105 protein-coding genes and 1 riboswitch (2 of these 106 only partly in view) are annotated in these 115,343 nt (G+C 45.2%); of the genes, 28 read left to right on the top strand and 77 right to left on the bottom strand.

Annotated features, from left to right (window positions below; genetic code table 11):
• Both BLCOC_RS14510 and BLCOC_RS14505 read left to right on the top strand, forming a co-directional pair.
• Window positions 1–61: the 3' portion of an FtsX-like permease family protein gene (locus tag BLCOC_RS14510; protein ID WP_165907327.1), read on the top strand. It extends 1,979 nt beyond the left edge of the window; 61 of the gene's 2,040 nt are visible here — the last part of the coding sequence; its start codon lies off the left edge, out of view; the stop codon is at window positions 59–61.
• A 118-nt stretch (window positions 62–179) separates the two neighbouring features.
• Entirely contained in the window at window positions 180–1,277 is a 1,098-nt protein-coding gene (locus BLCOC_RS14505; RefSeq protein WP_115622570.1) for a glycerol dehydrogenase, read from the top strand.
• A 5-nt stretch (window positions 1,278–1,282) separates the two neighbouring features.
• On the opposite strand, the gene BLCOC_RS14500 is transcribed toward BLCOC_RS14505, so the two are convergent.
• Window positions 1,283–2,491 carry a helix-turn-helix domain-containing protein gene (locus tag BLCOC_RS14500; RefSeq protein ID WP_165907326.1) on the bottom strand — a complete coding sequence of 403 codons (1,209 nt, stop codon included), beginning with the start codon at window positions 2,489–2,491 and terminating at the stop codon, window positions 1,283–1,285.
• A gap of 143 nt (window positions 2,492–2,634) precedes the next feature.
• Between BLCOC_RS14500 and BLCOC_RS14495 the strand changes: the two genes are divergently transcribed.
• From BLCOC_RS14495 to BLCOC_RS14475, 5 genes are all read left to right on the top strand, one after another.
• Complete coding sequence (locus BLCOC_RS14495) at window positions 2,635–3,807, top strand: glycoside hydrolase family 5 protein (protein ID WP_115622568.1); 1,173 nt, start codon at window positions 2,635–2,637, stop codon at window positions 3,805–3,807.
• Between the two features lie 38 nt (window positions 3,808–3,845).
• The gene (locus tag BLCOC_RS14490; RefSeq protein ID WP_029469002.1) at window positions 3,846–5,243 is read left to right on the top strand and encodes an MFS transporter; all 1,398 of its coding nucleotides are present in this window, start codon (window positions 3,846–3,848) and stop codon (window positions 5,241–5,243) included.
• 14 nt (window positions 5,244–5,257) lie between these two features.
• Complete coding sequence (locus BLCOC_RS14485; RefSeq protein ID WP_115622567.1) at window positions 5,258–6,895, top strand: glycoside hydrolase family 43 protein; 1,638 nt, start codon at window positions 5,258–5,260, stop codon at window positions 6,893–6,895.
• A gap of 126 nt (window positions 6,896–7,021) precedes the next feature.
• Window positions 7,022–8,317 carry an HD domain-containing phosphohydrolase gene (locus BLCOC_RS14480; protein WP_029469004.1) on the top strand — a complete coding sequence of 432 codons (1,296 nt, stop codon included), beginning with the start codon at window positions 7,022–7,024 and terminating at the stop codon, window positions 8,315–8,317.
• A gap of 53 nt (window positions 8,318–8,370) precedes the next feature.
• Window positions 8,371–8,526 (top strand): hypothetical protein, encoded by a 156-nt coding sequence (locus BLCOC_RS14475; protein WP_165907325.1) that lies wholly within the window; start codon window positions 8,371–8,373, stop codon window positions 8,524–8,526.
• Window positions 8,527–8,596: 70 nt separating this feature from the next.
• On the opposite strand, the gene BLCOC_RS14470 is transcribed toward BLCOC_RS14475, so the two are convergent.
• Window positions 8,597–9,529: a helix-turn-helix transcriptional regulator gene (locus tag BLCOC_RS14470; RefSeq protein WP_029469005.1), complete on the bottom strand. Its 933-nt coding sequence runs from the start codon at window positions 9,527–9,529 to the stop codon at window positions 8,597–8,599.
• Window positions 9,530–9,693: 164 nt separating this feature from the next.
• Between BLCOC_RS14470 and BLCOC_RS14465 the strand changes: the two genes are divergently transcribed.
• Together BLCOC_RS14465 and BLCOC_RS14460 are read left to right on the top strand one after the other, a co-directional pair.
• Window positions 9,694–10,206, top strand: coding sequence for a cysteine hydrolase family protein (locus tag BLCOC_RS14465; protein ID WP_115622566.1), 513 nt, complete (start codon window positions 9,694–9,696; stop codon window positions 10,204–10,206).
• A 74-nt stretch (window positions 10,207–10,280) separates the two neighbouring features.
• On the top strand, window positions 10,281–10,790 hold the full coding sequence (locus BLCOC_RS14460; protein WP_029469007.1) for a helix-turn-helix domain-containing protein: 510 nt from the start codon (window positions 10,281–10,283) through the stop codon (window positions 10,788–10,790).
• Between the two features lie 132 nt (window positions 10,791–10,922).
• Here BLCOC_RS14460 and BLCOC_RS14455 read toward each other — a convergent pair whose 3' ends face one another.
• The 3 genes from BLCOC_RS14455 to BLCOC_RS14445 all read right to left on the bottom strand — a co-directional run bounded on the left by BLCOC_RS14455 (window position 10,923) and on the right by BLCOC_RS14445 (window position 14,517).
• Window positions 10,923–11,306 (bottom strand): BlaI/MecI/CopY family transcriptional regulator, encoded by a 384-nt coding sequence (locus BLCOC_RS14455; RefSeq protein ID WP_018597281.1) that lies wholly within the window; start codon window positions 11,304–11,306, stop codon window positions 10,923–10,925.
• Window positions 11,307–11,417: 111 nt separating this feature from the next.
• Complete coding sequence (locus BLCOC_RS14450) at window positions 11,418–13,214, bottom strand: BlaR1 family beta-lactam sensor/signal transducer (protein ID WP_115622565.1); 1,797 nt, start codon at window positions 13,212–13,214, stop codon at window positions 11,418–11,420.
• A gap of 112 nt (window positions 13,215–13,326) precedes the next feature.
• Window positions 13,327–14,517 carry an MFS transporter gene (locus tag BLCOC_RS14445; RefSeq protein WP_115622564.1) on the bottom strand — a complete coding sequence of 397 codons (1,191 nt, stop codon included), beginning with the start codon at window positions 14,515–14,517 and terminating at the stop codon, window positions 13,327–13,329.
• Between the two features lie 638 nt (window positions 14,518–15,155).
• Here BLCOC_RS14445 and BLCOC_RS14440 point away from each other — a divergent pair.
• The 6 genes from BLCOC_RS14440 to BLCOC_RS14415 all read left to right on the top strand — a co-directional run bounded on the left by BLCOC_RS14440 (window position 15,156) and on the right by BLCOC_RS14415 (window position 20,286).
• Window positions 15,156–16,019: an AraC family transcriptional regulator gene (locus BLCOC_RS14440; RefSeq protein WP_018597277.1), complete on the top strand. Its 864-nt coding sequence runs from the start codon at window positions 15,156–15,158 to the stop codon at window positions 16,017–16,019.
• Entirely contained in the window at window positions 16,012–16,935 is a 924-nt protein-coding gene (locus tag BLCOC_RS14435; protein ID WP_029469011.1) for a DMT family transporter, read from the top strand. The genes BLCOC_RS14440 and BLCOC_RS14435 overlap by 8 nt, the downstream gene beginning before the upstream one ends.
• Window positions 16,919–17,341: a DUF2000 domain-containing protein gene (locus tag BLCOC_RS14430; RefSeq protein ID WP_029469012.1), complete on the top strand. Its 423-nt coding sequence runs from the start codon at window positions 16,919–16,921 to the stop codon at window positions 17,339–17,341. Before BLCOC_RS14435 ends, BLCOC_RS14430 begins: the two co-directional genes overlap by 17 nt.
• A 204-nt stretch (window positions 17,342–17,545) precedes the next feature.
• The gene (locus tag BLCOC_RS14425; protein ID WP_115625403.1) at window positions 17,546–17,812 is read left to right on the top strand and encodes a hypothetical protein; all 267 of its coding nucleotides are present in this window, start codon (window positions 17,546–17,548) and stop codon (window positions 17,810–17,812) included.
• 484 nt (window positions 17,813–18,296) lie between these two features.
• The gene (locus BLCOC_RS14420; protein ID WP_018597273.1) at window positions 18,297–19,370 is read left to right on the top strand and encodes a tyrosine-type recombinase/integrase; all 1,074 of its coding nucleotides are present in this window, start codon (window positions 18,297–18,299) and stop codon (window positions 19,368–19,370) included.
• Window positions 19,371–19,524: 154 nt separating this feature from the next.
• Window positions 19,525–20,286, top strand: coding sequence for a radical SAM protein (locus BLCOC_RS14415; RefSeq protein ID WP_115622563.1), 762 nt, complete (start codon window positions 19,525–19,527; stop codon window positions 20,284–20,286).
• Window positions 20,287–20,386: 100 nt separating this feature from the next.
• Here the strand turns inward: BLCOC_RS14415 and BLCOC_RS14410 are convergent, their stop codons facing one another.
• Complete coding sequence (locus BLCOC_RS14410) at window positions 20,387–21,610, bottom strand: chloride channel protein (protein ID WP_115622562.1); 1,224 nt, start codon at window positions 21,608–21,610, stop codon at window positions 20,387–20,389.
• Window positions 21,611–21,739: 129 nt separating this feature from the next.
• Window positions 21,740–21,813, bottom strand: a riboswitch (Fluoride riboswitch).
• A 217-nt stretch (window positions 21,814–22,030) separates the two neighbouring features.
• Here BLCOC_RS14410 and BLCOC_RS14405 point away from each other — a divergent pair.
• Together BLCOC_RS14405 and BLCOC_RS14400 are read left to right on the top strand one after the other, a co-directional pair.
• Entirely contained in the window at window positions 22,031–22,717 is a 687-nt protein-coding gene (locus BLCOC_RS14405) for a response regulator transcription factor (protein WP_029469017.1), read from the top strand.
• A complete protein-coding gene (locus BLCOC_RS14400; protein ID WP_115622561.1) occupies window positions 22,704–23,693 on the top strand; it encodes a sensor histidine kinase in 990 nt (329 codons plus the stop codon). Before BLCOC_RS14405 ends, BLCOC_RS14400 begins: the two co-directional genes overlap by 14 nt.
• A 10-nt stretch (window positions 23,694–23,703) precedes the next feature.
• Here the strand turns inward: BLCOC_RS14400 and BLCOC_RS14395 are convergent, their stop codons facing one another.
• Genes BLCOC_RS14395 through BLCOC_RS14380 form a run of 4 tightly spaced genes read right to left on the bottom strand, consistent with a single transcriptional unit; the run spans window position 23,704 to window position 27,228 of the window.
• The gene (locus tag BLCOC_RS14395; RefSeq protein WP_115622560.1) at window positions 23,704–24,366 is read right to left on the bottom strand and encodes an ABC transporter ATP-binding protein; all 663 of its coding nucleotides are present in this window, start codon (window positions 24,364–24,366) and stop codon (window positions 23,704–23,706) included.
• A 2-nt stretch (window positions 24,367–24,368) separates the two neighbouring features.
• Entirely contained in the window at window positions 24,369–24,938 is a 570-nt protein-coding gene (locus BLCOC_RS14390; RefSeq protein WP_115622559.1) for a hypothetical protein, read from the bottom strand.
• Between the two features lie 16 nt (window positions 24,939–24,954).
• Entirely contained in the window at window positions 24,955–26,160 is a 1,206-nt protein-coding gene (locus tag BLCOC_RS14385) for an ABC transporter permease (protein WP_115622558.1), read from the bottom strand.
• A gap of 3 nt (window positions 26,161–26,163) precedes the next feature.
• Window positions 26,164–27,228, bottom strand: a complete 1,065-nt coding sequence (locus tag BLCOC_RS14380; RefSeq protein WP_115622557.1) for an efflux RND transporter periplasmic adaptor subunit — start codon at window positions 27,226–27,228, stop codon at window positions 26,164–26,166.
• Window positions 27,229–27,704: 476 nt separating this feature from the next.
• Between BLCOC_RS14380 and BLCOC_RS14375 the strand changes: the two genes are divergently transcribed.
• Window positions 27,705–28,880: an IS110 family RNA-guided transposase gene (locus tag BLCOC_RS14375; RefSeq protein WP_115622538.1), complete on the top strand. Its 1,176-nt coding sequence runs from the start codon at window positions 27,705–27,707 to the stop codon at window positions 28,878–28,880.
• Window positions 28,881–29,032: 152 nt separating this feature from the next.
• Here BLCOC_RS14375 and BLCOC_RS14370 read toward each other — a convergent pair whose 3' ends face one another.
• From BLCOC_RS14370 to BLCOC_RS14310, 13 genes are all read right to left on the bottom strand, one after another.
• The gene (locus BLCOC_RS14370) at window positions 29,033–29,344 is read right to left on the bottom strand and encodes a hypothetical protein (RefSeq protein WP_115622556.1); all 312 of its coding nucleotides are present in this window, start codon (window positions 29,342–29,344) and stop codon (window positions 29,033–29,035) included.
• 85 nt (window positions 29,345–29,429) lie between these two features.
• The gene (locus tag BLCOC_RS14365) at window positions 29,430–30,584 is read right to left on the bottom strand and encodes a sensor histidine kinase (RefSeq protein WP_115622555.1); all 1,155 of its coding nucleotides are present in this window, start codon (window positions 30,582–30,584) and stop codon (window positions 29,430–29,432) included.
• Window positions 30,581–31,267, bottom strand: a complete 687-nt coding sequence (locus tag BLCOC_RS14360) for a response regulator transcription factor (protein ID WP_115622554.1) — start codon at window positions 31,265–31,267, stop codon at window positions 30,581–30,583. The genes BLCOC_RS14365 and BLCOC_RS14360 overlap by 4 nt, the downstream gene beginning before the upstream one ends.
• A 155-nt stretch (window positions 31,268–31,422) precedes the next feature.
• Window positions 31,423–31,992: a manganese efflux pump MntP gene (locus tag BLCOC_RS14355; RefSeq protein WP_115622553.1), complete on the bottom strand. Its 570-nt coding sequence runs from the start codon at window positions 31,990–31,992 to the stop codon at window positions 31,423–31,425.
• 203 nt (window positions 31,993–32,195) lie between these two features.
• A complete protein-coding gene (locus BLCOC_RS14350; protein WP_115622552.1) occupies window positions 32,196–33,188 on the bottom strand; it encodes an aldo/keto reductase in 993 nt (330 codons plus the stop codon).
• A gap of 173 nt (window positions 33,189–33,361) precedes the next feature.
• The gene (locus BLCOC_RS14345; protein ID WP_115622551.1) at window positions 33,362–34,672 is read right to left on the bottom strand and encodes a sensor histidine kinase; all 1,311 of its coding nucleotides are present in this window, start codon (window positions 34,670–34,672) and stop codon (window positions 33,362–33,364) included.
• Window positions 34,653–35,369 (bottom strand): response regulator transcription factor, encoded by a 717-nt coding sequence (locus tag BLCOC_RS14340; protein WP_029469027.1) that lies wholly within the window; start codon window positions 35,367–35,369, stop codon window positions 34,653–34,655. The genes BLCOC_RS14345 and BLCOC_RS14340 overlap by 20 nt, the downstream gene beginning before the upstream one ends.
• Window positions 35,370–35,601: 232 nt before the next feature.
• Entirely contained in the window at window positions 35,602–35,985 is a 384-nt protein-coding gene (locus tag BLCOC_RS14335; RefSeq protein WP_115622550.1) for a hypothetical protein, read from the bottom strand.
• 425 nt (window positions 35,986–36,410) lie between these two features.
• Window positions 36,411–37,361 carry a putative ABC transporter permease gene (locus tag BLCOC_RS14330; RefSeq protein ID WP_115622549.1) on the bottom strand — a complete coding sequence of 317 codons (951 nt, stop codon included), beginning with the start codon at window positions 37,359–37,361 and terminating at the stop codon, window positions 36,411–36,413.
• 107 nt (window positions 37,362–37,468) lie between these two features.
• Window positions 37,469–38,578: an aldo/keto reductase gene (locus BLCOC_RS14325; protein ID WP_115622548.1), complete on the bottom strand. Its 1,110-nt coding sequence runs from the start codon at window positions 38,576–38,578 to the stop codon at window positions 37,469–37,471.
• A 105-nt stretch (window positions 38,579–38,683) separates the two neighbouring features.
• Window positions 38,684–39,253, bottom strand: a complete 570-nt coding sequence (locus tag BLCOC_RS14320; RefSeq protein ID WP_115622547.1) for a sugar O-acetyltransferase — start codon at window positions 39,251–39,253, stop codon at window positions 38,684–38,686.
• 2 nt (window positions 39,254–39,255) lie between these two features.
• Window positions 39,256–39,495, bottom strand: coding sequence for a hypothetical protein (locus BLCOC_RS14315; protein ID WP_029469038.1), 240 nt, complete (start codon window positions 39,493–39,495; stop codon window positions 39,256–39,258).
• Window positions 39,496–39,573: 78 nt separating this feature from the next.
• Window positions 39,574–40,452, bottom strand: coding sequence for a DUF3737 family protein (locus tag BLCOC_RS14310; protein WP_330412020.1), 879 nt, complete (start codon window positions 40,450–40,452; stop codon window positions 39,574–39,576).
• Between the two features lie 258 nt (window positions 40,453–40,710).
• Here BLCOC_RS14310 and BLCOC_RS14305 point away from each other — a divergent pair, with 258 nt between their 5' ends.
• Window positions 40,711–41,634, top strand: a complete 924-nt coding sequence (locus tag BLCOC_RS14305; RefSeq protein WP_115622545.1) for a LysR family transcriptional regulator — start codon at window positions 40,711–40,713, stop codon at window positions 41,632–41,634.
• On the opposite strand, the gene BLCOC_RS14300 is transcribed toward BLCOC_RS14305, so the two are convergent.
• The 7 genes from BLCOC_RS14300 to BLCOC_RS14270 all read right to left on the bottom strand — a co-directional run bounded on the left by BLCOC_RS14300 (window position 41,590) and on the right by BLCOC_RS14270 (window position 50,430).
• Window positions 41,590–42,381: a class I SAM-dependent methyltransferase gene (locus BLCOC_RS14300; protein ID WP_029469041.1), complete on the bottom strand. Its 792-nt coding sequence runs from the start codon at window positions 42,379–42,381 to the stop codon at window positions 41,590–41,592. The genes BLCOC_RS14305 and BLCOC_RS14300 overlap by 45 nt on opposite strands.
• A 3-nt stretch (window positions 42,382–42,384) precedes the next feature.
• Window positions 42,385–42,975 carry a TetR/AcrR family transcriptional regulator gene (locus BLCOC_RS14295; protein WP_115622544.1) on the bottom strand — a complete coding sequence of 197 codons (591 nt, stop codon included), beginning with the start codon at window positions 42,973–42,975 and terminating at the stop codon, window positions 42,385–42,387.
• A 300-nt stretch (window positions 42,976–43,275) separates the two neighbouring features.
• A complete protein-coding gene (locus BLCOC_RS14290) occupies window positions 43,276–44,553 on the bottom strand; it encodes a sensor histidine kinase (protein WP_115622543.1) in 1,278 nt (425 codons plus the stop codon).
• Window positions 44,553–45,236 carry a response regulator gene (locus BLCOC_RS14285; protein WP_115622542.1) on the bottom strand — a complete coding sequence of 228 codons (684 nt, stop codon included), beginning with the start codon at window positions 45,234–45,236 and terminating at the stop codon, window positions 44,553–44,555. Before BLCOC_RS14285 ends, BLCOC_RS14290 begins: the two co-directional genes overlap by 1 nt.
• Before the next feature lie 76 nt (window positions 45,237–45,312).
• A complete protein-coding gene (locus BLCOC_RS14280; protein ID WP_115622541.1) occupies window positions 45,313–47,670 on the bottom strand; it encodes a M13-type metalloendopeptidase in 2,358 nt (785 codons plus the stop codon).
• 178 nt (window positions 47,671–47,848) lie between these two features.
• Complete coding sequence (locus BLCOC_RS14275) at window positions 47,849–49,936, bottom strand: hypothetical protein (RefSeq protein ID WP_115622540.1); 2,088 nt, start codon at window positions 49,934–49,936, stop codon at window positions 47,849–47,851.
• Window positions 49,937–50,052: 116 nt separating this feature from the next.
• Window positions 50,053–50,430, bottom strand: coding sequence for a hypothetical protein (locus BLCOC_RS14270; RefSeq protein ID WP_115622539.1), 378 nt, complete (start codon window positions 50,428–50,430; stop codon window positions 50,053–50,055).
• Window positions 50,431–50,692: 262 nt separating this feature from the next.
• Here BLCOC_RS14270 and BLCOC_RS14265 point away from each other — a divergent pair, with 262 nt between their 5' ends.
• Together BLCOC_RS14265 and BLCOC_RS14260 are read left to right on the top strand one after the other, a co-directional pair.
• Complete coding sequence (locus tag BLCOC_RS14265) at window positions 50,693–51,868, top strand: IS110 family RNA-guided transposase (protein WP_115622538.1); 1,176 nt, start codon at window positions 50,693–50,695, stop codon at window positions 51,866–51,868.
• A gap of 402 nt (window positions 51,869–52,270) precedes the next feature.
• Complete coding sequence (locus BLCOC_RS14260) at window positions 52,271–53,743, top strand: GntR family transcriptional regulator (protein WP_115622537.1); 1,473 nt, start codon at window positions 52,271–52,273, stop codon at window positions 53,741–53,743.
• A 122-nt stretch (window positions 53,744–53,865) separates the two neighbouring features.
• Here the strand turns inward: BLCOC_RS14260 and BLCOC_RS14255 are convergent, their stop codons facing one another.
• Complete coding sequence (locus tag BLCOC_RS14255; protein ID WP_018595802.1) at window positions 53,866–54,486, bottom strand: DUF4317 family protein; 621 nt, start codon at window positions 54,484–54,486, stop codon at window positions 53,866–53,868.
• 348 nt (window positions 54,487–54,834) lie between these two features.
• Between BLCOC_RS14255 and BLCOC_RS14250 the strand changes: the two genes are divergently transcribed.
• Window positions 54,835–55,161: a winged helix-turn-helix transcriptional regulator gene (locus tag BLCOC_RS14250; protein ID WP_115622536.1), complete on the top strand. Its 327-nt coding sequence runs from the start codon at window positions 54,835–54,837 to the stop codon at window positions 55,159–55,161.
• Window positions 55,162–55,184: 23 nt separating this feature from the next.
• Here BLCOC_RS14250 and BLCOC_RS14245 read toward each other — a convergent pair whose 3' ends face one another.
• Both BLCOC_RS14245 and BLCOC_RS14240 read right to left on the bottom strand, forming a co-directional pair.
• Complete coding sequence (locus BLCOC_RS14245) at window positions 55,185–55,580, bottom strand: pyridoxamine 5'-phosphate oxidase family protein (RefSeq protein WP_115625402.1); 396 nt, start codon at window positions 55,578–55,580, stop codon at window positions 55,185–55,187.
• A 155-nt stretch (window positions 55,581–55,735) separates the two neighbouring features.
• The gene (locus tag BLCOC_RS14240; RefSeq protein ID WP_115625401.1) at window positions 55,736–59,974 is read right to left on the bottom strand and encodes a DEAD/DEAH box helicase; all 4,239 of its coding nucleotides are present in this window, start codon (window positions 59,972–59,974) and stop codon (window positions 55,736–55,738) included.
• Between the two features lie 183 nt (window positions 59,975–60,157).
• On the opposite strand from BLCOC_RS14240, the gene BLCOC_RS14235 reads away from it, so the two are divergent.
• Entirely contained in the window at window positions 60,158–60,973 is an 816-nt protein-coding gene (locus BLCOC_RS14235) for a MerR family transcriptional regulator (protein WP_115622535.1), read from the top strand.
• 66 nt (window positions 60,974–61,039) lie between these two features.
• Window positions 61,040–62,398: an MATE family efflux transporter gene (locus tag BLCOC_RS14230; protein WP_115622534.1), complete on the top strand. Its 1,359-nt coding sequence runs from the start codon at window positions 61,040–61,042 to the stop codon at window positions 62,396–62,398.
• On the opposite strand, the gene BLCOC_RS14225 is transcribed toward BLCOC_RS14230, so the two are convergent.
• The 13 genes from BLCOC_RS14225 to BLCOC_RS14165 all read right to left on the bottom strand — a co-directional run bounded on the left by BLCOC_RS14225 (window position 62,387) and on the right by BLCOC_RS14165 (window position 77,033).
• Window positions 62,387–62,902, bottom strand: coding sequence for a DUF2798 domain-containing protein (locus BLCOC_RS14225; protein WP_115622533.1), 516 nt, complete (start codon window positions 62,900–62,902; stop codon window positions 62,387–62,389). The genes BLCOC_RS14230 and BLCOC_RS14225 overlap by 12 nt on opposite strands.
• Before the next feature lie 214 nt (window positions 62,903–63,116).
• Window positions 63,117–63,707: a 50S ribosomal protein L25 gene (locus tag BLCOC_RS14220; RefSeq protein ID WP_029469052.1), complete on the bottom strand. Its 591-nt coding sequence runs from the start codon at window positions 63,705–63,707 to the stop codon at window positions 63,117–63,119.
• 168 nt (window positions 63,708–63,875) lie between these two features.
• On the bottom strand, window positions 63,876–66,344 hold the full coding sequence (locus tag BLCOC_RS14215; protein WP_115622532.1) for an ABC transporter permease: 2,469 nt from the start codon (window positions 66,342–66,344) through the stop codon (window positions 63,876–63,878).
• Window positions 66,341–67,015 carry an ABC transporter ATP-binding protein gene (locus BLCOC_RS14210; RefSeq protein ID WP_029469054.1) on the bottom strand — a complete coding sequence of 225 codons (675 nt, stop codon included), beginning with the start codon at window positions 67,013–67,015 and terminating at the stop codon, window positions 66,341–66,343. The genes BLCOC_RS14215 and BLCOC_RS14210 overlap by 4 nt, the downstream gene beginning before the upstream one ends.
• Window positions 67,016–67,230: 215 nt before the next feature.
• Window positions 67,231–68,391 carry a sensor histidine kinase gene (locus BLCOC_RS14205; RefSeq protein ID WP_115622531.1) on the bottom strand — a complete coding sequence of 387 codons (1,161 nt, stop codon included), beginning with the start codon at window positions 68,389–68,391 and terminating at the stop codon, window positions 67,231–67,233.
• Entirely contained in the window at window positions 68,364–69,041 is a 678-nt protein-coding gene (locus BLCOC_RS14200) for a response regulator transcription factor (protein ID WP_115622530.1), read from the bottom strand. The genes BLCOC_RS14205 and BLCOC_RS14200 overlap by 28 nt, the downstream gene beginning before the upstream one ends.
• Before the next feature lie 131 nt (window positions 69,042–69,172).
• Entirely contained in the window at window positions 69,173–70,018 is an 846-nt protein-coding gene (locus tag BLCOC_RS14195; RefSeq protein ID WP_018593910.1) for an AraC family transcriptional regulator, read from the bottom strand.
• Window positions 70,019–70,154: 136 nt separating this feature from the next.
• Entirely contained in the window at window positions 70,155–71,339 is a 1,185-nt protein-coding gene (locus tag BLCOC_RS14190; RefSeq protein ID WP_115622529.1) for an ABC transporter permease, read from the bottom strand.
• Window positions 71,336–72,970: a biotin/lipoyl-binding protein gene (locus BLCOC_RS14185; protein ID WP_165907293.1), complete on the bottom strand. Its 1,635-nt coding sequence runs from the start codon at window positions 72,968–72,970 to the stop codon at window positions 71,336–71,338. The genes BLCOC_RS14190 and BLCOC_RS14185 overlap by 4 nt, the downstream gene beginning before the upstream one ends.
• A 14-nt stretch (window positions 72,971–72,984) precedes the next feature.
• Window positions 72,985–73,824, bottom strand: a complete 840-nt coding sequence (locus tag BLCOC_RS14180; RefSeq protein ID WP_115622527.1) for a carbohydrate ABC transporter permease — start codon at window positions 73,822–73,824, stop codon at window positions 72,985–72,987.
• A 5-nt stretch (window positions 73,825–73,829) separates the two neighbouring features.
• Window positions 73,830–74,675 carry a carbohydrate ABC transporter permease gene (locus BLCOC_RS14175; RefSeq protein ID WP_115622526.1) on the bottom strand — a complete coding sequence of 282 codons (846 nt, stop codon included), beginning with the start codon at window positions 74,673–74,675 and terminating at the stop codon, window positions 73,830–73,832.
• A gap of 7 nt (window positions 74,676–74,682) precedes the next feature.
• Entirely contained in the window at window positions 74,683–76,068 is a 1,386-nt protein-coding gene (locus BLCOC_RS14170) for an ABC transporter substrate-binding protein (protein ID WP_115622525.1), read from the bottom strand.
• On the bottom strand, window positions 76,065–77,033 hold the full coding sequence (locus tag BLCOC_RS14165) for a hypothetical protein (RefSeq protein WP_131918392.1): 969 nt from the start codon (window positions 77,031–77,033) through the stop codon (window positions 76,065–76,067). Before BLCOC_RS14165 ends, BLCOC_RS14170 begins: the two co-directional genes overlap by 4 nt.
• A gap of 229 nt (window positions 77,034–77,262) precedes the next feature.
• Here BLCOC_RS14165 and BLCOC_RS14160 point away from each other — a divergent pair, with 229 nt between their 5' ends.
• Window positions 77,263–77,934, top strand: a complete 672-nt coding sequence (locus BLCOC_RS14160; RefSeq protein ID WP_018593914.1) for a response regulator transcription factor — start codon at window positions 77,263–77,265, stop codon at window positions 77,932–77,934.
• Window positions 77,935–79,218 (top strand): sensor histidine kinase, encoded by a 1,284-nt coding sequence (locus BLCOC_RS14155; protein WP_115622523.1) that lies wholly within the window; start codon window positions 77,935–77,937, stop codon window positions 79,216–79,218.
• A 148-nt stretch (window positions 79,219–79,366) separates the two neighbouring features.
• Here BLCOC_RS14155 and BLCOC_RS14150 read toward each other — a convergent pair whose 3' ends face one another.
• The 3 genes from BLCOC_RS14150 to BLCOC_RS14140 are packed head-to-tail and all read right to left on the bottom strand — an operon-like array spanning window position 79,367 to window position 83,674.
• A complete protein-coding gene (locus BLCOC_RS14150; RefSeq protein ID WP_018593916.1) occupies window positions 79,367–81,919 on the bottom strand; it encodes a peptidoglycan DD-metalloendopeptidase family protein in 2,553 nt (850 codons plus the stop codon).
• A 10-nt stretch (window positions 81,920–81,929) separates the two neighbouring features.
• Window positions 81,930–82,379: a D-aminoacyl-tRNA deacylase gene (dtd, locus tag BLCOC_RS14145; protein ID WP_018593917.1), complete on the bottom strand. Its 450-nt coding sequence runs from the start codon at window positions 82,377–82,379 to the stop codon at window positions 81,930–81,932.
• On the bottom strand, window positions 82,376–83,674 hold the full coding sequence (locus BLCOC_RS14140; RefSeq protein WP_018593918.1) for an AI-2E family transporter: 1,299 nt from the start codon (window positions 83,672–83,674) through the stop codon (window positions 82,376–82,378). The genes dtd and BLCOC_RS14140 overlap by 4 nt, the downstream gene beginning before the upstream one ends.
• A 135-nt stretch (window positions 83,675–83,809) precedes the next feature.
• Here BLCOC_RS14140 and BLCOC_RS14135 point away from each other — a divergent pair, with 135 nt between their 5' ends.
• A complete protein-coding gene (locus tag BLCOC_RS14135; protein WP_018593919.1) occupies window positions 83,810–84,538 on the top strand; it encodes a tRNA 2-thiocytidine(32) synthetase TtcA in 729 nt (242 codons plus the stop codon).
• A 95-nt stretch (window positions 84,539–84,633) separates the two neighbouring features.
• Here the strand turns inward: BLCOC_RS14135 and BLCOC_RS14130 are convergent, their stop codons facing one another.
• The 8 genes from BLCOC_RS14130 to BLCOC_RS14095 all read right to left on the bottom strand — a co-directional run bounded on the left by BLCOC_RS14130 (window position 84,634) and on the right by BLCOC_RS14095 (window position 91,587).
• The gene (locus BLCOC_RS14130) at window positions 84,634–85,275 is read right to left on the bottom strand and encodes a cytidylate kinase-like family protein (RefSeq protein WP_018593920.1); all 642 of its coding nucleotides are present in this window, start codon (window positions 85,273–85,275) and stop codon (window positions 84,634–84,636) included.
• 136 nt (window positions 85,276–85,411) lie between these two features.
• Complete coding sequence (locus tag BLCOC_RS14125) at window positions 85,412–86,326, bottom strand: RluA family pseudouridine synthase (protein ID WP_018593921.1); 915 nt, start codon at window positions 86,324–86,326, stop codon at window positions 85,412–85,414.
• Window positions 86,323–86,844, bottom strand: a complete 522-nt coding sequence (gene lspA / locus BLCOC_RS14120) for a signal peptidase II (RefSeq protein ID WP_026255326.1) — start codon at window positions 86,842–86,844, stop codon at window positions 86,323–86,325. The genes BLCOC_RS14125 and lspA overlap by 4 nt, the downstream gene beginning before the upstream one ends.
• A gap of 16 nt (window positions 86,845–86,860) precedes the next feature.
• The gene (gene aroB, locus BLCOC_RS14115; protein ID WP_018593923.1) at window positions 86,861–87,952 is read right to left on the bottom strand and encodes a 3-dehydroquinate synthase; all 1,092 of its coding nucleotides are present in this window, start codon (window positions 87,950–87,952) and stop codon (window positions 86,861–86,863) included.
• Window positions 87,953–87,968: 16 nt separating this feature from the next.
• On the bottom strand, window positions 87,969–88,721 hold the full coding sequence (locus BLCOC_RS14110; protein ID WP_018593924.1) for a YlmH family RNA-binding protein: 753 nt from the start codon (window positions 88,719–88,721) through the stop codon (window positions 87,969–87,971).
• Between the two features lie 56 nt (window positions 88,722–88,777).
• Window positions 88,778–89,380 (bottom strand): cell division protein SepF, encoded by a 603-nt coding sequence (locus BLCOC_RS14105; RefSeq protein WP_018593925.1) that lies wholly within the window; start codon window positions 89,378–89,380, stop codon window positions 88,778–88,780.
• A gap of 16 nt (window positions 89,381–89,396) precedes the next feature.
• Window positions 89,397–90,092 (bottom strand): YggS family pyridoxal phosphate-dependent enzyme, encoded by a 696-nt coding sequence (locus tag BLCOC_RS14100; protein ID WP_018593926.1) that lies wholly within the window; start codon window positions 90,090–90,092, stop codon window positions 89,397–89,399.
• Window positions 90,093–90,105: 13 nt separating this feature from the next.
• Entirely contained in the window at window positions 90,106–91,587 is a 1,482-nt protein-coding gene (locus tag BLCOC_RS14095; protein WP_029469069.1) for a biotin/lipoyl attachment domain-containing protein, read from the bottom strand.
• 131 nt (window positions 91,588–91,718) lie between these two features.
• Here BLCOC_RS14095 and BLCOC_RS14090 point away from each other — a divergent pair, with 131 nt between their 5' ends.
• Window positions 91,719–91,931, top strand: coding sequence for a DUF378 domain-containing protein (locus BLCOC_RS14090; RefSeq protein ID WP_018593928.1), 213 nt, complete (start codon window positions 91,719–91,721; stop codon window positions 91,929–91,931).
• 71 nt (window positions 91,932–92,002) lie between these two features.
• Here BLCOC_RS14090 and BLCOC_RS14085 read toward each other — a convergent pair whose 3' ends face one another.
• The 20 genes from BLCOC_RS14085 to proB all read right to left on the bottom strand — a co-directional run.
• Window positions 92,003–92,428, bottom strand: a complete 426-nt coding sequence (locus BLCOC_RS14085; protein WP_018593929.1) for a hypothetical protein — start codon at window positions 92,426–92,428, stop codon at window positions 92,003–92,005.
• A gap of 139 nt (window positions 92,429–92,567) precedes the next feature.
• Window positions 92,568–93,617, bottom strand: a complete 1,050-nt coding sequence (locus tag BLCOC_RS14080) for a D-alanyl-D-alanine carboxypeptidase family protein (RefSeq protein WP_018593930.1) — start codon at window positions 93,615–93,617, stop codon at window positions 92,568–92,570.
• On the bottom strand, window positions 93,601–93,996 hold the full coding sequence (locus tag BLCOC_RS14075; RefSeq protein WP_018593931.1) for a methylglyoxal synthase: 396 nt from the start codon (window positions 93,994–93,996) through the stop codon (window positions 93,601–93,603). Before BLCOC_RS14075 ends, BLCOC_RS14080 begins: the two co-directional genes overlap by 17 nt.
• Window positions 93,993–95,123, bottom strand: a complete 1,131-nt coding sequence (locus BLCOC_RS14070; protein ID WP_018593932.1) for an FtsW/RodA/SpoVE family cell cycle protein — start codon at window positions 95,121–95,123, stop codon at window positions 93,993–93,995. The genes BLCOC_RS14075 and BLCOC_RS14070 overlap by 4 nt, the downstream gene beginning before the upstream one ends.
• A 43-nt stretch (window positions 95,124–95,166) precedes the next feature.
• Window positions 95,167–95,421 carry a cell division topological specificity factor MinE gene (gene minE / locus BLCOC_RS14065; RefSeq protein WP_226827694.1) on the bottom strand — a complete coding sequence of 85 codons (255 nt, stop codon included), beginning with the start codon at window positions 95,419–95,421 and terminating at the stop codon, window positions 95,167–95,169.
• Window positions 95,422–95,441: 20 nt separating this feature from the next.
• Window positions 95,442–96,230, bottom strand: coding sequence for a septum site-determining protein MinD (gene minD, locus BLCOC_RS14060; RefSeq protein ID WP_029469072.1), 789 nt, complete (start codon window positions 96,228–96,230; stop codon window positions 95,442–95,444).
• Window positions 96,231–96,312: 82 nt separating this feature from the next.
• Entirely contained in the window at window positions 96,313–99,207 is a 2,895-nt protein-coding gene (locus tag BLCOC_RS14055; RefSeq protein WP_018593935.1) for a penicillin-binding transpeptidase domain-containing protein, read from the bottom strand.
• Window positions 99,192–99,725, bottom strand: coding sequence for a rod shape-determining protein MreD (mreD, locus tag BLCOC_RS14050; protein ID WP_018593936.1), 534 nt, complete (start codon window positions 99,723–99,725; stop codon window positions 99,192–99,194). Before mreD ends, BLCOC_RS14055 begins: the two co-directional genes overlap by 16 nt.
• The gene (mreC, locus tag BLCOC_RS14045) at window positions 99,726–100,583 is read right to left on the bottom strand and encodes a rod shape-determining protein MreC (protein WP_026255328.1); all 858 of its coding nucleotides are present in this window, start codon (window positions 100,581–100,583) and stop codon (window positions 99,726–99,728) included. It lies immediately after the preceding gene.
• Between the two features lie 59 nt (window positions 100,584–100,642).
• Window positions 100,643–101,632, bottom strand: coding sequence for a rod shape-determining protein (locus BLCOC_RS14040; RefSeq protein ID WP_115622522.1), 990 nt, complete (start codon window positions 101,630–101,632; stop codon window positions 100,643–100,645).
• A 59-nt stretch (window positions 101,633–101,691) separates the two neighbouring features.
• Window positions 101,692–102,390 carry a RadC family protein gene (gene radC / locus BLCOC_RS14035; RefSeq protein WP_026255329.1) on the bottom strand — a complete coding sequence of 233 codons (699 nt, stop codon included), beginning with the start codon at window positions 102,388–102,390 and terminating at the stop codon, window positions 101,692–101,694.
• Between the two features lie 169 nt (window positions 102,391–102,559).
• Entirely contained in the window at window positions 102,560–104,146 is a 1,587-nt protein-coding gene (locus BLCOC_RS14030) for an NAD(P)/FAD-dependent oxidoreductase (protein WP_018593940.1), read from the bottom strand.
• 116 nt (window positions 104,147–104,262) lie between these two features.
• Entirely contained in the window at window positions 104,263–105,462 is a 1,200-nt protein-coding gene (locus BLCOC_RS14025; RefSeq protein WP_018593941.1) for a BaiN/RdsA family NAD(P)/FAD-dependent oxidoreductase, read from the bottom strand.
• 6 nt (window positions 105,463–105,468) lie between these two features.
• Window positions 105,469–106,767 carry a methionine gamma-lyase family protein gene (locus tag BLCOC_RS14020; protein ID WP_018593942.1) on the bottom strand — a complete coding sequence of 433 codons (1,299 nt, stop codon included), beginning with the start codon at window positions 106,765–106,767 and terminating at the stop codon, window positions 105,469–105,471.
• On the bottom strand, window positions 106,721–107,710 hold the full coding sequence (miaA, locus tag BLCOC_RS14015) for a tRNA (adenosine(37)-N6)-dimethylallyltransferase MiaA (protein WP_018593943.1): 990 nt from the start codon (window positions 107,708–107,710) through the stop codon (window positions 106,721–106,723). Before miaA ends, BLCOC_RS14020 begins: the two co-directional genes overlap by 47 nt.
• 9 nt (window positions 107,711–107,719) lie before the next feature.
• Complete coding sequence (gene mutL, locus BLCOC_RS14010; protein WP_115622521.1) at window positions 107,720–110,077, bottom strand: DNA mismatch repair endonuclease MutL; 2,358 nt, start codon at window positions 110,075–110,077, stop codon at window positions 107,720–107,722.
• Complete coding sequence (gene mutS, locus BLCOC_RS14005; RefSeq protein WP_018593945.1) at window positions 110,071–112,746, bottom strand: DNA mismatch repair protein MutS; 2,676 nt, start codon at window positions 112,744–112,746, stop codon at window positions 110,071–110,073. Before mutS ends, mutL begins: the two co-directional genes overlap by 7 nt.
• Before the next feature lie 6 nt (window positions 112,747–112,752).
• On the bottom strand, window positions 112,753–114,210 hold the full coding sequence (gene miaB, locus BLCOC_RS14000; RefSeq protein ID WP_018593946.1) for a tRNA (N6-isopentenyl adenosine(37)-C2)-methylthiotransferase MiaB: 1,458 nt from the start codon (window positions 114,208–114,210) through the stop codon (window positions 112,753–112,755).
• 305 nt (window positions 114,211–114,515) lie between these two features.
• A complete protein-coding gene (locus BLCOC_RS13995; RefSeq protein ID WP_029469081.1) occupies window positions 114,516–114,737 on the bottom strand; it encodes a DUF896 domain-containing protein in 222 nt (73 codons plus the stop codon).
• Between the two features lie 114 nt (window positions 114,738–114,851).
• Window positions 114,852–115,343, bottom strand: partial view of a glutamate 5-kinase gene (gene proB, locus BLCOC_RS13990; RefSeq protein ID WP_115622520.1) — the 3' portion only. It continues 351 nt past the right edge of the window; the window shows 492 of its 843 coding nt (coding positions 352–843); the start codon falls outside the window, past its right edge; the stop codon is at window positions 114,852–114,854.

Here is a 115,343-nt window from a genome sequence, read left to right as displayed (position 1 = left end):
TGTCCTGAAAGGCACCAGGCAGTATCATCTGCGTGACTTTATCTTAAAAGACAAAAAATAGATAAGAAAAACCGGCAGGCTGCCAAGGTCATAAAAGAAAAGATTGTAATGTAAACAGGAAAAAGTTATAATAAGACAGTAGTATGTTAAATTAAAGACAAACAGGAGGTATGAGAGATATGGCAAAAATATTAAGCAGCCCCGGAAAATATGTGCAGGGTGCCGGAGAACTGAAAAAGCTTGGCACATATGCGGAAGGTCTTGGAAAAAATGCGCTGGTATTGATCAGCAAGGGTGGCTATAAAAGAATCGGTGCAGAAATCGAAAAGAGTTTTGCAGAAACTGGCTGTACCCTGCATTTCGACTATTTTAATGGGGAATGCTCTAAGAATGAGATCAACCGTCTGAAAGATATTATGAAAGAAAAGGGTTGTGACCTGGTTATCGGTATCGGCGGAGGAAAAATATTCGATACTGCCAAAGCTGCTGCATATTATGAGGATACACCGGTTATCATTTGTCCGACCATTGCCTCCACAGATGCGCCATGCAGTGCACTGTCGGTTATCTATACCGATGAAGGCGTTTTTGAAGAATACCTGTTTTTGCCCAGGAACCCAGACATGGTGTTGATGGATACAGAGGTCATCACGAAATCCCCGGTACGACTGACAGTGGCCGGCATGGGAGATGCCTTGGCTACATATTTTGAGGCCCGTGCCTGTGCGGCAAGCGATGCGCAGACATGTGTAAACGGTAAATCCACCAGCGCGGCTATGGCCCTTGCAAAATTATGCTTTGATACCCTGATGGAGGAAGGTGTAAAGGCTAAAATCGCTCTGGAGGCAGGTGCCTGCACAGAGGCAGTGGAAAAAGTCATTGAGGCCAATACGCTGCTGTCCGGTATTGGTTTTGAGAGCGGCGGACTTGCAGGTGCACATGCCATTCACAATGGATTTACGGTATTGGAGGAATGCCACTCCATGTATCACGGAGAGAAGGTGGCTTTTGGAACCATCACTCAGCTTGTTCTGGAAAATATACCTGCAGAGGAGCTGGAGGCGATCATTGATTTCTGTATCGAAGTAGGTCTGCCGGTTACCCTGAAAGAGCTGGGGGTCAAAGAGATTACCCCGGAAAAGGTTATGGCAGTGGCAAAAGCAGCCTGCGCAGAGAATGATACGCTCCACAACATGCCTTTTGAGGTGACGCCTGAGACGGTTTCCTCTGCGATTTTGGCGGCAGATGCCTATGGCCGCTATTTTCTGGGAGAATAAATGGATTACGGTGTAAACTGCCGGATACCGTAGGTATTCCGATATTCGCTGAGGGTGTAACCGGTCAGCTTTTTAAACTGCTTTCCCAGATGACTCTGGGAGGAAAAACCCAGATACGCGGCAATTTCGATATAGGAATATCCTGAATAGGTCAGCATATTTTTAGCCAGGCCGATCTTCTCGCGCAGGATAAAATTTTTGATAGAGATTCCCTCACATTGATGAAATAACTCAGAGAGATAGCTGGCGTTCATACCAAGAAAGCCGGCTATTTCCTGTGTGGTGATCCTGTCGTGAAGATGGGAAAAAATATAATCCTTACAGAGCCGGACATGGGGATTCTTTTCTCTGTGACCCATGCCCCTTTGCTGTTCCTTCTGTTCTCTCACCATATTGGTGTACTGGTATTCAGCCTGCCGCAGCAGATGGGTGATAGATGCCAGATCAGAGGCCTCCTCCACTTTATTGATATAAATGTCACTGAGGGAAAAAGAAATCTCCGGAAGGATACCGCCCCGTATCGCTGCACGGCTTGCCAGGGTAATGACTACGATTCCCACGTTTTTCCAACTGCGGAGCCTGTCCTTTGCCAGAACACCGATATTTCCCGTATAGTCCTCTGCCCAGCTTTTCTCCAACTGTTTTACGTCCCCGTTTTCAATACTGGAGAATTCCCGCAGCTCCTGGTCATAAGGGTTATGTCCAAGAGAGGCCTCCTGATTCTCAAACAGCAAATCTGAAAAATGTCTCTGGATCTCCATATCCAGTGATCTGTCTATACAGTTAAATAAGATCAAATCCCTTTCATTCAAAGTCTGTTCCCAGAAAAGATTATGCATAAGAAGAAGATTCCCCGCCAAATCTGAAAAATCGCAGAATGGCACAGTATCTAAAAAGTTGTCATCAAAACCAGGCTGTTTTTGACAGTGAAGCAGCCGCACCGGCGTCTTGAATTTTACCGGGCCGATGATAAATAGGTGCTTTGGAACCGTAACCACGGCATAGACCAGCTTATCCCCCGCAGACAGAAGAAATGGCAGGGTTTCCCCAGACTGCGCAAGCAGGGATTCCTCCAGATTCCCGTGAAAAAAGCTGCTGTCTGTAAAGTCAGGCCGCCCGCAGAAATTCTCCTGAAGCTGCCTGGTTTCTCCGTAATCCCGTACGATCGTGTGCAGACTGTATGAGACATGCTGCAAAAGATAACTGACATTCATCCACATATACCTCCCGGAAATGATTTAAGTACAGTATAACAGATAATCTGGTAAAAGTGATAAAAAACTGGAAAAAGTGATATATAATCCGCTTGTTTTGTCATAAAATCAAGGAAAATAAAGTCCGAAAAGGAGAATGGATCATGTATGTAAAAGGTGTAAATCTGGGAAACTGGCTGGTGCTGGAAAAATGGATGAGCCCGGCGCTTTTTGAAGGGACCACAGCGGAGGATGAATACTATCTGCCAAGACAGCTCTCCAAAGAGGTATATGAGGCGAGGATAAGCATCCACCGCGCGGAGTATATAACGGAGAGAGATTTTACCAGGATCAAATCTATGGGAATGGATGCTGTCAGGATCCCGGTGCCCTACTTTATATTTGGAGACAGAGAGCCGTTCATCGGCTGTATCAGGGAACTGGATAAAGCGTTTAACTGGGCAGAAAAGTACGGTCTGCAGATATTGATCGATCTGCACACAGCGCCGGACAGCCAGAACGGATTTGATAACGGTGGGATCTCCGGAGTCTGCAAATGGTCCCAGGAGCCGGATGAGGTGGAATTTGAGCTTAGTGTTTTGGAACGTCTGGCAAAACGCTATGGAACCAGGCAGGGACTGTGGGGCATTGAGATCCTCAATGAGCCGATTCTGGAGGATATGTGGAAGACCATGGATGTGCCTAACCGCTACAAGCCTGCTGATCCGAAAAAAGCAGAGGGAACCAGGCCGAATACCATGGAATTCATACGTGGTTTTTACCTGGAGGCTTATGACAGGATCAGGAAATATATGCCGGTTGAGAAATATGTGGTATTCCATGACGCCTTTGAACTGAAGGCATGGAAAGAATTCATGCGCGGAGAAAAATATAAAAATGTTGTACTGGATACCCATCAGTATCTGATGGTTGCGGAAGCTCTTGGCTGTGAGCAGACAGTGGAATCCTATACAGCTTACATCCGTGAGACGCTGGCAAAGGACATTGAGGAGATGCAGCAGTATTTCCCGGTCATCTGCGGGGAATGGTGCCTGTTTAACTCCCTTGCCTGCGGATGCGATACAAAGGGCGGACAGAGCGTTTTAAACGGTGTGGAAGGCTCCGGGGAGGAGATTGTCAGCCCAGAGGAGAAAAGGCGCATCTACAGCATCCTTGCAGAGGAACAGCTAAAGGCCTGGAAAAAGGGTTCCGGATATTTTTACTGGAGCTATAAGCTTCTGGTGGATACTGTCAATGACGCCGGATGGATCGGATGGGACAGTTGGGATTTCGGAAGATGTGCGGATCTCGGATGGTTTCCCAAGGAAGGGGAATAAAAAGCAGCAGGGAAAGGTGAAAAGGAGAAAAACAGATTATGAAGACAGATATGAATCCTAATGCAAAGTTGTCATTTGTGGAGAGGTTTGGATATGGCGTGGGGGATTATGCAGGAAACCTGGTATACTCGGCGATCAGTGCCTTTCTGCTTGTGTACTATACAAATGTAGTGGGGGCAAATGCCGCCGCTGCCGCTTCTATCATAGCTATATCTAAAATTTTTGACGGAATTTCGGATCTGGTCATGGGCTACATCATTGACCACACCCACAGCAAATGGGGGAAAGCGCGTCCCTGGATCGCAAGACTCTGTATCCCTCTGGCTGTCTGCACGGTTCTTATGTTCAGCGTGCCCTCCTCCTTTGTGGGAAAGGCACAGCTTGCCTACATGTTTCTGACTTATAATCTGGTCTCCACCATATTTTATACAGGAATCAATGTGCCCTATGCTACCATGAACGGCCTTATGACCACAAATCAGTATGAAAGGGGGCTTCTGGGCAATTTCAGGATGCTGCTGGCTACGGCGGGGACCATGACCATCAACACAGTGGTACTGAAACTGACTACAGCCTTTGGCGGGGGCGATGCCTACAGCCAGAAGGGATGGACGCTGACCTTTGTGCTTTTGATGCTTGTATTTGTGGGACTCAATCTTTTTATGTTTGCCGTCTGCAAAGAGCGTGTTGTGGAACAGAAAGAGAAAGTGGATACCAAAGAGGATCAGATTTCTTTTGTCAAAGGACTTACGGGGCTTGTGAAGAACAAATACTGGGTTTTGCTGGTCATTGCCCTGTTCGCCATGTATTTTATGATGTCAAGCTTTTTCGGCTCTGCGGTGTACTTTGCCAAATATAATATGGGGGATGAGAGCTATTATGCGCCAATCTCCAACTGTCTGTCCATAGCCCAGATCGCAACCATGTTTGTAACGCCATTTATCATGAAAAAGACAGGGAAAAGAAATGTATTTCTCATGGGCATGCTCATTTCCATGGCAGGCTTTCTGCTGACCGGATTTACTGCTGATCTAACTCTGGTGTGTGTGCTTTCTGTTGTCAAGGGAATCGGTTTTGGTTTTGGCGCGGCAACCATGTTCGGCGCTCTTCAGGATGCCATCACGTACGGGGAATGGTTAAACGGCTATGGAACTGCAGGTATGGGAAACGCGGCATCTTCTTTCTGTATGAAGGTGGGGTCAGGATTCGGAACGGCGGTCCTTGGCTGGGTGCTGAACGCAGGTGGATTTAAAGCAGAGGCAGCAGTACAGTCAGCAGCATCTCAATCTGCCATCACCTGGTCCTTTGTGTGGATTCCTGCAGTATCTGTTCTCATTGCGGCTGTCTGCCTGTGTTTCTTTGACCTGGATAAAAAGTACGAAAAAGCAGTGACAGACCTGGAAAAAGGAATCCATAAAAGTGATCATGAAAATTAAGGAGAGTAACGATTATGATACAGAATCCCATATTACCCGGGTTCCATCCCGACCCCTGCATCTGCAGAAAGGGAGATGATTATTATCTTGCGGTTTCCACCTTTGAATGGTTTCCCGGAATTCCCGTATATCATTCAAAGGATTTGAAGCATTGGGAACTGCTCACCCATGTGCTGACAGATGATGAGAAAGTGGATCTGAAAAAACTGCCTTCTGCAAAAGGGATCTGGGCACCATGCCTTACTTACTGTGAGGCGGAGGATATGTTTTACGTGGTTTACGGAGTTATGAACTCCATGAATGCCCGTTATTTTGATGTGGATAATTATCTCATCTGCTCCAAAAACATAGAAGGCCCTTGGAGCGAACCGGTCTATCTGCATTCCGCCGGTTTTGACGCCTCTCTGCTTCACGATGAGGACGGAAGAAAGTGGATCGTCTCCCTGGAGTGGGAGACCAGGGAGGGCTATGAAAAGCCCGGCGCTATATGCCTGGCGGAATATTCTTCGGAGAAAAAGGAGATCATTGGATATCCAAAGCGCATCTGGAGCGGCGGAACAGACCGGGGATGTATTGAAGCGCCCCATCTTACTAGAAAAAACGGATGGTACTATATTATGTGCGCAGAGGGCGGAACAGGATATAATCACTGCGTGACCATGGGAAGATCAAAGAAAATCTGGGGTCCCTATGAAAAAGATCCGGAAAATCCCATTGTGACCTCTGCTCCCGGCATATCAAACGAGCGCCATGATCCGGATCATTTAAAGCCGCAGTATTACAATCCTGATTCACTTCTGCAAAAATCAGGGCATGGAAGCTATGTGGAGACACAATATGGGGAGGTGTATCTGGTGCATCTCACATCCAGGCCGTTTGTGCCGGAGCTTTGCTGTACTTTAGGCAGGGAGACTGCTATACAGAAAATGACGTGGACAAAAGACGGCTGGCTTCGCATGGCAGACGGCAGCAGGCTGGCCAAGATCCAAGTTCCGCAGAGCAATCTTCCTGTGTGTGAGATGCCTGGCATACCGGATCATGATGACTTTGACACACAAGTGCTTGGAAACTGGTATTATGCACCCAGGATCATGCCACAGTCCTTTGCGGACGTGACAGCCAGGCCCGGGTATGTGCGACTTATAGGGCAGGAATCCAGAACCTCGTTAAACCGTGTTAGTATCCTGGCGAGAAAACTCACCTCACTTCATGTGCGCATCACAACGAAAATGGAGTTTCAGCCTGAGATCTATCAGCACAGCGCAGGTCTGATCCTCTATTATGACAATATGAATTATATCAATCTGAGAAAGTATTACAGCCAGACCTTAGGACAGAGTGCCCTGTCTGTGGTAAGTCTGGAAAACGGAGTGAAGACGGAATACGTGGATACCAGAACCCCTGTGGAGGATGTGCCGGTCTACCTGCGGCTGTACGTGGATGGGAGGGAATCCTGGTTTGAATGGAGTTATGACGGTACCGCGTATCAGAAAATCGGCAGGATATTCCATACTGCCCACTTTTCTGATGAATACTGTAAGCACGGGGAATTTACCGGAACCATGGCGGGACTGACCTGCGCGGACAGAATGTTCCACAGACATTACGCGGACTTTGATTTCTTTGAATATAAAGAAGTTTTTGAACGGTGATCTGCCGGGGCCCTTTTTCGTCACATGAGGAAGTTATCCATTGTAATTACAGAATAAGTATATTATAATGATATCATGTTTTTTTGTAATGCACACAGAAAAGAAGGATGATATCGGAGGATGGATATGGGGGCGAAGGCAGTTGTCAACAGCAATAATATAAGCGGTCTGATCGAACGGACATTAAACTATGTAGATCCAAGATTGGTGGACCACGGAAAAAGGGTGGCATCCCTTGTCTATGGAATGCTGGAAGTACAGAAAAAGTATTCTGCGAAGGAGGTCCAAGATATCTGTATCCTCGCCATGCTGCATGATATCGGTGCTTATAAGACAGAGGAGATCAACAGGATGGCTCAGTTTGAATCAGAGGATATCTGGGAGCACTCGATCTATGGGTATCTCTTTCTTGCTGATCTGTCTCCGTTAAAAGAGTGGGCCAGGGCCGTTATGTTTCATCATGTGGCAGCAGTCCATCTGCCGGATACTCTGGAAGAGAGGATCCGGGAAGCTGCCCAGATGATATGTCTTGCTGACAGGATTGACATATACCTTCAGGAAAATAAAGACCCTGAAAAACTGTTCCTATATCTAGACAGAGTAAGGGGGAGCAAATTCGACAGTAGTATTCTTGATTTGTTTTACAAGGCGGAAGAGCAGTTTTCCATGCTTGCGTGTCTGGAAGAGGAGAAGGATTTTCATACGATCCTTCCCAATGTCCGGTTGTCTGAGCAGGAATGTGAAGATTATCTGAGGATGATGATTTTTGCCATTGATTTCAGGAGCCAGCATACAGTGACCCATACGATCACCACCACCCGTATTAGCTGCTGCGCGGCCAGGCATATGGGGCTTTCCGGTGAACAGATACATAATATTTATTATGGTGCGCTTCTTCATGATCTGGGGAAGATTGGGATTCCGGTAGAAATCCTGGAGTATCCGGGAAGACTAAGCAGTCAGGCTATGGCGATCATGCGTACACATGTGGACCTGACAGAAAAGATTCTAGGAGGCACTATAGAAGAAAAGATCATGCGGATCGCGCTTCGGCATCATGAAAAGTTGGACGGAAGCGGATATCCCAGAGGACTTAGCGGGGAGGAGCTTACCATAGAGGAACGGATCGTGGCTGTGTCCGACATTGTCAGCGCTCTGTTGGGCACCCGCAGCTATAAAGAGGCATTCTCTAGGGAGAGGACCTTATCTATTATAGAGGAGCAGGCCAGGGAAGGAAAAATAGACAGAAGTGTGGTGGAAGTTTTAAAAGAGAACTTTGATACTATTTTAGAGGAAGTGGAAGAAGGCTGCAGGCCTGTTCTGGACACATATTATGGTCTGCGTAAGGACTATCAGTATCTGCTGGGCAAATACTTGTATAACGGCGCAGAGTCCGCAGTGGATGGAAAAAAGGAATCATAACGGATCAGGACAGGGCATAGAATATAGTATCCAGAGAGAAGGAGGCACTGCCCATGTCCGTAAATTATAGAGTTTCTTATTTTCTTGACCGCTTTGATTATCCGGTTCCCCAGCAGCTTGTAGAAAAATATTACCGGTATAAACTGGGACATCCATGTTTTCTGATGAAGCAGAACGGAAGATGGACGATTGTGTCGGTTCAGCAGTGACAGTGGGCGTGCAGAGGTGAAAGATACTGAGAAAGGCAGAGATACTTTTCTCGGTATCTTTTTCTATGTATCAACTTTCGTATATAGCAGCTATATCATGTATTCTACGTCTCATTTCTGCCCGGATATGTGCCGGCTCCAAACACTCACATTTATTTCCGAAACTCAAAAGAATATCGTAGTGGTATTCATTCTCTATAAAAGGAAAGTTGATAAGATAATATTCATCATCATCTGGGGAAAAATCTTCATAAGTGCAATAGTCAAGGACCCTGTCCATGATGGATTTATGAATACGGATTTTGATTTTTGTCTGCATAGTTTCCAAAATTTCAGCAAAGTCTAAAATTGGTTTTTGGTAATCCCGCGCTGTAAAAGTTTCCTCCTGCATTTGCAGGTTTGACATACGGGATAGTCTGAATAGGCGGTAATCATTTCTTTTATGGCAATACCCCTGCAAATACCAATGACTGTTTTTTAATACAAGCTGATACGGCTCGACTGTTCGTACGCCCTTATTTCCGTGGTGTGCTATATATTCAAAGGTCAGCAGTCTGTTTTCCTGCAAAGCTGCTTTGATCATTTCAAAATAGGGTTGTATGCTGCTGTTTCCCGTCCATGGGCTTAAATCTATACATATTTGATTTACCTTTAATTCAATATCGTTTGCTCTGTCGGCGGGGATGAAGCTTTTTACTTTTGCAAGAGCGTGTACCAGTTCCTCACCTCGTATCATATTGGAAAGGCTGGTAAGTCCCATCAAGAGAGCGGAAAGATCCGCAGTCGAAAAAACCTTTTTATCTACCTTATATTCCTGCATGATTTCAAAACCGCCGCCCACTCCCGATGCTCCACGAACAGGAATCCCTGCCATATTGATGGCGTCTATATCACGGTAAATTGTGCGGGGTGATACTTCAAACATATCTGCCAGCTCCTGGGCGCCTATACGCTTTTTGTCAAGAAGTATCATAATAATGCTGACAAGCCTGTCTACTTTCATTTGTTCACCGCCATTCAATATTTTGATCGCTGTCATATTATTGTTTTTTATTGCTGCCATACTGTTGTCAGTGATTATATGGTACTATAAAAATGCTGACAAAGCAATAATAGGATCACGGAACAAGAAATCAAAAAGAGAAATCAGAAAGTTGAGGAGAAGAAATGATAAAACAAGCCTTAGTTATTATTGACATTCAAAATGATATTACAAAGAACTACAAGGAAATTATCGGCAACATTAACAAAGCCATTGCATGGGCAGTTGGCAGTAATATCCATGTGATTTATATAAAACACAACAATTTGTCTGCGGGGACGAGAACCTTTAAGCCGGGTACGCCGGGTACTGAGTTGGTCTCCGACATGGATATTGTATCCCGTAATATCTTTACAAAATCAAAGGGAAACGCATTGACAAGTGAGGCTTTTGCTGATTTCATTAAGAAGAACGAGATTGGCGAATTTTTCATAGCCGGTGCTGATGCAATAGCCTGTGTAAAATCCACCTGTTACAACATGGCTAAGTCAGGATATACGGTCCATGTTTTGTCTGACTGTATTACCAGCTATGATAAGCGCAAGATTGATGAGATGCTTCAGTATTATGAGAGCAAAGGGTGCAGCGTTGAAAAACTGAGTGAGATAATCGGAAGCACTATAAACCCTGAATGTTAATTTGCGTTGCTTGCAGCAACGGGCAGTTTCTCATACAATAGTGGTAATCATCAAAAGAAAGGAGGTTATCTCGAATGTTAAACGAAAACATGAAAGCGATCAGAAAATCAAAAGGTCTTTCACAAGAAGAACTTGCTGTCAAGCTGAATGTGGTGCGGCAAACAATCTCTAAATGGGAGAAAGGATTGTCAGTTCCTGATTCTGACATGTTGATCTCCATATCAGAAGTTCTTGAAACACCCGTAAGCACTTTACTTGGAGAAACTGTGATGGAGTCGAAAGTTGATGACTTAAAAGTGATTTCCGAAAAACTGGAGATCATAAACTTACAGCTTGCACAAAGAAAGACTATGAGACGGAAAATGTTTCATTGGCTGTTTATCTCGCTATGTGTGGTCATAATAGCATTTTCTGCGGCCTTAATTGTATTAAACAGTCCTTACTTAGGTTGGAATTATAATGACCCTGAAACCGCCGTTGCCGGAGCAGCTCTTCACGCATTTGAATGGTTGTTTGTCAGATTAGCGCCTGTTATCCTTATGGGTGCAGTCGTTGGAATTTTCTTGACACGCAAGCAGGCATAAAATGGTCTGCTAATCCGTTGGAATGCGTATCTGCAGCTTGACGAAAGGAAACGGTGCAGCCCACTTTTGAGGTTACACCGTTTCCTTACATAAAATACGTTCTTATCAGGCGTGCCTGTTGGGCCGCCTCCTTTATTTTTCGTGGTTGGATCTCTGTGCTAAAAGCTCCTGGAGATTCTCTATTTCCCGGTCGCTCAACTGATCCTTCTCGATGAAATTGGCCAGCATTGTAGAGAGACTTCCGTTATAGAACCGTTTTAAAAAGGAGCTGCTTTCATGATCCAGATATTCGTCCTTCTGAACCAGCGGTGTATAAACAAATACACGCCCTTCTTTTACATAACTGAGTGCCTCTTTCTGGACTAGTCTTTTGATCAGAGTCTGGATGGTTTTGGGACTCCAGCTTGTAGTCTTTAAGAGTAGCTCTGTGATCTCATTGGTGTTAATGGGAGCATGCTTCCATACAACCTTCATAACTTCATATTCGGCCTCAGATATCTGGGGTAAGTGTTTCATGATACAGCCTCCTGGATTTATAAAGAGATTATAAAACATTATATTCTTGCAGCCTGGGCTTGTCAATCGCAGGCTTGTGTTCCGGGACTTCCCGCGGGATTTCAGTGGATCTTATCTCTGTTCTGGCATCAGATTCATTTGGGCCAGGACATCAAGGGCAATCTGGCTGGCCGCTGTGCCGTCTGCATGGTCTTCTCCCTGAATATTCACTGCGAAGAAACTGGGAACGCCGAGAGTTTCTACATAACCGGTAAACCAGCCGTTTACATCCTTTCCCTCAAGATTGCCCGTGCCTGTCTTGCCGTAGAGTGCATATCCATCTTCCTTTGTGATACACATGGAATCCTTGACCGCCTGTACGGAGGAATCCCGAAACCCGAAGGTATTGTTATAGAAATCAGCCATCAGTCTGACCTGTTCAATAGGAGAAATCTTCAGAGATGATTCCATCCAGAAGGTGTCCGGTCCGCCGGATATATTTTTATTTCCATAGTCTATCTGATTTAAAAAGTCCTGTATAGAGGAAAGCCCGGCTTTTCTGTCCAGTTCCTGAAAGTACCAGTTTACTGAATTTTTCATGGCAGAGTCTAAATCCTGGTCCTGATTCCAGCTCTCAAAAGGATATGCTTTTTCATCCCAGGGGAGGAGAGAGGCATCAGGCGTGATGGTTCCTTTTTCCAGGGCCAGCAGCGCGCTGTATATTTTATACGTGGAATTGGGAGATACGCGCATACGGCTTTTTTCTTCGCCCCAGATACTCCATGTATCCAAAGAGGGCTGATAAAGAACAAAACTACCTGTATAGTCATCAAAGAAGGCGCCAAGTTCCAATGTTCTGGTCCTGCCGTCAGGGGATGATGAGGAGGAGGCTCCCAGTGCAGCAACGGACAGAAACGGGGAGCTTCCCAGTACAAGGACGGCAGATAAAAACAGAAAAGCAGTGTTTTTCATCCGAGTGCTTTTGGTTTCTCTATGGTACGTGACGATTCCCAGAATCCTTTTCTTCATCTGTTTTCCATTTCCAGCAAATCCGGTGGTCATGGAATATGGAGGATGGGAAATCTTTGATGCGTGTTTTAAGAGAGCAGAGCCGTATTCACGGTAACAGTCTTCCCGCAGAATTCCCAGTACGGATGCGTCGCAGGCAAGTTCCCTGTCCTGGCGCATCTTCTTCCAGGCATACCATACTGCCGGATTGAACCAGTAAACGATGCAGAACAGATTCATGATCAAGTTAATGGTGTGGTCACGACGCCTGCAGTGCTGGATCTCATGCAGCAGGATGTATTTTAGTTCTTTCCGGTCATTCTCTGACAGAAGCTCTGTGGGGAGAATGACGCAGGGACAAAAGACACCGAATGAAACCGGAGTCCGGATAAAAGCGCTTGCCATAAGCCGAATCTCTCTCTTTGTGCCGCATTGCGTTAGACATTTTTCGTAAAGGGAGCATACATCCTCATTTTGTACGGGAAGTGCGGATTTGAACAGACAGTGCAGCTTTTGGGCCGAGCGGATGATATACCAGAGCATAATGCACGCGCCCAGGACCCATACAGCAGATAAAAGAAACGCAAGGGCATCCAGACCGGCTTTTTCTGCTTCCATGGCATAATCCTGTATCTGCATATTATTTACTGCAGGCGCGGCGGCAGCAGAAAAAGTACCTGCAGCTCTGGCTGTATTGGAAGAAAGAATTCCCAGAAAGCCTGTCAGAGAAAAAAGCCGGTTCCTGACAGGTAAAAAGGGGATTGTGAGCATAAAAAGGTATAAGATCCATATCTGATATTGTCCGCCCGCAGAAATCTGCTTTCTGACAATCCCTTTAAAAAGTAAAAGCATGAAGGTGATCAGGACAATGACGGTATTACTGAACAGAAAACGTAAAATAAGCTCTTGGGATATCACCATAGCTGTGCTCCTTTAGTGGTGCCCGTAAATGGGACACAACATTTTATTACACTTGTAATAGTTATCTTGCTCTTATTATAGTATATTTGCCGGAAAAGTCAAACAGTTTCCGTTACTTAAAACATTTAAAAATCCTAAAGCAGACAGAGATAGCAAGGACCAGAGCGCCTGAAGCTGCAAGGAGATACTGCACTGGGATATAGTCTGCCAAGGGACCGAAAAATGCCATGCCCAGAGGCAGTGCGCAGGAGGTGGAAATCTGCATGAAGCTGAAGATCCTGCCGTGCATCTGCGGTGCGGCTTTTTCCTGGATGGTTACATTGATGGGCGTGTTGTAGCAGGGAGAGGTCACTCCTATCATGGTATTAAAAAGTAAATATACCAGAAATACCGGTGCCGTTCCCAGTCCTATCATAATCGCCCCATATACACTGCCGGCCAGGAGAGTGGTGTGGAGATGGTTTTTAAATCCACCCCAGGAGGCAATCAGGATTCCGCCTAATACCATGCCGAGACTGTAGGTCATTTCGCTCATGGTGAGCCGCCATACCTGGGCCCCAAAGGTTCTGCTCACCATAAGAGGAGTCAGAAAGGCGGAGGGGCTTATGAGAAACAAGATGAGGATCTGATATACCAACAGCCTTTTGATGAAAGGATTCTCCTTTATATAGGAAATACCTTCTGCTATTTTATGAAAATTGGACTCCTCCTTTACATCCGATGGGGCATAGGGCGGTATTTTAATGGCGAAGGTGATGCTGATGCCTATGACAGCCGTGACCACGTCAATAAAAAGCGCTGCTTCCAAAGGTGCCGCGGAGAGAATGGCCCCGCCGGCAGCAGGAGATAAGAACATCATGAAGGAGGAGAGGGTACTGTTCAGCCCATTCATTCTCATGAGATGTTCTTTGGGAACAAGCTGGGGAAAAATAGCATTTACTGCAGGGGTCTGGATTCCAGTTCCGGCTGAACGAATGATGAGCACGGCAAACAGAAACCAGATATTTTTATAGCCTGACAAAAAGACCAGGGCCAGAAGCAGTGTGGAAAATGCGATTACGCCGTCTGAGAGCATGATCAACCGTTTCCTATCATAACGGTCGATCCATACCCCTGCAAAAAGTGAAATCAAAATCTGGGGCAGGAATCCGCAGAGGGTGGAAGTGGTCAGCATTTTTCCAGATGATGTTGTCAGTGTGATATACCAGACGATCGCGTACTGTACCAGGGAAGAACCGAACAGGGATATGGTCTGGGCTGTTAAAAATCGAAAGGTTTTGCCTTTCCATGTATTTAGATTCATAAGTTGTTACCTCTTTCTTGGAAATAATAATGTAAAACAACACTGTTTAAGGCACAATATAATATTCATTAAACAGCAAAAAGGCAGAGGACATGATCCGCCCTCTGCCTGTCAGTCAAAACAAAAGGCTGCGGCGAGTACACCGCCGCAGCCGGATACAGAACAAGACCGGATTCACCGGAAAACAGGTACACAAATAAACGCATCAGAAAATCGGATACGCACGGTAACTGTTTTCCGGTGAATGCAGCAGCTCTGCTATGATCTGGACTCCGCACAATGTCTCACCGGAAACTTTATTTGTACGGAGATGATTCGTCTTCTCAGTTTATCAGTTAAGATAAAATTCATAAATGCCACCTCATTAGGTAAATTCCTGTATCTTACTGATAATATAGCATGGGGGAAAGTTCTTTGTCAATGAGGAGTTAGACAGGTCTGTCTGGGGGTGGTGGATGTGTTATAAGTGGATGTGTTATAATAAAAATGGCTGATGTTTGATGTCAGTTTTACCGGTTTACCGGGGAACAAATGAGGACCAATTCTTTGCGGCAAAGGTGCCCGAAGGTGTCATATCATTCAAGAATTCTTTTTGCCGGGGTGTTACAATAGTAAAAAGAAAAGGAGGAGGACAGGAAATGCATACGGAACAAGAACAAAGGCATGTGTATTATGACCATGACCTTGAAATAGAAGCATATAATCTGAGTGGGATCGTCCAGAAATTCCCAAATCATTTTCATGATTATTACGTGATCGGGTTTGTGGAGGGAGGGAAGAGGCATCTCTGGTGCAAAGGATTGGAATATGATCTGACTGCCGGAGATTTGATCCTATTTAATCCCAGAGACAATCATTTCTGTGCGCCTATCAACGGGGAAATTTTAGATTACCGTGCAGTCAATATCAATATGGATGTGATGCAGAGCGCAGTCAGGGAGATCACGGGGAAGGATTTTGTCCCGCATTTTACCAGAAATGTGGTGTATCAAAGCGATATCACACAGTCTATCGGTGATTTGTATGATGCCATTCTCACACACGCGCCGAAGCTGAAAAAAGAAGAGGCCTTTTTCTTCCTTCTGGAACAGATCCTGCAGGAACACGCGGCTCCTTTTGATGAAATAGATATCTCAGAACCGAATCAGCAGATCAAGACCCTCTGTGTATATATGGAAGAACATTTTTCGGAAAATATCACCCTGGATGATCTGCTTTCCATGACAAGCTTCGGCAAATCGTATCTGCTGCGTTCTTTTACAAAGCAGGTAGGTGTTTCCCCGTACCGCTATCTGCAGACTGTACGCCTGGAAAAAGCAAAAAAGTTTCTGGAGCAGGGTGTGGCTCCCATTGACGCGGCAGATATGGCGGGATTTGCGGATCAGAGTCATTTTACTAACTTTTTCAAAGAATTTATCGGATTGACGCCAAAACAGTATCAGAAAATCTTTACAGATAAACCGCTGCCAGTCACTCCGGCAAAGGAGTGGCCAAATGAATAAGACATTACATGGGCATATTGCTGCCTTTCTCACAATTTTGATCTGGGGGACCACCTTTATTTCCACAAAGGTACTTCTCAGAACCTTTGAACCGGTGGAAATTCTGTTTATCCGTTTTATGATCGGATATTTTGCCCTTTGGTGTGTCTGCCCGCGCAGGTTAAAGATCAGCCATAAGAGGCAGGAATGGTACTTTGCGGCTGCCGGACTTTGCGGTGTGACCTTGTATTACCTGTTTGAAAATATTGCGCTGACTTATACGCTGGCATCCAATGTGGGGGTTATTATTTCCATCGCGCCATTTTTTACAGTTATCTTTTCCTGCCTGTTTTTGCACGACAGGCGGCCAAATATCCGGTTTTTCGTCGGCTTCCTCATAGCGCTGACGGGTATATTTCTGATCAGTTTTGGAGGGGAAAAGAATTTGCAGTTAAATCCTTTAGGGGATTTGCTGGCTGTGACAGCGGCAGTGATATGGGCTGCGTTTTCCACGATCACGAAAAAAATCAGCGGCTTTGGATATAACACCATTCAGACCACAAGGCGGACGTTCTTCTATGGGCTTATATTTATGGTCCCGGCTCTGCTTCTGATGGATTTCCATATTGAGCTTCAGCAGTTCGCCAGCCTTAAAAATATGCTGAATCTGCTGTTTCTGGGGTTTGGGGCGTCTGCCCTGTGTTTTGTGACGTGGAATCTTGCTGTGAAGATCCTAGGCTCTGTGAAAACCAGTGTTTATATCTATATGGTTCCTGTCATCACAGCAGTTACGTCAGCACTTATTTTACATGAGAAATTAACACTGACCATTGTCTCGGGTATCGTTTTGACACTGATCGGCCTGTTCTTATCGGAAGACAGAAGGACAGAGAAAAATACAACAAAGGAGTATAAGGCATATGCAGGCACAAAATGATAAATGTGTAATGGTATTGGATCAAGATCTGCCCCTTGGCTTTCTGGCAAATACTGCCGGGATCATGGGGATCACACTAGGAAAACACATTCCGGAGACGGTAGGGCCGGATGTTCTTGACAAGAGCGGGAAAAAACATCTTGGTATCATCGAAATGCCGGTACCTGTGCTGAAGGCGGACCAGGAAAAAATCAGAGCTATCAGGGAACAGCTCTATCAGCCGGAATTCGCTGATCTGATCGTAGTTGATTTTTCAGATGTTGCACAGAGTTGTAATGTCTATGAGGAGTATATAAAAAAGGCGGCAGGTGTGGAAGAAAAGGAAATGATGTATTTTGGCATCGGAATCTGTGGTGCCAAAAAGCTGGTCAATAAACTGACCGGCAGCCTGCCGCTGCTGAGATAGAAAAGTAGAGATAAAAGAGGAGAGATAGTAGAGCCGGTCCGATTTGCGAGGATCGGCTCATTTGGTGTGGAAAATTAGAAGATTTTGAATAAAACCAGAATTTTTCATTTTTTCTGTTATAATATAGGTATAGAGAGGGCAGGACAGATATTCTGCTGTTATCAGATGATAAAAGGGAAGAAAAATAGAATGGGGGTGCTGGGAATGATTGGAATTTTGATTTTTGGTATTATGCTTGTAGTATGGGGAATGTGGGCTGTAGTGAAAGGAAAACTGCCGTTTATAAGCCGGTATCATAATGTAGAAAAAGTTCCCGGCCATGCCCGTGTTGAAGGAGGGGCTGTATTGTGCGTTGGTATTGCCATAGCAGCTCAATATTTTATAGCTATGCAGCCGGTTACTGTTGTAGTGATCATTTTCATGATTTGTATCATTGCGCTTGTTCTTGAAATAGCATTAAAGGTATTATAGGGGTATCAGAGGACGGAATGCTTATTCCTTAAGTCGTAACGTTAACATTAATTATATCTGACAGGCAAGCAAAAGGTAATCTGAGTCTGCGTATTCAGGTTTTATCAGGACAGATAAGAATAGATAATAAAATGTCTCCGCTATGCAATGGATATGGCGTTCTTTGTTGTAAAAGGCCTGAATATTATCCGTATGAATTTATCTATCTTATAATAAAAAAGAAAATCTGATTTTTATTATGAGATAGAAAGGGAATGAATCTGTTTTACAATATGTGAAATGGATACTGCGGTTAGTTATAAATGAGAGTAATCAAATATAGTAAGAAAAAGATGATTTATGTGGTTGTTTGAGGTATAGCGAGCAGGTTATAACTATTCGCGAAATGTTCATTTTACGAATAGTTATGGACATTTTTGTCCGGATGGGCTATAATCAGGCTAAACCATTGTTGTATTAATGAATTATATTGAGGTGCAAATTCATGGAGAAAAAAAACATCAGCTATCACGAGAAAAAATATATTGATAACAATATCCGTCTCAGGAATATTTTAGCGGAGCTTCCTCCGTATGTACAGGATTTCTGCAGGGGCCGCCAGACAACTTTGAGTATGCAGACTCAGATTGCATATTGTTACGATTTAAAGATATTCTTTCAGTTCCTTACAACTGCGAATCCCACGTTGAAAAACTCGCCCCTTTGTGACATTTCCCTTGATGTTATGGAAAATCTTCGTCCCACGGATATTGAAGAATTTCAGAATTATCTGAAAGTTTACGAAAGTCAAAATACAGGCGAGGCAATGACCAACGGTGAAATCGGCATTTCCAGAAAGATTTCTGCTCTCAGGAGCCTTTTTGACTATCTGTACAAGCATGAAATGGTAAAAAATAACCCTACCCGCATTGTAGATGTCCCCAAAATCCACGAAAAAGCCATTATTCAGCTTGATCCTGATGAAATTGCCATGATCTTGGATTCCATGGAGGAATTCAGTGATAATCTGACCCCCCATCAAAAAGGTTATTATTTGAAGACAAAAACACGTGATATTGCCATTATAACACTCTTTCTCGGAACCGGGCTGCGTGTGTCCGAATGTGTGGGTCTGGACATCTCTGACGTCAACTTTAAAAACAGCGGCCTTCGCGTGATACGAAAAGGCGGTAATGAAAAAATCGTCTATTTCGGCGAGGAGGTGGAAATCGCTCTGCTAAATTATCTCGAAGAAAGAGAAAACATGGAGACAAAGCCGGGTCATGAAAATGCACTCTTCCTCTCCCTCCAGGGAACACGGCTGAGTGTCCGGGCAACAGAGAAAATGGTAAAGAAATACACACAGCCCATCATCACAAATAAAAGAATCACTCCCCATAAGCTTCGCTCCACTTATGGCACTGCTCTCTACGAAGAGACAGGTGATATCTATCTTGTCGCAGACGTCCTGGGACATAAAAGTGTCTCTACGACACAGAAACATTATGCAAAGCTTAAAGATTCCAGAAGGCGTGCGGCGGCAAGCGCTGTACGGTTGAGAGAAAAAGAAAGCGAATGACGCGTTTACTTGACAAATTTATTGTTTAAGCCTAGTGCTCCATCCGACCAGAAACCATAGTATCAGCACTGTTACTATGGTTTCTGACTGGATGGAGCACTAGAGTGAATAATCATATATTAAAAAATTAAAATTTTATTTATAAGGAGATTTTATGAATCCATATATCAAAGATCTAAACCGTATAGAAGTCCTTATTACTCTTGCCTGTACCGGTCAGTGCAGGCATTGTTCTGAGGGTGACCACTTAAAGTGCAGCGAACATATAGATGGGGACGGGATAGCTGATCTTGTCCGCAAAGTGTGCCACAGATTTCAAATAGAATCTCTGATGACGTTTGGCGGAGAGCCATTACTTTATCCGGAGGCGGTTTATAAAATACATAGCGCTGCAAAGAAAATGAATATTAAGAAAAGACAGCTTATCACAAACGGTTTTTTCAGCAGAGATACAAATAAGATCCAATACACGGCTGAGAGACTTGCCGAGTGCGGAGTAAATGATATTCTGCTGTCTGCAGATGCCTTTCATCAGGAAACGATACCGCTTGAAACGGTAAAGCTTTTTGCAAAAGCGGTCAGTGCCGAAGGAATTCCCCTGCGGGTACACCCTGCATGGCTTGTAAGCGATGAGGATGAAAATCCATACAATCAGAGAACCAAGGAGACACTGAAAGAATTTGAACAGATGGGAATCGGATATTCCCACGGAAACATTATTTTCCCCAGTGGTAATGCAAAGAAATATCTGAGTGAATATTTTGATGGTCAGCAGCCTGATAATCCCTATGAGGAAAATCCGGAAGATGTCCGTACAGTCACAATCTCTCCAAACGGGGATACACTGGGAAGTAATGTATATCATACAGATATCATAGATATTATTGAAAATTATAAACCAATAAAAAAATTATAAAGCCGCCCCTTGGTTCCAAATAAAAAACAAAGTAAAGTAAGGAACCAAGGGGCAAATTAAATATCGGAAGGCTCAAAACTTATGATACCTATGATACCTGTTATTTATGTACGTCTGACGTTTTCTGAAGGGAATAAATCGACTTATTCAGGTTAAACAAATAGGCAAACGCGCATACCAGGAAAAAATGGGGAAGGTAAGCAGATCCAAACACCTCTGTGCCGATCAGTACCGGGGCCAGAAATGTATTTGTTGCGCTTCCAAACACACCTGCATAGCCAAGCGCTGCCGCAATCTCTGAGGGAACGCCAAGGATTGGGCCTGCTACTACTCCAAGGCTGGCGCCGATAGAAAACAGAGGTGTTACTTCCCCACCCTGAAATCCCGCAGCCAGAGTTAATACGGTAAGAAGAAATTTTAAAATCCAGTCATAGCTGAGAATCTCCTCTCCATAAAAACTGGCATGGATGAGGTTTGCTCCCAGACCTGCATACCTGCCCTTGTATAAAAGGAGCAGCAAGACACTTAAGATAAGTCCCATGATAAAAATTCTGATAACAGGCTGCTTCCAATGAGAGGCAAGTATGTTTTTCATATATTTTAATGTCCATGCAAAAGCACCGCCCACAACTCCGAACAGGATTCCCAACAAAAGGAACCTCCACATATCAGAAAAAGCAAGATCCATTTTTCCTGTAAGCGCAAATGTGAATTTTTCCAGTCCCAGAAATTGTGCTGCTGCGCTGGCTGTGAAAGCGGCTGTGACTGCCGGCAGTAATGCCTGATATTCCAAGGCTCCGGCTGTCAGTACCTCCATTGCAAAGAAAACCGCAGCAATAGGTGTTCCAAAAAGTCCGGCAAACCCGGCGGCCATACCTGTTACAAGAAAAATATGGGAACTATTTTTTAATGGTATTTTTCTTCCTATCCAATGGGAAAATGTGGCGCCAATCTGTACAGCCACCCCTTCTCTTCCGGCACTGCCTCCAAATAAATGTGTGATCCATGTTCCGGATATGATAAACGGGATCAGCCTTAAAGGGATCACTTCCTCTTCCCCATGTCCCACTTCAAAGATCAGGTTCATGCCTTTACTGCTTTTTCCTCCGAATTTTAAATAAGCAAAGGCGATCAATGCTCCGGCGAAAGCTAAAAATGGAATTAACTGCATGGGATGTCCGTTCCGGAAATCCGTGATCGCCAGTAATACCCTTCCAAATACGGCATCGATCCCCCCGACCACCAGGCCGATAGGGATTCCCAGCAGTCCCAGGATCAACAGATTCTTATAAACTTGAAATATTTTTACTGCTCTGTCATGCATACTTTTTTCTCCCCTTCTTTTTTATCTCTGGTGATTCAGCCTCTCTCCTCTCCCATTGCTGGCAAACAGACGGCTAAACCGGAGTGTATCTCCCAGCATAATTTCAAACAAAAAAGCTGATAACCCTGTCGTTAAACAGAAGTCATCAGCAAAAATGCGCTTTTGGAATATATCCACGGGAGAACCTCATTCCCTTAAATTTCTACCTTAAAATCATATCATGTGTAATTTGGCTTGTCAATGTGCTGTTTCCAGATTGTTTAGAAAAATACACGGGCTGCATGGTTGCATATTTCCCGCAAAAGAAATATAATGAAATTTCAGAGAGGCTGTAGTGAAGATATACTTACCGCTTCTGCTTTTGGAAGCAGTATGAACTACAGACAATAGATAAAGACACGTAAAGGATGTTAAAAATAGATGAAGCAGATATTTCTAGTTGAAGATGATAAGGAAATTGCCAAGAATCTTGTGCTTTTGTTGCGCTCAGAGGGATTTGCAGTTACCCGCGCTGCCACGCAGAGGGAGGCTGTGTCTTTGCTCACAGAAAATAAGTTTGATTTAGCTCTTGTAGATATTTCCCTGCCGGATGGAAACGGTTTTGCAGTCTGCACAGAGATCAAACAGACCCAGAATATCCCCGTAATCTTTCTGACAGCCTCCGGTGACGAAGCAAGTGTTGTCACAGGGCTGAATATGGGGGCTGACGATTATATCACAAAACCATTCCGTCCCCGTGAACTGATCGCACGGATCGGGACAGCACTGCGGAAATTCGGATGTTCACCTTCTGCTTTTGAAATGTGCGGACTTCATGTGGACACAGCCAGCGGTATTGTAAAAAAAGACGGCAGGGAAATTTTTCTTTCCGCATTGGAATACCGTTTGCTGCTGATATTTATCAATAATCCCAAAATCATTCTTACACGGGACAGGCTGTTAGAGGAATTGTGGGATGCGGCAGGCGAGTTTGTGAATAATAACACTTTAACGGTTTACATCAAACGGCTGAGGGAAAAAATTGAGAATGATCCTGCGAATCCCCAGATCATTTTGACAGTGCGGGGAATGGGATACCGACTGGGAGGAAGCTATGTTTCGGAATAAAGAGATTCGGCAGTTTGCGGTCTTGTTTGCCGCGATAACCTTCATCGCTGCGGCCGTGGGATTTGTGATCCATCCGGCTGCCGGAATATTGGCGCTGGTTTCTTCTGCTGCCTTCGGAGCGGCATTTTTTATATTTACCAGAAATCGTTATCAAAATATTGCACAGATTTCAGAGCAGATCGATCTTGTGCTTCATAACGCGGACTATCTGTTTATCAGTGAATCAGACGAGGGGGAGCTTTCTATCCTGCAAAGTGAGATAACAAAAATGACGCTTCGTATTCGGGAGCAAAATGAAGCCCTGAAAAAGGAAAAACAGCATCTCGCCGATTCTCTTGCCGACATTGCCCACCAGCTCCGCACTCCTCTTACATCTGCGAATCTGATCTTGTCACTGCTGAAAAAGTCCTCTGATGAGAAGGAGCGGAAAACCCTGCTTCGGGAAACAGAAGAATTATTTGTACAGATGGATTGGCTGGTCACCTCCCTGCTGAAATTGTCACGTTTAGACGCAGGGATCGTGGTGTTCCAAAAGGAACGGATAGATGTGGAGAATGTGGTCAGGACTGCTTTGCGGCCGTTCCTGATCTCAATGGATCTGCATAATGTTGCCTTAGAGACAGACATACCTCATGGGGTATGTCTTCAGGGGGATGCCGGCTGGTTTTCAGAAGCCATCCAAAATGTAGTGAAAAATTGTATAGAAAGTGCCGGAGATAATGGAAGGATTGAAATTGCCTGTCAGGACACTCCGCTGTTTACTGAGATAACCTTCCATGACAGCGGAGTGGGTTTTAAAAGAGAAGATCTGCCCTGTCTGTTTGACAGGTTCTATCGGGGAAAAAATACAGACACTGCAGGGTACGGAATCGGATTAGCTCTCTGCAAGACGATCATTACCCGGCTGGGCGGAACCGTCACCGCAAAAAATCATCCACGGGGCGGCGCGTTATTTATAATTCGTTTTCCAAAATAGTGTAGGACATTTATTCCTCCATAATGCCATCCTTGAGATGTACAATGCGTTTACCTGCCTTAGCTACATTGATATCGTGACTGATCTGTATTATGGTATTTCCCATTGCGTTTAATTCTTTGAACATCTCGAGTATTTCTTTTCCGGTATTAGAATCTAGTGCCCCTGTTGGTTCATCTGCCAGTAAGATGGAAGGCTTTGTGATCAATGCCCTTGCAATTGCCACCCGCTGCTGCTGTCCGCCTGATAACTCGCTTGGAAGATGCCCGCGGCGTTCCCATAATCCTGTCATACGGATTACCTCCTCAGCCTGCAAAAATGCCTCTTTCCTGCTCTTGCCTCGTATCAAAAGAGGCATCAACACATTTTGTAGTATATTGTACTGTGGGATCAGATGGTACTTCTGAAAAATAAATCCGATTTTTTGGTTTCGGATCACTGTCAGCTTTGCGTCATTGCATTCATGAACCGGTATCTCATCCAACTGATAGGTCCCGCTGTCCATAGTGTCCATACATCCGATAATATGCATCAGTGTACTTTTTCCTGATCCGGACGCACCCAGGATTGTAATAAACTCCCCATCCGTAACTGACAAATTAACATCTTTCAGCACGTGAAGTATATTTTCACCCATGATATAAGATTTATTGACATCTGTAAGTTTGATCATAATTACTCTAATATCTCACATGAAATGACTGCATTATCTTTTTTATTTACCGTTATCATCAATACGTTCATTTTATTTAAGTCAGATATATTTGCACTTCCCCCTGTCATATTTGTAAGCTGGACCCCAGCCGGAATGACAAAAGATTTGTTCTCCCCGGTATATTCAAGCATAGATGCCAGCGATTTTTTGTCACCCTCTACCTGATCCGGGGCAGTATCTGATCTGTCCTTTCCTTCCGGGATATCTGTAATACCGCCAACATAGTTTTCCCCCTCACCGGATACGCCGTTACCATTCTCCTTCCCATTGTTGCTTTCTCCAGCCGCACCCGGTTTTAATTCTTCCGGAATCTTGGCAAGCGCCAATTCTATTTCATTTCCCGCAATACTTTGAATTGTTCCTAAATAAAGAGCCTGCTCGTTGGATGATGAGGAATTATCAGCCGGTGACTTTGAATCTGTTTCTTTCGTCGGTGTATTGGATGTTTTTTTATCATCCGTGCCTCCTGTGCACGCAGCCAGTGAAGCTATCATCAATACTCCCAATATAACTAACATCAATTTTTTCATTCTAATGAACCTCCTGTTATTCTACATTTAATGCATCTACTGGAATCAGCTTAGAAGCCTTGTATGCCGGATAGAATCCAAATAAAGTTCCTGTAACTACAGCAAATATAAAAGCGGCTGCAATCCCCTGAAAAGATGGGGATACCGGAATATCCGTATATTTTTCTATCAGCGGAATTGCTCCGAAACTTAAAACTGCTCCTGCAGCTCCGCCAAATACTCCGATTGCCACAGACTCTAACAAAAACTGCAGCAGTATATCCGCCCTTTTCATTCCAAGTGCTTTTAGGATACCGATTTCTTTTGTGCGCTCCCTAATAGTAGCAAAGAGTACATTCATGATACCAATGCCTCCAACAGCAAACACAATAGCTGCCACAGAGATCAAAAGTAATTTCATTGTCTTTGCGGATTCCGTTGCAGCCTCAATACGGCTTCCTGCGTCTTCTACTAAATATTTGTCTCCGTCATTCATATAATAATTGACGGTACTCTTTATCTCGGCCATCGCCAATTGGACTGATTTGACTCCGTCTGCCTTTCCGACCGCTTCCGGATAGTCATCCTTCGACGCAAGATTTTTTGCCTCAAAGGTCTGGTAGGGCAAAAATATGGAACGGTCCGGTGAGAGACCCTGAAGCCCGTCACCACTTCTTGCCAGGACCCCGATCACTTTATACCTTTTTTGGTCCACTAAAATTGTTTGGTCAATAGCATCTGCAGGTCCTTTAAAGTAAGTATTGGCCAGTTCATATCCTATCACTGCCGCACTGGCAGCCTTTTCATAATATTCATCCGGAAAATCCCATCCGGCAGAAAAGGAAAAATTGGAGATCTCAGCAAATCCCTTTGTTACCCCGACCACCTCAATATTGGTCTTTTCTTTTCCGAATTTGACTTCTGTATAGGTACTTTCCCTTAGATACATACCCACAAGCGCATTGGATTCCTCCAGGATCTGCTTTATATTTTCAATAGACAGACGTTCTATTTTCCGCCTTTTTTCTGATAGTATGGCACTTTGATCAGGTTTAAGGTAAATCGTGTCTGCGGATAGGCCGGAAAATTGTTTTGCAGCCTCATTCTCCCCGCCCTGCCCAATGGCAATGACAAGGATAATGGTCAGTGTACCGGCAATGATTCCCAATGAGTTCAATATAACCTTACTTCTGTTTTGTTTTACATTGATCCATATGATACGCAGCAGTTCTGACAGTCTCATAGCTTATTCCTTTACAATTACCACATCATTTTCTGAAAGTCCGCTCAACACTTCTGTCACACGTCCATCTGAAAAACCGGTGGTGATCTCTACTTCTTTCAATGTGTACGCCCCGGGCTCATTCTCCTTGGCATTCTTATCCTCAATACGAAGATTTACATATTGTTTTCCGTCTTTTAAAGTGATGGCTTTATTAGACAATATGAGAACATTTTCTTTTTGTTTGGAAATAATTGTAGCGCTTGCCGCCATACCCTCTAAAAGACCAAGTTCATTTGGCTCCAGTTCTATAGAAGCCGAGTACATACCTTCATTTGGTGTCAGCGTTTTGGAAATTATCTTTCCCTTTACTTCCTGATTCGGGAAGATTTCAGCCACAACGCGGACATCCTGCCCTGCCTCTACTTCATTGATATCTGCCGGTTCAATCTCTGCTTTTAACAGCATTTTTGTCAAGTCTCCGATTTCTGCGACAGCTTTATCCGGAACGATTTTTTCACCTTTTAGATAAGGGGCTGCCAATATCACTCCATCCATCTCTGCATAAAGAACCGGTTCCTCCAATAAGGCTTTGGTCTGATCCAGTTTTTTCTTTGTTGTATCATAAAGGCTTTGAGCCTTATCAATGGCTGCCTGAAGCGATTTAAGCTGTATAGAATTTACCTGGCCTTGTAAGTTTGCGCTTTCCTGTTCTGTCTGTATTTCTTTTTCTCTTGCACTGTTCAGTGCTTCCATTGACTTAATCACCTCATTCAACTGCTCGCGAATACCCTTTGCACTTTCCACCGCTTCACGAATACGGGCAGCTTCCCCGCTTGCAGCGGCAGCTTCGTCTCTGATTCCCTGCAGATGGCTGACTTCTGTTCTGGCTTTGTCTACTTCTGCCTGTAATGCATTAAACTGTTCGGAATCATCTCCGGTATACTGGTTTTTTGCAGCGACAGCAGCCTCCAGATCAGAATTTGCAGCCGACAGATCCCTTTCTGCCGCTTCCAGTGCTGCCGCTGCGTTATCTGCGTTGAGTCTTGCCTCTTCCGGTGTAATATCAGGAGCATTTAACTCTGTCAACTTTTCTTCCAGTGACGAAGCCTGATCACTATACTGACGATAACTGCTCTCATACGCGTTTTGGCTTGCGCTGCTTCTTTCTTTTTGCTCTTTTTCTGTCTGCAGTGTCTGGAGTGTTTTTGCATTGATGGCTTCCTGCAGTGCAGCATAGGCGTTGTCTGCTTCTGACTGCAGTTCTTCAATGACCTTTAAAACGCCTTCTTTTGAAATCTCAGCAATGGCATCTCCTACTATTATATAAAGTCATAGTCTTTCTTTACCTTTTCTACAGGTTTGACTATGCTATTTTAAGATACTGTGGATTGGTTATCACCTCCTACCACTTGATGGTTTAAAAAAGGCTCCAACCACAGTCTCTTTGTTTATTTGTTAATCAGTTAGTTACCGCATGACGGTTTATCAAGAAGTAGGTTACGATTGCAAGGAGCCCTGTGGATCTTAAGACAGTATCAATACTTTATATCAGGAGGTCCTATATGATTTACGTAGGAATTGATGTCGCAAAAGATAAGCATGATTGCTTTATCACAAACTCTGATGGCGAAGTCCTTTTCAAGGCTTTTACCATCAAAAACAATCTCGATGGGTTCGACGAGCTTTATCAGAAAATAGAATCCGTTATGGAAGATGCTTCTAAAGTAAAAGTAGGCCTAGAAGCCACTGGACACTATAGTTACAATCTTCTCGGATATCTGCTTGATAAAGGTCTGGCCACCTTTGTTATCAACCCGTTACATACTAATCTGTACAGAAAAAGTCTAAGCCTTAGACAGACGAAAACGGATAAAGTTGATGCCCATACAATTGCTTCTATGCTAATGTCTGACGTGAACTTAAAGTCCTACTCAGACACATCGTATCACAACGAAGAGCTTAAGTCACTTACTCGCTATCGTTTTGATAAAGTTAAAGAACGCGCGAAGCTTAAAACATCTATATCCCGTCTTGTATGTATCCTTTTCCCTGAGTTAGAAAAGCTTGTTCCAACACTTCATCAGAATTCTGTTTATGAGTTACTCTACGAATTTCCTGGTGCAAAACAGGTAGCTAATGCACATCTCACAAGACTTTCAAATCTTCTTGAAACCGCATCTAAAGGCCACTACACAAAAGAAACCTCTATCGCTTTTAGAGAGGCTGCAAGAACCTCTATCGGTTCAAATATGCCAGCTAAATCGCTTGAATTAAAGCACACCATTAAGCTCATTAGAGAGCTAGATTCTGAAATCGAAGAGATTGAAAACGAGATTAAAGTCATCATGGATGAAATCAATTCTCCAATCCTTAGCATTCCTGGAATCAGCTATCGAATGGGTGCCATGATTATTGCTGAAATAGGTGACTTTAGCCAATTCGACTCTCCAGATAAGATCCTTGCTTATGCAGGAATGTCGCCTTCTACCTATCAATCCGGCCAGTTAGATAACTGTTATGCCAGAATGGAAAAACGTGGTTCTAGATACCTTAGATATGCTCTGTTTAATGCAACCGCATATGTTTGTCTATGGGATCCAACCTACAAGGCTTATCTTGCCAAGAAACGAGCTGAAGGCAAGCATTACTATGTTGCAATGTCTCACGCGACCAAGAAACTAGTTCGGCTAATTTATCATCTCGAACGCACTGGACAGCAATACCAAAAAGCAATCTAATTCTTCCAACATCATATCTTCTTGTCAGAGCATCATACTCGATGCTCTATTTGTCATGCAATTTTCAAGGTACTGATTGCGATGAATAAGTCATCGCCACTATACTCAAAACATCTCTGTTTTTGAAACTATTTATTGACTTTCTTTAATAGTTAGTCTTTTTTTACCATGTCCCCGGCATTGACATTGTATTTTTCAAAAATCAGGTCACTTGTAAATGTCTGGGGAGTTCGTTTGGCTTCCAGTTTACCACTGCCTTCCACACCTACTGTGATATTCCCGCGTGTGACAATGTACTCTCTTTCTCTGGATAGAAGTGCTGCCTCATCTTTTCCGGGTCTTCCCAGCAAATATACAGCCAAAATAACCCCGCCCACTGTCATTCCGACGATTGGTATGATCCATTTTTTCTTGGTTTTGATGATTTCCGTGAAATTAGCAAACAAGGTTTTTATATTACCCATGTCTCATCCTCTCTTTCCTGATTTCTCATTTAGAATACCAAATGCCAGGTTAAGATGAGGTTAAGAGTAAAAAAGTAAGGAAAAATTATTCTGCTTTAGGAAGCGTGATCATAAAACAGCTCCCTCCATTGTCACAAGCCTGATAACAGATCGTTCCCCCATGTTGTTCCACAATATCCTTCGTGATCGCAAGTCCAAGCCCTGCGCCTCCAATCTCACGGGAGCGGGATGTATCAACGCGATAAAAAGGTTCAAAAATGTGTACGGCTTTCTCCGGCGGAATTCCTATCCCAGAATCACGGACTATGATCTGGCATTGGTCTGATCTGTTTTTTACCTGAACCTTGATAAATCCGCCGTTCTTATTATATTTGATGGCATTTTCAATCAGATTCGATATAGCCTGCTTCAAAATGACCGCGTTTGCCAGTACAAGACACTCCTGTGTGTCCACAGTAAGGGTCAAGGCTTTTTCATCCAGAAAGATATCCAGTTCCTGTGCTGTTTCCCGAACCAGTCCGCTTATCTCTATCACATCCTCCACCTTGTATCGGTTCATGGATGACATGGCAAAAAGGTCTTCTACAAGGGCAGTCATTCGATTTGCCTGCTTTTTTATGACTGCCAGTGTGTTTTGATACTGTTCCTTCGTTGGGTCTGCATTCATATAAAAGACATCCAGGTTGGTGTTGATCACGGTAAGCGGAGTTTCCAGTTCATGGGCTGCATCGGAGGTGAATCTTTTTTCCCTTTGAAAAGCAGCCTCCAAACGTTTCAGCATGAGATTAAAAGACTCTGACAACGTTTGGAGTTCATCGTTGGTCTCCAACTTGGGCAGTTGTGTGGACAGCTCTTTTTCTGTGATCTTTTCAATCCGCATACTTAACTCTTTGATTGGGCGGAGTGCATAACCCGATAAGAAATATACAAGGAGAGACCCCGCCAGAACAGCAATGGCCATGGAGAAATAGCTGGCTGCCGTAAATCCGTCCGCTCCATTTTTAAGGGTCACATCAGGCATTGTTTGCTCCGTTCCTGAGTTATAAGCATAATTTGGTGAATCCACCCCAAAATCCTGTACGCCCGGAATAGTCATATCGCGGTAGGTATCAAGAACAGGGCCAACGATATATCTGTTGGCATTATATACAGATGAAAAAGTAAGCACCATACAAAAAGCAGATAAAATGAATGCTGTGATCAATGTCACCCGCAAACGCAGTGAAATTTTTCTGATCATAAGCCGGATGTCCCCTCCTTTCCGATGATATAGCCGCTTCCGCGTACTGTCGTGATCATTTCCATACCACAGTTTTCTGTTAATTTCTTACGAAGGTTGCTCATATGTACCTTCACAGAGGATGTAAAGTAATTGGCATCACTGTGCCATACATGCTCGATCAACTCTTCCGAACTGATGACTTTTCCCATATGCATCATTAAATACTCTAAGATCAAATACTCTTTTGGTGCCAATTCCAGTTTTTCATCACCGGCTGTTACACTTTTGGCTCTCGTATCCACTGTTAAAATATCAAACTTTAAACTCGTATCCCTCTGGATAAAACTTCGCCTTAAAAGAGACCGGACACGCGCTTCAAGCTCTGCAAAGGCAAATGGTTTTGAAAGGTAGTCATTTGCTCCAAAATCCAGTCCCGTTACTTTATCCTCCACAGAAGAGCGGGCAGAAAGAATAAGAATACGCTGCTCCTTATCTTCCGCTCTTATTGCTTTTAATATCTCAATCCCATCCATTGACGGAAGGTTTAAATCCAAAATGATCAGATCATATTTATTGATACAGGCCAGTTCGTATCCCTCGCTTCCGTCTGTCGCATATTCTGTTATATATCCAAGCTGAGAAAACCCCGCCGCCAGGGTACTCACCAAATCCGGTTCATCTTCAATGATCAGTAGTTTCATAGTTCATCACCTCATTTTCATAATTATTATAACTATAACATACAGAAGGTTAAGTTATGGTAAAAGTTTCTGCGGTATGAAATCCTTTCATGCAGTGTAATTCTTCTGTAAATAAATAACAGACTGTATTCTTTTTACGGAATACAATCTGTTGTTTATTTGCAGAATACTAAAAGACCAAGATGTTCCAATAAGATTTTTATTCCCATAATAACCAGGATAATGCCGCCCGCCAATTCCGCTTTACTTCTATACTTTTCGCCGAACCGGTTGCCCAGCCATACACCCATGGCAGAAAGAAGGAATGTGATAGAACCGATCAGCAGAACCGCAGGGAGGATAGAAACCTCCAAAAATGCAAAGGTAATACCTGCGGCCAGGGCATCAATACTGTCTGCTATGGCAAGCGGGAGCATTACTTTGGCAGAGAAAGAGTTATTCATGGGTTTACATTGTTCCCTGGATTCTCTTATCATACTAAATCCAATGATACACAGCAATGCAAATGAAATCCAATGGTCGATCTGTTCAATCCAGAATCGGAAACCCGTGCCCAGCACATAGCCAAGCAGCGGCATCAATGCCTGCGCACCGCCAAACCAAAGACCAACGATCACCAGATGCTTTTTCTCCAGTTTCTCTACGGACAGACCTTTGCAGATCGCAATAGCAAAAGCGTCCATGGAAAGCCCTACCGAGATGACAAACAATTCCCACAGTTCCATACACATACCTCCATTAAGCTGATTTTATGCTTGGCTGCAGGTATAAAAAAAGACAAGCCTTACCCGCCCAAGCAGATAAGTCTCGTCAATTAAGGCGATACCAGGAACATGTCCAGTATGTTGGCATCTCCACGTCAATGCGCTGACTACTCCCTTATTTCTTATATACTTTATCAGAAGTTATGCCAAATTTCAACAGAAATTTAAGAAATTTTGTTTTGAGCCATAACTCCCACCAGATTGTGGGGAGAATAAGCTTCTTCCAGATATCTTATCTCCTCTTCCTTAAGTCCGATGTCCACGGCTGCTGCTGCTCCTTCAATATGAGAAAATCTGGTTGCGCCAACTACCGGTGATGTTACTTTTGTCAGAAGCCACGCCAGTGAGACTTCTGTCATGGATATACCGTGTTTTTCGGCAAGCTCAGACACCCGGTTTATGATAACCTCATCCTGCTCTTTTGAGGCATCATATTTCAACCGCGCATAGTTATCCTCCTTTAGTCTCTTAGAAGTCTCATCAGTACGTTTGGAGAGTCTTCCTCCCGCCAGGGCACTGTAAGGAGTCAGCGCGATATTTTCTTCCCTGCAGTAAGGGATCATTTCCCGTTCTTCTTCGCGGAAAATCAGATTATAATGTCCCTGAACAGAAATAAATTTTGCAAAGCCTTCTCTCTCTGCCAGCGCGTTAGCCTTGGCGAGCTGCCATGCAAAGCAGTTGGAGATTCCAATATAACGTGCTTTTCCTGCCTTCACAACGCGGTTCAGACCGTCCATGATCTCATAGAGAGGTGTCTGATGATCCCACATATGGTAAATATAAAGATCTACATGATCTGTTCCTAAGTTGGTAAGACTGAGGTTTATCATGTTTTCGATGTACTGTTGTCCGGTAATACCTGCTGCAGCCGTCTCCTTTGGTCTGGGAAGAAATTTAGTGGCGATCATTACATCCTCTCTTTTGGCAAAATCCCGTAAAGCTTTTCCCACATACTGTTCACTTGTTCCACTCTGATAAGCAATGGCAGTATCGAAGAAATTCACTCCCAGCTCCAATCCTCTCTTTATGATCTCTCTGGAATGTTCTTCGTCCAGGGTCCAGGAATGTTGTCCCCTTTTGGCATCCCCAAGTCCCATACATCCCATACAGATACGGGATACCTGTAAATCAGAGTTTCCTAATTTTGTATATTTCATATAAACACTTCCTTTGCCAATGATTTTAATGCAGGGCTTACACGCGGAAAATACTTTTTTCGGCATACAAAACTGTAGTTTATGTATACGTTATTTTATAATTCTAGCATCTTTCAGTCATCCGGTGAATATCTCTTTAGTTCAGTATGTATGAACTCAGAGTTAATACTATTTTATAAACAAGGAAACAGCAGCACTAACCGGAACTGCTTTTCCTCTTCTTGAACAATAGATTTTCCACCCATTTTCTTCATCATATTATTTATATTCTGTATTCCAATCCCAGTGCTTTCTGGCTTTTTTTCTGACCTCAGAATACTGTTTTTGACAGAAAAACCGACCATATGCTCTTCCTGAACGGAAGAAATCTCGACCGGTGCTGACGGATCGGCATACTTCACAATATTAGAAGTCACATTGTCTAAAATCCGCATCACATAATCGGTTGAAATCTGTACAACACTATCCACCCAGTCCACATGGAATACAACCTGAAAACCTTTCTGCTCAAGAAAGCTGCATGTCTCTGAAAACAAATCGTAAAACAAAACTTCATACTGCTCCGGTTCTTCCAGTTCTATCTCGCCCTCTCCTGCGATCAAAGAGTATTCAAAAAGATGGTCTGTCAACTGCTTCATGCGATGAGCTTTCAGGTCAATCTTATCCAGATATTCTTTAAACTGTACCTCACTCTTATACTTCCCCTTCTTCAAAATTTCCGTATAAAGCATAATAGAGGTTACTGGAGTCCGCAGGTCATGGGACATCTCCGTAACAATTCTCTGATTTTTCCGCACCATCTCGGCTTCCTGCTGTATCAGGCTGATAAAAGAAAGACGCATGCTGTCCAGTCCTTCTGCCAGTTCAGATAATTCGTCCTTTCCCTTTACCGTAATCTTATAATCCAAACTACCGCTCTCTAAAATTTCAATCTCATCTCTTAGTTTTCTAATATAATCCATTTTCCGACGAACGCCTAAAAGGACAAACAGAAGAAACAGGACAAAAGAAAGTATTATCTCGCCTATCATAACATAATTATAAAACTGATAGATATATGCGCCTGTTATGATGACTTCCGCCGTACCATCAGAAAATTGTACCATATAGGAGTCCTCCCATGCATAGTCTTCCGCTTCAATCTCTTCCTCCCATATTTCCTGCCCCGGATATTCTGAATTGAATACCTGTATTCCATCTTTATACACTCGGATGAATAATAACTGCTGCTCTTTTACCCACGCATTCATCTTACTGGTATCTCTGGTTGAGAGTTCTTGTTGCTGAACATATTCCTGAAGCTTTACCACATATCTTTGATTCTTCTTTTCAACGTAATTTGTCTCTTCCACATAGTAGTCAGTTAAGTATTGTCCCACAATATCCAGAATACAAAAAATGGCCAGTGCTGCAACTGCTGATACGATCAAAAGACGCAGTAACTGTGTATAAATGGAATTTCTTCTACTCATTTTCTGCGTCAAACTTATACCCCTTTCCCCATATGGTTTTGATGTATTTCGGGTATTTCGGATCCTTCTCTATTTTTACCCGGAGTTTCCGGATATGCACCATGACTGTGCTGTTGCAGGAATAAAAATAGGGTTCTTCCCACACACTTTCATAGAGGTTCTGTGCAGAAAATATTTTTCTCGGATGCTGCATCATTAGCAAAAGGATATGGTATTCAATATCCGACATTTCTTTTTCCATACCATCGACATACACCTCATTAAAAATCTCATGTATTTTAATACCGCCATTTTCCAAATATGGCTCTTCTTTACTCGTTTCCGGTGCTTTTCTTCCCATATATACATTGTACCGGCGCAGTAATGCTTTTACCCTTCCCAGAAGCTCCGCATATGAAAAAGGCTTCGGCAGATAATCATCGCCCCCCGCCATCAGTCCTATTAATTTATCAGACTCCTGCGCTTTTGCGGTAAGAAAGAGTACCGGAACATTAGAAAACCTCCTGATTTCTTCGCAGGTCCGCAGTCCTGACAAACCAGGCATCATTACGTCAAGAATAACCAAATCCGTATTTTCATCTAAAAGTTCCAGCCCCTGTCTGCCATTCTCCGCTTCTGTAACGTTATAATTTTCGCTTTCTAATAAAATACGGACGCCTTCCCGGATATCCGCATCATCTTCCACAAGCAGTACACATTCTTTACTCATATACCGTACTTCCTCTCCTACTATAAAAGTGCTCCATTACCATCTGGATTATATGTCCTAAAAAGTCAGATTCTATTTTCACGTATTCCCGGCAGTTTTTTATAAAACCGGGAATCCCTTTTCACAGACACACCGTATCCCTCTGATCCCAGCCCCAATAACAGGATAACAAATTCTGCCACTCCCGTAAATATAATTAATGGACCGCACGTTTCCATGTGGCCCATTATGCTTAATTATTCTTTTTGTCTTTTGTTGTCGAACCAGTTTCATTGGATTTCTGTACTGTGTTGTTTTTCTTTGTTGAATTCTTTGTGTCAGAATTTTTATCTGTTCCATCTGGCACCTTTGTATCATCTGTCTTATTCTGATCCACTTCCGTCTTATTCTGTGGTTTTTCAATGTCTGCATCATCCTTTTTCTCTGTCTGGGAAGATGATTTCTCATTTGTATTTTTATTTGTAGACTGCTCAGTTTGTGTTTTCGGCGCTTTTGTATCTGATTTCTTATCCTTTCCACCACAGGCTACCAGACCTATTGCCATTACGCCAATCATACAAAATACAAGTCCTTTCTTTAAAAATCCTTTCCATGTCTTATTGTGAATATTATTCATGGCTAGACTCCTCTCTAAATTGTGGCAAATAGATTACTTGCCATCATGATTTTCCCTATTGGGATTCTACTATGTACTACCTTTTTCTGTCGATAATTTCTCTGCCAGACAAACAAATTCACTGGCGTTCTCCTTTTATCTCCTTTCCGCAAATTTCAAAAGCTGTTCCTTTTGATAAGTTCATTATTGCAGTAATATCTTATCTGTTTCTAAATGAATTCTAAACAAATCTAAACACTTAGGCAGATTTATCATTAATTAAAATAAATCATTCAACAGAAAATTAAAAACATATTCTTGCAGTCAGCATATAAAAAGAGCGTCTGGAATGGTTGAAAATTCCAGATGCTCTTTTTATCCGATATATATTTCTTTTTATTCATTACATGCCCGGTAGAATTTTTCTTGTGTCAGTGCTGTTTTATTTATCTGACGCGATATAAGTTTTTCCGGTCTTCCAGATACTTTTTCTTCTCTTGAATCGCCTTTTGCAGTTCCTCTATCTCTTCTTTGTCCGCAGTATCCTCTTCCAGACGTAAAATCAGTTGGTCTTGTTTGTCTATAATTTCCTCTTGTATTTGGGAAGGTGTTACTTTCATCAACTCAAAACTATAGGTTACCTCCTGCTTAATACGATCCAGGTTATTGGCAGTTTCTTGCTGAATTCGTTCCATCTCCTCTTTGATCTCCCGCATTCTCTGATTGATACGGTCAGTTCGGTAAATGACATCCGGATATGCATCTGCAATTCGCCTGTAAAGAATCGATTTATTACTCATGAGAAGCTTGATTTCTTTGCTTATACTCTCCGTATTATCAGCTTCACTATTTTCTACGCTGCTTTTAACAAACTTCATGACAAAATGTGATGTCAGATAATCTGCGGACATAACAAATACAATCAAACTTGAAAGTGCATAGAGACTTCTCTCTGGAATTCGATCGAACAAGGAATACATGATCGGATTAATTACCTCGATCACCAATGTACCTCCGATTCCAAACAGGAATAAATTTCCGATCCAAATACGTCCATGAAGATTCATTGGTTTTGTACTATAATCCCACCATCTGGCATGAAACTTCTTTTCCAGATAATAACTGACTGCATATTCCAAAATCCCGCAGCCAATAAAGGAAATACTGAAGGTTGTTCCAACAGATGACTCCATACCGGATAATATACTTACCATTACCGTGATGAATACGATACCGGAGCCATAAATTGGACAATAGGGACCTATCAAAAATCCTCGATTTATAAAATGATGGTATTGTATGTACTTAAGAAATACTTCCATACACCAACCTAATACTGAAAATACAAAAAATAATAAAACTAAGTAACAGATTTGCTGCAAATATAAATGACCCATTATCAAGCTTCTCCTTCTCTTTTAATGTATGGCAGGTGTTTGCGAACAGTCAGATTGAATACATTATATCACATTTGATGGGAGAAGAGAGTATTTTTTCAGCAAGCTTACTGTGATGTGTCCATCATACTTTGCATGACAGCAGGGATATCTATTTTCTGAGGACAGTGTTCCATGCATTGGCCACATTGCAGGCAGTCTTTTGGGCCATGCTGCAGATTAGAAATCTCCGCAATTCTCCAAAGCTCCCCGCTGACTTTTTGTTCATTATATCCTTTTATCAAAAGCGGAATATCAAGTTTGGCCGGACAGTATTCACAGCAATACCGGCATCCGGAACATGGAACACCTAAATCATCCATAAACACGGCTTTTGCTGATCTTAATATATTATATTCTTTCTCATTCAGTGGATCACAGTGTCCAAACGTCTTTACATTATCCTGTACTTGAGTGATCGAGGCCATGCCGCTTAATACTGTCTGGACATTGGGAAGTCCCATCAGAAAACGAAATGCCCACGAAGAAAGTGAACGGTCCGGCGCTGCTGTTTTTAATATGTCTGCGGCTTTTTGATTAAGAGTTGATAATCGTCCACCCTTTAAAGGCTCCATAACCCATATGGGGATATGATGCTCTGTCAAGATCTCGTACTGCATTTTGGCGTCCAACAGATCCCAGTCCAGATAATTCAGTTGGATCAGCGCCATATCAAATTTATCATGCCATGTCAGAAATCTGGTGAGAGTTTCAGGGGCGGCATGGGAGGAAAAACCATAATACCGAATCCGCCCGGCCTTTTTCTGTTTTTCCAGGAAGCCGATATAATCTCTTCCTTTGTCCATGAAAGCGTCAATAGAATTTTCATCCACACCATGCAGGAGATAAAAATCCAAATAGTCAGTTTTAAGCCTCTTTAATTGTTCTTCAAATACACATTCAATGTCAGGATTTGCGGCTACATAAAATTTTGAGGCGAGATAATAACTGTCTCTTGGATATTTTTTTAAAGCCTCTCCGAGAAAGCGTTCAGAATCTCCATTATGATAGGTGTAAGCTGTGTCAATATAGTTGATTCCGCATTCCAGCGCGTGATCGAGCACCTTCTGTGCCTTTTGTCGATCGATGATGTTCGGTTCATTGCATTTTGCAGGTAATCTTAATGAGCCGATTCCCAGGGCAGATATCTCATATTCATGAAATTTTTTATAATACATAAGATACTCCTCTCCTTGTGGAAATTCATAAAGTCCAGGTCACATCTTTCTTTAATGATATTATATTTCTTTTTCTTATCAATATCAAATACCCACTTTTTCCGCTTATGCAGGGATTGTCTTAATCACTTTGGCTGGCACACCTCCTGCGACTGTATTTTCCGGTACATCTTTGGTCACGACTGCGCCGGCTGCAATGACTGCGCCGTCACCAATGACAACACCCGGCAGGATCACTGCATTGGCTCCGATCCAGACATTTCTGCCGATATGGATGGGGGCAGGAATGAGATCCTGCCTATGTGCAGGATCCAGATTGTGATTCAAAGTGGCAAGGACTACATTGTGACCAATCTGCGCACCGTCTCCTATGGTGATTCCTCCCTGATCCTGAAATTTACATCCGGAATTGAGGAATACATGTTTTCCTATTGTAAGGTTTTTTCCACAGTCTGTATAAAAAGGCGGAAACAGACAGAATGTCTCATCTATGGGTTTACCGGTCAGCTTTTCCATAAGCCCCCGGATTTCCTCCGGGGTATGATAGCCGCCATTTAATTCTGACGTCAGCCGTAATGCCTCCTGGGAAAGCATATGCATACATTCACGTGCTTCTGCAACAGTGGTTATGAGCTGCCCGCTTTTCATTGCTTCTATAAATTCATTTATTTCCATCCTTATACTTCTTTCTTTATTTGTTTTTTTATCTGGTATACTAAATAATCCAGACAATAAATCTTCATCTCTTCCTTATGCACAACCTCTATTAATTCTTTTCTGTGCTTTTCCAACAATACAAGCTGTTCCTTTTTCCTGTTTCCATCAAAGTATAAAAGAAAATCTTTAATGGTATCCGGACTGCACCCCGCATCTTTTAAGTTTTGTACTACTGCTTCTCTGGATTCCAAATACATCATTTACTTCACGGCATCCTCCTGTATTCTTTTGTTCTTCCCACATTATAACTTTCGGCATGGGCAGGCTGCGCATGGTCATTAAGCACCTATTGGATTTTCATTTCGTTTATCTGCGTTTTTATCTTCTATGATACTTCCCTTTGCGTCTTTATCATCCATGATCATACTGCCTACAGACGGAACACGGATAGATCCGGAACGCGGGTTTTTAATACTGTCAACTGGTGTTAAGATTGTTGCCTCTACATCAGATTTCTCAAAAGCCAGGTCAGTATCTGTCATTTCGCAGTCGATCAGTCTCAGATTCCGGCAGTAACAGAAAGGCTGTGTGCCAGTGATCTTGCAGTTTATCAGTGTCAGGTCATCTGAGTACCATGCAAGGTATTCCCCTTTTATGACACTGTCCTTTACCGTTACATTTTTCGCATGCCAGAAGGCATCCTTTGTATCAAATCGGCATCGGTCAAAAAATGCATCTTCAATATACTGGAAGGAATATTTTCCTTTTAATGTCACCTGTGAAAAATCCAGATTTTGAGCGCGCATGAAAAAATACTCGCCTTCCGCGCTGCTTTTACGCATTACTGTACTTTTTGCAGACCAGCCAAATTCCGGGGAAATAATATGGCATCCTTCTATGGAAACATCGCTGCATTCTCTGAGTGCCTTTATACCGTGCAGTTTAGAATCTGTGATTGTAATATGATCGGAATACCACAGGGCTGCTCTGGAAAGCTCTGTCAGTTCGGTATGGTCGATTTTTAGTCCGTGATCATGCCAGAATGGATACCGCAGATTCCAGAAACAATTTTCCACTTTAATGTTGCTGCATTCTTTTAATGCACTTTCCCCATCTTCCGATCCATCGAAGTTACAATTCCTTACCAGAATATCATTACTTCCATAAAGCGCCCGTTCCATATCAAATGTCTGGTTTTCAATCACTTTCATCATCATTTTCTCCTATCCTTTTTATTTGCTTATTTGCAGGCCTTTTACATACTTTCTTACAGGATACAAATACATCGTTTCCCTTTAAAAACAGTATAAATCCAGATATCAAAAATAACAAATACTTATATTTGATTCGTTTGTATAATTGAAACCTATTGTATTTTGTGATAAACTACAGTTAAATAATTTCTAAACATGGATCCATTGAACTGTAAATGTCCAATAGATATAGATATGAATTCTATCCAAGGAGGTATCCAAATGGAATTACGAGTTCTCCAATATTTTCTTGCGGTCGCAAGAGAACAAAGTATCATACGTGCCGCGGAATCCCTTCATCTTTCCCAGCCCACACTTTCCACCCAGATCAAGAATGTGGAGGAAGAACTGGGCAAACAGTTATTGATCCGCGGTACTAAAGGATCGCGGAAGGTTACGCTGACAGAAGAAGGAATGATTTTACGGAAGCGTGCGGAAGAGATTCTTGAACTGGTAAAGAAAGCAGAAAAGGAAATCACATTTGCCAATGATATTGTAATGGGAGATATTTATATCGGAACCGGAGAGACTGATGCAGTGCACATTCTGGCAAAAGCGGCAAAAAGTTTGCAGAACACCTGTCCCGGAATCCGATATCATATTTCCAGCGGGAATTCCACCTTCGTAAAGGAACATCTAGATAAAGGTCTGCTGGATTTTGGTATTGTGTTCGGCTCCGTAGATCTGACAAAATATAACGCGCTGAAAATACCCGTTAAGGATGTATGGGGTGTTCTGATGCGGAAGGATTCGCCGCTTGCGGCAAAAGAGAAGATTTCTCCGGAAGACTTATGGGACAAGCCTCTTATCATATCCCAACAGGAAGACAAAGGCGGTGCACTGACTCAATGGCTGAAGCGTCAGGTATCGGATCTGAACGTAGCTGCAACCTATAACCTGATTTTTAATGCTTCGCTGTTGGTAGAGGAAGGCCTGGGATATGCCATTGGTTTTGACAAAATCATCAATACAACCGGAACCAGCAGTCTCTGTTTCAGGCCGCTGGTTCCGAAGCTGGAAGAAGAAATAAGTATTATCTGGAAAAAATACCAGATGTTTTCTAAACCCGCTGAAAAATTTATTGAGATATTGAAGGAAAATTTATTTCCTGAATATGTCGATGGCATGACTGGTAATGCCCAATAAATCTTGGCGTTCACAAGTAGCCAAGTGATATTTCAAATATAGTTCAAAGGTGCTGCTGTCCATTGCGTCCACTGCCTCACGCAAAAATAAGGCGCAGCCATCTGCGGCAACGTAATGCAGTCGCGTTACGGGGAAAACTGACATTAAATCATCAATATCTTCTTTGCGCACAAGCTCAAATAGATCCCTTGGCTCAGATTTGGCAGCAAAGGTCACAGAATCAAGCAGGCCCTTTTTTATATATTCAGCAACACAGATATTGCCGCGTTTGAAGCCTTCGTCAAGGAGACAACCATCAGATATAACATACGCAGCAAAAATTACACCGCCCTGTTTTGTTACACGAATTGCCTCACGCAATGCCCGGCGTTTATCTTCTATACTATAGAGGTGGTATAACGGCCCCAGCAGCAGCGTTATGTCATACGCGTTATCAGGAAAAGCAGATAAATCTAACGCGTTGCCCTGGGTTATGGTTATTTTTTCATCTGCTTGTATATTTTTACGGAAAATCTCTATATTGTGTTCTACTAATTCCAGCGCGTCAACGATGTATCCCTGACGCGCCAGTGCATGAGAATAACGGCCCGTACCGGCACCGGCTTCAAATACACGGTCGCCGGGTTTTATATACTTTTCTATGTAATGCATAGTGGTAAGAAACTCAACAGATCCGTGCCTTAATGCCAGCCGTCTGTCCTCATCATAATTATTATAAAAATCGATCAAATATTGATTTGTTTTCATATTCTACCTCATACATGGATCCCAATCAGGTTTTTCTTGTCTTATCAAAGCAGATAATGTATTCATCACCATTTTTTCAGCAGTATTTCTATTGAACGTTAATTTTTTTGTTACTGTCAGGACTGCTATGCCATGGGTATAGAGAAATAGATCGAGAAATATTTTTTTTGCGTGCTCTAACTCTATACCTATGGTCTCTGAAAATAATATTGCTCTTCTTTCATTATCAATCTCTTTATAAAAATCATTTGCCTCTGTCATTTTTAAGTCCATATCATTTACAAATAGTAATTTGAATAAATAGGTTTCTTTTTGAGCGAATGCAATGTACGAAAGAGGAAGGATCAAATAAGGACTGACATCTTCAGAATTACTATAATCGGTGACAAACTGTTCGTAGAATTTATATGCGACAGCAAGAAATTCATTTTTTAATTCGTCCATGTTTGCATAACAAGTAAAAATCGGCCGGGTTGAACACTGTAATTTATGCGCAATACTCCGGGCATTTACAGTTTCAAATCCTGTTTCTCTTGTGATTTCCAGAACAATGTTTAAAATCATTTCTTTTGTTATTTTAGGCTTAGGCGGCATATAAATCTATCACTTCCTTTAAAAAAAATATTAGGTTACATACGTTATGTAACTATTGTTGCATATTAAATCTAGTGTGTCAAGTTCTTTATTTCCCGTATAAGCTATATTTTCGTAATTTTTATAAATACTTTCATGGTCTGCCGCCGCTTTTGTCAATCCCTCTCCATTGGATCCGTTAAGAAATCTGCCTGTATGATTCCCCGCCCCGGATAAAAAAATATGACATTCGCACCAGTATATAGATCATAAGTGCAGATGTCATATTTCTTTCAGATTTTCTTGTCCGGGCAAAAGGATTTAAGCTGTTGGACTTAAGCTGAGGTCCAACAAAATGGTAAAGGCAGCCCCTTTTCCCGGTTCACTTTCTATTTTAATCTCCCCTTTATGTTTCTCTGTGATCATTTTAACCACTGCCAGACCCAGCCCGGAACCAGGGATTTTCTGGGATCTGGACTGGTCTGCCCTGTAGAATGGTTCGTAGATATGCGGCAGTGCATCCGCCCCGATGCCAATTCCATTATCTTTAATTCGGATACACGCTTTTCCATTTTCTTTTTTCAGAGTGATCAGGACTTTTCCACCTGGAAGGTTATATTTGACCGCGTTTTCTATCAGATTATAGAAGGCGCGGTAAAGAAGATCCGGGCTGCCTTTTGTAAACATGGGGGTGTCATTTTGAAAATGCACTTCCACTTCTGCAGCGCTGGCCTTGAGCGACAGCTCCTGTACAGCCTGTTCCAATAAAGAAGATAATTCCACCTCTTGTTGCACAGGAACTTCAGCCAGATTTGCAAGTGCCAAAAGACCCTCCACTGTTTTTATAATACGGTTCAGGGATTTGTCTGTGTCGTCCATGAACTCCCGGTAATCCTCAACCTTAGGGGCAGGCATCATCTCAAGTACCTGGAGAGATGATTTTATGACCGCAAGGGGTGTCTTTAATTCATGCGCGGCGTTTGCGGCAAAACTCTTCTGGATCAGGAATGCCTCCTCTAAGCGCTCCAGCATATCATTATAAGCTTCATTCAGAACCAAAACCTCGCCCTGTGCTCCCGTAGAGTCTACTCTGTGATCCAGATTATAATCACCGGTTGTCTGGACCGAATGGATCAGCCGCTTTAACGGGCGGAGCATCTTTCCCACTGCCCAATATGTGGCGGCCAGTGCGAATAATACGATCACCACCATGAACACAACGGACTGGCGCGAAAACCTTGAAGACACATCCTGGTATGTCATGTCTGGATCGTATCCCATATCAGCGCTGTATTCAGAGTCTGAGCCGTATTGGGGGTCTGATGCGGAATACGGGTCTGAGCTGTAACCCGGGTTTGTACCGGATTCCATATCTGAGTCATGCGTTATATCAGAATCATATGCCACAGGTGGTGTGGTGTCAGAAACATAAGTTTCACGTTCTATAAGCCCTGCTTCCAACAGGGAATCATAATAGTTATGGGCAGAGAACAGGGAATTGGCAGTCAGAAGAAGGCATGCGGTCAGTAAGATCAGGCCTACAATGCCTGTGATCTGCAGTTGGAGCGTGTTTTTTTTCCATATGGTCACTTTTTTCATCAGACACTATCCTCTCTGCTCTGCAGACGGTATCCCAGTCCCCGCTGGGTTACGATATATCCCTCTGCTCCTGCGGCGTCCAGCTTTTTCCGAAGGGAATGGATATGGAAACGGAAGGAATTGGAGAACAGGTCTGCCTCGCTGTCCCATGCATGCTCGATCAGCTCTTCAGCACTTGTCATTTTATCTCTGTGTACGAACAGATATTCCAGCAATGCATATTCCTTTCGGGTAAGTTCCACCTCTTTATCGCTGCACCATACCTGTTTTGCCGCGGTATCCATCTTGAGGCATCCGCAGTTTTGAATACTGCTTCTTGTGGTAAAGTTCCGCCTTAAAAGGCAGCGTATACGTGCTTCCAGCTCTTTGAATTCAAAAGGTTTGGTGAGATAATCATTGCTTCCGCTGTCCAGGCCGCTGATCTTATCTTCCAGAGAATTCCGGGCTGACAGGATCAGCACACGGAATTCCTCATCTTTTTTTCGTATCTGCCGGAGAACTTCCATTCCATCCAGCTTTGGGAGGTTTAAATCCAGAACCATGAGATCATATTCATTCAGCTCATAAAGATACAGTGCCTCCTCTCCATCATAGGCGCAGTCAATGGCATAACCCAGTATCTCAAGACCTTTTGCTATGGATTTTGAGAGCATTTCCTCGTCTTCCACTACTAATAATTTCATCTCTATACACCTCCTGTCTGTTTATCAGTGTATCGAATTCACATCGCACTGTCAACAGCACAGACTTTTACTTTGATCACCAGATTTGTATGCGGTCTTCCGGCGCTGTATACATGCCGTCTCCTTCACTGATCCCATAGGTGTCATAAAATTCCTGAAAGTTGGAGAGCACAAGATTACAGCGCAGTTTGTTGGGGGCATGGGTATCTGTCTGGGCCAATTCCACCAGTGTATCGTAGTCTGCCACCTTTGCCCACTGATTGGCAAAGCTGCGGAAAAACGCGTCATAATCGGGATTCTCCATAGTGGAAAGGATTTCGAGACCGCAGGCGATCCCTCCGATATCTGCAATATTTTCGCTCAGATTTTCTTTGCTGTCTGCCACAGCTCCCGGCACGGCTTCGTGTCCTTCATAGAAATCTTCTGCTTTTTTACAAAGCTTTTGAAAATGACTGTAATCCTCCTTTGTCCACCAGTCTCTTAAATTTCCTCTGGCATCGTACTGGGCTCCGCCGTCATCAAACATATGGGTGATTTCATGGGCAATGGTGCTGCCAATGGCCCCGAGATTTTGTTCAAAAGATGCATTCTTGTCGTAAAAGGGGGCCTGCAGGATACCTGCCGGAAATATAAGTGTATTTGTATTCCGATTAGCTGCCGCGTTCACTGTGTATGCAGCCAGGGCGAATCTGCGGGGATCTGCGGGCTGTTCCAGCTTTTTAAGCTGCTGTTTCCACTTGTCTGCTTCAGATGCCGCCACATTTTTAAAATAACTGCCGCCTTTGTCCGGCCCTGCGATCTCTGCCATATTAAACTCCCATTCATCGGGATAACCAATCAATACAGTGAGGGAATCCAATTTTTTCAGCGATTCCTTTTTGGTTTCCTCTGACATCCAATCCAGACGTTTTACACGGTTTTTAAAGGTTTCAATCATCAGTGCTGTCATCTCTTGGATTTCTGTTTTGGATTCGGCGTTAAAGAAGCGGTCCGTATATAACTTTCCAAGCTCTTCCGAAAGGAAATTTTGTACAGCAGTGTCTGCGGTTCCCGCATCTATATTATTCCCGAATTTTTCTGCCAGATCCGTGCTGAGATAAGAACTGTATCCGCTGATCAGAGCAACCTTTTCCAAGGATTTCAGTAACGCCAAATTCTCCTCGGTAAACCATTTCAAATACTCTTCAAACTGCAGTTCATCAAATACTGCCATTTTTATATTCGGTTTTATGCCCATTGCAGTCAATAATTCAGCAGCCTTTGCCTGAGGTTCTTTTTTGCTCAGCATATCCGTTGTATAGTAATTCTGCGCTTTTATCTTTCCTGAGTCATCCGGCTCATCCATATGAGCGGCCAGATTTTTTTCCAGTTCCATTATACTTTCCGCATGACGCTTGGCATCTGTCTGACTCTCACCGGCGGCCAGCAGATGTTCCGTAAGTGTGTTCCGATATTCCTTATAGGCGTCTGATTCCGGATCTTTATAATCTTCTTTTTGCAGTCCCGCCATTGGCGTCATTAGCTGCAGGATCATTTTCGTGCTGTCTTTCATATCTGTGACTGGAAATCCGGAAAACAGTCCATTAGCAAAAATTCCAAGTTCCTCAACAGCCCGGCCGATCGCCGCGTTTAATTCAGAAATGGATTTTGCGTTCTCCACTTGATCCAGATATTTTTTGAGGGGATTTATCCCTTCCTGTTCCCGTGTTTCTTTATCTTCGTAACTCTGATAAAAGTCACGTATCTTCTGCTGGGGACTTCCCTGGGGATATTCCTCCCCGCTGTTCACGATCTCCATGATCAGATCTTTTAGCTGTTTATCTGTATTTGCCGAGACGGTTGCCGATCCTCCTGCCGATTCCTGGTCCTTTGGTATCTCCAGCGTATTTAACAGATTTTGGTTTACAGCAGTATAGAAATCATCTTTCAGATCACTGCCGAGAAATGTGTAGAATCTGGCGGCGATCATCCGAGCATCTTTCATGGAAACAGGATGATCTCTGTTTTCCAGGTCAGAGTCTGTCAGGATTCCTCCTCCGATCAGATTTTCCAGTGCATTTTTCGCCCACTGGGGAGCACCTGAGATATCGGGAGCCGGTGGCGCCGTTAATTTGGCGTATTTGCCGGGTTTTTGCAGTGTGCCGAAGGCCCGGCTTGCCATAACAAGCATCTGGAGTCTTGTGGCTTTTTCTGACTCTTTGAAGCCGTCTATGATATCAACCCGATTTACAGAATCGTGATAATCTTCTGCTGCCTTTAAAAAATAATCTGCAAGCGCTCCTGCTGTGGCACTCCCCGTCTGGCTGCTGTCTTTGGATTTTTCTGTCTGTGTCTTCTGGTCTGTATAACTGCCGCCGGCCGGGGCGCTGCATCCGCCCAGTATTGCTGCCGCTGTAAGGATTGCCATAATCTGCTTAAATTTTATGTTTTTCATAATATGATATTCTCCTTTATGAAGTACCCGGGTTTGCGTTACGACCGGTTTCTGGAGTTATCATATCATTTTGTATGTTAGATTATTGTTAGTTTTTCCGTAAATAAACGGCAGTCAGAGTTATATGCCATGCATACCTCTGACTGCCGTTTACATTTTATTCAACAAAAACTGTTAATTAACGACTTTTAAATCTGCGCTCCTTATTTCCGGCCAAAAGAAGCATTGCGCTTCCAAGGCACACTGCCAGCCAGAATCCCACAGAAGACTCATCCCCTGTTTTGGGTGATTTGGCAGTGTCTTTTTTGGCAGTAGTTTTACCCGGTTCCGCAGATTTTTTCTCCAGACCTTTAATGGCATTTTCTATTGCCTCAGCCATCCGGTCTACTTTTTCCTGCTGTGTGATATCAAGCCCTTCCACTACGCTGTCCAGAGCTTTCTGCAGTTCGTCAACAGATTTTTTTGTATAAAGACTCAGATCGTTTGGAACCTTTTTCCTGGCTTCCTCCACCTTAGTGTAATCCGCAGATTTGAGCTTCAGACCATCCACAGCTTTGTTGAGGTTTTCAGCCAGAATATGTATTTCATCACTTCTAGAGATATCCCACTTTTCTGCTGCGGGCTGTCTGGACGCATCAAGTGCTTCCTGTAATGCCTTGACAGATTCCGGGGTATAGATACTTAAATCCTTTGGTACTCTGCTCTGGGCTTTCTCCAGCTCAGTATAATCTCCGGGAATAAAACGGAGGCTGTCCACAGCCTTGTTCAAGTTATCGGCAAGTGCCTGCATTTCGTCTCGTTTTGACATATTCCACTGTTCATCTATGGGCTGTTTGGACGCTTCAAGTGCTTCCTGCAATGCTTTGACAGATTCCGGGGTATAGAGGCTTAAATCCTTGGGCACCCGGTTCTGTGCCTCTATAAGTTCTGTATAATCTCCATCTCTGTATTCTAAATTATCCAGGGCTATGATAAGGGTTCTTACATAATCATCTACCCAAGACTGGTTATTTTGTGTCACTGTTTTCATATTAGGAACTAAAGAGAGGACCTTGTCGACTTCAGACCAACTGTCATCCGTGTAGATGGTAAAATCATTGGGAACTTTAGTATTCAGCAATTCGTCCAGATAGGTAAAGTCTGCAAGTATCATCTCGATATCCGCCAGGACCGTTAAGTCTTCATTTACATTGATTTTTATCGGGCTTCCATCCGGTGAAGTCCCTGCAGTCTGACTCTTTCCTTCCGCCCGAAAAGCGGTAACTTTAGATGTACCGATCACGTTCTGGTTTGACTCAACTGACAGTTTTACTTCACTTCCCTTTTCGTAATAGGAAATATCATTCTTAGTGACTACTTTTGATGGATCTGAAGGTGTTACTGTAACCTTGAGCTTAAGAATATCATGAGATATTGTATGCCAGTTACCCTGCCTCAGCTTCACGGAAGTGATCTCACATTCTCCGTCAGGCAGTGTAAAGCTGACCTCATAATTATTGCCGTCATACTTTTCAAGTGACGGTTCACCCTGTGAAAGCAAATATGTATCCGTTTTGCTAGTCCAACCACCCGAATTTTTTGTCGCTGTTACAATAATTTCTTCCACAAACGTCAGCTCCGAAAATTTCATTTTAAGCGTTACGGTACTGCCTGCATTTGCACTGGACGGAATCTCGATCATATTCTTGATATCATCGGGAAGGCTGTCTGCGACTTTAATACTGCGGGTAACAGGGTCCAGGATCGTGAAAGTTTTAGAATTATATGAGGCTGAATATTCATCCGTAGCTCCGTACCGGACATCGTAATTACCTGCCTTCAAGCCGGTGATCTCCGCTGAACCGGCAGGAACTTCTATCCATTGCTGGGTTCCATTGAGCTTGTACTCATAAGTTCTTTCCGTATCCAGGCCTGCAAATTTTCCGTCAGCTTCACCTGCTGTACTGGGAGAAACAATGACCAGGAATTTTGGCCAGTCACCCTGTTGCTTTTTTGTACGGTCAGCTTCTATTCGGTAGTGTACCGTTGCTGACTTATCTGAGGAGACAACGGTCAGATCAATGGTGTTTGCGCCAAAGGAAAGGGGTTCTGTATAGGTATGGACCTGGCCATTGATCGTGGCAAACTCGTCAGTAGTCTGCGCAATAAAGGTATCCTTGCTGCTGCTGGATTTCGTACTATAGTAAAATGGATCCGATTCGGTACCTGTACCGGACCAGGTGAAAGTGTACGCTAAGTTTATCTGTATGTTGGTGTTTGAAGTCACCGGATAGGAGGCTGCAGCCTGAACTGCGGGAACCGCGGCTGTTGCCGTTTCAGGAGCCGGCTGTTCCTTTTTCTCCTCTGTGTTTTCAGGACTGCTGACAGCCGGGGAAGGACTGGTTATCTGTTCCTCAGATTTTCTTGGGGGGGGGTAATTTCATTTGTGTTTGAAATGTCGTTCCCCACAGCCGTTGTCTCGTCCTCACCGGTGCTTACATCTTCTTTTCCTGCAGACGGGTCTTCGGAATCCTTGTCCTCCGGGTTTTCTGTCTCATCTGTCTTTGTGTCGGTGGCAGGAGTTTCTGTAATATCCTCTTTGGGTGTCAGATCGTCTTTTCCCTGATCCCCAGACTTTTGAGTCTCTTCGGATGGTGCTGTCTTTTCGTCCAGCACTATTTGTTCGTCTGCCAAAACTGTCATGACAGAACTCACGCACAAAAGCAGCGCCAGAAAAATAGATGTAACACGTCTCCTTACTCTCTTTCTTTTTTGTTCCATACCTATATTCCTCCTACTATTATATAAAGTCATAGTCTTTCTTTACCTTTTCTACAGGTTTGACTATGCTATTTTAAGATACTGTGGATTGGTTATCACCTCCTACCACTTGATGGTTTAAAAAAGGCTCCAACCACAGTCTCTTTGTTTATTTGTTAATCAGTTAGTTACCGCATGACGGTTTATCAAGAAGTAGGTTACGATTGCAAGGAGCCCTGTGGATCTTAAGACAGTATCAATACTTTATATCAGGAGGTCCTATATGATTTACGTAGGAATTGATGTCGCAAAAGATAAGCATGATTGCTTTATCACAAACTCTGATGGCGAAGTCCTTTTCAAGGCTTTTACCATCAAAAACAATCTCGATGGGTTCGACGAGCTTTATCAGAAAATAGAATCCGTTATGGAAGATGCTTCTAAAGTAAAAGTAGGCCTAGAAGCCACTGGACACTATAGTTACAATCTTCTCGGATATCTGCTTGATAAAGGTCTGGCCACCTTTGTTATCAACCCGTTACATACTAATCTGTACAGAAAAAGTCTAAGCCTTAGACAGACGAAAACGGATAAAGTTGATGCCCATACAATTGCTTCTATGCTAATGTCTGACGTGAACTTAAAGTCCTACTCAGACACATCGTATCACAACGAAGAGCTTAAGTCACTTACTCGCTATCGTTTTGATAAAGTTAAAGAACGCGCGAAGCTTAAAACATCTATATCCCGTCTTGTATGTATCCTTTTCCCTGAGTTAGAAAAGCTTGTTCCAACACTTCATCAGAATTCTGTTTATGAGTTACTCTACGAATTTCCTGGTGCAAAACAGGTAGCTAATGCACATCTCACAAGACTTTCAAATCTTCTTGAAACCGCATCTAAAGGCCACTACACAAAAGAAACCTCTATCGCTTTTAGAGAGGCTGCAAGAACCTCTATCGGTTCAAATATGCCAGCTAAATCGCTTGAATTAAAGCACACCATTAAGCTCATTAGAGAGCTAGATTCTGAAATCGAAGAGATTGAAAACGAGATTAAAGTCATCATGGATGAAATCAATTCTCCAATCCTTAGCATTCCTGGAATCAGCTATCGAATGGGTGCCATGATTATTGCTGAAATAGGTGACTTTAGCCAATTCGACTCTCCAGATAAGATCCTTGCTTATGCAGGAATGTCGCCTTCTACCTATCAATCCGGCCAGTTAGATAACTGTTATGCCAGAATGGAAAAACGTGGTTCTAGATACCTTAGATATGCTCTGTTTAATGCAACCGCATATGTTTGTCTATGGGATCCAACCTACAAGGCTTATCTTGCCAAGAAACGAGCTGAAGGCAAGCATTACTATGTTGCAATGTCTCACGCGACCAAGAAACTAGTTCGGCTAATTTATCATCTCGAACGCACTGGACAGCAATACCAAAAAGCAATCTAATTCTTCCAACATCATATCTTCTTGTCAGAGCATCATACTCGATGCTCTATTTGTCATGCAATTTTCAAGGTACTGATTGCGATGAATAAGTCATCGCCACTATACTCAAAACATCTCTGTTTTTGAAACTATTTATTGACTTTCTTTAATAGTTAGTCTTTTTTTCTATATGGGTAAATTCCCCAAATATAGTTACAGCATAGCACAAGAAAAGACCAATAAAAACGCTTTCTGCGCAAAACTCGTTTTTGTATACCGAAATGCAGGTTTAACAAGTATCATCAGAAAAAAACAGGAGCAAATATGTCAGTCCGGAAGCAAAGAATCCCAAATCCCTTCTGGTAAAACAGCCTCTGTAATGATAAAATGGAAATAACACTATCACATGGAGGTAACGAACGGTTGCGAAGTGAACAACAATTTTCAAATCTTGTCTATGAATATTTCCTTGAAAGAATTCAATTTCGATATTATAAATACGGGGACTATCTTCCCTCCATTGACACGCTCTGCCGGGAATTCAGCGTTTCTGCCCTGACAGTAAAGATAGCTCTGCAGCGTCTGCGTGCAGAAGGCTATATTGATATGCGAAACGGCAGATCTACAAAAGTTATTTTTCAGCAAACCCCGGAAGAAGCCCGTGCACGTGCCGGCCAGTATTTTTCTTTGAGGATCAAAAGCTTTCAGGACCTCTATCAGACAACCCAAGTGATCATAATGCCGCTTCTGCTGGAATGCTTTCGCAGAATGGATGACGAAGATTTGTCTTATCTCCGCCGCCTTTCAGACGGAGATAACGCGGATGATATCCTACAGTTTTTTTGTTTTGTTTTTCAAAAGATGGATAATCCGCTTGTCATGAATCTGTATTGGGAGACTTCTGTTTTCTGGGGACCGCTGTTTGTGAAGCAGGAGGAAGATACATATTTAAGTGATATGAACTTGCTGCACAGAGAAATGAAAAAATGTATTTTACTGGCAAAGGAAAAGAACTGGACACTTCTGGCAGAAGAAACGAAAAGGTTCCGGCTAGATTCCGTGGGAAGTGCAGTCAGCTATTTAGAACAAATTGTCTCACCGGCAAAAAAGGAGCGGCAAATCCCGTTTGTATGGCGGATATACCGCGACCGCCCTCAGATCTGCTACAGTCTGGTATCCCTGCTTTTGCATGAGATATACATGGGCAGATACCGGGGGAAGGATTTTCTTCCGTCCTATGATAAGATGGCGGAGGAATACCAAGTATCGGTCAGTACAGTTCGCCGTACGATCAAACTACTCAATCAGATGGGAGCCGTGCGTACGATAAATGGAAAGGGAACAAAGGTTTTAGGGTTGGGAGAGCCTTGCAATATACTGAATCTTGACAATCCTGCGATCCGTCGTAACCTGGCGTTTTTTGTCCAGTCCTTTGAACTGCTGCTCTATTCCTGTGACACAGTTATGGGCGATTATCTGGCTGTGATCACATCTGAGGAAAAAAGGGAGCTGATCCGGCAGTTGGAAGATAATCTGGAGAAGGAACGCTGTGAGCTTTCTCTGTGGTGCTGTCTGCTGTCCATCACCAGACACAGTCCGTTACAGGGTATTCGTGAGATTTACGGACGCATTTACAGTCTGTTTTTATGGGGATACCACCTGAAGACATCCCACGAAGAGAATGCGGAGCTAAACCAGGCAATTCACTGTTTTACAACCGCAATGATTGAAAGGCTTAAGAAAAATGATATTGACGGCTGCGCTGAGTCCATGAAAGCACTGGTTACCAGGCAGTTTCCGGCAGCAGAACAATTCCTGCACAAATGTGGATTTCAGCCTGAGGAACTGAGACTGACGCCCTCTATCCGTCTTTTTGTTACAGGAGAAGGATGCTAGTGCTCCATCCGGCCAGAAACCATAGTATCAGCACTGCCTATTTAGACGGGATGGAGCACTAGTTATCCCATAAAAAACAGCGCGGAACTCTCTTTCCGGCGCTGTTTTTTGGGCATCACAGATCACAAACCTAATATTTTCAGTATCTCCAAATGAGGATGACCGGTATCTGACTGAAACACATCCACGTGGTCCAAATCTGCGCTTCTGTCTGAAAAAGCAGGGAAAAGGAATCCGCACTCCGGTCTGCCGGGTTCGTAATCTCCTTCTAAAGGACAAATGGCGCAGATGATATATTCAAATACTTCTTCCGATTCCCACAGCCTTTCGTGGTCTGCTGCTTTTACAGGAACATCGTATCGGTCATGGAAAATAAGGACTGCATAGTCACCCTTTGATCTGTAGGACTCAGCGATCAGATCATAGAAGGTTTCCATCAGTACGTCATTTTTCAGACCACAGGACTTCATGCCCATCAGAAGCTGCCTCATGCTTCCCGCTTTCATGGAATCCTTGGGGAATTTAAACCTTTTTAGATTTTCATTTGTGCCGGAGAAAGGAATCGCCTTTGCAATGGCCAGATTTTTGGCTTTATCCCGGGATGACAATTTCAGGAAATTGGTATTAAAAGTGCCGTCTATCTCTCCGTCTGCATCCATATAACTTCCTGCAAGCCTTGTCATGGAAGTTCTTGCCGGTGTCATGCGTCTGGTCAGTTCCAGCATATCTTCTCTGTTTATCATGTTGGTCTCCTTGTGAAGATTTTCTTACATTTCTTTCGGTCAGCACAGTAAATGCACAAACCTGCTGAATATTCACCATATCATAATATAGGTATGTCTACAAGATATTTTTGAGGATTCTTTTTCTTCAGAGGTTCTAAATTTGTTGTTCCCTGTCTCCGGGAGGCAGACTCGGTATCTTTTTGATTCTATAATACTTTTTGGTGCCTCCTTGTATTTCCAGGAAGGCGGTATATAATAAAAATGTAAGTTTATTTTTAGCTATACATATTTTTTAATACTGTAATGTGTGTGAAAATTGCAGGGATAGATTTTTCACACACTCTTACGCTCTAAGGAGGCATTTTCATGAACCAGGAAAAAAGAATACCGGATTGTCCGGTAGAGATGACACTGCAGCTTATCGGGGATAAATGGAAAGTGCTCATTATCCGGGATTTGCTGACAGGAACGAAAAGATTCAATGGGCTGATGCGTTCCGTATCAGGAATCACCCAGAAAGTGCTGACCAGCCATCTGCGTAATATGGAGGCAGACGGTCTTCTCACCAGGAAAGTATACCCGGAAGTTCCCCCAAAGGTGGAGTATACACTCACAGAAACCGGATACAGCCTGAAGCCGATCCTGGATTCTATGGTTGCATGGGGAACAAATTATAAAAACAGTCTGCCTTAAACGGCAGACTGCAAAAAGGTTATTTAAAATTCATAGGGCGGGTTGCCGGAAAAATCCGCGATCATGCCGTGGGGATCCTTCAGATAAAATACTACAAAAATAGGATTGTCCGCTGTGCTGTACTGTCCCTTTACGATGGGGTTTTCCATGCAGGCCTCTTTTACATCCATGTTGTCCTCAAAAACGGCCTTTCCGTGCAGGCGGATCCAGGCATAAGATGCGTCGGACACGCTGACCTCTATCTCCGGATTTACCTGCATGTCTTTGTACACCTCTTTTGTGTTGTTGGTGCAGAACCAGAGTTTTCCGTTTTTTTCTAAGCAGAACATGAACGGGCGGCATTTTGCCTTGCCGTCTCTGCCTACGGTTGCCAGATACTGGACAGGGTTTGCCTGCAAAAATTCTACTATTTTCTTCATGAAATTCCATCCTCTCTCAAAAGCTGTATTTGCAAAATTCATAACAAATTGTCAGGAAGCGGCCGCTTCTTATATAGGTATCATAATACAGCCATAAGCCTCTGCAAAGTATGCACTTTAAAGTGGGATAGGAACCTGGGAGTGCCATAGTATCCCTATCTGTATAACACATAGTCCATCATTTCCCGGCTAAAGCCCGCTTCTTTCAGGAAATCTCCTGCCTCTTCAGGATATTCTTTTACGAGAAGCCGCTTTTTGTCAGGAAAAACCGCTTTTTCCCGGAATGCGCGGACAAATTCTTTCAGCACGGCGCTGGCATCTGTATCCTTAAGCACTCTCAGAACCTTTCCCTGCCGTTCCAATACCATGACGGGAATCCCTCCCCGCAGTGCCACGGCAGTGCCGGGAACATTCAGAAAAGAACTCCCCTCCAAATGTTCCAGTGTTTTTCCCCAAAGCTGCATGGGGTCTGCTGCATTGAGCCAGATAACCTGATCTTCCGGCTGTGCCAGTGCCTGTAGGATTCCCTTATAATCCTGTTTTCGTATAAACTGTGCACCGGAGAGACCCCGCACAAAATACCCTCTCCTCACACGGCCTGTAAACTCCCAGATCCGCAGTACCTCCAGTGCCTGTTTCCAGTCAGGGGTGGATTCCCCCTCTCCGCTTATATGCAGTGAGAGGGAGTGCCGGAAGGTTTCCCGGCACAGAATGATATTCTCCCGGAAAAAGGTTTCCAGAAGTGCTTCCATAGATGAGGATTTCAGAGGGTGAATGATATCCCACCGTCCGGCAGAAAGGGCGGTGATCCTGGCATTGACACGCTGTCTTGCCGCTGATTTCCTGATCTTATCCCTGTTCTGCCACTGTCTTATAGGAATAAAGCTGTCTGCGCTTACCATTCCCTGTTCTGCCAGTTCCATAAGCAGGCTGCGCACATCTCCTGATACAGGGATATTCGTCAGTGCTTTCAAAAAACTGGCTCCGCGGCGGCACAGTTCCCGGTAAAGGATCTCCTCTTCTGTCCTTTTTGTCTCTTCAACAGAAATCTCCTCGGCCGGCGGGGTATCCCAGTCAATGTCCTCATATCGAAGAAAACAGAGCATGCCGCCGGGCAGCATTTTCCAGAAATAATCTCCTTCTGTCAGCACCCGGTCGAGAAGTCCTTCGCTGTATCTTAAGATCCTTCTGGCAAAGATGATATTCTCCCAGAAGGTGACCGGAAATCCCTGGCCGCAGAAGCTCTCTATAGTATGCTTCAATTGTTCTTCCGGTGAGGCATTCATCAGGATGCGTGAAGCCATCAATGCGGCGTAGTGCTCCGGCGGCTGTGTGACTGCTTCCATGCGCATTTCCCGGATCGTTGCATTTCTGGCCCGGTCGTATAGTTTGGCGTGGTAATAAAGGCCGTTGTCCTCCACAAGCTCCTTTTGGTCGCAAAGGGTTTTCAGCCATTGGAGGATACAGTCCTCATTGGGCAGATAACGTTCCCTGATCTGTTTTGCAGTCCCAGGTCCACGGTAATACAGCATCCTCCGTATGATATGCATGCCCTCCGCATCCTGTCTGTCAAGGAGAGCGCTCTTATAATCCTCCAGGTGTTCTGCCGCGATCCAAAGCCCCGGTTCCATATACTCTGCCAATTCCCGGGCAGCTAGCTCCTCCAGCCAGTCCGGTATCTTGTCAAGTTCGGGAAGGCCTGCATACAGATCGTGCAGTTCAGGTCCTGTCACATCCCCTTCCATCATCAGAAACGTGTGCAGCTCTGCCGCATCCCCGGGCAGCTTTCTGCGCTCCTGTACCTTTTTGAGGGCCTCTGCCGACGGCTTGAGCTTTTCTAAATAGTTTAGCTCATCATAGACAGCCTGCCGGATTCCCGGTGTGGTTGGAGAATACTCGTACATTTCTGCGGCCTCCACACGCCACTGCATGGGAAGAGACATGGGGGACGGGGTGTCCAGGTATACTTCTCTGACGGTGATCTGTCCGCACTGCACTGCATGGAGAATGCTGAGCACACCTTCTATATCCCACTGGTCTTCCAGACATTCTCTTCGCGTCTCACGTATCATAGGATGGTCTTTTTCCTGTATCAGGGATTCCAGCATTTCCGTGCTGCGAAGGCGCTGCATCCACAGGGGCTGTCTTCCGTTTCTCCTCATGCCCATCATCAAAGCCCTGGACGCGTTATAGCGAAAGGTCATATTAAAGACAGGGGTTGCTGGAAGCATGGCCTCCAGGATCTCTCTGGCCTTATCTGTATCTATGGAGAACAAAATGCCTTCGGGAAGAACATTTTCTCCGTAGGGATACAGAAGTATTCCGTCTTCCTCCTCCACACAGCCTGCCGGGTTTCCCGTTAATTTTTGGGCTGCATCCTGCAGAAGTAGAGAAAGAGGGGTATTGACCCTTTTTCCGAAGAGTGCATGCAGCATGATCTGGCAGCTCCCTGTGGAATCCCTGAAGTGCTCCACAACAATGGTCTTGTCATCGGGCAGGATACCCGTCGCCTCTAACTGCCGCTCTAAAAATCCCGATGTATTCTCACAGGCAGCCCGGTCAAGTCCCAGGCTTTCCAGTTCTTCCATGAGCCTGCCGCTGCGTTCTGCCGCGGACAGGGTTCTCATGACTTTTCCAAAGGCCAAGCTGGTTCCCAGACTTCGCCCCTTGATCTCCCCTTTCCAGAAGGGGAGTCTTGCCCCTTCCGCATTGGTCTGGGTAACCACCACGGTATCCTTATCCTGGTGCACGATCTTCCATGCAAAGGCACCCAGCAGAAACCTGTCCCCAAGCTGGGATTCGTAGACAAATTCCTCATCCAGCTCTCCTACTTTTACGCCGTCCTCCGTCTTAGCGGTGTACATGCCTTTATCCGGTATGGTCCCCCCCGCTGCCACTGCCAGCATTCTGCTGTAGGTATCTGCAAAAACCTGCCCGTGCAGTCTGTCATAGAGAATACGGGGGCGCACAGGGATTTCCCTCTTATGCTCGTAATCCCCTGCCAGCATGGCAAGGACGGCCTTTACATCTTCCCTGGTGACTAAACGGAAGGTATAGGTACGGGCAAGAATTTCCATTACATCGTCCACTGTGTACGCCGTACAGGGAATTCCGCCGGAACCTTTGCCCGGTTCCTGATCTTTGGCTGTGGCAGCCATGGATACCAGATGCTGTGCCAGTACATCCAGACACATGACAGGGGGATCAGCCTGTTCGATACCGCCCTGCCTGGCTGTCTGGGCTGTCAGACCGCAATATAGGGTTTCAGAAGCGGTACGGGGGTACATATACATGACGCTGACCCGTCCGGGATTGTGTCCGGCCCGGCCAAGACGCTGCATGGTACTGGATATGGAGCGCGGACAGCCAATCTGCAGCACCTGGTCAATGTCACCTACGTCAATTCCCAGTTCCATAGATGAGGTTGCGCACAAAAGACGCAGCTTTCCTTTCCGCAGGGAATCCTCTGCCTCCGCCCGCTGCTCTTTTGACAGACTGCCATGGTGTACCCGGGCAAAATCTTCACCGCCAAGCTGATTGACATAGTAGGCCAGTTTTTCCGCGTATCTGCGCCCCTCGGAAAAGGCAATGACACTGCGGCACTGCATGCATCTGCTGTACACTTTTTCTGCCAGCTCTTCCCAGACCGGGTCTTTCCTTCTTCCGGGCGCCTGGGTAATGCCGTTTATTTCAATCCGCACCTCCTTTTCCATGTGGGGCGCGACGATATGTGCCGGTTCGGGAGAAAGGTAATCGGCTGCTGTCTGAAGCGGCTCTATGGTGGCCGATAATCCAATCCTCTGCAGCGGGAAACCGCAGAGACTGTCCAATCTGGCAGCGGACAGCATCAGGTGGGCACCACGTTTTGTATCGATCAGCGCGTGAAGCTCGTCAATGACCAGTGCCTGAGCTGTCTTAAGAACAGTCCGCCCGGTGCGGCTTGTCAGCATCAAATACAGGGATTCCGGTGTGGTGATCAGTATATGGGGCGGGTGTTTCACCATACGCTGCCGTTCCTTTTGGGGCGTATCTCCGGTCCGTATGCCCACACAGATCCTGCCTGCGCCCTCACCGCCTTCTGCAGCCCCTATGCCGTTCAGCGGCCTGTTCAGATTCTCTCTGATATCGCCTGCCAGAGATTTTAAAGGAGAGACATAGATCAGATAAAGTTCTTCTTTCAATTCCCCTTTTTTTGCCAGTTCCTGCAGACAGTCGATAAATACCAGAAAAGCAGACAAAGTTTTTCCGGTTCCGGTAGGTGCGCTGATCAGTACAGGTTTTCCGCTTTTTATGGCAGGCCAGGCTTCCCTTTGGACTTTTGTGGGCTGTCCGAATGCCTGTCTGAACCAGGAAGCTGTTGGCTGTGTAAATATATCCAGGCTGTCTTGCGTCATGTCTTTCATCTGTTTATCCTCTTTTATCCCTTTTATAAATGTTCTGTTACGATTGTACACCAAAATGGGGTACAGGTGTAGGGTCTGCTTGAAAATTGTTGTCAAATCCTGCTGTTTTGTTGGCTTTTTCCTATGGTTTTGATATATAATACCCATGTAGAAAATATGGTAAGGAGAATAGAATTGAAAGAAGGATATTATTTGATCGGTGAAGTAAGTAAAATTACAGGAATATCAAAAGACACCCTGCATTTTTATAATAAAATCGGACTGTTGGTACCTGATCATATAGATGAAAAAAACCAATACCGCTATTACTCCCGCTGGAATTTGTGGCAGCTTGATATCATAACCACATGCCGCAAACTGAGTGTTCCTTTGGATAAGGTAAAACAGATTCTGGATTTTCATGATAACAGTAAGATCACGCAGCTTTTGCTGGATTATAGAAATGAAGCCCTCCGGCTGAGCCGCTATTATCAGCAGGTAGCAGAGGATATTTTGTGGTACGATGAGGAAAATAAAAGAGTTTCTGCGGCGATCCATTCTGACAGGATAAAAAAGAAATGGCTGAAGGAAGAAACCGTGATCGCGGGGATCATGACAAAGGACGGTACCTCCTATCATGCTAATCTCCAGGCAGCCGCCAAGGATGAACTGCGGTATGCGGATACCATACAGCGAAAATATGGATACATACTGGATATTGAAAAAATGAAACAGGGAAATATCTACAAATGCAGCGAATATCTGAAGATAGCGGACAGCAGTTATTTGCATGTCAGCCCCGAAAATCTGCATGTTATGCCCTCTGGGGAATATGCGGTCTGTATGATCCGTATTATCCGGGAGTCCGCTGACTTCGGCCCGCTTTTTTCCTGGATGGAAGAAAACGGATACATAACAGACGCCGTATATGCAGACGAATTGGGACTGCAGCTTTTTGACTATATAGATGACTATTATTGTGAAATAAAAGCGCATTTGAAAAAAATATAAGATAACGCTTGACTGTGTAGTAACTCCATCCTTTATTCTTTTTTCGTTGAGAAAGGATGGTTAAATATGAAACAGACACCTGTATGGAAACTATTGCTTAAACTGTCACCCCCGGTCATGCTTGCCCTGCTGATCCAGTCCGTCTACAACATTGTGGACAGCTATTTTGTGGCAAAATATTCGGCGGACGGCCTGACTGCCCTGTCCCTTATCTTCCCTATTCAGCTCTTGATGACTGCTGTGGCAACCGGAACGGGAACTGGCATCAACATTTTGATCTCACGCATGGACGGAGCGGATGCGTCCGGGTCCCAGAATGATGTTATAAAGAGCGGATTGTTTCTGGGAATCATGAATTTTGCTGTGTTTACGGCGCTGGGACTGCTGGGACTGAACACTTACTGTCAGTTTTCCTCTGACCAGCCCATGGTACGGACAGAGGGGATGCAGTATGGGGTTATTATCTTTCTTTTTTCCCTGGGCATGTTTGTGGAGGCAAACTGCACAAAAATACTGCAGGCCAGAGGGAATATGGTGCTTCCCATGTGCGCACAGATAATAGGGGCATTGATAAACATAGTGCTGGACCCGATTCTGATCTTCGGAAAGCTTGGTTTTCCCCTTATGGGAATCCGGGGAGCTGCCATTGCTACTGTTATCGGTCAATGGAGTGCTATGGCGGTGGTCTTTCTTTCTGTACTGCGACACTGCCCGCTAAACGGCAGGTTAAGGCTCAAAAGCTATGTCCAGATCTATAAAACAGGGATGCCTGCCATCATTATGCAGTCTCTCTATACCCTGTATATGGTAGGTCTGAACCTGATACTAAAACAGTTTACAGAGGATGCGGTGACCGTGCTGGGCATTTATTACAAACTGCAGACGTTCTTTTTTATTCCCCTTATGGGGCTGCAGCAGGTGATCCTGCCGGTCATGAGCTTTAACTATGGGGCAGGTGACTGCCGGCGTGTAAAAGAGACACTGAAATGTTCCATTGCGGTCTCAGCAGTTGTGATGGTCTTAGGTTTTGGAATCTTCATGGCAGTCCCGGGAGATCTGCTTTCTGTCTTCTCCAAAAAGAAAGAGATTCTGGAGATTGGATGCACGGCGCTCCGCATTATTTCTGCAAGCTTTATCCCTGCTGCTTTTGTGATCATGCTGACCGTTTATTTCCAGGGGGTAAACCTGGGAAAAGCCAGTATCAGTATTACGATTTTAAGGCAGATCATTCTTCTGGTACCTCTGGCATGGGTTTTCCATTTCAAGGGACTCTCCTATGTATGGCTGACTTTTCCGGTCACAGAGGTGGTCGCACTTCTGTTCTGCATCTATCTATACAAGAAAAAAAGACCGGAGGATGCAGGGGAAGGGAAAAAACTGGCCGATACATATGGCTATAAAGCAGACATAGCGTCAGGCTTCTGATATCTGGCTCCTGAAAATCTTACCAAACAGGAATCTGGTAAGAGGGCCGGCGGCAAACAGATTCCAGAGTAAAGCCATGGGAAAATTCTTGATCAAAGTGCCGGCCCATATGGCGGGAAGCTGACTTATGGGGGCATGGGCCAGAATGAGGTTAAAAAGTATGGCTGCCACCATACTCATGGTGGGGCACATGATAAATACCGTACAGCAGGATATGATGACCGTGATGAAAAACGGATTGTCTGTACCGGGACGGATGATGCGCTCTGCCAGTCTGTGCCCAATCTTATTGCCCCATAGATTAGAAAATAGAAATACAAAGATCCACATGTAAGCCGCTTCTATGAGCGCATCCAGAAAAACCTGGTTGGTCATGCTGCTGAATCCGCCAGCCATTGTGTTACAGCCCATTTTAATGGCAACATTGTAGACCTCCATGCCATAGGCCATGGTCATGGACATGATAATTCCGAAGATAACTCCCTGAAACTTTGTTTTTGGCATATTAATAAGTCCTCTTTTTTTGTGGAAACAGTCCGGTCTGCCGGACAGTAAAAGGCGTAATCACTGAGGTTACCTCATAGACTACGCCTTGCAGACTTATTTCTATTGATACCGTAAACCATGGACCGGTCCGGAACATGGCAGATTACAGCCGTTTTTTGTTGTCAGCAGTTATTTTATCAGAATTCCCAATCTCTGTCAAAGGATTTTTCCGTTATGCGGTGGTCTCCTCAGGGTCTTTCTCTTCCTCCTCATCCATTGCTTTTAAATGGTCTGTGATATAGAAGATCAATGCATCCTCAGGGGTCGTAAGCTCTACGTCTTTCTTTCCCGTCAGCTCCAAATCTTTTACATACATATTCTTAGTATCCCTGTCCAGCTTGGACAGATCTATTTCTATAGTATCAAGAAGATTGGCAGGGTCGGCTTTGTAATGGATCTCTGTCAGTTCCTGTCCCACAAATCCCTGGATGCTGCCTTCATTTAAGAGCTTGATCTGTACAGTTGTGGATATCTTTTCACCATTGACAAGGGCCTGGAGATCAAGAGCGAGGATCTGGCGTTTCATGGGGTCATAATCAATATTTTTGACAATGGCATCCACTTGATCTTCTCCCATATCCAATGTAACCTGTGCGCCTTCTTTGTTTGCCTTCACAAAGCGCAGAGCTTCTGTCTCTTCAAACTGCAGCGGGATAGATTCTTTCATTTCTTTTCCGAATAATACGCCGGTGGCAAATCCTTCACGCCTTAATTTTTTTGCTTTGATCTCCGGGTTCCTTTTTTTTGCTTTTAATGTACTCATAGCTGATACCTCCTGCAAAACGGTTAAAAAGTTCAAGCGCATGCCCAATGCAAAAAGCTCCCTTCTACATAATATGGTGTAGATGAGAGCTTTTGTATGATAAAAAGTTCTGTATGCACTATATTTATTATAACATATCTGTCAAGTCCTGCACTCTACGCCGTATGACTATTCTGAAAAACGGATACGCTCAATCATACTCTGTTTTCTGAAATTCTTCATGATAAGGTATGTCAAAAGGATTTGTATAGTCAATATAACGGCAATCAGCACAGCCGTCTGTACCGTGGGATAATGATAGCCCAGGATGCCGAACATCCGGCGGCTTTTGGCATATAGAAAGGTGACATAGCCCAATAAGCTGCCAATCCCAAGGGAGAAGAATAGAGTTCCGGCAGTGTAAAAAATCCCCTCTAGCTGCAACATGCGTACTAGCTGCTTTTCGGAAAGACCGATAGCCTGCATGATGCCCAGCTCTCTTCTTCTCACATAAATGCTGTTGACCATGGTGTTAATTAAGTTCATAATACCCACTCCGCCCAGAACGATCATAAATATATAGCAGAGCTGGGCCATGAAGCTGGTATTCTTTTTATTATACGCAACTTCTTCCTCATAGCTTTTCATTTCCAACAGGTCATTTTCTTCCAGGAGTGTCTGGAGCTGCTGCTCTGCGCTGTGCAGCTCTTTATGATCGACTTCCACAGACCAGTAGTAATCCATATCAAGCTCTGTCAATTGACGGATGACAGAATTGGGAAGTGCCAGAAATGTATAATGGCTCAGACCATATGGCATATCCGCAACGGCTGCGATTTCAAATTCTTTTTCCTCCAGACGGTTCCCTGATTGGATAACCACCCGGAGAGTGTCGCCGATTTCAACATCCGGCATAAAATACTGCATATTTTGGTCAATGAGAATCTTATCCCCCTGCTGCAGATCTTCATAAGTACAGGAACCTTGTATGATAGATTTCTCCATCCTGCCTGCATATTCCTCTGGAATTCCGATGATACTTGCCTTCCACGTCTCGTCTCCGTCCATGTGGTCCGGAAGCTCCACCTCCATAAGACTTGTCCTTGTAACCTTTTCCACACCCGGGATATCCAATACCTGTTTTTCAAAATCCTCATTCAGAGGATTGTCTTTGCACAGAACAGACCATTCCAGTTCAGGATGCATTTTGTCTCCGCTGCTGCTGTCCACGGATATTTGAAAATCGTCAAATATGGTGTCCCTGGCGATTTCTTCCGGTTCTGCGCAGGACAACAGGGTGGAAATCACCATAAACAGGATTCCTGTCAGGCTCAGTGTCACGATGGTCATTACCGTACGCTTTTTGTTTCTTGAAAGATTGGCCCCGGTCAGACGGAAGAGATTCATTTCCGAATGGCCTTTTCTCTGTTTTTTCTTTGATTTCATACTGCCGTCATATCGCATGGCCTCCACCGGGGAAATTTTAGCGGCAATCCGCATGGGACGCAGCAGGGCAAAAACTACGGTAAGCAGTGCCACCGCTGCTGCCATTACATACATCCAGGGTTTCAGAAGACTGACCTCATGATTTTTGATCATTTCCATAATAACAGGGGTTATGGGGTTATCAGCACCATATGCTGATGTCAGAAAACGGTATCCTATGCTGGCTGCAATGCTCCCCGCGATCAGGCCTGCAGGGATTGCCATAAGAGCAACCAGAATCCCCTCCCGAAAGACGATCTGGCGGATCTGCCGTTTGGTGGCTCCCAGGGCTTTGATCTTGCCAAATTCCTGTACTTTATATACCATAGTTATATAGTAAAGGCTGTATATGGTCATGATACCTGCAAGTACAACAACGAGCAGAATGCCTGCGATCCCTGTGTATAGGGCGGGATCAATGTAGTTGGCTGCAAGGTAAGTCTGGTTATCCACTACATTTGTCTCAGAAATCCCTGCTTCCTTGGCTATCCTATTGTATGTCTCTTCGATTTGTACCGTATTCATGGAATCCGCATTGGCAATACGCAGCAAGACCCTGTATCTGCGCATAGTTTCAGGCTGTTCCTGTTCCATAAAGTCTTTGGAAACTATTGCGGAATAGACTTTTGAATCCTCACTGCCGGCAGTTGTGGGGAGCAGGCCGGTGATGACAAAATCTTGCTTTTTCTCATATCCGATTCCATCCGGCTCAACAGGCTGATAGGAAAGTTCAATCGTGTCACCGATGCTGCCTGTGATCCCCAGAGCTTTTAAAAGATTATCCGATACGACAATCTCGTTTCTTTTTTGGGGGAAGGTGCCTTCATCCAGCTCCATTTTATTGAGCTTCAGGGCTGTTTCATCCATATACACCATCCATCCCGTTCCGTCCTGGACTGGAATCTGGGCCGGGTCCTGGCGGAGACCGATGGATTCCACCTCTGCCCGGTGGGAAAGCTCCTCCGCTGTGGCGGCGCTGACATCACGATACATGACATGAAAGGTAGGATATATCTTGTTGGCGGCAGCCATCTCCAGATCCACGGCCCCAAGGCCGATGACAGGAATGACAAAAACCAGGATCGTTGTCAGGAAAATGGCGATGCCTGCCATAATGTTTCTTCCTTTATTCTGCCGCAGGTTGGAGAGCGCGGTTCTGTTTATTGTATTCATTGGCTCACCACCTTACCATCCTCAATGACAAGGATCCTGTCAGCCATCTGGGCAATGGTCTCATCATGAGTGATCATGATCAGTGTCTGACCGTATTCATTTACACAGGCTTTCAGAAGAGAAATGACTTCCAGCTCTGTCTTGGAATCCAAATTGCCGGTGGGTTCATCTGCCAGTATGATGGCAGGTTTGGATGCCAGGGCACGGGCAATGGCAACTCTCTGCTGCTGTCCTCCTGAGAGGGTGTTGGGAAGAGATTTCAGTTTGTCAGCTATTCCGATGCGCTCTGTCAGGTCCCTGACAAATTTCCGGTCCACTTTCTTTTTGTCTAACCCCATGGGAAGCACAATATTTTCCCAGACATTGAGGGAGGGGATCAGATTATAGTTCTGAAAGATAAAACCAATCTTTCTTCTTCGGAAGACCGCCAGTTCCTCATCTTTTAAGTCAAATACGTTCTTTCCCTCTATCCATACACTGCCTTTATCCGGGCGGTCCAGGGCACCGAGCATATGGAGCAGCGTACTCTTCCCCGAACCGGAACGGCCCACAATGGCAGTGAATTCTCCTCTCTGTATGGTCATGGTGGTATGGTCTATAGCCTTTACTAAATTCTCCCCGCTGCCGTAATATTTACATAAGTCTTTTGTTTCCAGTAGCATTGCATTCATAGGGGTTCTCCTTATCTTATCTGTCATTTTGAAGAGCTGTTCAGCAGGCCGGCAAAAATTCCATTGCAAAAGATGTACTGAACAGTTCCTGTTTCACTCTTATATTACACGTGTATCCTTACAAAAGCATTTCAAACAGGATAACAGTTTTGTAAGAAACCGAAAGGGTGACAGGAATGCAGAAGGCTGCCCCAAAGGACAGCCTGTGTTTGCCTCTAATTTTGCTGTATGCCGTATCCGGTTTTGGGATATACGATCTGAAACAGACATCCCCTTCTGCCGCTTTTTACACATATGCTTCCACCCTGCTCTTCCAGTATTTTTCTGGTGAGATACAGTCCTACGCCTGAGCCGTCAGTTTCCTGGACAGCGGAGGATTTACCCCTGTAAAAGCGTTTGAAGATTTGGTTCCTCTCCTCTTTTGGAATCCCCATGCCCTGGTCTTCTATCTCAATGAGAAAATAGCTGACCATAGGTTCCACCCGGATCTCTACAGCAGACTGAGGGGAGGAGTATTTTACTGCATTGTCGAGTATATTCACCAGTGCCTCCTGGGTCCAGCGGGGATCCTGCATGACTTCCTCATCCTGGAATTCATTTACGGAGAGTGTTATATTTTTCTGAAACGCTTTCATATAAACACTGTTGACAGCACTTTGAAGCGTTTTTTTTAAGCTGGCTTTTACAGGTTCCAGAAGGATCATGTTTGTCTCCAGCCGGGATAACTGGATCAGGGATTTTGTCAGATTTTCCAGCTTGATCACTTCATTTTTTCCCTGCATGAGAAAGGACTGCTGTTCTTCTTTTGTAAAACTGCTGGTGTCTGCAATCTCATAACACATTTTGAGGGAGGCAAGGGGGGTCTTTAACTGGTGGGAAATATCTGTGACCAGTGTTTTTGTCTCCGCCGTTTCCCGTTCTATCCGGGATTGCAGAAGGCGGTTCTCCTGCGTAAGCTGCGCCGCCTGGTCCTCAAGCCGGAAGATCCTAAACTCTGCCTGGCTTTGAAGCTTTTTCTGATATAAGATCAGAAAGGACAGAAGAAGAGCGAAAAATAAGGCACTCAGCAGCAAAACAGGCAGAAAGGAGGCAATAGAGGGCGAAGCGGCTGCATATCTGCCCGAGTAACCATATTCAGCTTTGGCTGCCCGGCCGGCAGCCAGTGCCTCACTAATGTCAAACTCTGATCTTCCCTCTACAGCACTGACATACTCCCCTTTTGTTTCAGGTTTTGCTAGGATCAGTCTTCCCAGAAGCATGTCGTTTTCCATGTGTACGGTATTGATCCACTGAAAAGCGGTGTATAGTGTACCAAACAAAAGGAGTGCCAGTAGACCTATAAAAACAGCTATTCTTTTGTTACGTCCTTTGTCCATATGTATCCCATTCCTCTCACGTTTTGTACAGCGTCCCACTCCAGTTTAGCTTTGAGGCGGCTGATATTGACGGGTACGGTATTGTCATCTACGAACTGACCGTCAATATCCCATACAGCCTCCGCAATCTGCTCCTTTGAAAAAATCTGCTGTGGATTTTCCAGAAAAAAGATCAAAAGCTGCAGCTCTTTTTTACTGAGGGATAGAGGCTCCTCATTTTTCCACACCTTCATTTCATGGAGGAACACACGGATATCACCGCATTTCAGAACAGAGGGCTTTGACGTTTCCACTCTTTTCATGAGCGCGTGTACTTTTGATACGAGTATCATCAGGCTGAAGGGCTTTGTAATGTAATCATCTGCCCCTATGTCATAGCCGGCTACAATGTCAGTCTCCTGGTCAAGAGCTGTCAGGAAAATAATATAGACACTGCTTTTTTCTCTTATCCTGCGGCAGAAGTCCATGCCGCTGCCTTCCCTCAGATTAATGTCACTGATGATCAGGTGGACTTCATTTTTTTCAAACAGCTCCTCAGCTTCAAAGGCTGTAAATGCAGACAGGACATGATACCCTTCTTTTTCCAGACGCATGGATATTCCCCGGTTCAGATTTTCGTCATCTTCCAATAATAATATAGTCTTTTTCAATGGGGGTCTCCTTTTCTTTTGATAGCTTGATTATAGTGTATCTATTATAAAATTGTCAAATCACATACTGCTGCCAAAAGAGAGAAGCCGCGGCACATTCTGAAATGCACTGCGGCTTCTTCTTAAATATTCTATTTCACAATAGGGATCCATACCTCATACTGGGCATTTTGGGGATCCGGGTTTAGGTAGACTTCGATATCCGGCTTGTCTGCGTATTCATATCCGGATGTGGGAAGCCATTCTGTGACGATCCGCTGTTCCAGCTCCTGAATGGATAAATTGGTGCCGGAACCGGAGAAAATTGCCCAGGTGGAAGCAGGAACCTCATATTCCTCCAAATCCTCTGTGGCAGGCAGACTGCTGGAAACGGCAATAAAATATTTCCATTCTTCCCTGTCGTTGCAGGCACTGACGCCTAAAAGTCCCATGGGCTGCCGGTCCATCATGGCAGCCAGCTTCGGTATGGTACCGTCGGCTGCCGCCTTGCCCCACATCTGTGGAACAATCTCAAAGTTCTTCTCCACTTCCTTGTGCATGGGCTGTGAAATACCCACAATACGGAAGGCTTCTTTTTCCTCAATTCTGTAATTCATCTCTTCGACTCCTTTTATCATGATCTTGAAACTGATAGGAGGATAAGATTTTATGGAAGTACCTGCTTTCTTTGCTGCGGAAGGTGTGATCTTGTGTACACTTTGAAAGGCACGGTTGAATGCGGTAGGTGAAGTATAGCCGTATTTCAAGGCAATATCCACTATTTTTGCATCACTGCGCTGCAGGTCCGCAGCCGCCAGGGACATGCGTCTGCGGCGGATATATTCCGAAAGCGGAATTCCTGCCATATAGGTAAACATTCTTTGAAAGTGATAGGTGGAACAGCAGGCTATTTTTGCTGTCTGTTCTAGATCAATATCCTCTCTGATATGTTCTTCCAGATAGTTGATGGCTTTATTGAGACGTTCTATCCAATCCATTTTTATCGGCTCCTTTTATTCTTTGATTTTAGCGTATTTTCATTTGGAATTCCTCTCTTTTCGTGCACCAAAAAGAGAGGTGATTTCAGTATAATGGAAAACTCGGTTTAGAACAATAGGAGCTGCCATGAAAATACTATGGATGTTTCTTCCAAAACGGGACATCATCCAACTGCGTATCCAGATATTTAAGCAGCAGACAGAATGGAAAAAACAGCCAGAGGATCCGTTCCTGTACAAGAAGGCTGCTGTCCGGTCCGTGCAGAATACAAAAAGAAAAGGAAAGCAGCAGAAAAAAAACGGTCATGACCAGGAGGGAGGAAAGCTTTTTGATCCTGAGACTGCGCAGAAAAAGAAAGCCCGGCAAAACAGAACAAAGGCTGAAAAATACTGAGGTTAAAGAAGATGTAAACTGATCATATTCCATCTTACTTTTTTCTATTTTAAAAAGCAGGGCCGCTTCGCCGGCTTTCTGCCTTGCCGACTCTGACCAGAAATCAAAATCAGACCATTTGGAAGGAAGCATATCTCCTGTGACCCTGATGTTTATATCTAAAACCCATATACATGCAGCGGCGCTTAATAATCCTGCGGCAAGGAAGAATATGACAGTGTATTTACGGCTGCGCACCTTTATCTTTCTGAATATGCCAATCAGAAGAAAAAGCAGAAAAAACGAGGCAGTAACACGAATCAGAGCGTCTGAAAAAGCTTTATACAGGTACAATGGGATCAAGTTTCCCTGTATCCCTGTACTGCCCGAGAAACGACGGATGGTTTCCTGCTGGTTTTCCTTTTCGGGAATTTTGAGAGATACACGATCGATCACAGTTCCTGTATCCTTTTCTGCCGGTATAAGGGCAATGCCTCTGTGGCCGTAGAGAATTCCCAGGATTTTATATTTTCTGCCCTCTATCAGAAGGGTCTCCCCGCATATTTCAGAACTTCCAAAGAGATCCACAGACAATTTTTCATCGATCAGACAGCCCCCGGTATCTGTATTTTCGAGAGTACGGGTGCCGGGCAGGACCAGACCGGAGCTGCCGGCTGTTGTGATGAGGCTGGCATTTGTTTTCCTGTTCAGACTGGGTGCCGCAACCAATATATTTTCGGACTCTCCCCAGAGGGTAAAATGCAAATCCGTATCCCGGCTGCCTCGAATCAGGGACAGGGCCTGGTATCCGTCCATTTGGTCACCACTCTGTATGACACAGGTATTTTTATCCGTATGGGTTTCCCCGCAAGAAAGAGCCTGGGCAAGACATATGAAGCATATGACTCCAAAAAGGAGCTGCATCACATGCCCCGCTGTCCGCCTCATTCTTCCTTCAGGCGTATGCGGTCGCCTGCTTTTACAGTCTTTTGGGAGGTGAGAATGATCTGGCTGCTTCCGTTTAAAGCATCGTCTTTTAAGGCTGCCATAGTATTATTTTTTTCAAGAACCGTCACATCGGTGCGGACGGCTGTGAGTTCCTTTCCCAGTATAGTTTCCGTCTCCTGGACTGTGAGAACTAAATATTGCTTATCTTCCATACGGAGCGCCTCCAGGGGAACCACACAGGAATAGGTCACAGACTGCTTTTTGATCTCAAGTGATGCGTGTTCATCTATGTCAAATTCTCTGTTTTTGATATCTACTGCAATATCAGTCAAATCAGGGTCGTCTTTGTTTTCGTTTATGGAATTTATGGTAAGCTCTTCTGATACTTTTTTTCCGTCAGCGGATTTTAACTTGACGGTTACATCCTCTGCGATCATTTCAGCCTGTTCCTTAGGAATAGAGGCCGTATATCTGGAACCGGAAGATAGATCCGCCAGGGTGACAGAACTGCTCTCTGCTGTCGCGCTGCCGGCTTCCACTTGGACCTTTCGGACAATCCCTTCTGCGGGGGAAAGTATCTGCCCATTGTTTTTTTGAAGTGCAGTATATTTATCCAGTTCTATCTGCAGAGCTTCTATTTCCATCTCTGTGGTTTTCGGTGTACTGTCCGGTGCTGTTCGTTTCCGGGTATCCTCGATTTTTCTCTGCGCGCCCGTCAGTCCTTCCTCTCTCTGCCTCAGAGCGTCCTCATAGGCGTTTTGAGCCTGCATACAAGCATCTGCAAGTATCTGGCGCTGTGTCTCTGAAAATTGGTCTTCCAGGGCTTCTCTCGCCGCCTGCCAGGACTCCAGGGCCTGATCTGCTGACAAAGAGGCTTCTTTGGCTGACTGCATCGCTTTTTGGGACTCCTCTGTATCCTTTTCCAGCTCCGCCAGAATATCCTGTGGTTTATTATCTGTCTTGGCCTGCTCTAAAAGTTCTTTTTTCAGTTCCAGATCCGCCTCAGCCTGCTCCAAAAGAAGAAGCCTTTCTTCGCTGGTCTTTTGCAGTTCTTCTCCCACAGAATCAGGACTGCTCTCCTGAGCGTCTGCCTTTTGAATGTCGAATTGTTCTAAACGGCTCTGGGCTTCTGCAAGGGCTTCAGAGGCATTCTGCACCTGTGCGTCCAGGCTTTCTTCTGTTCTTTGGAAATCCTCGTCGGCCCTGCTCTGTTCCAGGCTTTTATTCTGCTGCTCCAGCCTGCTTTTTTCTCTGCTGTCACTTAATCCAAGCTTTAACTTTTCGATTTCCTGGTTCTTTAACAGGATTTTTTCTTCCAGATCTTCCATATCCAGTTCAAATAGTATGTCTTGTTCGGAAACGCGGTCCCCCTCACTGACAAGAACCTTTTTTACACGGATGCCGGGAACGGTGTTGACTGCCTGCTGCTGCTTTTCCTTCACGATCCCTGATGCGGTAATCTCATACTCCAGGGCAGCCTTTTGCGGCACAATACATACGACGGTTGGGGTTATTATGTTTGCTGCGGCCCGTGACAGAATTGTGAGAAAAGCCATAACTGCCAGAAATACGGCAAGAGCCTGACCGGCTTTTTTCTGAATATCGGGTAATTGTTTTTTATTATGGATCATAATGTACATCCTCTCTATTCTTTGACCGCTGCTGCCACGATCCCCTGTTCCAGATAATCCTGTCCGCACAGGAAAACAAAAAGAGCGGGAAGCAGAGTTATAACAGAGGCGGCAAAGGAGATTCCGGCCCTTTCCGGACTGATTTTTGGTAAGTACAGAGAAAGCGGCCAGAGATTTTTACTTTTAAAAAAGGTCAGCGGCTGTTCTATCAGATTCCAGGATTCCAGAAATCCCAGTACGACCGCTGATACAATGCCTGAGGAACCAAGGGGGATACCTATATGCCAAAAGATGGCCAACTCACCGGCTCCGTCTATTTTTGCCGCATCCGTGATCGCCTGGGGAATTCCGCAGAAAAAACGGTACATGATAAAAACGGGAAAGGTGGAGAAAGCACACGGAAGAATAACTGCCCGGAGTGTGTCTGTGAGCTGCATTTTGGACAGTACCAGATAGCTGGAAAGCATAGTCACCTGGAACGGCATCATCATGAGCAGTATGTATAAGGTAAATAGCAGCTTTTTTAAGGGAAACTCATATTTTGCAAATCCCCAGGCAGCGGGAACTCCAACTAGTAACTGTCCGGCCAGAATACCGGCGGAAAGTGCTGTGGAGTTCCAGAACATATGGAAAAACTCCGGGGTGTCCAAGAGAAGTTCTACATAATGCCTGAGGGTAGGGGTAAGGGGAAGAAGGCTCCATGACACGATGCCTTCCCCAAGTCCGTGTACTGCACCCAAATGATATTTTAATTCACCGGTTCCCATGAGGGAGCCGATAAAAAGGAAGAAAACCGGGTAACAGACAGCCGCTCCCAGGAGAAGCAGCAGAAATCCTGTTATTTTTTTGCTCATTTTATTCACTCCTCAAGGTCCCAGGAACGTTTCAGCATGGATATAAGTCCGAAGATAACAAAAACCATCAATACAGCCGCTGCTGCCAGCTTATCAAAATCCATTTCCCGGAACCAGTTATTGAACAGATGCTGCAGAAGATACATACTCTCGTCCGGATAATCCCCTGCGGCCAGGTATCCCTCCCGAAACACCTTAAAAGAGTTAAGAAGGGACAGGACCGTGATGGTATAGAGTACCGGCTTTAAACCGGGAAGTGTGATCTTCCGGAAACAAGCCCACTCCCCTGCACCGTCAATTCTGGCGGCCTCATACAGATGATAGGGAATACCGGACAGCCCCGCTGTCCAAAGTACAATATTATACCCCAGGTTCTTCCATATATAGCTGAACACCAATACCCAGAAGGCATATCCGGTATTCATCCAGTCTGCTGCCGCATGGCCTGTATGAACGGCCAGGAGGCTGAGAAATCCGTCTGCGTGAAAGGTCACTCTCCAAAGCAGGACAACAGAAGCCACCGGAACAGCCATGGGAAGCAGGAATGCTGATTTTAAAAGGCTTCTTAACCTTTTCTGCCGCTGCAGAAAAACACTGATGAAAAGTGACACGCAGATGAGAATAGGAATACAGATGCCGGTGAAGCGCAAGGTATTCCTTGCTGCCAGCCGGAAAGCCGGGGTTTGGAACAAAACACGGTAATTGTCCAAACCCACCCATGACCTTGTGACTGCATTCTGGAAGGAACGAAGTGTTACATCCAGAAAAGGGATGAGGACAAAGACAGAGACTCCGGCAAGGCTTGGTAGTAGAAATAAAATTCCTGTCAGGGCATGTTTTTTTCGCTCCATAGATAAATCACTCCGCCAGGTAGAGATTCACTTTTTTCAGAATGGCATCCACCGTATCGGAAACGGAAGTCTCTTGGGAAAGACATTTTAGCCCTTCTGTCATAACAGTCCTGTTTATGATATCATCTGTGACAGCCGGGGTTGTCAGGGTTCCGATCATATCCTGCAGGGCGTCATAATCCTCTTTGGCGGGCGGAATGATCTCTAAATCGAACCCGCTCCCATCCACATCGCTTTCCATGTGGGTCATTCCCACCGGGAAATTAGAGGGAAGTTCCTGTCTGCCGGCAAAGGCTGTGCGGTTTACCGGCCAGGAAGATATGGAAGAACTGTGCTGCCCCTCTGTTAAAAGATAACTTACGAATTCTCCGGCTGTTTCCTCATTGTCGGTTTTTGAACTGATTCCCACAGGTGACAATGGGATAAATACATGTTCAGATTGACCCGGTGTGCTTTTATATCCCCCGCCTCCAAGATATTTTGCCATGGAAAGGATATGTGACAGGCCTTCCGCACTCATAAGGTTGCTGATGGTCATATAGGAGTTTGTATACCCCATCTCTAAGGTGTTGAGATGTGCGCTTGTCATAAAGGGAGACAACTCCAGCGGCTGTGATTCTGTGTCAGAGTATTCCATATTGTCCGGGGCATTTTGTGCAGCGGCAATTCTTTTCGCATTTTCAAAGAAATCGGTCAGTGCTTTTTTGTCCAGAGTTCCCTCCTCTGTCACCCAGGATGGGGAGGAGGAAGAAATCAGCGTCAGCAAAAGGGTGGAATTGGTCATGCTGCCAAGTATATGGCTGTTTTCAGGGCTGTTTTCCCTGTCCTTTTCCGCTGCCAATGCCAGTTCCTCCAGACTGTTGATCTCTTCCAGGGCGGACTGCCTGCCTATGAGAACCGGTATGGAAAAACTAGTTGGCACTGCAAGGAGTGAGCCGTCTGTTTTATAGGCATTGACGATATTGCCAAAGAGTCCCTCCGCCTTGTCGGCTTCTTCCACCAGATCCCCAATATCCATGAGAAGGCCTTTTTCTATATAAGAAGAGATGGGCAGGCCGTCCAGTATTAAGACATCCGGTCCCTCACCGGCCATAATATTCGTATTCAAAGTTTTCAGTGCATCGGATCTTGTTACGGCATCTTCGCCTGTCATACCCGTTTCGTATTCCACCATCACATCAGAGTGCTGACTCTGAAATTCTGTAATAAGCTTACGGATATTCAGGTTATCATAGAGAGAATACACAGTGATCGTATGCTCCGGCCGAAGTGAAGCCTCAGGGTCAAAGCTGTAACAAAACAGGCGCTCCTGCTCATTTATATGATACGGAATAAAAATAGTTCCATCTGTCAACACAGTGGCTTTGTTCGCAAAGAAGGTATTACTGTTCATCTGCCCATAGAGCCGTTGAAAATCTTCTCCACTGCGGTTCCGTCTGTCATATAGCGGTAAATACCGGACTGGCTGATAAAATACAGGGATTTTCCATCGGCACCTGACAGCACAGAAGAATTCAGAAATTCATCCTGGAGAAAATTATTGAGGGCCTCCTGCTCTTTTGCAGATTCCTGGGTCTGCAGATCATATGAGACAGCCTTTATATTTTCATATTTGATAGAACCGTCATCCGTAACACGGATATCACTGCTGAATTCAAAGAGTCTGTCACCGGCGCAGGCGTACATGGCCATACCCTGAACATCCTGCCCCTCGGCTGTTTCCTGGCCGTAGGTGTGCTTCAGGGAAAGGGATACACCGTCCAGCAGATAGATATTATTTTCATCCTGGCACAGAATATCGCCAGAATCTGTAAATACGGCATATCTCACTGAATTTACCATACCGGATCCCTCTGTGTCCTTTGGTGGGAGCTCAGGATTGACAGCGCGGATACTTCCGTCTGCCTCAACCATTTTATATTCTCCTCCTGCGGCATAAAAAAGCGTTCCTTTGCCCGATATGGCAATAAACTCGATACCCTCTTCGGAAATCAGATCATCTGTCAATTCCTGTGGGATTCCAGCCCAGGGCTTCCAGCTTCCTCCTTTGTCAGAGGAGTCAAAGATTCCTGTTCTGGCAGCAATTCTCAATGTTCCGTCATCCAGCCCCTTCATGGCCAAAAGAATCTCACTTGATATACGTGAGTCGGCGTTGTCGCTGCCCTGGTTAGCCGGCTTTAAAATATCCGTGTCGTTAAAGTTTATTTCCTGTTCTGTGTAGCGGCCTTTTGCTGTGCTTTTACTGCCTGTATCCTTCTCTTTATTTACCTGCTCTTTTCCACATGAGATAAGAGTAAGTATGAGGCTCATAATGAGTACAGCTAAAAACCCCTGTTTCCATCTCTTCTTTCTGTTCATTTTCATCTATCCTTTCTCTCAATACTCCCTGTAAGACCGGTCTTTTTACAAAAATCAGTATAACACGGCAAACCTCTATGTTACATCTATTCAATCTCTAATTTACCTCTAATTCTCAGAAAACGGTTTTTTACAGTGATGCAAAATGGTATACTTAGCATAGTTTCAGCATTACCAGCGTTCACTGCAGCGCGAAAACTGGCTGGATACGAAAGGGGAAATATGAGCTATGAGGATTCTGATCATAGAGGATGATACACAACTCTGCCGGACACTTGCCTATCGGCTGAAAAAAGAGGGAATCTGTGCGGACTGCTGCCATGACGGCAGAGACGGCCTGGCAATTGCAAGAGAAAACGCACACGATCTGATCTTGCTGGACCGTATGCTTCCGTCCCTGTCCGGGACAGAGGTCTTAAGCCAGCTTCGGAAAGAGGGTTACAGCACACCGGTGATCCTGGTCACTGCCCTGGGGGAAGTTATGGAGCGGGTACAGGGTCTAGACTGCGGTGCAGACGACTATCTGGTAAAACCGATCGCTTTCGAGGAACTGATGGCGAGAATACGCAGTATTGGCCGCAGGCCAAGAAAAATAGACCCTGGACAGGAACTGCAATACGGTGATTTATTCTTTAATGTCCAGTCAAAGGAACTCTCCTGTAAAGAGGCAGCCTGCAGACTGTCACGGACAGAAGGAGATCTGATGGAAGTCTTCTTAAAAAATCCGGGGCAGGTACTGGCAAGGAAGAGCATTGTCACTAAAGTATGGGGGATTGATACGGAAATTGAGGACGGCAATCTGGATAACTTTATCCATTTTTTGAGAAGGCGGCTGAAATCTGTGGGAAGTGCACTGTCTATCCGCACCATACGCGGTGTAGGCTACAGCCTGGAGGAATAAATGTATAGAAAGCTTCGAGTAAAAATGACTCTGTTCTGTACTGCGGTAACCGGAATCATCCTCTTGTTCATGACACTGGCCGGACTTTTGGCATTTAAAAACCTTCTGGACACCAATGACAGGACTTCTTATGAAAAAGATGTGGACTCTGTGCTGGCTTATCTGGAAAATGAAGAGGTTATCGACTATGAAAAAATCTCAGCAGCAGCCAATCCGCGTTTTTATACCATCAATTTATATGAAAACAAAATATGCTATTCCTACGATCCGGAAAAAGAAAAACAGGAGCTCATGGAAGAGATCTGCCGGAAAGCTAAGGAGATCTATGGGTTTGATGTCAGTGCTCTGTCTGCGGCAAAAGGGATTTCAAAGCTGTTGGAATTTTCTATGAAATATAAGGGCACGGATCATCTGGTGACCTTTGCTGCAGTCCCGCATCAATTTGGGACTTTTTGTACGGTTATCTCTTATTCCAGGGAGACACTGAAGCGGCAGTTTTTGTATCTTTATGTGGTATTTGCAGTAATTGACGGGGCGGCTCTGCTGCTGCTGTTTTTGTTTTCCTGGGTGTACACGGGTAAAATGCTGTATCCTATAGAGAAGAACCGTGCACAGCAGATGCAGTTTGTAGCTGCGGCTTCCCATGAACTCCGCTCCCCCCTGGCTGTACTTTTATCCGGCGCCGATGCGCTTGCGGTGGCGGATGAGGAGGACAGGCCTGGATTTCAGGAGATGATACAGGCAGAGGGACAGCGCATGTCACGGCTGATCCAGGATATGCTCACCCTTGCCGGCGCAGATAACCAGTCCTGGTCCGTGCACTATGAAAAGATTTCACTGGACACCATGATTTCTGAGGTATATGAGAAATATCATATATTGGCGGAGAAGAAAGGCCTGCACCTGCAGATCAATCTTCCGCCATGCGAAGAGGAATCAGAAGTTTTCTGTGATGGACAGCGGCTGGAACAGGTGTTGGGAATCCTTCTTGACAATGCTGTCAGTTACACACCGGAAGGCGGAACTATTTTTCTGGGTTACGCAAGGGAAGGAAGCAAATGGAAACTTTGGGTAGGCGACACCGGTCCCGGAATTCCGGACCCCTGGAAAGAGCGGGTTTTTGAACGATTTTTCAGAGGTGATGCGTCCAGAAAAGAGAAAAAGCATTTCGGGCTGGGGCTTAGCATTGCAGGGGAGATTGTACGGCTCCATAAAGGGAAAATCTGGGTGGAGGACAGGGATGGAGGCGGAACAGTCTTCTATTTTACAATTCCGGGCTGTTGAGGGGATGTGTGATATAAAAATCATGCGGTTAATTTATATGGGGATTGTGATAAAGAACGTAGTTGACTATAATTATCTTATGTAAACTACAACTCCGTTAAAAAACACATCGAAGAGAATTAAAATCTTCGATGTGTTTTTTATGTCATCACATACCATCCGGTCTGCGGATATAATCCCACGGATTTTTGTAAACGCCGTTTACACTGACGCCAAAATGCAGATGATATCCCGTGGCGGCACCTGTCATACCCACATAGCCAATCACCTGACTTGCCTTGACAGTCTGTCCTTTTTTGACAACCGGGTTTGAAATCATATGCATATAGATTGTGTGAAGGCCGTTGCCGTGGTCAATCTCCACGTAATTTCCCTCTCCGCCCCAGCCGTAACCTGCATTGACTACAGTACCTCCGGCAGCGGCAAGAACCCTGGAATTGGCCGGTGCAGCAAGATCCACACCCTTGTGGTTGGTGGACCCAATTCCCCCCGGACTGTCACGGTTTCCAAATTCACTGGATACATATGTTATACTCGGACACGGAAAGCACCACTGGCCGTTTGTATTTGCCACTTCTGTGCGGACACCGTTGGAATCCAGGTAATAGCCATCCATGTAGGTGTTAACAGCCATGGCGCCGTTTGATTTGAAATAGTAATAATTATCACCGATCTTCTGCCATCCTGTCTGCATGACACCATTTTTGTTCAGATAATATTTACTGCCTCCCACGGTGATGGAACCGGTCTGCATAACGCCGCTGCTATTAAAATAATACCATTTTCCACTGATTTGCTGCCACCCGGTCAGTGTGACCCCGCTGCTGTTGAGATAATATTTCTTTTCTTTAATGGTCAGCCAGCCGGAGGACATAGCTCCGTTTGAGGGATTAAAGTAATAAGAACAGCCGCCGATCTTCTGCCATCCGGTCAGCATGGCTCCGCTGCCGTTGAGATAATACCAGGTGTTTCCAATTCCAAGCCATCCGGTCTGCATAGCACCGCTGCCGTTGGAGTAATACCAGGTTTTGCCTACCTGGTACCAGCCTGTACGCATTGCGCCATTGGACGGATTGAGATAATACCAGGTACTTCCCAATTTCAGCCAACCGGTCTGCATAGCACCACTGCCGTTGAGGTAATACCAGGTGCCGTTTAAATTCAGCCATCCGGTCTGCATGACACCGCTGCCATTGGAGTAATACCAGGTTTTGCCCACCTTATACCAGCCTGTCTGCATGGCACCACCGGAGGGATTCAGATAATACCAGGTGCCTCCCAGATTCAGCCATCCCGTTGCCATGGAGCCGTTGCCATTGAGATAATACCAGGTACCATTTAAATTCAGCCAACCGGTCTGCATAGCACCGCTGCCATTGGAGTAATACCAGGTTTTGCCCACCTTATACCAGCCTGTCTGCATGGCACCGCCAGAGGGATTCAGATAATACCAGGTGCCTCCCAGATTCAGCCATCCCGCTGCCATGGAACCATTGCCATTGAGATAATACCAGGTACCGTTTAAATTCAGCCAACCGGTCTGCATGGCACCGCTGCCATTGGAATAATACCAGGTTTTGCCCACCTTATACCAGCCTGTTTTCATGACGCCGTCAGACGGATTGAGATAATACCAGGTGCCATTCAGATTGAGCCATCCGACAGCCGCAGCGCCATTTCCCTGCAGGTAATACCAATGTTTATTGATATACCGCCATCCTCCCGCTTCCATGGCTCCGCTGCCGTTGAGATAATACAAACCGCCGCCGATCTTCTGCCATCCTGTGAGCATAACCCCGTTCTTATTGAGGTAATACCAGGTGCCGTTTAAATTCAGCCAGTTGTTTGTATGCAGAGAACCGTTGGGATATATGTAGTACCAATGCTTGTCATACTGTGTCCAGCCATTGCCGGACAGCATGGCACCATTGGATTTTAAGAGATATTTTTTGCCGTCTGTACTTAAAAGACCTGTTTTCATCTTTCCGTCAGAGGCGAGATAATACCAGGTACCATTTAAATTCAGCCAGCCTTTGTTGTAAAGGGTTTGATTTTTATTTACATAGTAGTAAGTCTTGTCACTTTTCAGCCAGCCGGCTTTTGTATATAAACTTCCGTCCTCTGATATATAGTAAAGTTTATCGGAAAGCTTCAGTATGGTCTTCTGATACATAAGGCCATCTTCCTGAAAGTAATATTTCTTTCCTTCTATGGTCTTCCAGCCGGTGGTTTTCAGTCCCTGCTCATCCAGATAATAGGTACCTTCCTCCAATGTCAGCCATCCCGTGGCCAGGGTACCGTCTTCTTTGTAATAATGTGTACCGTCTTCCTCCTCTACCCATCCTGTTTTTATAGGAATGGACTGATTGCTCTCATCTGCAGGCTGGTCAGATACCGTTCCGTCAGAGGGAGCATTTGGATCCTCTGCACTGTTATCTTCTGTGTCATCTGCTTTTTCATCCGGATTCCCGGCTCCAGGAGAACTTGGATCGGAGTTGGAATCCTGGGGCTGATTTTCATTTGCTGCTGCATTTTGCTCCGTATCGGATTCGGAAATATTTTGTGAGGTTTCATTTTTTTTGGCCTCAGAACTTAATGCACTGCCTTCCTGGGCTGCGTTTATATTCTGCTGGCTCACCATCAAAGAAGCACTCAGAATGGCTCCGCAAACTGCTGTTTTGACTAATCTCTTATTCCTCATATTCTCCCCCTTACGCAAATGTACTTTCATCCAATATAATGGTAAAAGGTCCCTCATTGACAAGAGATACCTGCATCAGCGCGCCGAATCTTCCTGTTTTTACTACAGGGACGTTTTCCTTTGTCTTCTCTATGATATATTCATAAAGCGATTCGGCCATCTGTGGCTCTCCGGCGTTGAAAAAGCTGGGCCGGTTGCCTTTTTTGCAGTTGGCATACAGTGTGAACTGGGAGATCAGGAGAATTTCTCCGCCCACATCAGCCAGGGACAGATTTGTCTTCCCCTCCGAATCCGTAAAAATCCGGAGATTGATCATTTTCTTGATATACTGGTCAGCAATCTCTTTTGTATCCTCTTTGCCGATTCCCACAAAGACCAGAAATCCCCGGTTGATCCTGCCTATGCACTCCCCTTCCACACGGACAGACGCTTCACTGACTTTTTGAATTACAAATTTCATTTATTCCAAAAACTCCTTTTTTTCTTTTCGCTCTCTTCTTTCTCTTCCTCAGATTTCATTTTCACAGGTTCCAATGTATCCGGATTGAAAAAATCTATTTCCTGATACAGTTTATCATCTGTGGGCAGTTCCTTCTTTTTCAGCCAGGAATTCCGCAGATACTTCAGTCCTGCCACAATGACAGCCCACACAGGTACACCAATGATCATACCTGGTATACCAAACAGACCGCCGAACAGTAAGATGGCTACAATGACCATAAAACTGGACAGACCTGTGGAACCGCCCAGAATCTTTGGCCCCAGGATATTGCCGTCAAACTGCTGAAGCAGAAGGATGGTGATCAGGAAATACAGACACTGCATGGGATTGACCAACAGTATGATAAAAGCACTGGGTATAGCTCCAAGGTACGGGCCGAAAAACGGGATCACATTGGTGACACCCACGATCACACTGACCAAAATGGCATATGGAGTCCCTATGATCGAGGTGAGGATATAACACAAAACACCAATGATAGCGGAATCCACGATTTTACCGTTTACAAAGCCGCCGAAGGTCTTATTTACAAAACGGCATCCTCTGATGATATCATTCGCTCTCTCCGCATCAAAGACAGCATAAATAAACATTTTGCCCTGCGTCAAAAATCCCTCTTTATCTGCCATCAGATAGACAGAAATAATGGCACCGATCAAAAAGTTTTTGATAAATACCAACGCGCCAAACACGCCTGTGGTAAACTGCTGCAGAACTTCTTTGAGCTGGGGCAGAAGCTGGACATTCATCCAGGTTTCCACTTTAGAGGAATAGCTGTTGAAAAAATCAATGGCTGTGGAGCGAAGCTCCGGATTATTCTTTAAAATGGAATTCAGCCAGTGGCCTACGTTCTGTACATATCTGGGCATGTCATTAATAATACTGATAATACTCTCCACAATAGACGGCACGATCATAGCCATCAGTGAATAGATGATCAGCAGCGCAAACATCAATGCAAAAAACACACTGATATAGCGGACTGCCTTTTTTTTCTTTTTGTTAATATCAATTTTCTTTCTCTTCATCAAAGGAAAGAAGAATTTCTTTTCCAGAAAATTCACCACAGGAGTCAGCAGATAGGCAATAACCACTCCGAAAATCACCGGCATCATAACATTGCTCAGTATACGGAATCCCCGTATCAGAACATCCATATGAAAAATGCCAAAATAAAAGAGCATACTGGCACAAATAACTGCTAATGCTGTAACGCCCCAATACAAATATTTTTTATCCCAACGAAACTTCATGTTAAGCCTCCGATTATGCATAAACTGGAATCATTATAACATGAAATTTATTATTTGTGTCATAATTCTGTAAAAAAGTTATTTATTTTTTTGATTTTCTGTGATATATTCAATTATGCTACGGAGGATAATAAAATGAAATTACAGAAATTACTGAGTCTTACCAGAAAAGCGGTGGACGAGTTCTCGCTCATAGAGGACGGGGATAAGATCGCTGTAGGCGTATCAGGAGGAAAAGACAGCCTGACTATGCTCTATGCGCTCCATGGACTGATGCGTTTTTACCCTCATCCCTTTTCTATAGAAGTGATCACTGTGGATCTTGGGCATCCGGGGTTTCATGTGGAGAAAATAAAAGAGCTGTGTGATTCCCTTGGCCTGGGGTTCACAGTGGTGAAGACAGATATCGCGCAGATCATCTTTGATGAGCGAAAAGAGAGCAATCCCTGTTCCCTTTGTGCCAAGATGAGAAAAGGTGCCCTCAATGAGGAGGCCAAGAAGCTGGGATGCAATAAGGTGGCATACGCCCATCATAAAGATGACGTGGTGGAGACCATGCTGCTCTCTCTTATTTTTGAAGGCCGGTTTCACACGTTCTCGCCCAAGACCTATCTGGACCGTATGGATCTGACGGTTATCCGTCCTCTGCTCTATGTAGAGGAGGCAGATGTCATTGGGTTTAAAAACAAATATGACCTGCCGGTGGAGAAAAGCCCCTGCCCGGTGGACGGATACACAAAAAGGCAGTATGCCAAGGAACTGCTTAGGGATCTGACAAAAGAACATCCCGGAACAAAAGAGCGCATGTTTACTGCTATCTTAAACAGCAGCATAAGCGGCTGGGATAAAAGAATACCTAAATAAAAGATATATGCAAAAATCTCCGCAGAACTTAATAATTCTGCGGAGATTTTCTAAATCAAAAATAACTGTTCAGTACCTATACAGCTTCATGACTGTCAGCCTTTTTTCGCTCTCTTTTCATCTCGGATCTCAATGGCCTTTTTGATCATTTCCACACAGCCGTCAATGCCCAGAATAGCGCTGTTCAGACATAAGTCATAGCTGGTAGCCTCTCCCCATTTTTTGCTGGTATAGTAATTATAGTAGCTGGCTCTTCTCTTGTCTGTTTTCTGGATCCTGTCTTTGGCCGCGGAGTCTGTCAGCTCATGTTTTCTGGCGATCCTCTTGATCCTCTTATCCAGATCAGCATGTATAAATACACTGATCGCTCCCTCATAATCAGAAAGCGCGTAATCTGCACAGCGTCCAACTATAACGCAGGGAGCCTCAGACGCCAGCTTTTTGATCGTGTCAAACTGTGCAAGGAACACTTTGTGGTTGATGGGCATATCGGTAAATGCCGCAGAGGAATAGCCAAAGGAATATGTATCCATAACCAGGGAATACAAAAAACTGTTGGTTGGCTTTTCATCATTGTTCTCGAATAATTCCTGGCATAAACCACTGTCCTTGGCTGCCCTGTCAAGAAGCTCCTTATCATAACATTTGATTCCCAGTTCTTCAGCCAGACGCAGGCCAATTTCTTTTCCGCCGCTTCCGTACTGTCTTCCAATTGTTATTACCGTATTTGCTGCCATAATCAAACACTCCTCTCTATTCGATAATCCCTCTCTGGAACTGTTGTAGCAATACAACAGACAAATATGGAATTATTATCTTACTATAATTATTATAATCTATTTTATCCAATCTGTATATAAAATTTATATTATTTTATCGGAATTTTATGAGAAGTTTTTCAAAATAATCCGGAAGAGGCGCAGAAAACTCCATATACTCTTTTGTGGCCGGATGGATAAAACCTAAAACCATTGCATGAAGTGTCTGCCCTTCCAGACCGGATATGGGACATTTTTTCGGGCCGTATACCATATCGCCAAGAAGAGGGTGTCCGATGCTGCTCATGTGCACGCGGATCTGATGGGTGCGTCCGGTTTCAAGGCGGCATTCGATATAAGTGTAATTCCCAAAACGTTCCAGGACCTTGTAATGAGTCACAGCGGGTTTTCCATTTTGGAGGTTCACTGCCATTTTCTTTCGCTCTGTGGGGTGCCGGCCAATGGGACCTTCCACTATTCCTTCGTCATCTGTCAGATTCCCATGTACAATGGCCCGGTAGCGCCTGGTGATGCTGTGGTCCTTGAGCTGTTCTGCCAGATCCCGGTGTGCCAGATCTGTCTTACAGACAAGAAGCGCGCCGGTCGTGTCTTTGTCAATGCGGTGTACAATGCCGGGACGGAGCACGCCGTTGATACCGGATAAATCTCCCCGGCAGTGATACAGAAGGGCATTCACTAAGGTACCGCTGTAATGGCCTGCGCTTGGATGCACCACCATTCCCTTTGGCTTATCCACCACGAGAAGATGCCCGTCCTCATACAAAATGGACAGCGGGATATCTTCGGGCAGAATATCCGGCTCCTTGTTGTCTGGTATCAAAACACAGATTTCGTCGTCTTCTGAAAGCTGATAACTGGATTTGACCGGCTTGTCTCCCACTGTGACGTTACCCTCCTTTAACTGTTTTTGAAGGAAGGAACGGGAATAGCCGTCAAGTTCCAGGGCCAGATATTTGTCAATACGCTCCCCTGTCTGGGAGGCGTCTGCTGACAGGCATATTTTTTTCATTTTTTGATTCCTTTCCCTGATAAAAACGCAAAATCTTCCTCTTTGTAGAAAAACAAAAAGGATATCAGGAATAATGCCATGGAGACTACTACATAGATATCCGCCACATTAAAGACAGGAAAATTAATGGGTGAAAAGTAGATAAAATCCACAACATAATTCAGCCGGACACGGTCAATGAAGTTGCCTATCGCTCCGGCACAGATGATAAAACAGATGATACGAAGTAACAGGTATTTCTTTTCTGAGGGCATGCGCCAGAGTACATAGAGTACGGCACACAAAATGAGGACTGTCATGATCCCAAAGAAAATAAACTGGTTCTGAAAAAGTCCGAAAGCAGCGCCTCTGTTTTCCAGATAATGCAGATAGAGCACATTGGGGATCAGGGGAATGTCCGCCTGGTCCTTCAGATGCTGCACAGCCAGATATTTTGTCCACTGGTCCAGTCCTGTCAAAAAAGCCACACTGATGATAAACTGCACCAGTACAGTGATTTTTTTTGTTTTCTGATTCATGTTTGTCTCCATGGGGTTACTCCAGTATTTCCCGGATGGCTGTGAGCAGCTCTTCATCTGTCACGGTCTTATCCACTACTGCGTATCCTGGCTCTTTCATAAGAATAAATTTAATCTTTCCCTGCTCCATCTTTTTATCGGATTTTGTCACGCTCAATACTTCCTCTGCGCGCAGACCGTCTGTGGAGACAGGCAGGCCGAAAGCTTCCAGGAGCCTCCTTACATTTTCATACTCTTCCACTGTGATCATACCGCGTCTCATGGATAAATACGCAGAGGCCACCGTACCTACAGCCACACATTGTCCGTGAAGCAGACGGAAATCCTTTAATTTTTCAACAGCATGGCCAACCGTATGTCCCATATTCAAAACTGCCCGCTCGCCCTGCTCCGTGGGGTCATTTTCAACCACAGTTTTTTTTATGACACAGCTTCTGCAGATCATTTCCGACAGGGTGTCCGTGTCAAGTGCCAGGATCTTTGCACGGTTCTCATAGAGCCACTGGGAATAGGACTGGTCGCGGATAAATCCGTGCTTTACAACCTCCCCCATACCGCAGGAAAACTGTTCCAGGGGCAGAGTGCACAGGGTACTCACATTCATATATACCATGCGCGGCTGATGGAAAGCGCCCACCATATTTTTGTATTTTAAGAAATCCACCCCCGTCTTGCCACCGATGCTGCTGTCCACCTGAGCCAGAAGTGTGGTGGGAACCTGAAGAAAATCAATCCCGCGCAGATAAGTAGCTGCCGCAAACCCCGTCATATCTCCAACAACACCGCCGCCCAGAGCCACCAGAAAATCTTTCCGGTCAAAGTGCATTTCGATCAAGTGCTGATAGATTCCCTGTATCTGTTCCAGGGTCTTATTCTCCTCCCCTGCCGGAAGTACATAGGAAGTAACAAAAAATGCGCACCTCTCCAGTTCCTTTTTTACTGTATTTAGATACAGCGGGGCAACCGTGCTGTCAGTTACAATACAGAACTTTCTCTTTGTAAGTCCCAGCCTTTTAAGCTGTGCGGATAAATCCGAAAAATCCTTGCGGAATATAATGGGATAGGAAAAATCCCCGTCTCTTCTTACCTGTAATATGTCTGCTGTCATTCTTTTCACTCCTGTCTTAACAATATCTGGCCAGGCTTATATGGTACCTGTTTTTCTTCGTGATGCTGCCCACTTCCTCAAAGCGGAATTTGCCTTTGCTGCGCACAGAGACAATATCTCCCTCTTTCAGATTATATCCGTTGGACAGAATGTTTTTTCCGTTCACAAATACCTTCCCCCCTTCGATCAGAGAAATGATGCTGCTTCGGGAGGTGGAAAAGGCCAGCGCGATGACGCTGTCCAGTCTCACAGAGGAGACAGTGCCGGTGACCTTTTCTGTTTTCAGGGAAGGCAGTTCCTCCAGTGTGTTCAGAAGCCGGGGTACTACATTGGTGTGACGGATACGGCACAGCTCCTGCATGAGAAACGGCGCCATATTCTCGTGGCAGAACACATAGGCTGTCTTTCCATCCACCAGGATATCTCCTATTTTGCTTCTCTCAATTCCAAGATTCAGTATGGCTCCCAGATAGTCCCTGTGAGTCAGGCTTTCTGCAAATTTTTCCGCTGTAGGACGGATGCAGATGCAGGAAATAGGGTAGCTCTGCTGAAAGAAAAGAGCATCAGGGATGAATGCTGCCATCTGACGCTCTGCCAATGCATAGCCCCCGAAGGTCTCCACATGGACCCCTGATTCATTCTTTGGCAGGCTGTGCAACATATGCAATTCATTTAAGTCCAGAAAATCAGAGAAAGTAAGAACACCCCGATAATAGGCATTCTTACTTAACTCTTTCATACGTTTTTCAAATAAAGCTTCTTTTTCCATAGTTTGTCCACTCTGTCATTCATAGTTATGGGATCGCGGTGTGTGAACAGGAAGCATTAATATTCAGTCCGTATGGACGGGATATCAAAAGCACCGTTTAAAATCTGCTGATAGTCTCCTGTAATGTCCACACTGGCCGGTGTCAGAATAAATATGTAGCTGGACACCTTCTGCAGGCTTCCGCCTATAGAATAGCAGGAACCGGATGTAAAATCAATGATCCTCTGCGCAACTTCCATATCCAGACCTTCCAGGTTCAGAATAACGGTACAGTTGGCGATCAGTGTATCTGCAATCTCTCTGGTATCTTCCATATTGGTAGGCTTGATCACACAAACTTCCATTGCGCTGCCTGTCCTTTTTACCTGACGCATCGGGGTAACCTTGGAGGAGGAAGCTGCTGCTGAAGACGCAGACTTGGAAACCTTCTGCTGTTTGGCAGGCTTGGCAGCCTTGGGAGCAGGCTGTTTTTCTGCTTTTTTATAGCTGCGCGGTTCATAATCGTCTAAATCGTCATCATCGTCCTCTAATTTTTTGAAGAAACGTCTCTTGGGTTTTTCGTCATCGAAGTCGTCATCGAACTCGTCATCCAGAAATTCGTCGTCGTCGTAATCGTCGTTCACTTTGATCGCATCTAAAAACTTATCTAAAACACCCATGATAAAATCTCCAATCTTATTTGCTATAATCTCTTTCTCCGAAGATGCCTGTTCCTACACGGACCATGGTGGCACCCTCTTCAATGGCAACCTCATAATCACCAGTCATGCCCATGCTGAGCACGGCCATAGTAACATTATTAAATTTTTTCTCTTCAATGTCAACACTTAATTTTCTTAAATTTCTAAAAACTTCCCTGTTTTCTTCAGCATTTTCTACAAACGGGGCAATGGTCATCAAACCTTTTACCGCAATATTGGGAAGCTTTGAGATGGCCTCTGCCAGTGCTGCGGTCTCCTCCGGGGCGACGCCGAATTTGCTGTCCTCACCGGCTACATTGACCTCAATAAGGATATTGGCAGTCACGCCCTTCTTTACGGCTTCCTGGCTGACTGCCTCTGCCAGGCGAAGGGAATCTACCGAATGGATCAGATATGCCTTATCCACAATGTATTTTACTTTATTTCTCTGCAGATGTCCGATCATGTGCCAATGAAGACCAGAGGGAAGAGCCTCCTCCTTGGCTGTCAGTTCCTGTACCTTATTCTCGCCAAAATCCACTACACCCAGGGGGAGCAGTTCCTCGATCATGGACATAGGTTTTGTCTTACTCACGGCGATCAGCGTGACCTCATCACGATTCCTTCCTGCCCGACGGCAGGCTTCCTTTACTTTTTCTTCCACTGCAAGATAATTTTCACATACACTCATGTTTCATCTCTCCTTACTTTCCAGTCAATATATCCTCTTCCTTTACGCTCTCTCCGTCCTCCACAATCCTGTCAAAGGCTTCCAGACCATAAGAAGTATTGGTTTTTACGATACAGTATTCCTCATTCCGGTCTATGATGTCAATCTGCCGGAATACGGCATATCCCTTGTTCATACTGTAGACACCTTCCAGATAATCAATCTCGCCAACCACAAAGGTTTCCTTTGTCTCTGGTTTATACAGCACATCACCATCCTGGAAGGTTTGCTTGTCCACATAACAATATCCGTCCTGGGCAGCCGTGCTGTCCGAATTCCCGGAGACCTCCGCATCCTGGTTCTCCTCTGCCGTATTTTTGTAAATGGTGGCAGATACAAACTCTGTTGACTTCTCACCGCTCTTGGTGACTGCTTCCCGAAGGAACCCGGCTGAGTCTTCATTGCCGCCTTTTGTCAGATAAGAAGAAGGAATGATATAAAATTCTTTGGTGACAATAGAACTCATAGGAATCTTCAGTCCGCTCTGGGTGTTGACGACCAGCTCTATTTTTAAGAAACGGTCAGAGGCATACCGCACCATACCGTTTTTCAGTGTGATCTTTGCCGTTTTCTGGTCTCCCACATTCATAATGGAGAGCTGTCCTGTCTGTGTCTCGCCGTCCTTTAAAAATTTTACTTTAATGCTGCTGCGGTCCGCCAGCTTGGCTGCCAGTTTGTCAGAAAGAGGCACCATAAGAGTCCAGTTGTCATCTTTTACCAGCTTATATACCGGGTCTCCGGCTTTTATCTGTCCATCTGTGAGCAGATCCTTTTTTTCATAGGCTTTCTGGTTAAAGTCTTCCTCTGTCAGGTCCTCCACAGTCTTTCCTTCGTACCCGTCTGTAGAATAGACCACAAGGCCTGCATTGGGCGTTGTATGTACCACCTGGTTGCCAAATGTCATGGAACCCTTGAGAATGGTCACATCACTCTCCTCCTCATCCTGGTCCTCCACAGCGTCAGCCGGAGCTGCCGAAGAGGTAGATGCCTGCTGAAAGATCAGCCCCTGCATCTCATATTTAAAGCTGTAGGCATCATAGAAATCCGTACCGCTGAAGTTGTTGGAAAAATCAGCGATCCTTTTGCGGACCTCCTCTAACTGGTCCTTTGTAAGGGTGATATCTGCCTTGACATTCTGTGTGTCACTCAGCGCATAGACATTTCCGTTTTTGCGTATCTTCATGCCTTCTCTGGCATAGTAACGCACATAGCCGGGACTGTCGGCTGTGACGATCTCCTCATCCCGGACAGCCAATGCTGTACAGACTGGATTCCTGGAGAGCGGACCGGCCGTCACCTGATAGGAGGTGACATGGGTGGAGGTAATGTAGAGAAGAACTGTTATCAGCATGTAGATAAACAATGCTCCGAAAAGTAACGTGGCAATATTAAAAGTGAAAATCTTTCTGATGATCTTCAGAAGGTTTTTTATAAATGTCAATATTTTTTCTCTCAATTGGAATGAAAATCTCCTTTCATTATCGTTTTCCATTTTAACATTTTCAGCATTTAAGTACAATAGCCAATTTTATTGTATAAAAATTATAAATAATGCAAAAAATAGAAAAAGATAAAGGAGGAATTATCATGAAATCAAATGGATTAGATTATACCGCATTGGTTATTACCGTTATCGGTGCCCTCAATTGGGGATTAATTGGACTGTTCCGTTTCAATCTGGTTACCTTCCTGTTCGGAGACATGACATGGCTTTCAAGGATCGTATATGTCATCGTAGGAATCTGCGGACTCTATCTGCTGAGCCTCTTCGGAAGGATTACTTCTATGGGTGACCGCTGAGTATGCACGAAAAAAAGCCGCCGCACTCCTGTTTATCAGGGTGTGCAGCGGCTTTTTTTCTTTCGTTTATTTTATAATGATGTAACGATCATGTGTTTTACATCTTCAGGAAGATCCTTTTCGTCTTTTGAAAGGCTGATAATAAAGGAAATCTCATAAGCATTTGAAATCTTCTCAAGGCTGGCTAAAACTTTTGAAATATTTTCCAGGTTACACTCCAGTTTTGAAATCCTCAGGAAACCATCCAGGTACATTTGCTCAAGATCATGATCCTGGGAAACAATACCGCGGATAAAACCAACAAATTCATCACTGTTCTCAATACCGTATTCCATCACATCGATCAGACGGATTTTATTATTCAGCTCATACATATGTTTTGTACTTTTATCTAAGTAAACAACTGAGCCGTTCGCGTTCTTGACCTCAGCATTCGCCTTGTCTAGAAGAATTTTTGTCTTTCCTTTACCTTTTTCACCTACAATTAACTGAACCATCGCATTTTCCTCCTTAGCCGCACGTAATATGTATATTTACTAAAAACGTGGTTATCTTGGAATTAATTATAGTGCATTTCGTTCAAAAATACAATGGTAAAATAAAAAATTTCTGCTATTTTTAGAAATTTAATTTTCTTTAGGAACGATTCACTTTCTCCAGAAGCTGGTTCATACGTTCATACAAAACAGGTTTGTTTTCCGCGTTCAATACAATGGACACATACGGCTCTCCATAGTTGTTCTGTACCATCAGAGCCAGGCAGGCTCCTGCCTTGCCGGTAGTGCCGGTTTTTCCGCCCAGGATGGTTACTCCTTTGGGTGCGCTGGACTCTCCTGTCAGATACTGGTCTGTGGCATCCAGCCACTTCTGCATGGCAGACCCGTCTGCTGATTTGTAATTAATCGTATAATTGCTTAACTGTGTGATATCTGTAAACTCCTGATGTTTCATCGCTTCATTGAGCATCAGATAAATGTCGTAGACCGTGGTATAATGGTCGTCATCGTGAAGTCCGTGAGGATTCACAAAATGTGTTCCCGTCATACCCAGATGCTGAGCTTCCTCATTCATCATATCCACAAAGCTCTCCACGCTGCCGCCTACAGTCCTGGCAATGGCCATTGCCGCATCGTTGGCTGAATAGACAAGAAGCGCATGGAAAAGCTGGTCCATGGATATCTGATCCCCCTCTGCAAGACCGCATACCTGGGAATCTGCCTCAAGCTGGATATCCTGCGCCTGTATGGTCACGATTTCATCCATATTGGCTTTCTCAAGGGCCACCAGTGCTGTCATGATCTTGGTGATACTGGCCGGATAGGATTTCTCATAAAGAGATTTTGAAAAAAGCAGCTTTTTATCCTGGATATCAAAAAGTGCTGCTCTCTCCTCCCCCTGTGTCTCAATCCCTTCCATGGGTGTGTCACCTGGGCCTACGCACAAATCTGCCGCTACGCCTTCCGCCACCAGGGAATCTTCACCTATGGTCTGGCCGAACACTTCCGTAGTCAGTCTGAATGCCATGGGCGCGTCTACTGCCTGTCTGCCCTTCAGCATAAAAATCCCCAGAACACCTGCTAAAAGCAGAATGACGAAAAACATGCCGAGAAACAGAGTCCGCTTGATCCTACGTTTTCTCTGTGCTTTTTTGGAAAGCCTTTTTTTAGGTTTATTTGTACATTTCACGCCAGTCCAACTCTCCTCTGTCAAGTGATTTGATCATCATTTCAGCTGTGGCAAGATTGGTTGCCAGGGGGATATTGTGCGTATCACACAGATGAAAAATCCTCTTTACATCCGGATCGTGTTTCTGTGGTGCCAGAGGCTCACGCAGATAGATGATCAGATCCATTTGATTCTGTTCGATCAAAGCCCCCATCTGCTGTTCCCCGCCAAGATGACCGGCCAGGAACTTGTGTACATTCAAATTGGAAGCCTCCTCAATGAGCCTGCCTGTGGTACCTGTTGCATAGAGTTCATTTTTTGACAAAACACTCCTGTAGGCAATACAGAAGTTCTGCATTAATTTTTTCTTTGAGTTGTGTGCAATTAATCCGATGTTCACGATTTTTCTACCTCCCTGTAGGTTCTGTTTTTCTGAAGACTGACATTTAATACCAGTCCCATACCGATATAAAGGCTTACCATGGAAGAAAGCCCGTAGCTGACAAAAGGAAGAGGCGTACCTGTGTTGGGGCCAAGTCCTGTTGCCACGCAGATGTTGATAAAACTCTGTACTGCTATAAGAGAAGCCATACCGTAGCATATGAGGCTGCCGGATAGATCCTTCGCCCTTCTGCCCGTCCTCATACATTCATAGATGATCAGGAAAATGAGCAGAATAATTGCTGTGCAGCCCAGAAATCCCAGCTCCTCCCCCGCCACGGAAAAGATAAAGTCCGTCTGGCTCTCAGAGACAAAATTTCCTTTGTTGGCAGTTGCCACTTCATTGTTGTTCAGGCCTTTTCCGGTCAGCTTTCCTGAGCCGATGGCCATGATGGAATTCTGCTGCTGGATGACATCATCTGAATACTCCTCCTCTTCAGGATAGAGAAATGTCATAATCCTGTCTCTCTGATAATCATTGATCAGCTTCTGGTCGGGCTGTATGACAATGAACAGAAACACGATCACCAGCGGTATGGCGATGAGCAGCGCCCCGCCTATGATCTTATAGCTCAGCCCTGCAAGATACAGCAGTATACAGAAAAGTATAGCAACTGTGATCGTATTTTTCAAGTCCGGCTGACTAAATACCATTGCCAGAGGAATGGCGATCAGCACCACAGATTTTAAAATTGTCTTAAACGTGTTCAGGTCTTCTTCATGCTCCATAAAAAAGCGGGCAAAAAACAGTATGATAATGATTTTCGACAGCTCTGTAGGCTGGAACTGGAATCCTCCGATACGCAGCCATCTGGCAGCACCTTTGGACTCTGTACCGAAAAACCACACAGCGAGAAGCATGAGGATATTGCAGAAATACATGATCCAGTAAAAATTCAGGATCCAGCTAAAATCCATCAGGGAGACGATCACCATGATCACAAGACCAAGGATCATACCCATGAGCTGTTTTTTCTGCAGATCCGGTTCCGCGCTTCCCACCAGAAGCACCCCCATAAAAGTGAGTACCACCAGAAACAGCACCAGTCTGAAATTGTAGTCGCGTAGTTTATATTGTTTAATCATGAAAACACCTAGTTTTATCCTTAAAGTCCTTTTTTACCTGTTCCTAAAAACCGGGATAGGATTCCTGTATATCTGCTTTCAGAGGAATCTTTGCCAAAACGGTAGTGGTATCCTTTAAATAACGGATTTCCACTTTTTGCTCCTGTACGGTGAAATATCTGCTCACGGCACGGACCATATCGTTTTGAAGCATGGTCATCATTTGTGGAGAACAATCCAGCCTCTCGGATACGAGGAGAAGCTTCAGCCGGTCTTTTGCTACATGACCGGAACGTTTATTCCGAAAATGAATCAACACGCAGGCCCTCCTTTACCTTATTATTTTTTAAAGATACCGGACAGCCTTTTGAATACACCCTGCTTTGACTGGAAGTTCAGGAAAGGTACGTCCTCTCCCGCTATCCTGCGGCAGATGTTCAAAAAAGCCTGTCCTGACATGGAGTCCTGCCCGCAGAGCGGTTCCCCCTGATTGGTGGCGATAACCACAGCCTCATCATCCGGAATCGCTCCCAAAAGCTCCACCGCCAGAATCTCAGTGACATCCTCCACGGACATCATCTCCCCGCGTCTTATCATATCCATGCGCAGGCGGTTGATGACAAGCTGTACCCTGGGCATTTCATTGGCCTGGAGCAGTCCGATGATACGGTCCGCATCCCGGATAGCGGATACCTCCGGTGTCGTTACCACGATCGCCCGGTTCGCCCCTGCAATGGCATTTTTAAAACCCTGTTCAATACCTGCCGGGCAGTCCAGCAGAATATAGTCAAACTCCTCTGCCAGGTCATCCGTCAGTTTGATCATTTGTTCCGGCGTGATAGCCGTCTTGTCTCTGGTCTGGGCTGAGGGCAGAAGGCAGAGATTGTCACACTGCTTGTCCCGGATGAGCGCCTGCTTCATGCGGCAGCTCCCCTCAATGACATCGATAAGGTTGTAGACGATCCTGTTTTCAAGCCCGAGTACCACATCCAGATTCCGAAGCCCGATATCCGTATCCACTACGACTACCTTTTTGTTGAGCTTTGCAAGTCCAAGCCCAAGATTCGCCGTAACGGTGGTTTTTCCGACCCCGCCTTTTCCGGAAGTCACTACAATAATTTCACTCATATCCTATCCTCCTAAATCCTTTTTGAAACTGCGGCATTAACCGCCTTTACTTTTCATGCGTATTTCAAGACTCAAAAAAGGTTTAGTCTGTCTGCTGTGTACTTCCGCCTGCGGATGCCGTTCCGGTTACTATCGCATCTTTATCCACAAGATTGTACTTATAGCTGATTACATCTTTTGCTACTGCTGCCGCATTGGTGGAACTGTATCCATTGGCAATGCGGACTGCCATGGCGATCTCCGGTTTGTCCGATGGGGCAAATCCGATGAAGAGTCCGTGGCTGGGCCGGGTTGTAACCTCCTGGGCGGTACCTGTTTTACCGGATACCGGATAATCAAAGTCCTGGAAGGCTTCATTGTTCTCTACTACTTCCCGCATTCCTGCATGGATAATATCCCACTCATGATTGGGAATGTCCATAGTAGTCTTCAGCTCCGGTGTGTAGTCTTCGATGAGGGTTCCTTTGGAGTCTGTAACTTTATCAAGAAGGGACAACGAATAAATGTTTCCCCGGCTTGCGATTGTGGTGGCATAACGTGCCAACTGTGAGGTCGTGTAGTTGTTGGTACCCTGTCCGATTGCAGATGCCACGGCTGCTTCGTCTGTGATCTGTGGTTCGGCCTCTGTGATCTCTATTCCTGATTTCTGGTCAAGCTGGAACAGTTCTGCATATTTCCGCAGTTTTTCAAGTCCCAGTGAATCTGAGAAATTCCCATCGGAATCTGTGCCCATGTCATAGACTACCTGGTTAAAGAATGTATTACAGGAGTTCTTGATAGCTCCCTGTATTCCCAGATAGCCGTGCCCGGTATGCAGCCAGCATTTGATGGGAGGATTGACCTTGGTGAATTCACCGGTACATGTCACACCATAATTGTCGTCAACAATTCCCTCTTCCATTCCTGCAACCGCTGTCACGATTTTAAATGTGGAACCGGGTGCTGTTTTCTGCTGCGTAGCCTTGTTAAAGAAGGGCCTTGAGAGGTCAAGGGAAAGCTTTGCATAATAATCTATATCCATCTGATTGGCCAGACGGTTATTGTCATATCCGGGATAGGTGACACAGGCCAGTACTTCACCGGAATTTACATCTGTCATAACAAGAGATCCGGAACAGGGATCAAGAGCCAACTGTGCCGGTGTGATCTCCAGATTGCTGATCTTCTCTTTTAAGAAATCATAGGCTTTTTTCTGTCCGGATGCAAGCGCATTGTAGGACGCCTCATCTGCGGCCAGGATACCCTGGTCATAGAGGACCAGGCAGAGCTGGTTTCCTGATATGGTATCTGACAGGATCATATATTTATATATGATCTTGGAGAACTCCGAATCATTTGTCAGAGATTCCGTCAGATATTCAGAGAGTGCATTGTACACTTCTGTAGAGTCCAGATAATCCCCCTCTGCATAAAACTGGGAGATATCGATCCAGTTCTGGCTTGCTGCATAAGTCAAAAATTCTTTCAGGCTTATGGAACTGTCTTTTGTCCACGCAATATAAGTGGGATCTGATGCGTCAATGGCGTCCAGAGAGAGAATTCCCTTTTTGTTCATAAGGAAATCATTAACTATATAGCTCTGGTACTCCTGCATTTCTTTTGGAAGATCCTTATAGGCTTCCGGCGCGGCAGCGGTAAGCTCCTGCCGGATGGATTCAAAGACTTCTGCCTGTTTCTGGGTGAACAGGCCGTAAATGGTCTGCTCCGTCTCAGATGCGTCTTCCTCCTTGAAATGGCTGGTATTGATCACACTGTTGCCGATCAGAGCATTATATACGTCATAGATCGGTGTCCGTATATTGGCAGTATCGTTGTTGGTAGAATCCTGATCGAATTCCTTTGCCATGACAATATTGTCAGAGAGGATACCTGCGATCTTCTGCTCCAAAACATGATAGGCAACTTCCTGAAGATCTTTGTCAATGGTCAGGTAGACGTCGTCGCCGGATACCGGTTCTACCCGGGAGTCCTCATTGATCTGCAGAACTTTTCCCAGGTTGTCGACTGTCACCTGCTCCTCCCCATCTTTTCCCTGAAGGGTGGTTTCCATATACTGCTCGATTCCCGTTTTACCGATCACTGCATCCGTGGAGTAATCCGGGTGGTCTTTTTTCAGCTCCTCCAGCTCCTCCGCTGAGGCCTTTCCTGTATATCCGATGATCGGCGCAAAATAAACACCGTCATCATATACACGGATGGAGTCTTCCATGATATCCACACCCTGCAGCTTATCTTTGTTCTCCATTACCATGGCAACTGTTTCTTCGCTTACGTTGGTTGCGATAGTTGCCGGCACATACTTTTTAAAGCTGTTGGCAGACAGTGCATAGCGGATACGAACAACAGCCAGAGTTTCCTCCGGAGTAAAGGATTCCGGCAGGTTATGTTCTTTTAGCTCTTTGGCTGTATAGGGATCATTTTTATTCACCAGTCCGAAGCGCTCAGAGCTGCACAGATAATCCATGATCTTCTTTGGAGAAGCGTTGAGCTGGTCTTCTTTCAGGGAATCTATTTTCGCCTGTCCATAGACATCAGCTTTAAAACGGTTCAGTGTAAAGTCAGTTGCGTCAAAAGCGTATTCTCCGTTCTCATCCACCACAATGTGAAAAGATGTGTCCAGAGTTTCCCCATTGGTTTCCAGAATTTTCATCAGGGAATATGCCACATAATTGAGTGTCAGGTTTTTCTCCCTGTTGGAGTCATAGGTTCCATTGTCCTCCAGTATAATGGAATAGGACAACTGGTTGTGGGCCAGGAACTGGCCGTTCCGGTCACGGATATTCCCTCGGGTGCTCTTGATGGTACGCGTTTTTGTGGTGCTCAGATTAAAGTTATCGGCGTATTCGTCGCCCTCAATGATCTGAAGCTTAAAAAGATGCTGTATCAGGATAAAGAACATGAGAATGAACGCCAGAAACAGCACTGTGGTACGTTTGATACAAATTTTTTTAAAAAAGTTTTTTATTTTCTTAGCCAAATAGAATCTCTCTCCTTCATTTCCAGTTCTGTCAGCCACTTGTTGATGTTAAAGAGTAACCTGTAGAGAAGAACAGTCATAAGAATCGTATAGATCATTTCCGGAATGATGATCCTTCCGAAATAGTAGTAAAACTGTATACGTCCCCGCATCAGATACTGCATTCCATAGACCAGACCGCCGTAAACCAGATCACCGGCCGCTACAAGTATGATGGGAACACGAAGCTCCTCATCATAAAACAGTTTACAGCAGCAGCCTGCCGCATAGCCGATGCACAGATAGATCAGGCCGTAAAAGCCAAGGAGTCCGTCTGAGAGCAGGTCTTTCAGGATTCCGCATAAAAATCCGATCCAGATGCCATTCTTCTTGCCGCGCATAAAACCAAAGGAAACTGTCAGGATCAACAGCAGGTTCGGCGCAATAGAGCCGATGGAAAGCGCTTTGAAAATAGTTCCCTGAAGGACAGCGGAAATCAGAATCAGAAGGAGGGTTACCACTTTCCTTTGAATTCTCATTTATGAATCTCCCTTCTGCTGTTTCAGTTCTTTGATCACAAGTACCTCCTGCAGATGTTCAAAATCTACCGCAGGTGTCAGGGTCCCTGTCTTTGTGAGATTGTTGGGGTCTTCTTTGATCTCACTTACATATCCTATCAGAATACCCTTCAGAAATTTGTCACTCACTGCGGATGTAACAATTTTTTCACCCTCCTGGATTTTGTCATCCTCATCCTTCAGGTGGATAAACTGCAGTTTTCCCTCATCAATGAGACGCATGTCGCCGGACACGATACATCTGTCGGAGGTGGTCATGGTCATGGCGCCTACATTACTGGTGTCATCTATGATGGAGCGGACCGTTGCCCAGTTTTTCCCGACCTCGGTGACTATGCCCACCAGTCCGCTTCCGGCTATGACGTTGCAGTCCTTCTGGATACCGTCATCGCTGCCTTTATTAATGGTAAAAGTGGAAAACCAGTTGCCGGAGTTCTTGCTGATCACCTCAGCGCCTACTTTATCGTATTCACTGTATTCCTTGTCCAGATCATACAGCTTTTTCAGACGGTCCAGTTCACTGACAGACTGGGTCAGACGGCTGTTCTCAGCAGTCAGCTCGTCCACCTTGCCCTGAAGCTTTTTATTTTCCTCTACCAGCTTTTTTTTGTTGCGGAAACCGGAGGTCATGTCACTCAACGCGGTTCCCACTTTATTGATGCCGTTCTGGAATGGTACGACTGCGTAGCTGGCAGCTTTTCTGACCGGTGCGGCCGGAAATTTTGACGCAAAGGTGAGGAGCATCAGGCTGATGCACACCAGAATCATTACAACCAGGATGTGTTTACTTTTTATGTTCCAATCATGCTTTTTCTTCATTCTATAAAACCTCAGCTTTTTATTCATGACAGCAGAGAGCCTGCAGGACATGTCCTCTGCTATTTAACCCATTTTCTGAGAGACTTGCTTCCTATGATCTCCTTAAGCCCGTATATGGTGCACAGGTCGTAGAAACGTGACAGGCATACCTTCTGCCCTGTCTGCCTGCTGATAAACCATTCGATATCCGGAATCTTTGTGGTACCTCCGGTGAGATTGATGCCTTCCCTGGAAATATTCTGCCGAATCTGGGGCGGTGTCCGTTCCAGAAAAAAGCGTATCTCTTCACAGATGGTGCCCAGCGGTTCCCAAATGGCCTCAAAAACCATTCTGGAGGAGACGATCCCCTCCTGGGGCAGACCGGTCAGGCTGTCCACGCCCACCACTTTCCGCGCCTCTTTTTTATCTTCTTTTAAATAGGCCAGGGAGAATTTCAGACGTCTGGCTGTACGGCTGCCAATATTCAAATTGCACCGGCGCCGCACCATGTTCTGGATGGATTCGTTTAACTGCTTGCCGCCAATCTCCACAATTTTGCTCAGTACCACCCTGCCCTTTTCGATGACAGAGATTTCACAGCTCTGTGCCCCGATGTTCACCACCATGGAGCCTTTCGTCTTGTTGATGGGTATTCCCAGAGCTACCGCATCAGCGATGGTCTTGTCAACCATGTATATCTTATTTTTTCTGTTGGAATTTCCTATGGTATAGTAAGCCCTCTTCTCTATCTCGGACAGATCTGCAGGAACTGCAAGGTACAGTGTGTTTCCAAAAACCGTACCGGCGCCTGCTTTCTCCAGAAGTGAATGCAGAACCATCTCTGTGTGATTGATATCTGCAATCTTGCCGAATGTCATGGGAGTGATGACCGAGACATTTGAGGGATTTTTTTCAAAAATCTCATAAGCATCATTGCCGGCAGCCAGAATCTGCTTTCCGTTCCGGATGGCAATCATGTTCTTTTCCGTTAAGATGGTGTCCTGCTGGCAGGAATAGATTTTCACCATACTGGTGCCTAAATCCACACCGAACGTTTTATGAAATGGCATATTGTGCTCCCCTTTTATTTATGACCAAGAAAGCCCGCGCAGCGTTCTTTCTATTATAATTATTCTAATAATCCCTGCTCCCGGAAGCTTATGTAACGGCAGTCGCCGATAATGATGTGATCCAAAAGCGGGATGCCGAGCATTGCTCCGGCATTCTGAACTCTCTTCGTAATGTTGATATCCGCCTGACTTGGGGACGGGTCTCCGCTTGGATGGTTGTGGACCAGCAGGATACCCACCGCGTGATAAGAAAGAGCGGCAAGAAAAATCTCCCGCGGGTTTACCAGGGACATGTTGACAGTCCCTTTAAAAATAGTCTCTTCCCCCAGGCGATGGTTTTTGCAGTCCAGCATCATACAAAGCAGCAGCTCCTGTTCCTGATGGCGGAGCTGCTCCATGTAGAAATTGGCAATGGATGCCGGATGATCAAAAGAAACACCCTTTTCTGCCACAGAGACTGCAATCCTCTTGGAAAGTTCACCGATGCATTTGAGCTGTACGGCTTTCACTGTTCCAATTCCCCGTATACTTTTCAACTGCTGGAGGCTCAGTTGGTGAAGGCCGGGAAGGCCCTCTTTGTCCCGGGAGAGGTGCAGCACCTCCCCGGCCAGCTCCAGTGAGGAGCTTCCGCTTGAGCCGGAGCGCAAAAGCACTGCCAGCAGTTCTTCATCAGTAAGTGCCTGGGCGCCGAGCTTCAGACACTTTTCGTATGGCCGGTTTTCATTTGGTATTTCTTTGATTTTTCTATTGTCATTCATATGATTTTCCACATACTCTCTTCAGCATGGTATGGGCATCATAAAAAAATTTAGCAGACTTTATTGTAGCACAGATTAAAAACGATGTATATGGCTTAACAAAAATTTATCACTTTTTTCATAATTGGTATACTTTTCATCGCGCAAAACAGGAAAAACGACTGCCGGATCAGAGGCTGCAGGCAACGGTGACCGCCTCTCCGATCTTCAGACCATCCATAGCCGCGGAGGTGATCCCCCCTGCATAGCCCGCACCTTCCCCACAGGGATAAATCCCTTGTATATTGCTCTGCATCCGGGAGTCTCTTTCGATCCGCACAGGGGAGGAGGTACGGCTCTCCACACCTGTGAGCACTGCGTCATCCCTAGAAAATCCTGGAATCATGCGGTCAAAATACGTGATTCCCTCCTGCAGGGCACTGCTGATATAAGAGGGAAAAAGCTCTCTTAAGTTTGCAAAGGACCAGTCTCCTTTCAGGCAGGGAGTGACCAGTCCAAGCCCGGTGCTTCTGCAGTTCTCTTTAAAATCACCGAAAAGCTGAAGTGGAATTTTGCCTCCGCCGAGACCATAAGCTGTTCTTTCCAGCTCTCTTTGAAATTCTACACCGGAAAGAGGTCCTTTATTTCCATAGTCATCCGGTGTTACTGTGACGATCATGGCACTGTTGGCATTCTTTGAGGCCCGGTCCTGATAGCTCATGCCATTGACTGCCAGCATGTTTTTTTCGGAAGAGGCATTGACCACATATCCCCCCGGACACATGCAGAAGCTGTATATTCCGCGGCCGGAGGCTGCCTTATGGGTCAGCTTGTATGCGGCAGCCCCTAAGGTATCATGTTCTTTGCATCCGTACTGATACTGGTTGATCAGTGTTTGGGGGTGCTCTATGCGAAGCCCCACGGCAAAGGATTTTGCCTGCATGGAACACCCTGTTTTTTCCAGAAGGGAAAATGTGTCTCTGGCGCTGTGTCCGATCGCCAGGACCAGGGTGGAGACAGGAAGCTGTTCCCTGTTATTGATCTCAATGCCTGTGATCTGTCCTTTTTCCACCTGAATACCGGTCAGGGCGCTTCGGAAACGGATTTCTCCGCCCATCTCTTCTATTTTGCCCCGCAGTTTTTTTACGATGGACACCAGCAGATCTGTTCCCAGGTGGGGCTTCTGTACATAGAGGATCTCCTTCGGCGCGCCGCATTCTACAAAAAGGCGGAGTACCTCCAGATTTCTTCCCACAGGGTCTTTGACCAGGGTATTCAGCTTTCCGTCGGAAAATGTGCCAGCGCCGCCCTCACCGAACTGCACGTTGGATTCCGTGTCCAGCGTACCGCCCTTCCAGAAAGACTGTACTTTTTCCATTCGGGCGTCCACATGGTCTCCCCGTTCGATCACAAGGGGGGAAAGTCCTGCACGTGCCAGGTAATAGGCACAGAAAAGACCCGCAGGGCCGCTGCCCACCACTACCGGGCGCTGTATCCCGGATGTTCGGTCTGCATGGAGATAAGTATAGGTGCTTCTACTAGTTGACATAACAATTTTATGGTCAACTCTTTTTTGGACAGCATTTTCTTTTTTTACCTCTGCGTCAATTGTATATACGAAAAAAAGTTCCGGCTTTTTCCTGGCGTCCAGAGATTGTTTTCGGATCGTCCATGAGAGAAGCTCTTCTTTTTTTATTTTCAATGTTTTTAAAATCTTTTTTTCCAGGTCGCTTTCTGTGTGCGCCACTGGAAGCTTTAATTGCTGTATGGTAAGCATGTGTGAACCTTTCTACATGACCATTCCTGCGGCCTTTGCTTTTTTTTGCAGGGGCCGTAAAAATAGTTCCTTTTTGAAAACGTTTCAATAGGTGTGCGCTTAATGCGCGGTAAATGTCAGAGTGCAGCGTGTGTTCCCGCCGCGGCAGCGCTGGACCATGCCCACTGCAGATTATAGCCTCCGCAGATACCATCCGTATCCACCACTTCCCCCGCAAAAAAGATTCCGGGCTGAATGGAGGATTCCATTGTCTTTGGAGATAACTCCTCTGTGGAGACACCCCCTGAACATACCTGGGCCTGCCTGAGGGAGCGGGGGCTTTTGACATCCAGCTCCAGACATTTGATCTTCTGTACAAGGGAGGCCAGATCACCGGAGTTATCCTGGGTCAGCACATCGATGAGTTTTTTAGGAAACAGTCCCACAAGGCTTTCCTTCAAGGTTTTGTACGGACAGTTTTCCATACGGGTTTTTAAAAACACATGCAGGGATTCCTCAGTGAAATCCGGCATAAGATCAAGCAGAAGCCGTACAGGGACACCCTCATCCAAAAGGCGTGCGGCATAGCCGCTCAACTGGAAAACAGGGATTCCTGAGACACCGTATTCTGTGAGCTGTATCTCTCCTCTTTCCTCCCGGAAGATCTGGCGGTCAACTGCCAGAGAGACACAGCCCTCTGTGCGGACACCAGCCCACTTTTTGAAAAAACTGCCTTTGCAGGCCAGTGGGACCAGGGCAGGGAGCGGTTTGATAATGGTGTGTCCCAGTTTCTCGGCAAATTCATATCCGGATGTGCAGGAACCTGTAATTTCAGAGGCCGGTGAACCGCAGGCAATGATCACACTGTCTGCAGCGTACTGCCAGGACTGGGTTTTGACCAGCCATCTGCCCTGCGCCGGGTCTGAGGATCCGCAGATATCTGTCACCTGTTCCTTACACTTTATCTTCACTTTCAGGTAACGGGCTTCCGCCTCCAGGACTTCCAGCACACTGGAGGCCTGTCCGCTTGCTGGATAGAGATACCCGTCACGATTTTTGGTGTAGATGCCCAGTCTGGAAAAAAAGGCCACTGTCTGCTGCAGAGGGAACTGCTGTATGACTTCCCATGCAAATTCCGGATGTCTGCCGTGGTAGCAGGAGGGATGCTGAAAGGTATTTGTTATATTGCATTTGCCGTTTCCTGTTGCCAGAAGCTTTCTTCCCGGTTTTTCATTTTGTTCCAACAGAATGACGGACGCGTGATTTCTCGCGGCAAAAATGGCAGATACCAGACCGGCAGCGCCCCCGCCAATGATACAGACAGTCTTCTTATCCATGGATCTCTATGCCTCCTGTTTTGGCAATACTGCTATTTTTTTATCTATAAGTTTCTGTAAGGACATGAGTATTCCCAGTTTTGCGTGGTACCAGGTAAGCCCGCCCTGGAAATATACGGCGTAGGGCGGCTTGATGGGACCGTCGGCGGATAGTTCAATAGAAGAACCCTGCACAAAAGCTCCGGCTGCCATGATGACATCGCTGTCATATCCCGGCATAGCCCAGGGTTCCGGTTCCACATAACTGTCCACCGGTGCAGCCGCCTGAATGCCTTTACAAAATTCTATGACGCCTTCCGGCACACCAAAGGTAACTGCCTGAATGATATCATGGCGGCTTTCCACCGCGTTTGGAACTACGCCGAAGCCGAGACGTTCATAGATGTTTGCGGCAAAGACAGCACCTTTTAATGCGCCTGCCACCACTGTGGGCGCCAGGAAAAAGCCCTGGAAGAATGGCTGGTTCACGCCAAGAGTAGCCCCCACTTCTTTTCCGAGACCGGGGGAGGTAAGGCGGTAAGCCGCATTCTCTACATACTCCTTTTTGCCTGCAATATAGCCGCCGATGGGAGCCAGGCCGCCGCCGGGGTTCTTGATAAGGGAACCCACGATCAGATCCGCTCCCACGTCCGTAGGTTCTATGCGCTCCACGAATTCTCCGTAGCAGTTGTCAACCATACAGATGACATCAGGTTTTATGTTTTTTACAAAAGAGATCAGTTCTCCGATACGTTCCACAGATAACGTGGGACGTGTCTGATATCCTTTTGAACGCTGGATCGTGACCAGCTTTGTCTTTTCATTTATTGCCTTTTTGATATTTTCATAATCAAAACTGCCGTCAGGAAGCAGATCTGTCTGTCTGTAAGTGACTCCGTATTCTGCCAGAGAACCTCTGGAGGGACGGATGCCGATAACCTCTTCCAGAGTGTCGTAGGGCTTTCCCACAGGGGAGAAAAGCTCATCACCCGGGCGCAGATTGCCGGAGAGCGCTACGGCAAGTGCATGGGTGCCGCAGGCTATCTGAGGGCGGACCAGCGCCGCCTCCGCGTGAAAGGCATCTGCATAGACATCTTCCAGGGTATCTCTTCCCAGATCGTTGTATCCGTAACCGCTGGATGCATAGAGACATGCCTCGCTGACTTTGTTTTTCTGCATGGCCAGAAGCACTTTCATCTGGTTGTACTCCGCATTTTCGTCTATAGAGTCAAAACGTTCTTTAAGCTCTTTTTCTATTTTATTTCCATATGCCAGTACCTCACTGCTGATTCCCAGTTCCCGGTACACTGCATTCATTTCCTGCATCACAAATTCCTCTTTCCTTACATATTTTCAGCATGTATTCTAAAATGGCATCCTCATTATAGGAGAATTCCGGTTTGTTTACCCAGATCACATCCTTTTCTCTGCGGAACCAGGTGAGCTGCCGCTTGGCAAAATGGCGGGTATCTCTTTTCAGAATATAAACTGCTTCTTCCAGAGTGATCTCACCGTCCAGCCAGGACAGGATCTCCTTGTAGCCAAGTCCCTGCATGGAGACCATATTTTTTGTATAACCCATGTTTTTCAGATCCTGGACTTCCTGGATCAGCCCGGCATCCAGCATTTCATCTACCCGCCGGTCTATGCGCAAATAGAGCTTTTCTCTGTCATCGTTCAGGACAAAATAGGCGGTGTTGTATGGGGAAGTTTTTTCCGCCTCCCGCTCATTGTGTTCGGAGATCCGCTCTCCTGTCAGTTCATAATATTCCAGGGCGCGTATGACTCGTTTTACATTGTTTTCATGTATCTTTTGGGCAGAGGCAGGGTCCGCTTCACACAGGCGCCGGTGCATCCAGGCAGATCCTTTTTCCTGTGCTTCCTGTTCCAGACGCTGTCTCACCGGACTTTTTTCCGTGTCCTCGGAAAAATCAATATCTTTTACTACGGCCTGGATATAAAATCCTGTACCTCCGGTGAGAATAGGGATTTTACCTTTTGCGTAAATTTTATCCATGGCCTCTTTTGCCATCTGCTGGAACCGGACGACATGAAACTCCTCCCGGGGATCCAGCACATCGATGAGATAATGAGGAATACCGTCCATCTCCTCTTTTGTGATCTTGGCAGAGCCGATATCCATATGGCGGTACACCTGCATGGAATCTGCGGAGATGATTTCTCCGTCTGCCGCATGAGCCAGGGAAATGGACAGGCGGGTCTTGCCCACCGCCGTAGGCCCTGTCAGTATGATTAAAGGTTTTTTCAAGCTTTTCACCTACACAATCCGTTTGAATTTCTTTTCCAGTTCGTATTTTGTCATTGAGATGATCGTGGGTCTTCCATGTGGGCAGTGATAGGGATTTTCCAGGCCCAGTAGTTCATCGATAAGTTTATCCGCTTCCGCAACAGAGAGCATCTGGTTGCCCTTTACAGCGGCTTTGCAGGCGGCTGTGGCGATCCTGTGTGTGATCAGTTCAGGGGTCTGCTTTCTGCCCTCTGATTCCAGGCTGTCTAAAATTTCAATGAACAGCTCCTGAACCGTAACCCCGTACAGATTGGCCGGAACAGCGCTGATGCTGTATTCTTTTCCTCCAAAGGAAGAAATCTCAAAACCAAACTGTTCAAAAATTTCCATCTGTTCTTTTAAAAGCTCTGCCTCCTGAAGGCTGAGCGCAATAATCTCCGGCGGACTGATCATCTGGGAAATGATCTCCCGCTGGTCAAACTCTTTCATGAACCGCTCGTAAAGCACTTTTTCATGGGCGGCGTGCTGGTCAATGATATAAAACTTTTCATCATATTCAACCAGCCAGTACGTATCAAAAAGCTGCCCTATAATGCGGTGATGGAGCCGGGCTTTTTTTGAGAGGAGCCTGTCATCAAAAAGCTCCATCTGCTGGGGCTTTTCCGATATCGCCGGATCCTGCGGCGCATCTTGGCCGGGAAGAGGGGAACTCTCTTTTAAAGCCTGTGCAGGCTGAAGGCATTTGGAAACATGACCGGAACTGATCTCCTGGGACTTTTGTCCCACGGAAGATGCTTCTGTGAAATCTGCTGTGCCAGAATCCGTTCCGGCTAAAGACATATTTTGGGTATCCGTCATTGCAGAACCTGGTTTTGCTGAATGTTCACCTGGAATATTCAGCACTGCAGACTCCGATTCCGCTGAGTGTATTCCAGGAATTTCCCTGTTTGCAGAATTCGTTTCTGCCGAGTGTACACCAGAAATATTTCCGCTTGCAGAATCCGTTTCTGCGGAGTGTATACCCGGAATATTTATCCTTGCAGAATCTGTTTTTACCGAATGTACACCTGAGATATCTGCTGCGGAATCTATTTTTACAGGACGCACGCCTGCCGTTTTTTCTTTTGTATTTGTGATCTCTGCGTTTTTCCCGAAATCGGATTCCTGGGTCACAGGAGCGCTGCCGTAAGCATACGGACTGCTTTTTTCTGCTATATGCCCGTTCTGCGGCTGCTGCCGGTAAAGATGTTCGGCATGCGGCTGCGGCGTATGAGAAAGGCCTGCTCTGCGCTTCTGTTCAAAGGGTTCCGGGCCGTTTATATTTCGGCCGGCATTTTCCCGGGCTTCCTTTTGGGTATCCCGGTTCAATTCAATGTCAGGTATCAGCTCTCTGTGAGTCAGCACAAAAGTGAGGGCCTCATAGGTGGCCTGATAAACTGCCTGTTGGTTCTGAAAACGTACCTCCATCTTTGTGGGGTGCACGTTCACATCAACCTCTTCCCCTGAAATATTGTACTGCAGGCAGACAAAGGGATACTTATGCTGCATCATATAAGGCTTGTAAGCATCCTCAATGGCTTTCATGATGACCTTGCTTTTTACATATCTGCCGTTAATATAATAGTTCTCAAAGGTCCTGTTGCCGCGGGCAATGACAGGCTTTCCGGCAAATCCTTCTATGGAAATACCGCTTTTTTCATATTTCACCTCTGTCAATTCCCTGGCAATATCCCTTCCGTAAATGCCGTAAATGACATCTTTCAGGCTGGCGTTGCCGGAGCTGTGGAGCTTTGTCTGTCCGTTTACCATGTATTTAAAAGAAATATCCTGGTGGGACAGGGCAAGCTGCTCCATATAGGAGCTGACATAACCGGCCTCTGTCATGGCTGTCTTTAGAAATTTGGCTCTGACCGGCGTGTTAAAAAATAAATTCCGGACAATAATGGTAGTGCCGCAGGGCGCTCCGATCTCCTCCAGGGATTTTTCTTTACCGCCCTCAATGAGATAGCGCACACCTGTGAGGGCTTCCGGTGTCTTGGTTATAAGTTCTACCTGCCCCACAGCGGCAATACTTGAAAGGGCCTCCCCCCGAAATCCCAGAGAGGATATGACCGTCAGATCTTCCACCTTTTCAATCTTGCTGGTGGCATGGCGCAGAAAAGCCAGAGGCACCTGTTCCCTCACCATGCCTCCACCGTTGTCGGTCACACGTATGAAAGAGATGCCGCCCTCTTTGATCTCCACAGTGATAGCTGTAGAGCCGGCGTCAATGGCATTCTCCACCAGCTCCTTCACCACTGAGGCGGGACGTTCCACCACCTCGCCTGCCGCTATTTTATCTATAGTATTCTGATCTAAAACAGCAATTTTTCTCAATTTTGTCACCATCTGTTCTTCAGCTTATTCTGAAGCTTATAAATTGTATTCAATGCGTCAATAGGTGTTAAATTAGAGACATCAATATTTTTCAGTTCCTCCAGCACATCGTCGTCTTTTACGGTGTCAAACAGGGAGATCTGTTCCAGATCCACCTCATCTAAATGTACCTGGGGTTTTGTCTTTGTCTTTTTATTTTCCGATGCGATGTCCTTGACCGCTGCCGTGATGTCAGCGCTGACCAGTTCCTCCACCAGCTCTTTTGCCCGCTCAATGACAATATCCGGCACACCGGCCAGCTTTGCCACCTGAATGCCGTAGCTCTTATCAGCTCCGCCTTTTACGATCTTCCTCAGAAAGACAATGTCATCTCCCCGTTCCTTCACGGCAATGCAGTAATTGTTCACGCCTGCCAGTTTGCCCTCCAGCTCGGTCAGTTCATGATAATGGGTTGCGAAAAGTGTCTTTGCCCCCAGAATCTTTGTGTTGCTGATATATTCAATGACTGCCCATGCAATGGAAAGACCGTCAAAGGTGCTGGTTCCCCGTCCGATCTCATCCAGGATCAAAAGACTTCTGGACGTGGCATTGCGCAGAATGTTGGCTACCTCTGTCATCTCCACCATAAAGGTACTCTGGCCGCTGGCCAGGTCATCGGAAGCTCCCACACGGGTAAAGATACGGTCCGCAATGCCGATGTTGGCCTTTTCCGCAGGAACAAAGGAGCCAATCTGTGCCATCAGGACGATCAGGGCAGTCTGCCTCATATAAGTGGATTTACCTGCCATGTTAGGTCCGGTGATGACAGATACCCTGTTTTTATTGTTGTCCAGATACGTATCATTTGGAATGAACATATCATTTGGAATCATTTTTTCCACTACGGGATGGCGGCCGTTTTTAATATCGATAATTCCCTTTGTGTTGATCTTCGGGCGTACGAAATTATTTCTGGACGCTACCAGAGCCAGGGAGATATAAGTATCCAGCTTGGCCACTGCCTTGGCTGTCCGCTGGATCCGCTCCACCTCTCTTGAGATAGTATTGCGCACCTCCACGAACAGTTCATATTCCAGAGCGTAGAGCTTATCCTCTGCGCCCAGGATCATATCTTCCAGTTCCTTCAGCCTTGGCGTGATATAACGTTCCGCATTGGTGAGGGTCTGTTTTCTGGTATAGTAATCCGGCACCATATCTTTGAAGGAATTTGTCACCTCCAGATAATAACCGAACACTTTGTTGTACTTGATCTTCAGATTACGGATTCCTGTCTTTTCTCTCTCCTGTGCCTCCAGCTCTGCAAGCCAGGATTTTCCTTTGGTCTTAGCCTCACGGAAATGGTCCACATTTTCATTGTAACCATCTTTGATGATCCCGCCCTCCTTCATGGCAAGAGGCGGCTCCTCCACAATGGCAGATTCCAGAAGTGTATACAGGTCCCTTAAATCATCCATGTCCTCATAAACGCACTGCATCTCTTCCGTAGAAAAGCTTTTGACAAGCTGTTTGATGTACGGGATCATGGAAATGGAAGATTTAAAAGAAATCATATCTCTTGGGTTGGCCGACTGATAGCTGACACGCCCGATCAGACGTTCCATATCATAAATGGGATTTAAGTATTCTCTGATCTCCTCCCGGTCCATTTCCCTGGAGTTGATCTCTTCCAGAGCATCCAGACGGCGGTTAATGGCATCCTCGTCTATCAGAGGCTGTTCTATGAAGGAACGCAGCATTCTGGCTCCCATGGCAGTCTTTGTCTTATCCAAAACCCACAGAAGGGAACCCCGTTTTACCTTTTCACGAAGGGCTTCCGTCAGCTCCAGGTTCCTCCTGGAGGAGCTGTCGATCACCATGAAACGGTCTGTGATGTACGGGGTAATGGCACGCATATGTTCCAGGGAGTTTTTCTGAGTCTCCAGAAGATAAGTCAGAAGCGCGCCTGCACCGATTGTGGCACACTCATAATCCTTAAGTCCCAGTCCTTCCAGAGTACCCACATGAAAATGCTCTTTCAGTGTTCTCACGCACAGATCATCATCAAAATACCAGCTCTCCAGCGGATACAGGGAAATATTCAGCCGGTTCTTGATCTCATCCAAGTCCACGCCGCTCATGCAGAACGCTTCATTACAGATGATTTCCGCCGGAGAGAACTTGTATACCTCGTCCAGAAGGGTTCTGATCTTATCCACTTCCGTCACCATAAAATCACCGGTGGTCACATCCGCGATAGCTATGCCGAACCGGTTGGAGAGATAGACAACTGCCATAATATAGTTATTTTTTGTCTCGTCAAGAGCCTGGGTGTTTAAATTGGTCCCCGGTGTGACAACACGGATCACCTCTCTTCTGACCATGCCCTTGGCTTCCTTTGGATCCTCCATCTGTTCACAGATAGCCACTTTATAGCCCTTTGCCACCAGACGGTTTATGTAGACTTCTGCTGCGTGGTAGGGAACGCCGCACATAGGCGCACGCTCCGTAAGTCCGCAGTCCTTACCGGTCAGGGTCAGTTCCAGTTCCCGGGATGTTGTGACAGCGTCGTCAAAGAACATCTCATAAAAATCACCCAGGCGGTAAAAGATAATACAGTCTTTATTTTCCTCTTTTGTCTTCACGTAATGCTGCATCATCGGTGAGAGTGATGCAACATCCACGTCTTTAAATGTAAGTCCCATATTTTGTCATCCTACTTTCGTACCCATGTAATAAAATCCCCTGCACTCATCCAGCTGTACCTTGACCAGACTGCCGATCAAAGAGGCATCTCCTGGAAAATGCACCAGAATATTGTTGGACAGTCTTCCTGTCATAAGGGATTTATCATGCTCATTCTGTTCCTCAACAAGAACCTCCTGTACTGTACCTGTATCCCTGGACGACATCTCCCGGCCTATCTCCTGTACTCTTTTGAGAAGCCTGTCAAAACGGTCTTTCACAGCCTCCTCGGAAATCTGGTCTTCCATGACAGCGGCAGGTGTTCCGGTCCTCTTGGAATAAATAAAGGTAAAGGCGCTGTCATAGCGCACCTTTTCCACCACATCCATGGTCTCCAGGAAATCCTCCTCTGTCTCGCCGGGAAATCCCACAATGATATCTGTGGTAAGGGAAATATCCGGCACTGCGGACCGAATCTTCTCCACCAGGGTTAAATACTGCTCCTTATCATATCTTCGGTTCATCAGCTTTAAGATACGGCTGCTGCCTGACTGAAGGGGCAGATGAAGGTGTCTGCAGATTTTCTCGCTGTTCTTCATCACCTGGATCAGCTCGTCCGACAGATCCTTTGGATGGGAGGTCATAAAACGGATGCGGCGAAGCCCCTCTATTTTTTCAATCTCCTGTAAAAGCTGGGCGAACGTCATAGGTTCCTCCAGGTTTTTACCGTAAGAATTAACATTCTGCCCCAGAAGCATAACCTCCACAACGCCGTCAGCCACAAGCTGTTCGATCTCTCTTATGATATCTCTCGGGCTTCGGCTTCTCTCCCGGCCGCGCACATAGGGAACAATGCAGTAGCTGCAGAAATTGTTGCATCCGAACATGATGTTGACACCGGATTTAAAGGAATACTTCCGCTCCGCAGGCAGATCCTCCACGATTTTGTCTGTGTCTTTCCAGATATCAATGACCATGCGGTCAGACGTGAGCGCACTGACGATCAGCTCCGAAAATTTATAAATGTTGTGTGTGCCGAAAATGAGATTGACAAAAGAATAGCTCTTTTTCAATTTTTCCACCACATGGGCCTCCTGCATCATGCATCCGCAGAGGGCTATCATCATATGAGGATTTTTCTTTTTCTTGGCATGAAGCTGGCCAAGGCGGCCGTATACACGGTGATTGGCATTTTCCCGGACCGTGCAGGTATTGAAAATGACGAAATCTGCATCCTCATCCTGTTTTTCCACATATCCGATATTTTCCAATACACCAACCAGTTTTTCAGAGTCCCTGGCATTCATCTGGCAGCCGAAAGTATTTACACAGAAAGTCAGAGGCCGTCCCAGATCCTCGCTTTTTTCCTTTACAAGCATGCGTGCTTTTTTCATGAAATAATATTGGCGGTCCGGTTCAAGAACCGGCGCTTCGCCGCTTATATCTATATTTCCCAGAATTTCTTCCAAATTTTCCTGATTCATTCCATATCCTTTCCCAATTTGTAACAGTTCAGCATCCTCACATCTGCAGGCAGAAATCCATGGATGATTGCTTTGGCAGCACGGCTGCAAAATGTTCTTTTACGGTCGGCACAGGGAATGTACAGACCTGCTGAATCGTTACCTCAATTTTATCATCAAAACATTCAGACCTATTTTACTATAACGGATTTTAATTTTCAATCATTAAAATTTACATAATATCGTAACAGAAAAGAAAAAAAGGTCGGAATGTATCAAATCATGTCATACACCCAACCTTTTCCTGTGTTCTTTTCTTATAAAAATCAATGCTTTGTTTTGAGTCCGTATTTTTGTCCGAGGTTTGTGACAGTGCCATCTTTTTCCTGAATATCAATGTTGTCCAACTGAGAACGCATATTCATACGGATGGTAGCAATGTACTCGGTGCGGAGTTTTTTCTGCTCTTCTTTCTCCTCTTTTGTCAGTTCAGTAACTTTTGACTTTCTGGCAAGCTCATTGATTCTGTCTATCTGTTCCTGGTTCATGTATCGTCTCCTCTCTGGCAACGGTCTGTGTATTTACTGCATTGACCGTAAGAAAGCTGTAACAAGTGGATTCTTCACGTGTAACAATACAGCCTTTCACGGTTCCGGTTGTCGTTAAAGTTTTTGGATAATATCATCCAGATAAAATTCTTCTTTTTTGTCTGATAAAAACAAAGTGCCGTGGTTTTTTCCCTGCATGATCTTATGAATCACATGGAAATCCTCTCCGTTGGCAATCACCATATCGGCACCTGCGCTTGTTGCTATGTGTGCGGCTGTCAGTTTTGTTGCCATACCTCCGGTGCCCACAGAACTTCCTGTGCTGCCCTTGGCCATTTTCTCCAGATGGCTGTCTATCTTTTCCACCACATCGATAAATTGGGCGTCCGGGTTCTGATTGGGGTCATCTGTAAAGAGACCGTCAATATCGGACAGAAGGATCAGCATATCGGCATCCACTAAAGCGGCTACCAAAGCGGAAAGAGTGTCATTGTCACCAAATTCAATTTCATCCGTGGAGATCGTATCATTTTCATTTACAATGGGAATCGCCCCCATATCAAACAGCTTATTGAAGGTATTTATGGCATTGTCTCTGGTGGCTGC

This window comes from Blautia coccoides (assembly GCF_034355335.1).
Classification (GTDB): domain Bacteria; phylum Bacillota; class Clostridia; order Lachnospirales; family Lachnospiraceae; genus Blautia; species Blautia producta.
This window is presented reverse-complemented; position numbering and strand designations above follow the sequence as displayed.

Excerpts from the sequence above, each read along its gene's own strand:
- BLCOC_RS14505 (WP_115622570.1), top strand. The coding sequence starts at position 180 with ATGGCAAAAATATTAAGCAGCCCCGGAAAATATGTGCAGGGTGCCGGA.
- BLCOC_RS14500 (WP_165907326.1), bottom strand. The coding sequence starts at position 2,491 with ATGAATGTCAGTTATCTTTTGCAGCATGTCTCATACAGTCTGCACACG.
- BLCOC_RS14495 (WP_115622568.1), top strand. The coding sequence starts at position 2,635 with ATGTATGTAAAAGGTGTAAATCTGGGAAACTGGCTGGTGCTGGAAAAA.
- BLCOC_RS14490 (WP_029469002.1), top strand. The coding sequence starts at position 3,846 with ATGAAGACAGATATGAATCCTAATGCAAAGTTGTCATTTGTGGAGAGG.
- BLCOC_RS14485 (WP_115622567.1), top strand. The coding sequence starts at position 5,258 with ATGATACAGAATCCCATATTACCCGGGTTCCATCCCGACCCCTGCATC.
- BLCOC_RS14480 (WP_029469004.1), top strand. The coding sequence starts at position 7,022 with ATGGGGGCGAAGGCAGTTGTCAACAGCAATAATATAAGCGGTCTGATC.
- BLCOC_RS14475 (WP_165907325.1), top strand. The coding sequence starts at position 8,371 with ATGTCCGTAAATTATAGAGTTTCTTATTTTCTTGACCGCTTTGATTAT.
- BLCOC_RS14470 (WP_029469005.1), bottom strand. The coding sequence starts at position 9,529 with ATGAAAGTAGACAGGCTTGTCAGCATTATTATGATACTTCTTGACAAA.
- BLCOC_RS14465 (WP_115622566.1), top strand. The coding sequence starts at position 9,694 with ATGATAAAACAAGCCTTAGTTATTATTGACATTCAAAATGATATTACA.
- BLCOC_RS14460 (WP_029469007.1), top strand. The coding sequence starts at position 10,281 with ATGTTAAACGAAAACATGAAAGCGATCAGAAAATCAAAAGGTCTTTCA.
- BLCOC_RS14455 (WP_018597281.1), bottom strand. The coding sequence starts at position 11,306 with ATGAAACACTTACCCCAGATATCTGAGGCCGAATATGAAGTTATGAAG.
- BLCOC_RS14450 (WP_115622565.1), bottom strand. The coding sequence starts at position 13,214 with ATGGTGATATCCCAAGAGCTTATTTTACGTTTTCTGTTCAGTAATACC.
- BLCOC_RS14445 (WP_115622564.1), bottom strand. The coding sequence starts at position 14,517 with ATGAATCTAAATACATGGAAAGGCAAAACCTTTCGATTTTTAACAGCC.
- BLCOC_RS14440 (WP_018597277.1), top strand. The coding sequence starts at position 15,156 with ATGCATACGGAACAAGAACAAAGGCATGTGTATTATGACCATGACCTT.
- BLCOC_RS14435 (WP_029469011.1), top strand. The coding sequence starts at position 16,012 with ATGAATAAGACATTACATGGGCATATTGCTGCCTTTCTCACAATTTTG.
- BLCOC_RS14430 (WP_029469012.1), top strand. The coding sequence starts at position 16,919 with ATGCAGGCACAAAATGATAAATGTGTAATGGTATTGGATCAAGATCTG.
- BLCOC_RS14425 (WP_115625403.1), top strand. The coding sequence starts at position 17,546 with ATGATTGGAATTTTGATTTTTGGTATTATGCTTGTAGTATGGGGAATG.
- BLCOC_RS14420 (WP_018597273.1), top strand. The coding sequence starts at position 18,297 with ATGGAGAAAAAAAACATCAGCTATCACGAGAAAAAATATATTGATAAC.
- BLCOC_RS14415 (WP_115622563.1), top strand. The coding sequence starts at position 19,525 with ATGAATCCATATATCAAAGATCTAAACCGTATAGAAGTCCTTATTACT.
- BLCOC_RS14410 (WP_115622562.1), bottom strand. The coding sequence starts at position 21,610 with ATGCATGACAGAGCAGTAAAAATATTTCAAGTTTATAAGAATCTGTTG.
- BLCOC_RS14405 (WP_029469017.1), top strand. The coding sequence starts at position 22,031 with ATGAAGCAGATATTTCTAGTTGAAGATGATAAGGAAATTGCCAAGAAT.
- BLCOC_RS14400 (WP_115622561.1), top strand. The coding sequence starts at position 22,704 with ATGTTTCGGAATAAAGAGATTCGGCAGTTTGCGGTCTTGTTTGCCGCG.
- BLCOC_RS14395 (WP_115622560.1), bottom strand. The coding sequence starts at position 24,366 with ATGATCAAACTTACAGATGTCAATAAATCTTATATCATGGGTGAAAAT.
- BLCOC_RS14390 (WP_115622559.1), bottom strand. The coding sequence starts at position 24,938 with ATGAAAAAATTGATGTTAGTTATATTGGGAGTATTGATGATAGCTTCA.
- BLCOC_RS14385 (WP_115622558.1), bottom strand. The coding sequence starts at position 26,160 with ATGAGACTGTCAGAACTGCTGCGTATCATATGGATCAATGTAAAACAA.
- BLCOC_RS14375 (WP_115622538.1), top strand. The coding sequence starts at position 27,705 with ATGATTTACGTAGGAATTGATGTCGCAAAAGATAAGCATGATTGCTTT.
- BLCOC_RS14370 (WP_115622556.1), bottom strand. The coding sequence starts at position 29,344 with ATGGGTAATATAAAAACCTTGTTTGCTAATTTCACGGAAATCATCAAA.
- BLCOC_RS14365 (WP_115622555.1), bottom strand. The coding sequence starts at position 30,584 with ATGATCAGAAAAATTTCACTGCGTTTGCGGGTGACATTGATCACAGCA.
- BLCOC_RS14360 (WP_115622554.1), bottom strand. The coding sequence starts at position 31,267 with ATGAAACTACTGATCATTGAAGATGAACCGGATTTGGTGAGTACCCTG.
- BLCOC_RS14355 (WP_115622553.1), bottom strand. The coding sequence starts at position 31,992 with ATGGAACTGTGGGAATTGTTTGTCATCTCGGTAGGGCTTTCCATGGAC.
- BLCOC_RS14350 (WP_115622552.1), bottom strand. The coding sequence starts at position 33,188 with ATGAAATATACAAAATTAGGAAACTCTGATTTACAGGTATCCCGTATC.
- BLCOC_RS14340 (WP_029469027.1), bottom strand. The coding sequence starts at position 35,369 with ATGAGTAAAGAATGTGTACTGCTTGTGGAAGATGATGCGGATATCCGG.
- BLCOC_RS14335 (WP_115622550.1), bottom strand. The coding sequence starts at position 35,985 with ATGAATAATATTCACAATAAGACATGGAAAGGATTTTTAAAGAAAGGA.
- BLCOC_RS14330 (WP_115622549.1), bottom strand. The coding sequence starts at position 37,361 with ATGGGTCATTTATATTTGCAGCAAATCTGTTACTTAGTTTTATTATTT.
- BLCOC_RS14325 (WP_115622548.1), bottom strand. The coding sequence starts at position 38,578 with ATGTATTATAAAAAATTTCATGAATATGAGATATCTGCCCTGGGAATC.
- BLCOC_RS14320 (WP_115622547.1), bottom strand. The coding sequence starts at position 39,253 with ATGGAAATAAATGAATTTATAGAAGCAATGAAAAGCGGGCAGCTCATA.
- BLCOC_RS14315 (WP_029469038.1), bottom strand. The coding sequence starts at position 39,495 with ATGATGTATTTGGAATCCAGAGAAGCAGTAGTACAAAACTTAAAAGAT.
- BLCOC_RS14310 (WP_330412020.1), bottom strand. The coding sequence starts at position 40,452 with ATGATGATGAAAGTGATTGAAAACCAGACATTTGATATGGAACGGGCG.
- BLCOC_RS14305 (WP_115622545.1), top strand. The coding sequence starts at position 40,711 with ATGGAATTACGAGTTCTCCAATATTTTCTTGCGGTCGCAAGAGAACAA.
- BLCOC_RS14300 (WP_029469041.1), bottom strand. The coding sequence starts at position 42,381 with ATGAAAACAAATCAATATTTGATCGATTTTTATAATAATTATGATGAG.
- BLCOC_RS14295 (WP_115622544.1), bottom strand. The coding sequence starts at position 42,975 with ATGCCGCCTAAGCCTAAAATAACAAAAGAAATGATTTTAAACATTGTT.
- BLCOC_RS14290 (WP_115622543.1), bottom strand. The coding sequence starts at position 44,553 with ATGAAAAAAGTGACCATATGGAAAAAAAACACGCTCCAACTGCAGATC.
- BLCOC_RS14285 (WP_115622542.1), bottom strand. The coding sequence starts at position 45,236 with ATGAAATTATTAGTAGTGGAAGACGAGGAAATGCTCTCAAAATCCATA.
- BLCOC_RS14280 (WP_115622541.1), bottom strand. The coding sequence starts at position 47,670 with ATGAAAAACATAAAATTTAAGCAGATTATGGCAATCCTTACAGCGGCA.
- BLCOC_RS14270 (WP_115622539.1), bottom strand. The coding sequence starts at position 50,430 with ATGGAACAAAAAAGAAAGAGAGTAAGGAGACGTGTTACATCTATTTTT.
- BLCOC_RS14265 (WP_115622538.1), top strand. The coding sequence starts at position 50,693 with ATGATTTACGTAGGAATTGATGTCGCAAAAGATAAGCATGATTGCTTT.
- BLCOC_RS14255 (WP_018595802.1), bottom strand. The coding sequence starts at position 54,486 with ATGATAAACAGAGAAGATATGCTGGAACTGACCAGACGCATGACACCG.
- BLCOC_RS14250 (WP_115622536.1), top strand. The coding sequence starts at position 54,835 with ATGAACCAGGAAAAAAGAATACCGGATTGTCCGGTAGAGATGACACTG.
- BLCOC_RS14245 (WP_115625402.1), bottom strand. The coding sequence starts at position 55,580 with ATGAAGAAAATAGTAGAATTTTTGCAGGCAAACCCTGTCCAGTATCTG.
- BLCOC_RS14240 (WP_115625401.1), bottom strand. The coding sequence starts at position 59,974 with ATGACGCAAGACAGCCTGGATATATTTACACAGCCAACAGCTTCCTGG.
- BLCOC_RS14230 (WP_115622534.1), top strand. The coding sequence starts at position 61,040 with ATGAAACAGACACCTGTATGGAAACTATTGCTTAAACTGTCACCCCCG.
- BLCOC_RS14225 (WP_115622533.1), bottom strand. The coding sequence starts at position 62,902 with ATGCCAAAAACAAAGTTTCAGGGAGTTATCTTCGGAATTATCATGTCC.
- BLCOC_RS14220 (WP_029469052.1), bottom strand. The coding sequence starts at position 63,707 with ATGAGTACATTAAAAGCAAAAAAAAGGAACCCGGAGATCAAAGCAAAA.
- BLCOC_RS14215 (WP_115622532.1), bottom strand. The coding sequence starts at position 66,344 with ATGAATACAATAAACAGAACCGCGCTCTCCAACCTGCGGCAGAATAAA.
- BLCOC_RS14210 (WP_029469054.1), bottom strand. The coding sequence starts at position 67,015 with ATGAATGCAATGCTACTGGAAACAAAAGACTTATGTAAATATTACGGC.
- BLCOC_RS14205 (WP_115622531.1), bottom strand. The coding sequence starts at position 68,391 with ATGGACAAAGGACGTAACAAAAGAATAGCTGTTTTTATAGGTCTACTG.
- BLCOC_RS14195 (WP_018593910.1), bottom strand. The coding sequence starts at position 70,018 with ATGGATTGGATAGAACGTCTCAATAAAGCCATCAACTATCTGGAAGAA.
- BLCOC_RS14190 (WP_115622529.1), bottom strand. The coding sequence starts at position 71,339 with ATGAGGCGGACAGCGGGGCATGTGATGCAGCTCCTTTTTGGAGTCATA.
- BLCOC_RS14185 (WP_165907293.1), bottom strand. The coding sequence starts at position 72,970 with ATGATCCATAATAAAAAACAATTACCCGATATTCAGAAAAAAGCCGGT.
- BLCOC_RS14180 (WP_115622527.1), bottom strand. The coding sequence starts at position 73,824 with ATGAGCAAAAAAATAACAGGATTTCTGCTGCTTCTCCTGGGAGCGGCT.
- BLCOC_RS14175 (WP_115622526.1), bottom strand. The coding sequence starts at position 74,675 with ATGGAGCGAAAAAAACATGCCCTGACAGGAATTTTATTTCTACTACCA.
- BLCOC_RS14170 (WP_115622525.1), bottom strand. The coding sequence starts at position 76,068 with ATGAACAGTAATACCTTCTTTGCGAACAAAGCCACTGTGTTGACAGAT.
- BLCOC_RS14165 (WP_131918392.1), bottom strand. The coding sequence starts at position 77,033 with ATGAACAGAAAGAAGAGATGGAAACAGGGGTTTTTAGCTGTACTCATT.
- BLCOC_RS14160 (WP_018593914.1), top strand. The coding sequence starts at position 77,263 with ATGAGGATTCTGATCATAGAGGATGATACACAACTCTGCCGGACACTT.
- BLCOC_RS14155 (WP_115622523.1), top strand. The coding sequence starts at position 77,935 with ATGTATAGAAAGCTTCGAGTAAAAATGACTCTGTTCTGTACTGCGGTA.
- BLCOC_RS14150 (WP_018593916.1), bottom strand. The coding sequence starts at position 81,919 with ATGAGGAATAAGAGATTAGTCAAAACAGCAGTTTGCGGAGCCATTCTG.
- dtd (WP_018593917.1), bottom strand. The coding sequence starts at position 82,379 with ATGAAATTTGTAATTCAAAAAGTCAGTGAAGCGTCTGTCCGTGTGGAA.
- BLCOC_RS14140 (WP_018593918.1), bottom strand. The coding sequence starts at position 83,674 with ATGAAGTTTCGTTGGGATAAAAAATATTTGTATTGGGGCGTTACAGCA.
- BLCOC_RS14135 (WP_018593919.1), top strand. The coding sequence starts at position 83,810 with ATGAAATTACAGAAATTACTGAGTCTTACCAGAAAAGCGGTGGACGAG.
- BLCOC_RS14130 (WP_018593920.1), bottom strand. The coding sequence starts at position 85,275 with ATGGCAGCAAATACGGTAATAACAATTGGAAGACAGTACGGAAGCGGC.
- BLCOC_RS14125 (WP_018593921.1), bottom strand. The coding sequence starts at position 86,326 with ATGAAAAAAATATGCCTGTCAGCAGACGCCTCCCAGACAGGGGAGCGT.
- lspA (WP_026255326.1), bottom strand. The coding sequence starts at position 86,844 with ATGAATCAGAAAACAAAAAAAATCACTGTACTGGTGCAGTTTATCATC.
- aroB (WP_018593923.1), bottom strand. The coding sequence starts at position 87,952 with ATGACAGCAGACATATTACAGGTAAGAAGAGACGGGGATTTTTCCTAT.
- BLCOC_RS14110 (WP_018593924.1), bottom strand. The coding sequence starts at position 88,721 with ATGGAAAAAGAAGCTTTATTTGAAAAACGTATGAAAGAGTTAAGTAAG.
- BLCOC_RS14105 (WP_018593925.1), bottom strand. The coding sequence starts at position 89,380 with ATGGGTGTTTTAGATAAGTTTTTAGATGCGATCAAAGTGAACGACGAT.
- BLCOC_RS14100 (WP_018593926.1), bottom strand. The coding sequence starts at position 90,092 with ATGAGTGTATGTGAAAATTATCTTGCAGTGGAAGAAAAAGTAAAGGAA.
- BLCOC_RS14090 (WP_018593928.1), top strand. The coding sequence starts at position 91,719 with ATGAAATCAAATGGATTAGATTATACCGCATTGGTTATTACCGTTATC.
- BLCOC_RS14085 (WP_018593929.1), bottom strand. The coding sequence starts at position 92,428 with ATGGTTCAGTTAATTGTAGGTGAAAAAGGTAAAGGAAAGACAAAAATT.
- BLCOC_RS14070 (WP_018593932.1), bottom strand. The coding sequence starts at position 95,123 with ATGATTAAACAATATAAACTACGCGACTACAATTTCAGACTGGTGCTG.
- minD (WP_029469072.1), bottom strand. The coding sequence starts at position 96,230 with ATGAGTGAAATTATTGTAGTGACTTCCGGAAAAGGCGGGGTCGGAAAA.
- mreD (WP_018593936.1), bottom strand. The coding sequence starts at position 99,725 with ATGAGAATTCAAAGGAAAGTGGTAACCCTCCTTCTGATTCTGATTTCC.
- mreC (WP_026255328.1), bottom strand. The coding sequence starts at position 100,583 with ATGAAGAAAAAGCATGATTGGAACATAAAAAGTAAACACATCCTGGTT.
- BLCOC_RS14040 (WP_115622522.1), bottom strand. The coding sequence starts at position 101,632 with ATGCCATTTCATAAAACGTTCGGTGTGGATTTAGGCACCAGTATGGTG.
- radC (WP_026255329.1), bottom strand. The coding sequence starts at position 102,390 with ATGAATGACAATAGAAAAATCAAAGAAATACCAAATGAAAACCGGCCA.
- BLCOC_RS14030 (WP_018593940.1), bottom strand. The coding sequence starts at position 104,146 with ATGCTTACCATACAGCAATTAAAGCTTCCAGTGGCGCACACAGAAAGC.
- BLCOC_RS14025 (WP_018593941.1), bottom strand. The coding sequence starts at position 105,462 with ATGGATAAGAAGACTGTCTGTATCATTGGCGGGGGCGCTGCCGGTCTG.
- BLCOC_RS14020 (WP_018593942.1), bottom strand. The coding sequence starts at position 106,767 with ATGCAGGAAATGAATGCAGTGTACCGGGAACTGGGAATCAGCAGTGAG.
- mutL (WP_115622521.1), bottom strand. The coding sequence starts at position 110,077 with ATGGTGACAAAATTGAGAAAAATTGCTGTTTTAGATCAGAATACTATA.
- mutS (WP_018593945.1), bottom strand. The coding sequence starts at position 112,746 with ATGGGACTTACATTTAAAGACGTGGATGTTGCATCACTCTCACCGATG.
- miaB (WP_018593946.1), bottom strand. The coding sequence starts at position 114,210 with ATGAATCAGGAAAATTTGGAAGAAATTCTGGGAAATATAGATATAAGC.
- BLCOC_RS13995 (WP_029469081.1), bottom strand. The coding sequence starts at position 114,737 with ATGAACCAGGAACAGATAGACAGAATCAATGAGCTTGCCAGAAAGTCA.